At 61.3% G+C, this 111520-nt stretch carries 108 protein-coding genes and 3 pseudogenes; 53 read left to right on the forward strand and 58 right to left on the reverse strand.

Annotated features, from left to right (window positions below; all coding sequences use genetic code 11):
* Positions 1 to 8 precede the first annotated feature (8 nt).
* The 3 genes from RHEC894_RS15065 to RHEC894_RS15075 form a co-directional block, all read right to left on the reverse strand.
* Complete coding sequence (locus RHEC894_RS15065; RefSeq protein ID WP_085737869.1) at positions 9 to 605, reverse strand: DUF922 domain-containing protein; 597 nt, start codon at positions 603 to 605, stop codon at positions 9 to 11.
* A gap of 186 nt (positions 606 to 791) precedes the next feature.
* Complete coding sequence (locus RHEC894_RS15070) at positions 792 to 2012, reverse strand: MFS transporter (RefSeq protein WP_085737870.1); 1221 nt, start codon at positions 2010 to 2012, stop codon at positions 792 to 794.
* Positions 2013 to 2143: 131 nt separating this feature from the next.
* Entirely contained in the window at positions 2144 to 2863 is a 720-nt protein-coding gene (locus tag RHEC894_RS15075) for a Crp/Fnr family transcriptional regulator (RefSeq protein WP_085737871.1), read from the reverse strand.
* 130 nt (positions 2864 to 2993) lie between these two features.
* On the opposite strand from RHEC894_RS15075, the gene RHEC894_RS15080 reads away from it, so the two are divergent.
* Complete coding sequence (locus RHEC894_RS15080) at positions 2994 to 3239, forward strand: hypothetical protein (RefSeq protein ID WP_085737872.1); 246 nt, start codon at positions 2994 to 2996, stop codon at positions 3237 to 3239.
* Positions 3240 to 3532: 293 nt separating this feature from the next.
* Here the strand turns inward: RHEC894_RS15080 and RHEC894_RS15085 are convergent, their stop codons facing one another.
* From RHEC894_RS15085 to dnaG, 15 genes are all read right to left on the reverse strand, one after another.
* A complete protein-coding gene (locus RHEC894_RS15085; RefSeq protein WP_085737873.1) occupies positions 3533 to 3766 on the reverse strand; it encodes a hypothetical protein in 234 nt (77 codons plus the stop codon).
* Positions 3767 to 4004: 238 nt separating this feature from the next.
* Positions 4005 to 4403, reverse strand: coding sequence for a DUF427 domain-containing protein (locus tag RHEC894_RS15090; RefSeq protein WP_010065669.1), 399 nt, complete (start codon positions 4401 to 4403; stop codon positions 4005 to 4007).
* 107 nt (positions 4404 to 4510) lie between these two features.
* Positions 4511 to 5410, reverse strand: a complete 900-nt coding sequence (locus RHEC894_RS15095; RefSeq protein WP_085737874.1) for a DMT family transporter — start codon at positions 5408 to 5410, stop codon at positions 4511 to 4513.
* Positions 5411 to 5552: 142 nt separating this feature from the next.
* Positions 5553 to 6359, reverse strand: coding sequence for an AraC family transcriptional regulator (locus RHEC894_RS15100; protein ID WP_085739000.1), 807 nt, complete (start codon positions 6357 to 6359; stop codon positions 5553 to 5555).
* A 59-nt stretch (positions 6360 to 6418) separates the two neighbouring features.
* Positions 6419 to 7195, reverse strand: coding sequence for an APH(3')-II family aminoglycoside O-phosphotransferase (locus tag RHEC894_RS15105; protein WP_085737875.1), 777 nt, complete (start codon positions 7193 to 7195; stop codon positions 6419 to 6421).
* 8 nt (positions 7196 to 7203) lie between these two features.
* Positions 7204 to 7365: a hypothetical protein gene (locus RHEC894_RS33040; protein WP_004677707.1), complete on the reverse strand. Its 162-nt coding sequence runs from the start codon at positions 7363 to 7365 to the stop codon at positions 7204 to 7206.
* Positions 7366 to 7464: 99 nt separating this feature from the next.
* Positions 7465 to 8538 carry a DUF930 domain-containing protein gene (locus tag RHEC894_RS15110; RefSeq protein WP_245339472.1) on the reverse strand — a complete coding sequence of 358 codons (1074 nt, stop codon included), beginning with the start codon at positions 8536 to 8538 and terminating at the stop codon, positions 7465 to 7467.
* A gap of 72 nt (positions 8539 to 8610) precedes the next feature.
* Positions 8611 to 9348, reverse strand: a complete 738-nt coding sequence (locus tag RHEC894_RS15115; RefSeq protein WP_085737876.1) for a DUF930 domain-containing protein — start codon at positions 9346 to 9348, stop codon at positions 8611 to 8613.
* A gap of 178 nt (positions 9349 to 9526) precedes the next feature.
* Positions 9527 to 9820: a GYD domain-containing protein gene (locus RHEC894_RS15120; RefSeq protein ID WP_049736254.1), complete on the reverse strand. Its 294-nt coding sequence runs from the start codon at positions 9818 to 9820 to the stop codon at positions 9527 to 9529.
* A gap of 202 nt (positions 9821 to 10022) precedes the next feature.
* Positions 10023 to 12080 carry an RNA polymerase sigma factor RpoD gene (gene rpoD / locus RHEC894_RS15125; protein WP_049736253.1) on the reverse strand — a complete coding sequence of 686 codons (2058 nt, stop codon included), beginning with the start codon at positions 12078 to 12080 and terminating at the stop codon, positions 10023 to 10025.
* Between the two features lie 468 nt (positions 12081 to 12548).
* Positions 12549 to 12896 carry a GFA family protein gene (locus tag RHEC894_RS15130; protein WP_085737877.1) on the reverse strand — a complete coding sequence of 116 codons (348 nt, stop codon included), beginning with the start codon at positions 12894 to 12896 and terminating at the stop codon, positions 12549 to 12551.
* Between the two features lie 10 nt (positions 12897 to 12906).
* Complete coding sequence (tdh, locus tag RHEC894_RS15135) at positions 12907 to 13944, reverse strand: L-threonine 3-dehydrogenase (RefSeq protein WP_085737878.1); 1038 nt, start codon at positions 13942 to 13944, stop codon at positions 12907 to 12909.
* 252 nt (positions 13945 to 14196) lie between these two features.
* On the reverse strand, positions 14197 to 15384 hold the full coding sequence (locus tag RHEC894_RS15140) for a glycine C-acetyltransferase (RefSeq protein WP_085739002.1): 1188 nt from the start codon (positions 15382 to 15384) through the stop codon (positions 14197 to 14199).
* Between the two features lie 135 nt (positions 15385 to 15519).
* On the reverse strand, positions 15520 to 17385 hold the full coding sequence (recQ, locus tag RHEC894_RS15145; RefSeq protein ID WP_085737879.1) for a DNA helicase RecQ: 1866 nt from the start codon (positions 17383 to 17385) through the stop codon (positions 15520 to 15522).
* Entirely contained in the window at positions 17385 to 19388 is a 2004-nt protein-coding gene (dnaG, locus tag RHEC894_RS15150) for a DNA primase (RefSeq protein ID WP_085739003.1), read from the reverse strand. Before dnaG ends, recQ begins: the two co-directional genes overlap by 1 nt.
* Before the next feature lie 668 nt (positions 19389 to 20056).
* Here dnaG and RHEC894_RS15160 point away from each other — a divergent pair.
* A complete protein-coding gene (locus tag RHEC894_RS15160; protein ID WP_085737881.1) occupies positions 20057 to 20947 on the forward strand; it encodes a hypothetical protein in 891 nt (296 codons plus the stop codon).
* A gap of 3 nt (positions 20948 to 20950) precedes the next feature.
* Here the strand turns inward: RHEC894_RS15160 and RHEC894_RS15165 are convergent, their stop codons facing one another.
* Complete coding sequence (locus RHEC894_RS15165) at positions 20951 to 21406, reverse strand: GatB/YqeY domain-containing protein (protein ID WP_010064606.1); 456 nt, start codon at positions 21404 to 21406, stop codon at positions 20951 to 20953.
* A 270-nt stretch (positions 21407 to 21676) separates the two neighbouring features.
* Here RHEC894_RS15165 and carA point away from each other — a divergent pair, with 270 nt between their 5' ends.
* A complete protein-coding gene (gene carA / locus RHEC894_RS15170) occupies positions 21677 to 22882 on the forward strand; it encodes a glutamine-hydrolyzing carbamoyl-phosphate synthase small subunit (RefSeq protein WP_085739004.1) in 1206 nt (401 codons plus the stop codon).
* 136 nt (positions 22883 to 23018) lie between these two features.
* Positions 23019 to 23339 (forward strand): antibiotic biosynthesis monooxygenase, encoded by a 321-nt coding sequence (locus RHEC894_RS15175; protein WP_010068582.1) that lies wholly within the window; start codon positions 23019 to 23021, stop codon positions 23337 to 23339.
* Positions 23340 to 23356: 17 nt separating this feature from the next.
* On the opposite strand, the gene RHEC894_RS15180 is transcribed toward RHEC894_RS15175, so the two are convergent.
* Both RHEC894_RS15180 and RHEC894_RS15185 read right to left on the reverse strand, forming a co-directional pair.
* A complete protein-coding gene (locus RHEC894_RS15180) occupies positions 23357 to 24760 on the reverse strand; it encodes an MATE family efflux transporter (RefSeq protein ID WP_085737882.1) in 1404 nt (467 codons plus the stop codon).
* 142 nt (positions 24761 to 24902) lie between these two features.
* Complete coding sequence (locus tag RHEC894_RS15185; RefSeq protein WP_085737883.1) at positions 24903 to 26147, reverse strand: TCR/Tet family MFS transporter; 1245 nt, start codon at positions 26145 to 26147, stop codon at positions 24903 to 24905.
* A gap of 356 nt (positions 26148 to 26503) precedes the next feature.
* On the opposite strand from RHEC894_RS15185, the gene RHEC894_RS15190 reads away from it, so the two are divergent.
* Positions 26504 to 27496 carry an aldo/keto reductase gene (locus RHEC894_RS15190; protein WP_085737884.1) on the forward strand — a complete coding sequence of 331 codons (993 nt, stop codon included), beginning with the start codon at positions 26504 to 26506 and terminating at the stop codon, positions 27494 to 27496.
* A 55-nt stretch (positions 27497 to 27551) separates the two neighbouring features.
* On the opposite strand, the gene RHEC894_RS15195 is transcribed toward RHEC894_RS15190, so the two are convergent.
* On the reverse strand, positions 27552 to 28472 hold the full coding sequence (locus tag RHEC894_RS15195) for a neutral zinc metallopeptidase (RefSeq protein WP_085737885.1): 921 nt from the start codon (positions 28470 to 28472) through the stop codon (positions 27552 to 27554).
* A gap of 281 nt (positions 28473 to 28753) precedes the next feature.
* On the opposite strand from RHEC894_RS15195, the gene carB reads away from it, so the two are divergent.
* Positions 28754 to 32242: a carbamoyl-phosphate synthase large subunit gene (carB, locus tag RHEC894_RS15200; RefSeq protein WP_085737886.1), complete on the forward strand. Its 3489-nt coding sequence runs from the start codon at positions 28754 to 28756 to the stop codon at positions 32240 to 32242.
* 84 nt (positions 32243 to 32326) lie between these two features.
* Here the strand turns inward: carB and RHEC894_RS15205 are convergent, their stop codons facing one another.
* Positions 32327 to 33781 (reverse strand): UdgX family uracil-DNA binding protein, encoded by a 1455-nt coding sequence (locus tag RHEC894_RS15205; RefSeq protein ID WP_085737887.1) that lies wholly within the window; start codon positions 33779 to 33781, stop codon positions 32327 to 32329.
* Entirely contained in the window at positions 33781 to 35013 is a 1233-nt protein-coding gene (locus RHEC894_RS15210) for a putative DNA modification/repair radical SAM protein (RefSeq protein ID WP_085737888.1), read from the reverse strand. Before RHEC894_RS15210 ends, RHEC894_RS15205 begins: the two co-directional genes overlap by 1 nt.
* Positions 35014 to 35266: 253 nt before the next feature.
* Here RHEC894_RS15210 and greA point away from each other — a divergent pair, with 253 nt between their 5' ends.
* A complete protein-coding gene (gene greA, locus RHEC894_RS15215; RefSeq protein ID WP_085739005.1) occupies positions 35267 to 35743 on the forward strand; it encodes a transcription elongation factor GreA in 477 nt (158 codons plus the stop codon).
* A gap of 27 nt (positions 35744 to 35770) precedes the next feature.
* Complete coding sequence (locus RHEC894_RS15220) at positions 35771 to 36826, forward strand: glycosyltransferase family 4 protein (protein ID WP_085737889.1); 1056 nt, start codon at positions 35771 to 35773, stop codon at positions 36824 to 36826.
* Positions 36827 to 36966: 140 nt separating this feature from the next.
* Here the strand turns inward: RHEC894_RS15220 and RHEC894_RS15225 are convergent, their stop codons facing one another.
* On the reverse strand, positions 36967 to 38112 hold the full coding sequence (locus RHEC894_RS15225) for an IS4 family transposase (protein ID WP_010069540.1): 1146 nt from the start codon (positions 38110 to 38112) through the stop codon (positions 36967 to 36969).
* Positions 38113 to 38320: 208 nt separating this feature from the next.
* Complete coding sequence (locus tag RHEC894_RS15230; protein WP_085737890.1) at positions 38321 to 39652, reverse strand: dicarboxylate/amino acid:cation symporter; 1332 nt, start codon at positions 39650 to 39652, stop codon at positions 38321 to 38323.
* Between the two features lie 224 nt (positions 39653 to 39876).
* Here RHEC894_RS15230 and RHEC894_RS15235 point away from each other — a divergent pair, with 224 nt between their 5' ends.
* A complete protein-coding gene (locus tag RHEC894_RS15235; protein ID WP_085737891.1) occupies positions 39877 to 41748 on the forward strand; it encodes an ATP-binding protein in 1872 nt (623 codons plus the stop codon).
* A gap of 4 nt (positions 41749 to 41752) precedes the next feature.
* Complete coding sequence (locus RHEC894_RS15240; protein WP_085737892.1) at positions 41753 to 43099, forward strand: sigma-54 dependent transcriptional regulator; 1347 nt, start codon at positions 41753 to 41755, stop codon at positions 43097 to 43099.
* A gap of 105 nt (positions 43100 to 43204) precedes the next feature.
* On the opposite strand, the gene RHEC894_RS15245 is transcribed toward RHEC894_RS15240, so the two are convergent.
* Positions 43205 to 43672 (reverse strand): Lrp/AsnC family transcriptional regulator, encoded by a 468-nt coding sequence (locus RHEC894_RS15245; protein ID WP_049736233.1) that lies wholly within the window; start codon positions 43670 to 43672, stop codon positions 43205 to 43207.
* A gap of 231 nt (positions 43673 to 43903) precedes the next feature.
* On the opposite strand from RHEC894_RS15245, the gene trxB reads away from it, so the two are divergent.
* The 6 genes from trxB to RHEC894_RS15275 all read left to right on the forward strand — a co-directional run bounded on the left by trxB (position 43904) and on the right by RHEC894_RS15275 (position 49834).
* On the forward strand, positions 43904 to 44878 hold the full coding sequence (gene trxB, locus RHEC894_RS15250; RefSeq protein ID WP_085737893.1) for a thioredoxin-disulfide reductase: 975 nt from the start codon (positions 43904 to 43906) through the stop codon (positions 44876 to 44878).
* A 22-nt stretch (positions 44879 to 44900) separates the two neighbouring features.
* Positions 44901 to 45797 (forward strand): LysR family transcriptional regulator VtlR, encoded by an 897-nt coding sequence (locus tag RHEC894_RS15255; protein WP_003593139.1) that lies wholly within the window; start codon positions 44901 to 44903, stop codon positions 45795 to 45797.
* A 552-nt stretch (positions 45798 to 46349) separates the two neighbouring features.
* Positions 46350 to 46643, forward strand: coding sequence for a metalloregulator ArsR/SmtB family transcription factor (locus RHEC894_RS15260; RefSeq protein WP_010069488.1), 294 nt, complete (start codon positions 46350 to 46352; stop codon positions 46641 to 46643).
* Between the two features lies 1 nt (position 46644).
* Complete coding sequence (locus RHEC894_RS15265) at positions 46645 to 47811, forward strand: MFS transporter (protein WP_010069489.1); 1167 nt, start codon at positions 46645 to 46647, stop codon at positions 47809 to 47811.
* 25 nt (positions 47812 to 47836) lie between these two features.
* On the forward strand, positions 47837 to 48961 hold the full coding sequence (locus RHEC894_RS15270; RefSeq protein ID WP_010069490.1) for an alkene reductase: 1125 nt from the start codon (positions 47837 to 47839) through the stop codon (positions 48959 to 48961).
* A 72-nt stretch (positions 48962 to 49033) separates the two neighbouring features.
* Complete coding sequence (locus RHEC894_RS15275) at positions 49034 to 49834, forward strand: aminoglycoside phosphotransferase family protein (protein WP_085737894.1); 801 nt, start codon at positions 49034 to 49036, stop codon at positions 49832 to 49834.
* A gap of 61 nt (positions 49835 to 49895) precedes the next feature.
* Here the strand turns inward: RHEC894_RS15275 and RHEC894_RS15280 are convergent, their stop codons facing one another.
* Entirely contained in the window at positions 49896 to 50918 is a 1023-nt protein-coding gene (locus tag RHEC894_RS15280) for a LacI family DNA-binding transcriptional regulator (RefSeq protein ID WP_085737895.1), read from the reverse strand.
* Positions 50919 to 51187: 269 nt separating this feature from the next.
* Here RHEC894_RS15280 and RHEC894_RS15285 point away from each other — a divergent pair, with 269 nt between their 5' ends.
* The 8 genes and pseudogenes from RHEC894_RS15285 to RHEC894_RS33400 all read left to right on the forward strand — a co-directional run.
* Positions 51188 to 52522 (forward strand): ABC transporter substrate-binding protein, encoded by a 1335-nt coding sequence (locus tag RHEC894_RS15285; protein ID WP_085737896.1) that lies wholly within the window; start codon positions 51188 to 51190, stop codon positions 52520 to 52522.
* 102 nt (positions 52523 to 52624) lie between these two features.
* The gene (locus RHEC894_RS15290; protein WP_085739006.1) at positions 52625 to 53572 is read left to right on the forward strand and encodes a sugar ABC transporter permease; all 948 of its coding nucleotides are present in this window, start codon (positions 52625 to 52627) and stop codon (positions 53570 to 53572) included.
* Positions 53569 to 54507, forward strand: coding sequence for a carbohydrate ABC transporter permease (locus RHEC894_RS15295; protein ID WP_085737897.1), 939 nt, complete (start codon positions 53569 to 53571; stop codon positions 54505 to 54507). Before RHEC894_RS15290 ends, RHEC894_RS15295 begins: the two co-directional genes overlap by 4 nt.
* Entirely contained in the window at positions 54504 to 54692 is a 189-nt protein-coding gene (locus RHEC894_RS15300; protein ID WP_085737898.1) for a hypothetical protein, read from the forward strand. The genes RHEC894_RS15295 and RHEC894_RS15300 overlap by 4 nt, the downstream gene beginning before the upstream one ends.
* 3 nt (positions 54693 to 54695) lie before the next feature.
* Positions 54696 to 55793, forward strand: a complete 1098-nt coding sequence (locus RHEC894_RS15305) for an ABC transporter ATP-binding protein (protein ID WP_085737899.1) — start codon at positions 54696 to 54698, stop codon at positions 55791 to 55793.
* Positions 55786 to 56781 carry an ABC transporter ATP-binding protein gene (locus RHEC894_RS15310; protein WP_085737900.1) on the forward strand — a complete coding sequence of 332 codons (996 nt, stop codon included), beginning with the start codon at positions 55786 to 55788 and terminating at the stop codon, positions 56779 to 56781. The genes RHEC894_RS15305 and RHEC894_RS15310 overlap by 8 nt, the downstream gene beginning before the upstream one ends.
* Before the next feature lie 11 nt (positions 56782 to 56792).
* Positions 56793 to 58472: a dihydroxyacetone kinase subunit DhaK gene (locus RHEC894_RS15315; protein ID WP_085737901.1), complete on the forward strand. Its 1680-nt coding sequence runs from the start codon at positions 56793 to 56795 to the stop codon at positions 58470 to 58472.
* 6 nt (positions 58473 to 58478) lie between these two features.
* Positions 58479 to 58598, forward strand: a pseudogene (locus tag RHEC894_RS33400) (fructose-1,6-bisphosphate aldolase); the annotation flags it as partial.
* Here RHEC894_RS33400 and RHEC894_RS15320 read toward each other — a convergent pair.
* Positions 58595 to 59617 carry an NAD-dependent epimerase/dehydratase family protein gene (locus RHEC894_RS15320; protein WP_085737902.1) on the reverse strand — a complete coding sequence of 341 codons (1023 nt, stop codon included), beginning with the start codon at positions 59615 to 59617 and terminating at the stop codon, positions 58595 to 58597. The pseudogene RHEC894_RS33400 and the gene RHEC894_RS15320 overlap by 4 nt on opposite strands.
* Positions 59618 to 59711: 94 nt before the next feature.
* Between RHEC894_RS15320 and RHEC894_RS15325 the strand changes: the two genes are divergently transcribed.
* On the forward strand, positions 59712 to 60614 hold the full coding sequence (locus tag RHEC894_RS15325; RefSeq protein ID WP_085737903.1) for a LysR family transcriptional regulator: 903 nt from the start codon (positions 59712 to 59714) through the stop codon (positions 60612 to 60614).
* A 174-nt stretch (positions 60615 to 60788) separates the two neighbouring features.
* Here RHEC894_RS15325 and RHEC894_RS15330 read toward each other — a convergent pair whose 3' ends face one another.
* Positions 60789 to 61070: a DUF2188 domain-containing protein gene (locus tag RHEC894_RS15330; protein ID WP_085737904.1), complete on the reverse strand. Its 282-nt coding sequence runs from the start codon at positions 61068 to 61070 to the stop codon at positions 60789 to 60791.
* A gap of 229 nt (positions 61071 to 61299) precedes the next feature.
* Here RHEC894_RS15330 and RHEC894_RS15335 point away from each other — a divergent pair, with 229 nt between their 5' ends.
* Positions 61300 to 62397 carry a calcium:proton antiporter gene (locus tag RHEC894_RS15335; protein WP_085737905.1) on the forward strand — a complete coding sequence of 366 codons (1098 nt, stop codon included), beginning with the start codon at positions 61300 to 61302 and terminating at the stop codon, positions 62395 to 62397.
* 142 nt (positions 62398 to 62539) lie between these two features.
* On the opposite strand, the gene RHEC894_RS15340 is transcribed toward RHEC894_RS15335, so the two are convergent.
* From RHEC894_RS15340 to RHEC894_RS15365, 6 genes are all read right to left on the reverse strand, one after another.
* Positions 62540 to 63229: a glycosyltransferase gene (locus RHEC894_RS15340; protein WP_085737906.1), complete on the reverse strand. Its 690-nt coding sequence runs from the start codon at positions 63227 to 63229 to the stop codon at positions 62540 to 62542.
* A gap of 69 nt (positions 63230 to 63298) precedes the next feature.
* A complete protein-coding gene (locus RHEC894_RS15345) occupies positions 63299 to 64168 on the reverse strand; it encodes a 3-deoxy-manno-octulosonate cytidylyltransferase (RefSeq protein WP_085737907.1) in 870 nt (289 codons plus the stop codon).
* Positions 64169 to 64215: 47 nt separating this feature from the next.
* The gene (locus RHEC894_RS15350) at positions 64216 to 65121 is read right to left on the reverse strand and encodes a glycosyltransferase family 8 protein (protein WP_085737908.1); all 906 of its coding nucleotides are present in this window, start codon (positions 65119 to 65121) and stop codon (positions 64216 to 64218) included.
* Positions 65122 to 65301: 180 nt separating this feature from the next.
* On the reverse strand, positions 65302 to 65688 hold the full coding sequence (locus RHEC894_RS15355) for a type II toxin-antitoxin system VapC family toxin (protein WP_085737909.1): 387 nt from the start codon (positions 65686 to 65688) through the stop codon (positions 65302 to 65304).
* A 2-nt stretch (positions 65689 to 65690) separates the two neighbouring features.
* On the reverse strand, positions 65691 to 65951 hold the full coding sequence (locus tag RHEC894_RS15360) for a type II toxin-antitoxin system prevent-host-death family antitoxin (RefSeq protein WP_011652922.1): 261 nt from the start codon (positions 65949 to 65951) through the stop codon (positions 65691 to 65693).
* Between the two features lie 101 nt (positions 65952 to 66052).
* Positions 66053 to 67255: a pyridoxal phosphate-dependent aminotransferase gene (locus RHEC894_RS15365; protein WP_085737910.1), complete on the reverse strand. Its 1203-nt coding sequence runs from the start codon at positions 67253 to 67255 to the stop codon at positions 66053 to 66055.
* 601 nt (positions 67256 to 67856) lie between these two features.
* Between RHEC894_RS15365 and RHEC894_RS15370 the strand changes: the two are divergent.
* From RHEC894_RS15370 to RHEC894_RS15380, 3 genes and pseudogenes are all read left to right on the forward strand, one after another.
* A pseudogene (locus RHEC894_RS15370) lies at positions 67857 to 68102 on the forward strand (marine proteobacterial sortase target protein); the annotation flags it as partial.
* Positions 68092 to 68340 (forward strand): annotated as a pseudogene (locus tag RHEC894_RS15375) (class GN sortase); the annotation flags it as partial. The pseudogenes RHEC894_RS15370 and RHEC894_RS15375, both read left to right, overlap by 11 nt.
* A gap of 124 nt (positions 68341 to 68464) precedes the next feature.
* Entirely contained in the window at positions 68465 to 69607 is a 1143-nt protein-coding gene (locus RHEC894_RS15380; RefSeq protein WP_085737911.1) for a PQQ-dependent sugar dehydrogenase, read from the forward strand.
* 4 nt (positions 69608 to 69611) lie between these two features.
* Here the strand turns inward: RHEC894_RS15380 and RHEC894_RS15385 are convergent, their stop codons facing one another.
* Entirely contained in the window at positions 69612 to 70085 is a 474-nt protein-coding gene (locus RHEC894_RS15385) for a DUF3052 domain-containing protein (protein ID WP_085737912.1), read from the reverse strand.
* Positions 70086 to 70182: 97 nt separating this feature from the next.
* Here RHEC894_RS15385 and RHEC894_RS15390 point away from each other — a divergent pair, with 97 nt between their 5' ends.
* The 3 genes from RHEC894_RS15390 to RHEC894_RS15400 all read left to right on the forward strand — a co-directional run bounded on the left by RHEC894_RS15390 (position 70183) and on the right by RHEC894_RS15400 (position 72376).
* On the forward strand, positions 70183 to 71073 hold the full coding sequence (locus RHEC894_RS15390; protein ID WP_085737913.1) for a DMT family transporter: 891 nt from the start codon (positions 70183 to 70185) through the stop codon (positions 71071 to 71073).
* Between the two features lie 484 nt (positions 71074 to 71557).
* A complete protein-coding gene (locus tag RHEC894_RS15395) occupies positions 71558 to 71773 on the forward strand; it encodes a cold-shock protein (RefSeq protein WP_003561293.1) in 216 nt (71 codons plus the stop codon).
* A 147-nt stretch (positions 71774 to 71920) separates the two neighbouring features.
* On the forward strand, positions 71921 to 72376 hold the full coding sequence (locus RHEC894_RS15400; protein ID WP_085739007.1) for a BA14K family protein: 456 nt from the start codon (positions 71921 to 71923) through the stop codon (positions 72374 to 72376).
* 57 nt (positions 72377 to 72433) lie between these two features.
* Here RHEC894_RS15400 and RHEC894_RS15405 read toward each other — a convergent pair whose 3' ends face one another.
* From RHEC894_RS15405 to RHEC894_RS15415, 3 genes are read right to left on the reverse strand one after another with little or no spacing between them, the layout of a single operon-like run.
* Entirely contained in the window at positions 72434 to 73810 is a 1377-nt protein-coding gene (locus RHEC894_RS15405) for an ATP-binding protein (protein WP_085737914.1), read from the reverse strand.
* A gap of 23 nt (positions 73811 to 73833) precedes the next feature.
* Complete coding sequence (locus RHEC894_RS15410) at positions 73834 to 74535, reverse strand: response regulator transcription factor (protein ID WP_010068070.1); 702 nt, start codon at positions 74533 to 74535, stop codon at positions 73834 to 73836.
* Positions 74536 to 75027, reverse strand: coding sequence for a MarR family transcriptional regulator (locus RHEC894_RS15415; RefSeq protein WP_085737915.1), 492 nt, complete (start codon positions 75025 to 75027; stop codon positions 74536 to 74538). It abuts the gene before it with no gap.
* 133 nt (positions 75028 to 75160) lie between these two features.
* Here RHEC894_RS15415 and RHEC894_RS15420 point away from each other — a divergent pair, with 133 nt between their 5' ends.
* Positions 75161 to 75421: a hypothetical protein gene (locus RHEC894_RS15420; protein ID WP_085737916.1), complete on the forward strand. Its 261-nt coding sequence runs from the start codon at positions 75161 to 75163 to the stop codon at positions 75419 to 75421.
* Between the two features lie 38 nt (positions 75422 to 75459).
* On the opposite strand, the gene RHEC894_RS15425 is transcribed toward RHEC894_RS15420, so the two are convergent.
* Positions 75460 to 75729 carry a hypothetical protein gene (locus tag RHEC894_RS15425; RefSeq protein WP_085737917.1) on the reverse strand — a complete coding sequence of 90 codons (270 nt, stop codon included), beginning with the start codon at positions 75727 to 75729 and terminating at the stop codon, positions 75460 to 75462.
* A 185-nt stretch (positions 75730 to 75914) separates the two neighbouring features.
* Complete coding sequence (locus RHEC894_RS15430) at positions 75915 to 76532, reverse strand: DUF1236 domain-containing protein (RefSeq protein ID WP_085737918.1); 618 nt, start codon at positions 76530 to 76532, stop codon at positions 75915 to 75917.
* A 287-nt stretch (positions 76533 to 76819) separates the two neighbouring features.
* On the opposite strand from RHEC894_RS15430, the gene RHEC894_RS15435 reads away from it, so the two are divergent.
* Complete coding sequence (locus RHEC894_RS15435) at positions 76820 to 77473, forward strand: MBL fold metallo-hydrolase (protein ID WP_085737919.1); 654 nt, start codon at positions 76820 to 76822, stop codon at positions 77471 to 77473.
* Between the two features lie 201 nt (positions 77474 to 77674).
* Here the strand turns inward: RHEC894_RS15435 and RHEC894_RS15440 are convergent, their stop codons facing one another.
* The 4 genes from RHEC894_RS15440 to RHEC894_RS15455 form a co-directional block, all read right to left on the reverse strand.
* A complete protein-coding gene (locus tag RHEC894_RS15440) occupies positions 77675 to 78016 on the reverse strand; it encodes a tRNA-binding protein (RefSeq protein WP_010067003.1) in 342 nt (113 codons plus the stop codon).
* 11 nt (positions 78017 to 78027) lie between these two features.
* Positions 78028 to 78855 carry a pyrroline-5-carboxylate reductase gene (proC, locus tag RHEC894_RS15445; protein ID WP_085737920.1) on the reverse strand — a complete coding sequence of 276 codons (828 nt, stop codon included), beginning with the start codon at positions 78853 to 78855 and terminating at the stop codon, positions 78028 to 78030.
* Position 78856: 1 nt separating this feature from the next.
* Positions 78857 to 79357 (reverse strand): YbjN domain-containing protein, encoded by a 501-nt coding sequence (locus RHEC894_RS15450; RefSeq protein WP_085737921.1) that lies wholly within the window; start codon positions 79355 to 79357, stop codon positions 78857 to 78859.
* 475 nt (positions 79358 to 79832) lie between these two features.
* Entirely contained in the window at positions 79833 to 80093 is a 261-nt protein-coding gene (locus tag RHEC894_RS15455) for an accessory factor UbiK family protein (protein ID WP_010065892.1), read from the reverse strand.
* A gap of 201 nt (positions 80094 to 80294) precedes the next feature.
* On the opposite strand from RHEC894_RS15455, the gene lgt reads away from it, so the two are divergent.
* The 6 genes from lgt (at position 80295) to RHEC894_RS15485 (ending at position 86381) form a co-directional block, all read left to right on the forward strand.
* Positions 80295 to 81143, forward strand: coding sequence for a prolipoprotein diacylglyceryl transferase (gene lgt / locus RHEC894_RS15460; protein WP_085737922.1), 849 nt, complete (start codon positions 80295 to 80297; stop codon positions 81141 to 81143).
* A gap of 16 nt (positions 81144 to 81159) precedes the next feature.
* Positions 81160 to 82260 (forward strand): class I SAM-dependent methyltransferase, encoded by a 1101-nt coding sequence (locus tag RHEC894_RS15465; protein WP_085737923.1) that lies wholly within the window; start codon positions 81160 to 81162, stop codon positions 82258 to 82260.
* A gap of 110 nt (positions 82261 to 82370) precedes the next feature.
* The gene (pgeF, locus tag RHEC894_RS15470) at positions 82371 to 83165 is read left to right on the forward strand and encodes a peptidoglycan editing factor PgeF (protein WP_085737924.1); all 795 of its coding nucleotides are present in this window, start codon (positions 82371 to 82373) and stop codon (positions 83163 to 83165) included.
* A gap of 5 nt (positions 83166 to 83170) precedes the next feature.
* Positions 83171 to 84322 carry a Xaa-Pro peptidase family protein gene (locus RHEC894_RS15475; RefSeq protein WP_085737925.1) on the forward strand — a complete coding sequence of 384 codons (1152 nt, stop codon included), beginning with the start codon at positions 83171 to 83173 and terminating at the stop codon, positions 84320 to 84322.
* A 208-nt stretch (positions 84323 to 84530) separates the two neighbouring features.
* A complete protein-coding gene (locus tag RHEC894_RS15480) occupies positions 84531 to 85343 on the forward strand; it encodes a hypothetical protein (RefSeq protein ID WP_085737926.1) in 813 nt (270 codons plus the stop codon).
* Between the two features lie 105 nt (positions 85344 to 85448).
* Positions 85449 to 86381: a ribose-phosphate pyrophosphokinase gene (locus RHEC894_RS15485; RefSeq protein WP_085737927.1), complete on the forward strand. Its 933-nt coding sequence runs from the start codon at positions 85449 to 85451 to the stop codon at positions 86379 to 86381.
* A 215-nt stretch (positions 86382 to 86596) separates the two neighbouring features.
* Here the strand turns inward: RHEC894_RS15485 and RHEC894_RS15490 are convergent, their stop codons facing one another.
* On the reverse strand, positions 86597 to 88171 hold the full coding sequence (locus RHEC894_RS15490; protein WP_010069225.1) for a hypothetical protein: 1575 nt from the start codon (positions 88169 to 88171) through the stop codon (positions 86597 to 86599).
* A gap of 415 nt (positions 88172 to 88586) precedes the next feature.
* Between RHEC894_RS15490 and RHEC894_RS15495 the strand changes: the two genes are divergently transcribed.
* The 5 genes from RHEC894_RS15495 (at position 88587) to RHEC894_RS15515 (ending at position 93796) form a co-directional block, all read left to right on the forward strand.
* Positions 88587 to 89192 (forward strand): 50S ribosomal protein L25/general stress protein Ctc, encoded by a 606-nt coding sequence (locus tag RHEC894_RS15495; protein ID WP_010069226.1) that lies wholly within the window; start codon positions 88587 to 88589, stop codon positions 89190 to 89192.
* A 236-nt stretch (positions 89193 to 89428) separates the two neighbouring features.
* Positions 89429 to 91780: an EAL domain-containing protein gene (locus RHEC894_RS15500; RefSeq protein ID WP_085737928.1), complete on the forward strand. Its 2352-nt coding sequence runs from the start codon at positions 89429 to 89431 to the stop codon at positions 91778 to 91780.
* Between the two features lie 25 nt (positions 91781 to 91805).
* Positions 91806 to 92519: a transporter substrate-binding domain-containing protein gene (locus RHEC894_RS15505; protein WP_085739008.1), complete on the forward strand. Its 714-nt coding sequence runs from the start codon at positions 91806 to 91808 to the stop codon at positions 92517 to 92519.
* Positions 92520 to 92606: 87 nt separating this feature from the next.
* On the forward strand, positions 92607 to 93338 hold the full coding sequence (gene pth / locus RHEC894_RS15510; protein ID WP_085737929.1) for an aminoacyl-tRNA hydrolase: 732 nt from the start codon (positions 92607 to 92609) through the stop codon (positions 93336 to 93338).
* Positions 93335 to 93796, forward strand: coding sequence for a GNAT family N-acetyltransferase (locus tag RHEC894_RS15515; protein WP_085737930.1), 462 nt, complete (start codon positions 93335 to 93337; stop codon positions 93794 to 93796). The genes pth and RHEC894_RS15515 overlap by 4 nt, the downstream gene beginning before the upstream one ends.
* 7 nt (positions 93797 to 93803) lie before the next feature.
* Here RHEC894_RS15515 and clpS read toward each other — a convergent pair whose 3' ends face one another.
* Entirely contained in the window at positions 93804 to 94115 is a 312-nt protein-coding gene (gene clpS, locus RHEC894_RS15520) for an ATP-dependent Clp protease adapter ClpS (protein ID WP_085739009.1), read from the reverse strand.
* Positions 94116 to 94445: 330 nt separating this feature from the next.
* Here clpS and ychF point away from each other — a divergent pair, with 330 nt between their 5' ends.
* The gene (gene ychF, locus RHEC894_RS15525; protein ID WP_085737931.1) at positions 94446 to 95549 is read left to right on the forward strand and encodes a redox-regulated ATPase YchF; all 1104 of its coding nucleotides are present in this window, start codon (positions 94446 to 94448) and stop codon (positions 95547 to 95549) included.
* A gap of 19 nt (positions 95550 to 95568) precedes the next feature.
* On the opposite strand, the gene RHEC894_RS15530 is transcribed toward ychF, so the two are convergent.
* Positions 95569 to 96639: a hypothetical protein gene (locus RHEC894_RS15530; RefSeq protein ID WP_085737932.1), complete on the reverse strand. Its 1071-nt coding sequence runs from the start codon at positions 96637 to 96639 to the stop codon at positions 95569 to 95571.
* A gap of 190 nt (positions 96640 to 96829) precedes the next feature.
* Between RHEC894_RS15530 and RHEC894_RS15535 the strand changes: the two genes are divergently transcribed.
* Together RHEC894_RS15535 and RHEC894_RS15540 are read left to right on the forward strand one after the other, a co-directional pair.
* Positions 96830 to 97318, forward strand: a complete 489-nt coding sequence (locus tag RHEC894_RS15535) for a MaoC family dehydratase (protein ID WP_085737933.1) — start codon at positions 96830 to 96832, stop codon at positions 97316 to 97318.
* Positions 97315 to 97782 carry a MaoC family dehydratase gene (locus RHEC894_RS15540; protein ID WP_085737934.1) on the forward strand — a complete coding sequence of 156 codons (468 nt, stop codon included), beginning with the start codon at positions 97315 to 97317 and terminating at the stop codon, positions 97780 to 97782. Before RHEC894_RS15535 ends, RHEC894_RS15540 begins: the two co-directional genes overlap by 4 nt.
* Before the next feature lie 19 nt (positions 97783 to 97801).
* Here the strand turns inward: RHEC894_RS15540 and RHEC894_RS15545 are convergent, their stop codons facing one another.
* From RHEC894_RS15545 to petA, 4 genes are all read right to left on the reverse strand, one after another.
* The gene (locus RHEC894_RS15545) at positions 97802 to 98344 is read right to left on the reverse strand and encodes an adenine phosphoribosyltransferase (RefSeq protein ID WP_085737935.1); all 543 of its coding nucleotides are present in this window, start codon (positions 98342 to 98344) and stop codon (positions 97802 to 97804) included.
* 217 nt (positions 98345 to 98561) lie between these two features.
* Entirely contained in the window at positions 98562 to 99449 is an 888-nt protein-coding gene (locus RHEC894_RS15550) for a cytochrome c1 (protein WP_010068926.1), read from the reverse strand.
* Positions 99450 to 99474: 25 nt separating this feature from the next.
* The gene (locus RHEC894_RS15555) at positions 99475 to 100755 is read right to left on the reverse strand and encodes a cytochrome b N-terminal domain-containing protein (protein WP_085737936.1); all 1281 of its coding nucleotides are present in this window, start codon (positions 100753 to 100755) and stop codon (positions 99475 to 99477) included.
* Positions 100756 to 100769: 14 nt separating this feature from the next.
* Complete coding sequence (gene petA / locus RHEC894_RS15560) at positions 100770 to 101348, reverse strand: ubiquinol-cytochrome c reductase iron-sulfur subunit (RefSeq protein ID WP_085737937.1); 579 nt, start codon at positions 101346 to 101348, stop codon at positions 100770 to 100772.
* Between the two features lie 285 nt (positions 101349 to 101633).
* Here petA and RHEC894_RS15565 point away from each other — a divergent pair, with 285 nt between their 5' ends.
* The gene (locus RHEC894_RS15565; protein WP_085737938.1) at positions 101634 to 102566 is read left to right on the forward strand and encodes an endonuclease/exonuclease/phosphatase family protein; all 933 of its coding nucleotides are present in this window, start codon (positions 101634 to 101636) and stop codon (positions 102564 to 102566) included.
* On the opposite strand, the gene RHEC894_RS15570 is transcribed toward RHEC894_RS15565, so the two are convergent.
* Positions 102522 to 104435: an ABC transporter ATP-binding protein gene (locus tag RHEC894_RS15570; RefSeq protein ID WP_085737939.1), complete on the reverse strand. Its 1914-nt coding sequence runs from the start codon at positions 104433 to 104435 to the stop codon at positions 102522 to 102524. The genes RHEC894_RS15565 and RHEC894_RS15570 overlap by 45 nt on opposite strands.
* 161 nt (positions 104436 to 104596) lie before the next feature.
* Between RHEC894_RS15570 and RHEC894_RS15575 the strand changes: the two genes are divergently transcribed.
* The gene (locus RHEC894_RS15575) at positions 104597 to 104827 is read left to right on the forward strand and encodes a ribbon-helix-helix protein, CopG family (protein ID WP_010065514.1); all 231 of its coding nucleotides are present in this window, start codon (positions 104597 to 104599) and stop codon (positions 104825 to 104827) included.
* Positions 104828 to 104867: 40 nt separating this feature from the next.
* Here RHEC894_RS15575 and RHEC894_RS15580 read toward each other — a convergent pair whose 3' ends face one another.
* From RHEC894_RS15580 to RHEC894_RS15590, 3 genes are all read right to left on the reverse strand, one after another.
* On the reverse strand, positions 104868 to 105182 hold the full coding sequence (locus RHEC894_RS15580; protein WP_085737940.1) for a type II toxin-antitoxin system RelE/ParE family toxin: 315 nt from the start codon (positions 105180 to 105182) through the stop codon (positions 104868 to 104870).
* Positions 105179 to 105448: a type II toxin-antitoxin system ParD family antitoxin gene (locus tag RHEC894_RS15585; protein ID WP_085737941.1), complete on the reverse strand. Its 270-nt coding sequence runs from the start codon at positions 105446 to 105448 to the stop codon at positions 105179 to 105181. The genes RHEC894_RS15580 and RHEC894_RS15585 overlap by 4 nt, the downstream gene beginning before the upstream one ends.
* A gap of 101 nt (positions 105449 to 105549) precedes the next feature.
* Entirely contained in the window at positions 105550 to 107406 is a 1857-nt protein-coding gene (locus RHEC894_RS15590) for an ABC transporter ATP-binding protein (RefSeq protein ID WP_085739010.1), read from the reverse strand.
* Positions 107407 to 107796: 390 nt separating this feature from the next.
* Here RHEC894_RS15590 and RHEC894_RS15595 point away from each other — a divergent pair, with 390 nt between their 5' ends.
* Positions 107797 to 108258 (forward strand): tRNA (cytidine(34)-2'-O)-methyltransferase, encoded by a 462-nt coding sequence (locus tag RHEC894_RS15595; protein ID WP_085737942.1) that lies wholly within the window; start codon positions 107797 to 107799, stop codon positions 108256 to 108258.
* A 227-nt stretch (positions 108259 to 108485) separates the two neighbouring features.
* Positions 108486 to 110132: a Na/Pi cotransporter family protein gene (locus RHEC894_RS15600; protein ID WP_085737943.1), complete on the forward strand. Its 1647-nt coding sequence runs from the start codon at positions 108486 to 108488 to the stop codon at positions 110130 to 110132.
* A gap of 3 nt (positions 110133 to 110135) precedes the next feature.
* On the opposite strand, the gene RHEC894_RS15605 is transcribed toward RHEC894_RS15600, so the two are convergent.
* Positions 110136 to 110396: a hypothetical protein gene (locus RHEC894_RS15605; RefSeq protein ID WP_085737944.1), complete on the reverse strand. Its 261-nt coding sequence runs from the start codon at positions 110394 to 110396 to the stop codon at positions 110136 to 110138.
* A gap of 175 nt (positions 110397 to 110571) precedes the next feature.
* Here RHEC894_RS15605 and hemF point away from each other — a divergent pair, with 175 nt between their 5' ends.
* Positions 110572 to 111483: an oxygen-dependent coproporphyrinogen oxidase gene (gene hemF / locus RHEC894_RS15610; RefSeq protein ID WP_085737945.1), complete on the forward strand. Its 912-nt coding sequence runs from the start codon at positions 110572 to 110574 to the stop codon at positions 111481 to 111483.
* The last annotated feature ends 37 nt before the right edge of the window (positions 111484 to 111520 follow it).

Raw genomic sequence — 111520 nt, forward strand, 5'->3', positions numbered from 1 at the left:
CGGCCCGATCACGGCCCGTTCACCAGTTTGAGGATGAGCTGCTGGATATTGCCGCCGTCACCCATTTCGACCTTGTCGAAGTCGCGGCCGCGCTGGCGCTGTCCTTGAGAGATCTCGCCGAGCCGGCGGGTCAGTTCGACCCTGATCTTCTTGCAATCCGGATCGTCGGCGACCGTGAGGCCGATGCTCATCACCTCGATCTCCTTGACCATCTCCTTGATGGTGTCGCCATGCACCCGCTCATGCGCCGCAACGCCCGTGATGAAGCTCTCCCAGCTGCTTTTGACGGCGGCCGGCAGCGCGACAGACGGTTTGGGCAGCGTGTAGGTGATGATCAGCTTCGGCCGATTGGTGGTGATCACGCAGGCGTTGCCCTGCGCTTCGTATTTGCGGGTCCAGGTCAGCTTGAACGTCGTATGCGCGATGACCCGGCTTGCGCCGACTTCGGGCCCGCGCGCGCCGATCGATTCATAGAGTTCGGCGCCCGTCCTGCCCGATATCGAATAGGGCCGCACTTCTTCCACCGCCTGCCATTCGGCCCGTACGGCGGCCGGCGCCAAGGCGAAAATCGCCGCCATTGCATAAGTTGGAAAGCTTGTCGTCACGCGCGGCCCCCGCCGAATGATGGTTCGCGCGGACCCTAGAGCATGATGCCGAAAAGTGTGAGCGGTTTTCGGGCGACATCATGCTCTAACTCTTTAATTTAGAACAGGATGATTTAAGGCCGACCCGGCCTTAAATCATCCTGTTCTAGCCGGACCGCCCTCCACTTTCAACGCGCCACGCATGGTTCAACCCTGCAGCGTCTTGACCTTGGTGAGATCCGGGAAGAGCCGCATCCAGAGGAGCACGACGATAATCGTCCCGAGCCCGCCGACGAGGCCGGTGGCGACCGGCCCGAGCACGGCCGCCATCATGCCGGATTCGAATTCGCCGAGCTGGTTGGAGGTGCCGATGAACAGCGAATTGACGGCACTGACACGCCCGCGCATCTCATCCGGCGTCAGCAACTGCACCAGCGAACTGCGCACGACGACACTCACCGTATCGGAGGCGCCGACGACAAGCAGGGCGGCGACCGAAAGCACGATATTGGTGGAGAGCGAAAAAACGATGGTGGCGAGGCCGAAGACCGAGACGGCGACAAGCATCTTGTGGCCGACATTGCTTTCGAGCGGCCGGCGGGCAAGCAGGATCGACATGGCGAGCGCGCCGATGGCCGGCGCTGCGCGCAGCAGGCCGAGCTCCCAGGGGCCGGCATGCAGGATATCGCGGGCAAACATCGGCAGCAGCGCGGTGGCGCCGCCGAGCAGCACGGCGAAGAGATCGAGCGAGATCGTGCCGAGCATGACAGGCCGGCTGCGAATGAAGGAAACGCCGGCAAAGACCGAGGCAAGCGTTACCGGCTCGCGCTTACCAGGCGCCCACTGCATGCGGATGGCAATGACGTTGAAGCTCGCAACGGCAAACAGCAGCGCGGCGACAGCAAAAGGCGCCACCGGATTCAGGCCATAGAGCAGGCCGCCGAGCGACGGGCCGATGATCAGCGCCGTCTGCATCATCGAGGTGGAGGTGGCGATCGCCTTCTGCAGCATCGAGGCCGGCACGATGTTCGGCAGCAGCGCCGCCATGGTCGGCCGCTCGAAGGCGACGACGGCGCCGAGCACGGTGACGGCGGCCAGGATGCCGGCCGGCGTCAGCCATTGCTGCCATGTGGCAATCGCCAGCACCAGCGCCGTCACCGCCTCGATCAGCTGGCAGATGAGGCCGATGCGCCGCCGGTCGAACCGGTCGGCGACATGGCCGACGACGAAGGTCAGCACCGCCATCGGCAGGAACTGGCAGAGGCCGACGAGGCCGAGCGCAAGAGCGCTGTGCGTCTGGTCGTAAATCATCCAGCCCATGGCGATGCCGATGGATTGGAAGGACAGCGAGGAAAAGACGCGGGAGGCGGCGAAATTCAGATAGCCGGGGTGGCGCAGAACGCTCCGCGGGCCTTGGGATATGTCCATTGCGATGTCACCGGCCGACGATCGGAGGCTACGGCCTTCAGGAGGTTTTTCTCGGATGTTGGAGCGGTGTTCTGCTCCGATGGTCGGTTTGTCAATCGGGATGCGCTGTTGTCACCCGATTGTGTCCGGGATCAGCGCGGCTCCCTGGAGATGCTGAGATAGGCGGGATCGAATTCGGCGATTTCCTGCAGACGCTCCCAGTCGACGATGGTGATCGTCCGGTTTTCCCAGGTGAAGACACCCTCACGCCGCAGCGCCTGCAGCGTCTTGTTCAGGTGAACGACGGAGATGCCGAGCACATCGGCCATCTCGATCTGCGTCAATGGAAACTGGAAGCTTGGTCCGCGCGTGCGCTTGACGACCTGCAGGCGCACGAAGAGTTCGCAGACGAGATGGGCGATCTGGGCGCGTTTGGAGCGCCGGCCCATGGCGACGATCCATTCGCGATGAATGGCGCCGTCGACGAGCGTATCGAGCCACAGCAGCCGGGTCAGATGCGGCATGCGTTCGGTGATCGTCCTGAGATCGCCGTGGTCGGCGAAGGCGACATAACAGGGCGACAGCGCAACGATGCCGTGATCCATTTTCTTGACGGGAAAGGCGTGCAGATCGACGAAATCGCCGGCGACATGCAGCGCGGTGATCTGCCGGCTGCCATCGGCCATGACCTTGTAGCGCGCCGCAAAACCGTCGAGCAGCAGCGTGCTGTAGGGCGGGCGGCTGCCTTCGGGGACGATGTCCTCCCCGGCAGCGAAGTGCCGATCCTTGACCAGAATCGATCGGAGAAGGTTTTCCTCCTCGGCCGACAGCACATCGCGACTTCCAAGGTTGAGCAGCAGGGCTTCAATCACGCGCTTGTCCGCCGCTTTCGCAAGAGGGGACAGCCACGATGCGACCTGTATTTTCTAACGGAATCAATGCCTAGCCTCGGGAACAATTGTCTTCATCGGTAATTTCCCCCTGTGACGCACAGGAAAGAACATGGCTCGCTACTTTTTCGATCTGCACAACGGCGAAGGTCCGACACGCGACGAGCACGGCACCGAGCTGCGATCGCGTGAGGACATCCCGAAGGAGGTGACCCGCATCCTGCTGGATGTGGCTCGTGACGAACTGCCCGCCGGTGACCGCACGACCATTGCCGTCATCGTTCGCAACGAAAGCGGCGATCCGGTCACGGTGGCGAGCCTCGTCTTCAGCAGTGAATGGCTCGACGCCCTGCGATAGCGGCGGCCGTTTGACGGCTGCCGCCGGTCACACATGCGTTTCGCTCCTTCGGTCGCCGGATGCGACGCCAGAGCATGATGCCGAAAAGTGCGGTTTTCGGGCGACATCATGCTCTAACTCTTTAACTCCTTGTTTTTATACATGTCGTATCGCAAAGCGCCCCACATTTTTGCGCCACATGCATAGGACCCGCCTTCATGGCCGGCAATTAAATTTGACATAGTTTTGCGATTGCCCGGCTCGATCGACAGGCATCCAATCGTGGCGTCCCGGGGTCGGCGCGCCGATCGCGATTACTTCGGAATTTCTTCGAGAATCAGCCGGATTTCGGCGAGCGGCCGCCTGATTTCGTCGAAGAGTTCCACCGAGAACATGTTGAGCGGCGCTGTCGGAAGGCCTTCGACAGCCATTTCCGCCAGCACGCGCCGCGCCTCGGCTTTCGCGGCCTCGATGGTCTCGAATTCATATCCCGTCTCGGTCGCGCCGACGCCGTCACGATCGAAGAGCTGAAAATAGAATTTCGGCACGACACATCCCCCGCTAGAACAGGGTAATTTAAGGCCGGGTCGGCCTTAAATCTGAATCCTGTTCTAAATTAAAGAGTTAGAGCATGATGTCATGAGAAAACCGCTCACACTTTTCGGCATCATGCTCTAGATCAACCTAACGATCCCGCGGGCAACTTGTTCCCGCGGGCTATTTGTTCCCGCCGGCAACTTGTTCCGGTCCCCGGTTCCGACGGATGGATTTTAAACCGTATCGTCGTCAGAAAGTGCCGGCCTCAGGCGAGGCCATTTCCTCGATGCCGTCGACGCGGTTGGGATAGAAGGCGAGATGGTCCTTGATGCTGCTGACGGCGGCATTCGGCGCCTCGTACGTCCAGACCGCATTCTCCGAGCGCTCGCCGCCCGGAATGATGCTGTAATAGGCGGCATCGCCCTTATAGGGACAGTGGCTGGTATGGTCGGTGCGCTGCAGCAGCGACATATCCACATCTCTGCGCGGAATATACTGCACCGGCGGATAGGAAGCCTCACACAGCGTCAGCGCATCGCGGCTATCGGCAATCGTCCTGCCGCTGAGCGTGACGACGACGCGGGCGGGATTGTGCTCGATGGTGATCGGATGGTCAGGCCCCGGGATCTTGATCGATTTGTCTGGCATGAGGTTCATCTCCGGAAGATATCGATCCGAGGGAAATAGGGCGGCGATGCCGCCGACCCAAGGCTTCAAGCCTGCCAGATCGCCTCGGAACGGCTAAACCGCATGATCTACCCCTTCGCTGTCGTTTTCATCGCAGCGCGGCGCCCGGCCAGGCCAAGCCCGAGCACGGCCGCCAGCACGCAGGCGATGCCGGCGATCTGGTTGAGCCCGACCGGCTCGCCGAGGATCAGAGCCGCCAGCATGACGGCGGACACCGGCGCAAGCGCAGTGAAGAGCGCGGCTTCGGTGCCGCTCACTCTTTCGGCCCCGGCATACCAGAGCAGAAAGCCGCCGACGGTCGGCACCAGCGCATAATAGACGACGGCAGCGACGGCGTTAGGCGAAACTGCGTGGGCAAGGGGCATCTCGAAAACGGCCGGAATGAGGGCGACGATGAAACCGATGCCGGTCATCAGCGTCGACTGGGCAAGCGGCGGGATCTCCGTTCGCAGCCGCTTGTTCAGGAGGATGAACAAACCCTCGCAGATGACCGCCAGGAAAATCAGCACATTGCCGGCAAACGAGCCGCCGGTCGCCTCCGGCGTGAAAGCGATCGAGAGCACGCCTGCCGTTGCCAGCACCACGGCCAGAAGCAGGGCACGCCCCGGCCGTTCGCCAAGGACGAGGATCGAAATCACCGCCGAAACCACCGGCAGCGTGCCGATGATGACGCCGGCATCGGCCGCCGAAGTCAGGTGCAGGCCCGATATCAGCAGCGTCGTATAGCCGACGCTGCCGGCGCCGGCTTGAACGAAGAGGATGAGGCGGTCATGCCCCGCAAGCTTCGGCAGCCGGGTGCCGGTCGCCCGCATGAGCAGGAGGAGGATGGGACATGCGAGAGCGAAGCGCAAGGCGGTGGCGCTGAACGGCGCCAAGCCCGAAGCGATGAGCTTGCTCGCAATGACCGTGCTTCCGACCGTCAGCATGGCCAAAGCCAGATAGAGATACCCTTGAACCTGTCTCGACATAATGCGCTCCTGTTTGGCGCGCCGAAGAAACAGCAGGAGCAGTCAGAGATCTTGAACGAAATTGCAGGGCATAAGGAACTGCGGCGCAGCGGCCAGCCTCATCTGAACTGCCCGGTGACGAAAACTCGAATGCCGTCATCACTCAAAGAAAGGCGCCGGCATAAAGCCGCGGCGAAAGGCCATATCTGCGCACGAAGACGCGCGTCATGTGGCTCTGATCGGCAAAGCCGCTGGCAAAGGCCGCTTCGGCAAGCGGCATGCCTTGGGCGATCAGTCGCCGGGCGATATGGATGCGGGCCTGGACGAGATAGGCATGCGGCGTCAATCCCGTCGCCTTGGCAAAGCCGCGCAGCACCTGGAAGCGGCTGAGCCCGCTTTCCCTGGCAAGATCGGCAAGCGAGACGGCGGCAAGCGGGTCGTCGTCGATCAGGTCTCGCGCGGCACGGATGGAAGCCGGCACCGGCGGCGGCCCATCGTAGTCGCCTCGTTCCCGCATGACATCGGCGGCGAGGCGCAGCAGCAGTTGATCGCACAGCAGCCCGTCGGCCGCTCCGTTGCCGGTCGCAGCGCGAAACAGCATCTCGAAGCGGGCGGCAATCGCCCCGTTACGGATGACCGGATGCGGGATCTCCGAGCGCCTCGTCCCACCCTCGCCGATCTCTCGCGACAGGCCGGTGACGATCTCGGGATCGAAATAGAGGATGCGCCAGGATCGGCTCTGACCGATCGGCGCGCCGTCATGCACCTCGTTCGGATTGACGGTGATGATGTCGCCGGCCCAGGCCTCCACCATGCCGCGCCCGCTCAGCGATTTCTGCGCCCCTGACGAGACGAGGCCGATGCCGAACTGCTCATGCGTATGCCTGGCAAAACTCAGATGCGTTTCCGCCTCCACCGCTTCGACGCCCGCCAGCGCCGAGCGCAACATCCTGAACTGGTTCTTCGCCATCATCTGCCCGCAGGTTCGATTGCGGCCACTCTGCCAGCCGGATGGAAATGCGGCAATGGCTAGAAGAACTCGTCGAGCAACTGGAAATAATGGAGCCTCGCCGGATCCGGCGTCGTCAGCCCGTAACGATCGAGGAAGGGCTGCACCAGCGCCCCGCCAAAATTATGGGCGATGCTGCGGCAGGCGAGCGCGATATCCTGATGGCGATCGGCGACGCCGAGACGGCTGCAATCGATATAGCCGGAGAACCCTTCTGCCGAGGCGATGAAATTCGGCAGGCAGGCATCGCCATGGGTGACGACGAGATCCTCGCGGCCCGGCCTTCTGTTTTCGAGTTCGGCAAACAGCGTCTCGGCACTTTTCCCAAGCCGCGTCTCGTCGAAATCGGTCTCGTCGACGATGCCCGCCTGCATCCGCGCTTTGGCCGCGGCAATACGGTTCTCCAGCCGGTGATCGAAGGGGCAGGAGGCGATCGGCAGGCGATGCAGGCCGAGAAGCGCCGCCGCCAGCAATTCCACCCGCATAAGCGGCGTCAGCGTCGACGCGCTGGCGAGATCAGCGCCTGGCAGGGCGCTGATCAGCAGCCGGTTGCGCCCGCCGCTGCTTTCCCACGCAATGACTTCGGGACAGGGCAGACCGGAAGCCTTGAGCCAGTCAAGCCTCGCTGCTTCATCGGCGAGCTCGCCGAACGGCCCCATTGCCTCGACCTTAAGGTAGAGGACCGGCAGGCCCTCGCCTTCCAGCCGAAAGACGCTCGCCGCCGAACGGCCGAGCGCATCCCGCTCCATCCGATAGCCCGACAGCCGGTCGACAAGCGCTCCGGGCAGCAATGTCATGGAAAATTTCAATGAAGCGTTTCGGCGGGCGCGGCTTCGAGCAGGATCTCGAAAGCCTCTTCGAGGGCCGCTACCAGAATATCGGTCAGCTCGTCGCCCTTGTTTTCAAGAAACAGCGCGCTGACGGCTTCATCCTGACGCTCCAGAAAACGCTCGATCTCGTTCGACATATCATCGTCCCTTCTTCACCGTATCATCACGGCCATGAGGAAAGGCTAGATGGGGTTCCTTGCGCGTGGCTTGTTGCAGGATGCCTCGGCTCACGTCAATTACTCACGAATGCTATAGGTCGCATACCGGCTACGAGGGATCAACTCGCCAGCCTCATGGGCAAACGAGATGACTTTGGTGGCGTCCTCGTTAACCTCGCAACGGAACCGAATTTGATACCAGCCTTTGGCGGTGCGGAAAGCCGCACTCTTGATATCCAGAACTGTGCCGCTCGATAGTCCGAAAGTCGGCACGATGATCGGCTGAAAGCTGGGCGTATCATGGATGAGCTGTTGCTGGAGTTCATTACCGCAAAGTTGGGCAATTCGTTTGCCCCGCGGCACACCGTTCATCGCGATCCTCGCCACCGGATCATCGTCGGCTGTCTGCGAAAATAATGTCTTCGCTTTGGGCAAATCGTCTTTTGCGACATCCGCCTTAGACGGTTCAGGAGGTTTCTGTTCTGGCGGCTTTGTCACCTCGATATCAGTCTTGGCTTCACCGGCCGCTTCTGCAAGAGGCGCATTGCGTTCGGAAGAAACATCCGCCGTATCAACCTCAGGGAGCTTCACGTCATCCGGAACCGGCCGTGCCGGCGATGTCTCAGCCTGCGGCTTTTCAGCAGAAACCTCTGCAGGCGGCTGTTGGGGCTTTGCGCCATGCTCAGGCGCTGTCGTCGCGGGTTTTATTTCGCCCTCAGAGGAATTTCCCGCCGTCGATTTTTTCGGCCCGCTATTCTTGTCACCAAACTCGAAGACAGGGGATAAACTTGGCATAGGGGCGGCAGACTTAGCTTGCTCTGATGGCTTGTTTTCAACGCGGCGCGGCGGAGGTGGTGGTGGAGGCGGCGGAGGAGAAGGTTCCTTCTTGGCTTTCTCCGGCGGCTTCAACTTCGGCTCCGACGGTTTTTCCTCGGGCTTAGGCTCCGGTTTCTTTTCCTCCGGCGGGGGCACGAGCTCCACCTTCACGCTCTCGTCTTCGGCGGGTTTCGGCTCGATCTTCGGCAGCCCGAAAACGAGAAGCGCTATCAGCGGAACATGCAGAAGCACCGACACGCCGACACCCCAGCGGATTTCGGGCCGCTGTTTTGCCGTCGCATGATTCGTTTCTGCCAGTTCCGCGTCGTCTGTCACAGCAGCGATGTGGCCTTTAAAACCGGCAGCATCAAGCCGTAAACGGAAAAAACCTCGTGATCGCAGCCGCGGTCATTGGTCGCCAGGCCCATCGTCGGCCACCAGATTGTGCGCCTGCCATTCGCCTTGAGGAATGGCATCGCCGACGAGAAAGGCGAAGGAGGTGACCTTGCCGGAGCCGGCATCGAGCCCGCATTTGAACTGGATATTGTACCATGCCCTGTTGCTGCGCAACGCGCCGCCCCTCACCTCGACGCTGTCGCTGCTGACCTTCTCCGGCGCCATCGCATAGGGAGCGAGCGTATCGGGTCGCATATCCGGCCGCGCCCGGCGGATCTGCTCCAGCGCCTCGAGGTCGCAAAGCTGCAGATTGCGCTCGCCGCTGGCAAGGCCGCGCAGCGCTTCGCGGGCGCGCCGGCTGCGCGGATCGGCCAGCACCTTGTCGGAAAACAGCCGGCTTGCCGCGACGAATTCAGCCGGCTTCGGCGCCGGCGGAGCGATCGGCGTCACGGACGGCATTGCCGCAGCCGGCGCATGACTGGCAACCGGCGCAGACCTTTCTGCCGGGCGCGCCGCAGCTTCGGGCTTTGCCGCTTCAGGCGAAGACGCCTTGACCGGCTCGACCGTTTTCACTGCTCCCGCCGGCTGCGGAACGATCTCCACCGAGAGGCCGTCATCGGGCAATGGCAGCGGCGGCTCGGCCTTCGGCAACAGTAGCAGGAGAGCCAGGATCGCCGCGGCATGCAAAGCGAAGGACGCCGCCGCGCCCCGCTGGATCCCATCGTCCCATTTGCCCGCCGCCAGTTCCATCGGTCAGAAAGCAGCGGCCGGACGATCGGCGGCGATCATGAAACTGGGAAGCGCTTTCATCATGAAGCTTGCCGAAAAATTGGGCCGGGAGCCCTGCCGCGTAAATTGAAGCACGGTGTGACACTGCCAGCACAGCCGAGGCCATGCAACAGATAAAATACACAATCTTTAATTGCATTCAGCCGAGCGAACCGATGAGATCCCGATAGGCCGCCTCAGGAAAGGCCTTCAACGTCTCGGTGCGGACATTCCCCGCCATGGCAAGCGACAGCGTAAAATGCGCCATCACCGCGTCGTCGGGCGCCTCGCAGACGGCGACCATGTCGTGTCCGCCCATCGTCAGATAGAACTGGTTGAAGGAGCCGCCGACGCCGGCGAGCAGTTTCTTCGCCGCGTCCAGCCGTTTTGTCGAGTCGCGAACCGTACGGATGCCTTGGTCCGTCCAGTTGATCAAAAGAATGTAAGTGGTCATGTCGCACCTCCTAACGGAGGACCGGTCTACGCAGGTATACGTCGACCCTCGCTCGCGCGTCGCGATCGATCCCTTCCCCCGTGACCGGATTATAGGCCTGTCACCATGGAGGGACAAGAAGCCGCCGGGATCATTGGTACTAATCACAACGCAAAAGCCGGGCGCGAGGCCCGGCTTTCCAATCAGAATGACGTTGTCCAAATCAGCTGTCGAGGAACGAGCGCAGCTTTCTCGAGCGGCTCGGATGCTTCAGCTTGCGCAGCGCCTTTGCCTCGATCTGGCGGATACGTTCGCGGGTGACCGAGAACTGCTGACCGACTTCTTCGAGCGTGTGGTCGGTGTTCATGCCGATGCCGAAGCGCATGCGCAGGACACGTTCTTCGCGCGGCGTCAGCGAGGCGAGAACGCGGGTCGTCGTCTCGCGCAGGTTCGCCTGGATGGCGGCGTCGATCGGCAGCAGCGCGTTCTTGTCCTCGATGAAATCGCCGAGATGCGAATCTTCTTCGTCGCCCACCGGGGTTTCGAGCGAGATCGGCTCCTTGGCGATCTTCAGGACCTTGCGGACCTTTTCGAGCGGCATGGCGAGCTTTTCGGCCAGTTCTTCCGGCGTCGGCTCGCGGCCGATCTCATGCAGCATCTGGCGCGAGGTGCGGACGATCTTATTGATCGTCTCGATCATGTGCACCGGAATGCGGATCGTGCGGGCCTGGTCGGCGATCGAGCGGGTGATCGCCTGACGGATCCACCACGTCGCATAGGTCGAGAACTTGTAGCCGCGGCGGTATTCGAACTTGTCGACCGCCTTCATCAGGCCGATATTGCCTTCCTGAATGAGGTCGAGGAACTGCAGGCCGCGGTTCGTGTATTTCTTGGCGATGGAGATGACCAGGCGAAGGTTCGCTTCGACCATCTCCTTCTTGGCGATGCGCGCTTCGCGCTCGCCCTTCTGCACCATGTGCACGATGCGGCGGAATTCCGAAATCGAAATGCCGGTCTCGGTCGCGAGATTCTGGATTTCCTGGCGGATGTCGCGGATCGTCGTGTTTTCGCCGCGGGCGAATTCCTTCCAGCCGCGGGCAGCCAGATTGCCGATCGACTTCATCCAGTTCGGATCGAGCTCGGCACCCTGATACTGTTCCAGGAAGCTATCACGCTTGACGCCGTAGGATTCGGCCAGACGCAACAAGCGGCCTTCGTTGGAAACGAGGCGCTTGTTGATGTCGTAAAGCTGCTCGACCAGGGCGTCGATGCGGTTCTGGTTGAGCGACAGCGACTTGACGGCCTTGATCAGTTCGTCCTTGAGCTCCTTGTAGCGGCGCTCCTGGGCTGAAGACAGCGTGCCGGATGCCGACAGGCGCTGCTCGACCTGCTGGTCCTGCAGCTTGCGCAGCTTCTTGTAGGTCTCGGCGATCGTATCGAGCGTCTCCATCACCTGCGGGCGAAGCTCGGCTTCCATCGCCGCCAGCGAGAGATTGGATTCGTCCTCGTCCTCTTCCTCCTCTTCCGGAGGCAGGCCTTCGCCGCCGACATCGGTGATGTCGTCGTCGCCGGAGCGGGCGCGGCGGGTCTTTTCCTTCTCTTCGGCAGCCTTGCGGTCGGCCTCGATCTTCTCGGGGCTCTGGAACTGCGGCGCAGCCTTGGCTTCGGGACCGGAATAGGTTGTTTCGAGATCGATGATCTCGCGCAGCAGCGTCGTGCCTTCGTTGAGTTCGTCGCGCCAGATGATGATCGCCTGGAAGGTCAGCGGGCTCTCGCAGAGGCCCGCGATCATCGTTTCGCGGCCGGCCTCGATGCGCTTGGCGATGGCGATTTCGCCCTCGCGGGAAAGAAGCTCCACCGAGCCCATTTCGCGCAGATACATGCGCACCGGGTCATCGGTGCGGTCGGTCGGTTCTTTCTTCTTGGCGGTTGCGAGCGCAGTACCGCTCGACGGCGCGAGTTCGCCGCCTTCGCTCTCCTCGTCGCCGCCGGCGTCGTCGTCATCACCACCGCTGGAAGCACCGGCTTCCTCGGCTTCTTCATCCTCGATGACGTTGATGCCCATGTCCGAGAGCATCGACATCGTGTCTTCGATCTGCTCGGATGTCACTTCTTCGGACGGCAGGACGGCGTTCAGCTCATCCATCGTCACATAGCCGCGCTTCTTGGCGGCCTTGATCATCTTCTTGACCGCGTCGTCGGAAAGATCGAGAAGAGGGCCGTCGCTTGCGCCATCGCGTTCGACTTCCGCGTCTTCGTTCTCTTTGACCTTGGTTGCCATTTATATCGTCGCCTTCCTGACGCTATCCAATCTCGCTACGGTGAATGGGCCGTCTCAGGGCCTGACGCGTCGCTCGCGCCGCCCCATGAATCACCTTTGCCCACCTAACGGGATGACATTTAAAGCCTGATTAACCACGATAGCCGGCACCGGACAGCAAAGCTTTTTTGCGTTTGGATTTCCGGCCATGGTTGCGCGATCCGCCTTGACCCAGTTCACCGTTTCAACAAGTCGAACGGTGATTCCCACATTTTTTGCTCTCGTCAAGCTTTTCCACAAAAAAAGCTCACGAAAAATCGGAAAAAGCCTTATCCACAGGCTTTGAACCGCGGCAGCGATTGCAAACCTTATTTAAGATGCGACGAACAAAAGACAAGGGCAGCAAAGATTTTGCCCGCCGTGCCAGTTGTTCGCAGCGTTTTTGCAGTCCTATCGTTGCTCTATTCGCCTGTGCCAGCCAAATATTGGCTACTTTGCCTCGCCATCATAGGCCGTCACCTTCAGCGCGCCGAGATCGACTGCGGGAATGCAACGCAGATTGACCGACGCCATGGCGGCGCCATTCGGGGCCACGCCTTCGCCGAACGGTGCAATGCCGCACTTGGCGCAGAAGTGATGCCGGATGACATGCCGGTTGAAAGTATAGGTGGAGAGATCCTCTTCGGGCGTCTTCAGCACCAGCTTGTCGCGCGCCACGAAGGCCAGAAGCCCGCCCCGCCGGCGGCAGAGCGAACAGTTGCAGTCCAGCGCCTCGGTGAATTCGCCTTCGACCTCGAAAGCGACCTTGCCGCAATGGCAGCTTCCTTCATAAAGCATGTCTTCCTCCTCACATCCAATCCATCACGACCTTGCCCGAGTTGCCCGAGCGCATCGCCTCGAAGCCGTCGCGAAACTCATCGATCCTGATGCGATGAGTGATGATCGGCGCAAGGTCAAGGCCGCCCTGGACGAAGGCGATCATCTTGTACCAGGTCTCGAACATCTCACGGCCGTAGATGCCCTTGAGATTGAGCATCTTGAAAATCACCTTGTTCCAGTCGATCTCGAAACCAGCGGGCGCAATGCCGAGAATGGCGATCTTGCCGCCATTGTTCATCTTGTCGATCATGTCGCGGAAAGCGGGGGCGGCACCCGACATTTCCAGCCCGACATCGAAACCCTCCGTCATGCCGATCGCCTTCATCACGTCGGCCAGATTTTCGCTCGACGCATTGACGACATGGTCGATGCCGAGTTTGCGCGCCAGATCCAGCCTATGCGGATTGATATCGGTGATGACGACCTTGCGGGCGCCGGACCGCTTGGCGACCAGCGCCCCCATGATGCCGATCGGCCCGGCGCCGGTGACAAGCACGTCCTCGCCGACAAGATCGAAGGAGAGCGCCGTGTGCACGGCATTGCCGAACGGATCGAAGATCGCGGCGATCTCATCTGAGATATCGTCCGGGATTGCCACGACATTGCTTTCGGGAATGCAGACGAACTCGCCGAACGAACCCGGCCGGTTGACGCCGACGCCAAGCGTGTTGCGGCAGAGATGCCCCCTGCCCGCCCGGCAGTTGCGGCACTTCCCGCAGACGATATGGCCCTCGCCGGAGACCCGCTCGCCGACATGATAACGGGTGACCGCCGAGCCGATCTCGGCGATCTCGCCGGAGAATTCATGGCCGACGACCATCGGCACCGGAATGGTCTTCTGCGCCCACTGGTCCCAGTTCCAGATATGGACGTCGGTGCCGCAGATCGCCGATTTCTTTACCCGGATCAGCACATCGTTCGGCCCGACCTCCGGCACCGGCACCTTCTCCATCCAGAGCCCGACTTCGGGTTTTGATTTGACCAGCGCCTTCATCATGTTCGACATCAACAATATCCCGCCCTTGTTCTGGTGCCGGACCTTGCGACTCCCTCTTCTCCCCAGCGGGGAGAAGGTGCCCATAGGGCGGATGAGGGGGCCACACGGCACGCCATATAGACCTTACTTTGCTTCTCGCTCGACGCTCGAATCGTCGCGTCGCTCCGCCCCCTCATCCGACCCTTCGGGCCACCTTCTCCCCGCTGGGGAGAAGAGGGAGCAAGCCGCTCCGGCCTCAGACTAAGAAGCAATCTCCCATTCTCAAATCACACCCAGCTCCCGCCCGGCTTCCGCAAAGGCCGCAATCGCCCGCTCCACATCCGCCTTCGAATGCGCCGCCGACATCTGCGTGCGGATGCGAGCTTGGCCCTTCGGCACGACCGGGAAGGAAAAGCCGATGACATAGATCCCCTTCTTCAGCATCAGCCCCGCCATGTCCTGAGCGAGCTTGGCGTCGCCGAGCATGACCGGGATGATCGGATGGCCTTCGCCGGCAAGGGTGAAGCCGAGCTTCCCCATCTCGGCGCGGAAGAGATCGGCATTGTCGGAGAGGCGCTTGCGCAAGGCATCGCCGTTTTCGATGAGGTCGAACACCTTGAGCGAGGCGGCGGCGATGACCGGTGCCAAGGTGTTCGAGAACAGATAGGGCCGCGAGCGCTGCCGCAGCCATTCGACGACCTCGGCTTTCGCCGAAGTATAACCGCCCGAGGCGCCGCCGAGCGCCTTGCCGAGCGTGCCGGTGATGATGTCGATCCGCCCCTCGACGCCGCAATGTTCGGGCGAGCCACGGCCGTTCCTGCCGACGAAGCCCACCGCATGGCTGTCATCGACCATGACCATGGCGCCGTATTTCTCGGCGAGATCGCAGACGCCGCCCAAATTGGCGATGATGCCGTCCATCGAGAAGACGCCGTCGGTGGCGATCAGCTTGAAGCGGCTGCCTTCGGCCTTCTTCAGTTCCTCTTCGAGTGCCGCCATGTCGTTATTGGCGTAACGGAAGCGTTTGGCCTTGGAGAGACGCACGCCGTCGATGATCGAGGCGTGGTTCAGCGCATCCGAGATGATCGCATCCTCTTCGGAAAGCAGCGTTTCAAATAGACCGCCATTGGCATCGAAACAGGAAGAATAGAGGATCGTGTCCTCCATGCCGAGGAAGGAGGAGATGCGCGCCTCGAGCTGCTTGTGTTCTTCCTGCGTGCCGCAGATGAAGCGTACCGAGGCCATGCCGTAGCCGTAGCGGTCGAGCGCCTGCTTGCCGGCCTCGGCCAGTTCCTCGTTGTCGGCAAGGCCGAGATAGTTGTTGGCGCAGAAATTCAGCACCCGCTCGCCGGAAACAACGGCGATTTCGCCAGCCTGCTTCGAGGTGATGACGCGTTCTGACTTGTAAAGGCCAGCATCCCTGAGAGAGGCCAATTCAGATTGCAGGTGGGAGAGAAATGCTTTTGTCATCGTAAGCGCCCTTTTGTCCAAAACATTCTCCGATGGGCGCTGCAATTAGCACAAAGCAAGTGCGGATGTCGCCGATCCGGTACGAAATATTTTCATAAAGAAGATCGGCAGCCAGAGAGGCCGAACCCCTCCGGACTACTGGTCGTGCGAGAGAATGATCTCCAGGAACGCATCGCCGTAGCGCTCGAGCTTCGATTGGCCGACGCCCGATATGCCGAGCAATTCCTTGCGGCTGCGCGGCCGCTCCGTGGCGAAAGCGATCAGCGTCGTATCGGGAAAGACGACATAGGGCGGTACGCCGAGCGATTTCGCGATCGACATACGCTCGGCCCGCAGCGCCTCGAAGAGAGTGCCGTCGGCGCCGGACAGTCCCGATTTGCGCTCGCTGCGCTCGGCCTTCTTCGTGCGCCGCTCCGAGGCCGGCCGATCCTTGCGGAAGAACACCTGCCGTTCGTGCTTGAAGACGGCGCGTGCTTCCGGCTCCAGCTTCAGCGCCCCGTAGGCATCATGATCGATACGGATCAGCCCCATGGCCAGCAACTGGCGGAACACCGATTGCCAGGTGCGCGCCGGAAAATCCTTGCCGGCGCCGAAAACAGGCATATCGACGTGGCCGAAACGTTCGGTCTTCTCGTTGGCGTTGCCGACCAGCACATCGATGACGTGGCCGGCGCCGAAACGTTCGCCGGTGCGGTAGACGGCGGCCAGCGCCTTGATTGCCGCTTCCGTGCCTTCCCAGGTCTCGACCGGCTTCAGGCAGGTGTCGCAATTGCCGCATTGGCCGGCATGGGCCTCGCCGAAATGGGCAAGGATCGCCTGCCGGCGGCAGGAGGCGGTTTCGCAGATCGCCAGCAAGGCGTTGAGCTTGGCGCGCTCGACCCGCTTGATCTCGTCGGCGGCATTGCCCTCGTCGATCATCCGGCGGCGCTGGATGACATCGGCCATGCCATAGGCCATCCAGACCTCGGACGGCAGGCCGTCGCGCCCCGCACGCCCGGTCTCCTGATAATAGGCTTCCACCGAACCCGGCAGATCGAGATGGGCAACATAACGCACATTCGGCTTGTCGATGCCCATGCCGAAGGCGACGGTAGCGACCAGGCAGAGGTTTTCCTCCTTGAGGAAAGCGTCCTGATTGGCGTCGCGAACCGCCCTGTCCATGCCGGCATGATAGGCACGCGCGCGGATGCCCTGCCCGTTCAGCCACTCGGCCGTATCCTCGACCTTGGCGCGCGACAGGCAATAGACGATGCCGCTGTTTCCCTTGTGACCGGAGAGAAACCGCAGGAGCTGCTGGCGCGGCTGGTCGCGCTCGACGATCTCGTAGGCGATGTTCGACCGGTCGAAGCTGGTGGTGAAGATCCGGGCAGCATCGAGCCCCAGACGCTCGATGATATCGTCGCGCGTATGCGGATCGGCCGTTGCCGTTAGCGCCACCCTGGGCACGCCGGGATATTGCTCGCCGAGACGGCCGAGCTCGCGATATTCCGGCCGGAAATCATGGCCCCATTGCGAAACGCAATGGGCCTCGTCGATGGCAAACAGCGCGATCTTTTCGTTGGCGATCAGTTCGCGGAAGCCGTCGGTCAGGATGCGCTCGGGTGTGACGTAGAGAAGGTCGAGCTTGCCGGCCGACAGCGCCCGGCGAACCTCGACAAACTCCTCGCGCGACAGAGATGAATTGAGTGCCGCGGCCCGGATACCGAGCTGCTTCATCGCCTCGACCTGATCGCGCATCAGCGCAATCAGCGGCGAAACGACGATGCCGACGCCGTCCCGGCAGAGCGCCGGGATCTGGAAGCACAGCGATTTGCCCGCTCCTGTCGGAAAGAGCACCACCGCATCGCCGCCTGATACCACATGTTCGACCACCTGCTGCTGCTTGCCGCGGAAGGAGGAATAGCCATAGACCTGCTTCAACACATCGAGCGGCGCGCGGCCGGCGGAAAACAGCGCATCGGAGGCGGAAAAGCCCGGTTCGTTCCGTTCGGTCAGCGGCATCAGTGGTTCGCCGCCCCTTTGACGCGGCCGGAAAGCACGCCGAAGCCGTCGATGATCGCCTCCTGATTCTCCAAGCGCACGCCTTCGAAATGCACTTCCTGCTGCGCCCGCATCAGCTGAACGATCGCCTCGCCGTCGCCGGCTTCGGTCGCCAGCGCAATCTCGCGTTCGAGTTCCATCTTCTGCCGGCGCAGCGCCTTCGCGCGTTTGTGAAAGGCGAGCGCCTGGCGGTAGCCCTCACGCGCATCCTCCATCGCCGCCTCCTCAGTCGCCGTCCAGAGCCGCGCATTGCGCACCTGCTGATCGAGGCTCTTGATGAGCGGACCGAAACCTTCGAATTCCAGCCTCTCGGTCAGATAGTCGCGCGTCAGATGCGGGCCGGCGACGGCAGCGGCCGCCCCCAGCATCGCCGACCAGAGCCGCTGCAGTTCGCGGCTGTCATATTCGATCGCGGCGATCTCGTCATAATCGTCGATCATCAGCGCCGGATGATTGACGACGGTCAGCGCCAGCACGCTTTCGCGCAGCGCCGTATTGTCCCGGTGTCCGCGCACAGGACCTGAGCGAGCGAGCCGGTCGGAAATGAGGCTGGGGCTTTTCGGCCCTGCCTTAGCAGCATTGTCGCGGCCGTTCCGGGAATTGCCGTTGCCGTTGAAACCGCGGCGCTCGCCGCTGCTGCGATTCTGGAACTGCGGCTGGAAGAAGGCGTTCAGCCGGTCGCGTATATCCTGCTGGTAGTGACGGCGCACATTCTCGTCGGCGATGACGGCGACCAGCTGCTTCAGCCGCGCCTCGAGCTCGGCGCGCGCCTCGGGCGTGTCGAATTTGCCGGTATTGACCTCGCGGCTCCACAGCATCTCCGAAAGCGGCTTTGCCTGGCTCATCACCTTGTCGAAGGGCGCGCGGCCTTCATCGCGCACGAGATCATCAGGGTCCTTGCCATCAGGCAGAAGCGCGAAACGGACGGTGCGGCCGGGCTTCAGATGCGGCAGCGCCAGTTCGGCGGCGCGATTGGCGGCGCGCATACCGGCACCGTCGCCATCGAAGCAGAGCACCGGCTGTGGCACCATTTTCCAGAGCAGCTCGAGCTGATTTTCGGTGAGCGCCGTGCCGAGCGGCGCGACCGCATTCTCGACGCCCGCCTGATAGAGCGCGATCACATCCATATAACCTTCGACGGCGATGATGGTGCCGCTCGCATTGTCGTCCTGATCGCCGCGGCCCGGCCCCTGGATGGCGCGGCGCGCCCGGGCGAAATTATAAAGGACATTGCCCTTGTGGAAGAGCTCCGTCTCGTTGGAATTCAGATATTTCGCCGGCGCATCTGGTGACATGGCGCGGCCGCCGAAGGCGATCACCTTTTCCCGCGACGAGAGGATCGGGAACATGATGCGGTCGCGGAAGCGGTCGTAGGAAACCGGCACGTTTTCGTGAACGACCAGGCCGCAGGCCTCGATCTGCTCCTTCAACACGCCCTTGCCGGCAAGGAATTCCTTGAGCGCGTTGCGGCTGTCAGGCGCATAACCGAGACGGAAGGTCTCGATGGTGCGCCCCGTCAGCCCGCGGTCGCGCAGATAGGCGCGCGCCTTGGCTCCGTTCGCCGTCTGCAATTGATCCTGGAAAAACTGCGTCGCCATTTCCATGACGTCGATCAGCGAGCCGCGCTCCTTCTCGCGCTTCTCCATCACAGGATCTGCAAGCGGCATCGGAACGCCGGCCATATCGGCGATCTGCTGCACGGCCTCGGGAAAGCTCAAGCCCTCCAGCTCCGTCAGAAAGCGGAAGTGATCGCCGGTGACGCCGCAGCCGAAGCAGTGATAGCGGCCCTTCCGGTCCTCACAGTGGAAACTCGGCGATTTTTCTCCATGGAACGGGCAGCAGGCCCAGTAATCGCCGCGCGACACGTTGGTCTTGCGTTTATCCCAGCTCACGCGGCGCGCGATCACGTTCGAAATCGGAACGCGGTCGCGAATATCGTCGAGAAAGGTGTTGGAAAAGCGCATCTGTACCTCTTGGCCAGCCTCCATATAAGCTGGTTTGCCGGTCCACGCCACGAAACTTGTCACCAAAACCCGCTATTCACAGGCAAGTGCATCCGTCCACGGCGGCGTCGGTTATCCAATCAAAAACACGTTATCGCCCCCTGCGACAGGGTGCGACATTATTGTCTTTCAAGCGCTGAATGTCCGCCGCCGTAAATGTCTCGGCAAGAATGACGGTCTTGGATGAAGCCAAATTAAATCGTTTTAAAACATAGACTTATCGCCAGCATCGATTGCGTGGCCTTATCCCGGCGCCGCCGTCCGAACCTTTGCTTCGACGCCTCTAAAAACGACGTTTTCGGCAATCATTATTTTTTTGTAATTTGAATAAGCCGCCAGCCCGCAATAGGTTCGATCTCAACAAAGCGATCCCCAAGCGAAGCACCATCCCTACCCCCGGCGCCGCTTCGCAAGGGTGCCTTTGCAAACACCCTCCGGCTTGGGCTTCGGCCCTGCGTGCCGGTGGAAGCAAAGAGCAAGAAGGCAGGAGCGCCCCCAGCTCCTGCCTTCTTAAATTTTAAGCTCCTTTGCGACAACTCTCCCTTTGAAATTAACCGCTTATAGACAAAACCGTTGACAGGCGGCGCTTGCGTGAAAGATGTATGCGCCGAACTCCTGGACCTCTCCAAATGGCTTTTACCGCGGACAATCTCGCAGCAGACGATCGCTTTCTCGCGGCGATCCTCAATTGCGCCGATCAGATGCTCTCGATCTATCGCGAGAGCCCTCGTATCGCCTCGATCTTCGCCGCGCAGCAGCGCTGGCTGATGGCCCATGCCGGCTTCGCGCTTCATTACGGTTACCCCGACGACGGCAGGAGCGGCGGCCTTTATTCCGGCCGGTTCATCGATTTCGCGGTCAGGAACGACATCGCCAGCCGCAATACTGCTGCGGCCTTCATGCAGGAAATGCTGGCCTACCGCTTCCTGCGGACGGTTCCCGGCCCCGACAAGCGCACACGCTATCTGGAACCCACGGAGATCGCCGAACAGCATTTCACCCGATGGCTCGTCGCCCATGTGATGATCCTCGACAGCCTCGACGGCGGTGGACGTGCCGACAGGATCACCGCCGATCCCTCGGCGATGATGGCCGCGATCCAGCCGCTGATCGCCAAGGCGATTATCGGGAGCGAAGCGGTGCGTAATCCGGGGCCGACCTTCAATCTTTTCAACTGGGCGAATACCGGCGGGCTGGTGATGGATTACCTGATCTCGCGCCTTCCGGAATTTCCCCGGGCGGCCGAACGCGTCGTGGTCGGCCCGCTGTCGCTCCGGGAAATCCGCGAGCAGTTCATGATCTCCAACACCCACCTGAAGCGGCTTCTCACGCAGGCGGCGACCATGGAAAGCGTCGGCTGGACCGAGCCCTCCCGCAAGGGCGATTTCTGGCTGTCAGGCCGCTTCATCATGGAATATTGGAATTATCAGGCGGCGAAGTTCGCCATCATCGATACCGCCGCCGAAACGGTGCTCGGGCCTGCGGTCCAGGACGAACCGCAGGCGAGACGGGTGGTCTGAGGCCTATCCGTTCAGCAGTTCCTTGACGGTCGCAGACGCCTTGGCGAAATCCATCTGGCCGGCATAACGCTCCTTGAGCGCCGCCATCACCTTGCCCATGTCCTTGACGCCTGAGGAATCAGTCTCGGCGATGATCGCTGAAATATTGGCGCGCACCTCACCATCCGAAAGCTGCTTCGGCATGAAATCCTGGATGACGGTGATTTCGGCGCGCTCCTTGGCGGCAAGCTCCGGGCGCGAATTCTCCTCGTAGATCTTGGCCGATTCGTCGCGCTGCTTCACCATCTTGGCGAGGATCTGCAGGATCTCGTCCTCGCTCGCCTGCTCCTTGCCGGTGCCGCGATTGGCGATATCACGGTCCTTGATCGCAGCCTGAATCAGCCGGACGGTGGAAAGCCGCTCCGCATCCTTGGCCTTCATCGCCTCTTTCAGCTGGGTGGCGAGTTGATCGCGCAGCATGGTCTTTTCTCCTTTTTTGATGCCGCTTCATAAACCACGCCGATGCGACGGATCAAATAAATTGCGCGATCGCCGCGATAAAGCGCAGGAAAACGGCGGCAATCTCGGCTAGAAAGATTGACGCTCGGCGATTGCGTGGCTATTTACCGCCACCTGCACCAAAATTCGTGATCAGGCCTGAAGCGCGCGGCATTGCCGCGTCCACACGCCTGCGAGATCAAATGGCGACGCGCGCGGCAACGCGCACCGACCGCCGGAAACGGGATGAAGATGACCGCGACAGCACCCTGGACAATCGAAAAGCCGACCGCCCTGCTCGTTCTTGCCGACGGCACGGTGATCGAAGGCAAGGGCATCGGCGCGACCGGCAAGGTCCAGGCCGAAGTCGTCTTCAATACGGCGCTGACAGGCTATGAAGAGATCATGACCGACCCTTCCTATCTCGGCCAGATCGTCACCTTCACCTTTCCGCACATCGGCAACATCGGCGCCAACGATGAAGACATTGAAGACCTGACGCCCGCTGCCCGCCACGGCGCCGTCGGCGTGATCTTCAAGGCCGACATCACCGACCCCTCGAATTACCGCGCCGCCAAGCATCTCGATCAATGGCTGAAGGCACGTGGCGTGATCGGCCTCTGCGGCATCGATACGCGCGCACTGACCGCCTGGATCCGCGAGAACGGCGCCCCGAACGCGGTGATCGCCCACGACCCGAACGGCGTCTTCGACATTGAGACACTGAAGGCCGAAGCCAAAGCGTGGAGCGGTCTCGAAGGCCTCGACCTTGCCAAGATCGCCTCCTCGGGCCAGTCATCACAATGGACCGAGACGCCATGGATCTGGAACGAAGGCTATGGCGAACTCAGCGCGGCGGATGCGAAATACCACGTCGTCTGCCTCGATTACGGCGTCAAGCGCAACATCCTGCGCCTCTTTGCCGGTCTGGATTGCAAGGTGACGGTCGTGCCGGCTGCTACCAGCGCCGAAGACGTGCTCGCCATGCGGCCGGACGGCATCTTCCTGTCGAACGGCCCCGGCGATCCGGCGGCAACCGGCGAATATGCCGTGCCCGTCATCCAGACGCTTATCAAGACCGACATCCCGGTCTTCGGCATCTGCCTCGGCCATCAGATGCTGGGTCTTGCCCTCGGCGCCAAGACCGAAAAAATGCACCAGGGCCATCACGGCGCCAATCACCCCGTCAAGGACCATACGACCGGCAAGGTCGAAATCGTCTCGATGAACCATGGCTTCGCGGTCGACTCGAAGTCGCTGCCCGACGGCGTTGAAGAGACTCATATTTCGCTCTTCGACGGCACCAATTGCGGCCTGCGCGTGCTCGGCAAACAGGTCTTCTCCGTGCAGCACCACCCGGAAGCCTCTCCCGGCCCGCAGGACAGCCACTACCTCTTCCGCCGCTTCATCAACATGGTGCGCGAAAAGAAGGGCGAACCGGCGCTGGCCGAACGCTGATTTCAAGAACTGAACTGCCCAGTTCAGATGAAGGCTCGCCGATAGGCGAGCCTTTTTTCTTTACCCGCACCTTGACCTCAACTTAACTTGAGGAATTACAGATCTCCCTGCAGACATCTCATGCAGGAGAAAATAGATGAGCGGTGCCTTTTTTCGTGTCGACAAATTCATCGTGCCGGCTGCGGCACGGGAGGAGTTTCTCGTCAAAGTGATGATGACCCACAAGGTGCTGGAGGCGCAGGAGGGTTTTATCGATCACCGGGTGCTGGAGCAGGTCGCCGGCCCCGGCGAATTCAATTTCGTCACGATCGCCGAGTGGGAAAATACCGATGTCGTCGAGCGCGCGCGGGCAGCCGTCGCCGTCGCTCACAAGGCGGCGAATTTCGACCCACAGGAATTGTTTGCACGTCTCGGCATTCGCGCCGATATCGCCAGCTACAAGCCTGTCGCGGCTTGAGGGCAAAGACGGCCGGCTCAGGCGCCGGCTGCTGCTCCCTCGCGGCGAAGCAGAAGGTAGAAGCGGGCGCAGAGCATGACGGCCGCTGCCGCCAGCCCGACGAGGAAGCCGAACCAGATACCGATGCCGCCGAAGCCGAGCGGGAAGGCGAAGGCCCAGGCGAGGAAGAAGCCGATTGGCCAATAGGCGATCAACGCCATGATCATCGGCACGCGCGCATCCTTGAGGCCGCGCAGCAATCCATTGGCGATCACCTGCAGCCCGTCGACGAGCTGGAAAAGCCCGGCAACGACGATCAGCGGCCCGGCATAGGCAAGCACTTCGGGCGCCTCCGGCGAGTTGACGTCGAGGAACCAGCTGCCGAGGAATTGCGGCATGGTGGCAAAGAGCAGCGAGCCTACCGCCGAAATGGCGCAGGCAAGGACAAGGACCATGACCGAAGCACGCACCAGCCCATCGTAATCGCCCTGCCCGTGGGCGACGCCGACGCGCACCGTCGCCGCCTGGCTGAGGCCGAGCGGGATCATGAAGGCGATTGAGGCCCATTGCAGGGCAATACCGTGGGCTGCAAGCTCGATGGTGCCGATATGGCCCATCAGCAGTGAGGCGACCGTGAACAGGCTGACTTCGGCAAGAATGGTGACGCTGATGGGGAAACCGAGGCGGATGACCTCCAGCAGCGCATGCCAGTCGGGCTTCCAGAACCGCACGAAGATCTCGTAGCGCCGCGTCTCCTCCCGCCGCTGCACGAAGGCCAGGATGAAGAGGAAGCCTGCCGTCTGTACGACGAGCGAAACGATCGCAGCACCTTCGAGCCCCATCGCCGGAAAGCCGAAATGGCCGAGCACCAGGGCATAGGCGAAGATCGCGTTCAGCACCAGCGTGGCGATGGTGACGTTGAGGATGATGCCCGCCTTGCCGATGGCGCTGACGAGGGCCCGCATGACGTTGAAGAGCAGCGCCGGCAGCACGCCGAACTGGCCGATCATGATGTAACCGTGAGCGAGCTTGGCCACCTCCGGCTTCTGCTGCGCGAAGAGAAGGATCTGCTCCGAGTTGAAGAAGGCCGGCTGCATGACAAGCCAGTAGGCGATCACCACCCAAAGACCCATGCGCAGCGCCCGGCGCACGGAGACGACGTCGCCGCGGCCATAGGCCTGCGCCACCATCGGAATGACGGCGATGGCAAAACCCGAGCCGAAGATCAGGATCGTGAACAGGAACTGGGCCGACAGCACCATCGCCGCCAGATGTTCGGCGCCGAGGCGCCCGACGATCATCACGTCGGTGGTGTTGATACCGAGCTGGGCGAGTTGCGCGCCGATCAGCGGAATGCCGAGCGCCAGCGTTGCACGGAAATGTGCCCCCCAACGATTATCGGTTGTCGGCGCAAGCCTGCGCGCGTCGATCGGCGTGTCCATGACACTAGTCCTGTGATTGAAATCGCATCGCCGCAGCTCGCGGCAAAATATCACTCCGGACTTAGATCAAAGCCCGGCGAAGAACTACCCCAAAACAGGCAGATGATGAAAAATTCATCATCGCATCAGCATTCCTGATCGATCAACCCGCCGCTTCCAGCGCCTCGGCCGGCTGACGGACACGGACCCGCACGAGGAATATGCCGGCGGCCACCAGGATGAACAGGGCGGCCGTCAGATAGGGGGCGCCGGCAAAGGTAACCGGTGCCTCGGGCCGCGTGAAATAGCTGAACAACTGCGTGAAGATCAGCGGGCCCAGAATGGTGGTGATGCTGCTGAGACTGGTCAGCGCGCCTTGCAGCTCGCCCTGCGCCGAGGGCGGCACCTTGCCGGCGGCAATGCTGCGCAACGGCGGATCGGCAACGTTTTCCATCACGGTCGCCACGATCACCACATAGACCACCCAGCCCTCCCAGGCAAAGGCGTAACCGGTCAGCCCTGCAGCCGAAAAACAGAGACCCAGGAGCGCTGTCTTCCATTCGCCGAGCAGAGGCACGACACGCGGCAATACCAGTCCCATCACCAAGGCCGCGCCGATCCCGTAGATGCCGAGCGACAGGCCGATCTGCCCTTCGCTCCAGCCATAGCGATAAGTCGACACGAACGACCAGACCGAGGGATAGACGGCATGCGCCAGGAAGAACAGGAACATCACGAGGCTGACCCAGCCGATGCCGGGATAATGGCGCATCTGCCGAAGCGCGCCGAGCGGATTGGCGCGTTTCCACTCGAACTGCCGGCGGTTCTTCGCCTCCAGCGTTTCCGGCAGCAGGAAGCAGGCGGCGATGAAATTGAGAAGCGACAGGGCGGCCGCTCCGAGGAAGGGCACACGCGGGCCGAATTCGCCGAGGAAGCCGCCGACGACGGGGCCGATGGTGAAACCGACCCCGAAGGCGATGCCGATCAGCCCGAAATTCTTCGCCCGGTTCTCCTCCGTGCTGATATCGGCGATATAGGCCGAGCAGGTGGCAAAGCTGCCGCCGCTGATGCCGGCGAGCACGCGGCCGACGAACAGCATCCAGAAGCTGGTGGCGATGCCGCAGATGAAATTGTCGATCGCAAAGGTCAGCACCGACAGCAGAAGAATCGGCCGGCGGCCGAAACGATCCGACAGGTTTCCAAGCAGCGGCGCAAACAGGAACTGCATGCCGGCATAGACCAGCATCAGCCAGCCGCCGTCGATCGCCGCATCGCTGACGCTGCCGCCAGTCAGTTGCTCCAGATAGGCGGGCAGCACCGGCATGATGATGGCGATGCCGATAATGTCGAGGAAGAGGATGATGAAGACCAGGAAAAGGCCGCGGCGAACGAATTTGGGGTCAAGCATGAGGCATCTCTACAGCGGTTGGTTCTGAAAAGACGATCTCGTCGCCGAGAAAATGACATAGCTCAGAAAAGAAACCGAAACAATCCGTGAACATTTCAAAGATTTTGATAGTGCCGTTACGGGAAATTTATGAAATCCCTCAACCGGAGGGCGCTCTTTCAGGAGATCGAGAGCCAGCGCCAAGCTCCGCGCTTCCTTGCAATCGCCGCGACGGCATCCAGATCACGGATAGGAACATCGCTCATTGTGCATTTCCCCGCACAGCCTGTTCGAGACTGCCCGATTATCGCCGAAAAACAAAAGCGGTAGAACGGCATCGACAGCGCTGCTGGGGGGCGCGGACGAAGGAGAAGGCAATGCAGACCTATCGTTTGGGAAAGACCGGACCCGAAGTCTCGGCAATCGGCCTCGGTTGCATGGGCATGTCCGGCATGTACGGTCCCTCCGACCGCGCCGAAAGCATTGCGACGATCCATGCCGCGCTCGATGCCGGGGTCAACCTGCTCGATACCGGCGATTTCTACGGCATGGGCCATAACGAGATGCTGATCGGCGACGCATTGAAAGGCCGCAGGCGCGAGAATGCCATTCTCAGCGTCAAATTCGGCGCGCTCCGCGATCCCGCCAGCGGCTGGAACGGCATCGATGCCCGCCCGGCCGCGGTGAAGAATTTCCTCGCTTACACGCTGCAGCGCCTCGGCGTCGACTATATCGATATCTACCGCCCGGCCCGCCTCGATGCCAACGTGCCGATCGAGGATACGGTCGGCGCCATCGCCGACATGGTCAAAGCAGGTTATGTCAGACACATCGGCCTGTCGGAGGTCGGCGCCGACACCATCCGCCGCGCCGCAGCCGTCGCCCCGATCGTCGATCTGCAGATCGAATATTCGCTGATCTCGCGCGGCATCGAAGAGAAAATCCTGCCGACGACCCGCGAACTCGGCATCTCGATCACCGCCTACGGCGTGCTTTCTCGTGGCCTGATCAGCGGCCACTGGCAGAAAGGCCAGGCCGCGGCAGGCGATTTTCGTACCCATAGTCCGCGCTTCCAGGAGGGCAATATCGAGCAGAACCTCGCTCTGGTGGAAAGGCTGCGCGAGATCGCTCAGGCAAAAAGCGTCTCCGTCGCCCAGATCGCCATTGCCTGGGTCGCCGCCAAGGGCGGGGATATCGTCCCGATCATCGGCGCCCGCCGCCGCGACCGGCTGACCGAGGCGCTCGGCTCACGCGCGGTCGACCTGTCGGCAGAAGATTTCGCCGCCATCGAACGCGCCGTCCCGAAGGATGCGGCCGCCGGCGGGCGTTATCCCGAACAGATGCTGAAGCATATGGATAGTGAGAGGTAAGGTTAGGTCAAAGGTACTGAACCGTCCTGCCGTGCAGCGGCAAGAGCTCACGCCCTCAAACCGGCCCCGAAAACGTATCGCAAGCCGACAGCTGTCCGCTGTCGAAACCACGCTTGAACCACCGGACGCGCTGCGCCGAGGTGCCGTGGTTGAAACTCTCCGGGACGACGTAACCCTGCGAGCGCTTTTGCAGCGTATCGTCGCCGATCTGCTGGGCGGCGTTGAGCGCTTCTTCTAGGTCGCCGCTCTCCAGCAGCCCCTTCTGCTGCGTATACTTGCCCCAGATGCCGGCGAAGCAATCGGCCTGCAGCTCGACGCGCACCGACATCTTGTTGGCCTCCTCCTCGCTCATGCGCTGACGGGCCTGGTTGAACTTCGGCAGGATGCCGAGCAGGTTTTGCACGTGATGCCCGACCTCATGGGCGACGACATAGGCCTCGGCGAAATCGCCCGACGCGCCGAACCGGTCGGAAAGCTCCTGGAAGAATTGGGTGTCGAGATAAACCTTGTGGTCGCTGGGGCAATAGAACGGTCCGGTTGCCGCCGATGCGGAGCCGCAGGCCGATGCCGTCGAGCCCGAAAACAGCACGAGGCGCGGCTCCTCGTAAGTCCGGCCCTGCGCCTGGAAGATGCCCGTCCAGGTATCCTCGGTCTCGGCGAGCACGGTGCGCATGAAGGCGGTCATCTCGTCATTGGCGGGCGGGCGTGTTCCTTGCGACTGGCTCTGCTCGTAGCCGGGTCCGCTCGACATGCCGCCGTTATCCAGCACCTGCAGCAGATCGACGCCCATCCATTTGAAGATCAGATATATCACGACGAGAAAGATGATCGTGCCGATGCTCAAGCCGCCGCCGGCGCGGCGAACGCCGCCGCCGGAGGGAAAATTGAAGCCGCCGCCACGGCCGAAACCGCCGCTCGCCGGGTCACCGCGGCGATCTTCGATATTGTCGGACTGACGCCGGCCTCTCCATTCCATCTTCGTTCTCCCCGGCAATGCCCGTGATTGCACTTAACGAATCTATATATCCGTCGACGCCTGGAATTCCAGCGAGTTCATCGGGGGCTGGTGGTCGTGCCTGACGATAGTCTTTCGCCCCGTGTTGGATTCCTGTCGATTCCGCGATTTATGGGGTTCCGTTTGCAAATACATTTGCCTATAAGCCGCTTCTAGCCTGAAAAGACCTCAATGCGCGACCCGACCCGGTGATCTCCCACCCTGGCCGGCTTTTTGCGCAGCCAGACATATGGATATCGCCCATGCCGAAGCGCCAAGACATCAAATCGATCCTCATCATCGGCGCGGGACCGATCGTCATTGGCCAGGCTTGCGAATTCGACTATTCCGGCACCCAGGCCTGCAAGGCGCTGAAAGAGGAAGGCTACCGCGTCATCCTCGTCAACTCCAACCCGGCGACGATCATGACCGATCCGGGCCTTGCCGACGCAACTTACGTCGAGCCGATCACCCCCGAGGTCGTCGCCAAGATCATCGCCAAGGAACGCCCGGACGCGCTGCTGCCGACCATGGGCGGCCAGACGGCGCTGAATACCGCCCTTTCGCTGAAGCGCATGGGCGTGCTCGACCGCTACAATGTCGAGATGATCGGCGCCAAGCCCGCCGCCATCGACATGGCCGAAGACCGGGCGCTGTTCCGCGAGGCGATGGCCCGCATCGGGTTGGAAACGCCGCGCTCGATGCTGGCGAACGCCACCGACATCAAGGATCTCGACCGCAAGACGCACGAGGCCGAGCGCAGCAAGCTGCGTGAAAGCCTCTCCGGCCCGGACCTCGACAAGGCCCTGGACGAACTGGAAAACCAGTGGAACCTCGGCGAGAGCGACCGCAAGCAGCGCTACATGAACCATGCTGTCGCAATCGCCGCCCAGGCGCTCGACCATGTCGGCCTGCCCGCCATCATCCGCCCCTCCTTCACGCTTGGCGGCACCGGCGGCGGCATTGCCTACAACCGCTCGGAATTCTTCGAGATCGTCGGCGGCGGTCTCGACGCCTCGCCGACCACCGAAGTGCTGATCGAAGAGTCGGTGCTCGGCTGGAAGGAGTATGAGATGGAGGTCGTCCGCGACAAGGCGGACAACTGCATCATCATCTGCTCGATCGAAAACATCGACCCGATGGGCGTCCACACCGGCGACTCGATCACCGTCGCCCCGGCGCTGACGCTGACCGACAAGGAATACCAGATCATGCGCAACGCCTCGATCGCGGTGCTGCGCGAGATCGGTGTCGAGACCGGCGGCTCGAACGTCCAGTTCGCCGTCAATCCGAAGGACGGCCGTCTCGTCGTCATCGAAATGAACCCGCGTGTGTCGCGCTCATCGGCGCTGGCCTCCAAGGCCACCGGTTTCCCGATCGCCAAGATCGCCGCCAAGCTCGCCATCGGCTATACGCTCGACGAATTGGACAACGACATCACCGGCGGCGCCACGCCTGCCTCCTTCGAACCGTCGATCGACTACGTCGTCACCAAGATCCCGCGTTTCGCCTTCGAGAAATTCCCCGGCGCCTCGCCGGTTCTGACGACCGCAATGAAATCGGTCGGCGAAGTCATGGCGATCGGCCGCACCTTCGCCGAATCGCTGCAAAAGGCGCTGCGCGGCCTCGAAACCGGCCTGACCGGCCTCGACGAGATCGAGATCCCCGATTCCGAGGAAGGCGAATCCAGCCACAACGCCATCCGCGCCGCCATCGGAACGCCGACGCCGGATCGCCTGCGCATGGTCGCCCAGGCGCTGCGCATGGGTCTCAGCATCGAAGAGGTGCATGAAGGCTGCAAGATCGATCCCTGGTTCATCGCCGAGCTCAAGAACATCGTCGACACGGAAGCCCGTATCCGCGAGCATGGCCTGCCGGAGGACGCCGCGAACCTGCGCATGCTGAAGGCCATGGGCTTTTCCGATGCGCGGCTGGCGACGCTCACCGGCAAGCGCCCGAAGCAGATCGCCGAGTTCCGAAACAGCCTGAACGTCCGCCCGGTCTTCAAGCGCATCGATACTTGTGCTGCCGAATTCGCCTCGCCGACCGCCTATATGTATTCGACCTATGAAACGCCCTTCGTCGGCGCCGCCCGCTCCGAGGCCGAAGTGTCCGACCGCAAGAAGGTCGTCATCCTCGGCGGCGGCCCGAACCGCATCGGCCAGGGCATCGAGTTCGATTATTGCTGCTGCCATGCCGCCTTCGCGCTGAAGGATGCGGGTTATGAAGCGATCATGATCAACTGCAACCCGGAAACCGTCTCGACCGACTACGACACGTCGGACCGCCTCTATTTCGAGCCGCTGACGGCCGAGGACGTGATCGAGATCCTGCGGGCCGAGCAGGAAAAGGGTGAAGTCGTCGGCGTCATCGTCCAGTTCGGCGGCCAGACGCCGCTGAAGCTTGCCGAGGCGCTTGAGAAAAACGGCATCCCGATCCTCGGCACCGCGCCCGATATGATCGACCTCGCCGAGGACCGCGACCGCTTCCAGAAGCTTCTGATGAAGCTCGATCTCAACCAGCCGAACAACGGCATCGCCTATTCGGTCGAGCAGGCCCGCCTGGTCGCTGCCGAAATCGGCTTCCCATTGGTCGTGCGCCCCTCCTACGTGCTCGGCGGCCGCGCCATGCAGATCCTGCATTCGGAAGGCCAGCTGCAGACCTACCTGCTCGACACGGTGCCGGAACTCGTGCCCGAGGACATCAAGCAGCGTTATCCCAACGACAAGACCGGCCAGATCAACACCCTGCTCGGCAAGAACCCGCTGCTCTTCGACAGCTATCTCAGCCACGCCATCGAAGTCGACGTCGACTGCCTCTCTGATGGAACCGACGTCTATGTCGCCGGCATCATGGAGCATATCGAGGAAGCCGGCATCCATTCCGGCGACAGCGCCTGTTCGCTGCCGCCGCGCTCGCTGCCCGTCGAGCTGCTCGACGAACTCGAGCGCCAGGCAAAGGCGATGGCCAAAGCGCTCAATGTCGGCGGCCTGATGAACGTCCAGTTCGCCATCAAGGACGGCACCGTCTACGTTCTCGAAGTCAATCCGCGCGCCTCGCGCACCGTGCCCTTCGTCGCCAAGACCATCGGCGCGCCGATCGCCAAGATCGCCGCCCGCGTCATGGCCGGCGAGAAACTCGACGCAACCTTCGCCGCCTATGGTGAAAAGCCCGATCCGCGCCGGCTGAAGCACATCGCCGTCAAGGAAGCCGTCTTCCCCTTCGCCCGCTTCCCCGGCGTCGATACGCTGCTCGGCCCGGAAATGCGTTCGACTGGCGAAGTCATCGGCCTCGACACCGATTTTGCGCTGGCCTTCGCCAAGTCGCAGCTCGGCGCCGGCGTCGAGCTGCCGCGTGACGGCACAGTCTTCGTTTCCGTACGCGACGAGGACAAGGCACGCGTGCTGCCGGCGATCCGCATTCTCGTCGAACAGGGCTTCAAGGTACTGGCGACCGGCGGCACCGCCCGCTTCCTCGGCGAGAACGGCATCATCGCCACCAAGATCAACAAGGTTCTTGAAGGTCGCCCGCACATCGAGGATGCGATCCGCAACCGCCAGGTCCAGCTCGTCATCAACACCACCGACGGCAACAAGGCGATCTCGGATTCCAAGTCGCTGCGCCGCGCGACGCTGATGCAGAAGGTGCCCTACTACACAACGATGGCCGGCGCCGAAGCAGCCGCCCAGGCGATCAAGGCGCTGAAGGCCGGCAATCTCGAAGTCCGGCCGCTGCAGAACTATTTCGCCTGAGATCGCTCGAGATAAACGGTGCCATCGCTCGATCGAGCGGTGGCACATGTCATTTCGGCAGAGGCGCCACATTCCGGAATCAAACTATCCGGTCGCCGTGATAAGCCGCTGTATTTTCAGCATATCGTCTCGAAATCGTTCGAATTCCTCCGCTTTCGATCGCTCGTCGGGAATCCGCAGCAGATAGGACGGATGCACTGTCACGAACAGCGTCCGCCCGCCTTCGATCACCATCGCCTGCCCCCTGATATCCTGGAGACACTGCTTCGCATCGGTCAGCGCCGCAAGCGCCGTCGCCCCCATGGCAACGATCAACTTCGGCTTGACCAGCTCCATTTCCAGATCGAGCCACCAGCGGCAATGTTTCACCTCGCCCATATTGGGCTTCTGGTGGATGCGGCGCTTGCCGCGCGGCTCATATTTGAAATGCTTGACGGCATTGGTAACATAGAGCCTTGAGCGGTCGATACCCGCCTCTGCTATCACCTGGTCGAGCAACCGGCCGGCCGGACCGACGAAGGGGCGGCCGGCAATATCTTCCTGGTCGCCCGGCTGCTCGCCGACAAACATCACCTCCGCATCGCGCGGCCCCTCCCCGAACACGGTCTGTGTAGCCTTCTCGTGCAGCGGGCAGCGGGTGCAGACGGCGGCCTCGGCGCTGAGGGCTTCCAGCGTGCCGGCCAAAGCCTCGGCGTCTGCGGGATGGTTGCGCGCCGCCTGCTGCAAGCGGTCGTGAAAGGGCAGCGATTGCGTCGCCTCGCGCGCCGCCATGGCTCGCACCTTGCTCTCGGCCGACGCAATCAGCCCTGGGATGAGATCGGCTTCCGGCAGGTTCCTCCAGTATTTCTTCGGCATCTCCGCCTGCATCGCTTTCACCTTCAGTCGCGCCGGATTGAAGATGTTGGCGTAGTAGGTACGCCAGAGTTCGTCCGTGGCATCGCTGAGATTGGGCTTCTCGCAAGGCTCGCCGGTGATCGTCAGCCGCTCCCCGTCCCAGGCGGCCGAGCCCTTGGGCGTTGCGATCAGCCAGTCCATATCGGTGAAGCGCCTCTGGAAGAAGGGCGCCGTACGCCTGACGATATGATGGTCCGGCTCGAACCAGGCGATGAATTTTCGCCGGCCCTCCGTCACCGCACCAACCTCCTTGAAGCGCACGAAGGCCGTCATCTTGTGTGCATCGCGCCGAACGTTCTTCGCCATCAGCCTCGCCCGCACCACATCCTCATCGGAAATGACCTCGAGCAACTGCCGGTCCAGTTGCAGCCGCCAGAGCAGGCGGTAAAGCAGGGAAAACCGCGCCGGATCGGAATGGCAGAGAACCGTCTCGGCAAGGTCGAGGAAGGCCGGCGGCACCGTCATCAGCTTGCGTGCCGCCGCAGGCGCCGGCGGCATGGCGTCGCGCTGGAATGAGAGATCCGCCTCCGCACCTTTTTCGCGCCAGTCGATCTCCTCAGGCCCGATGCCTGCGGCCGCAAAAGCGCGTGCGGCATCGCGCCATTCGGCAAGTTCGCCCCGCCCCGCAAGCACGACCCGGCGCATCACAGCAACGACAATTGTTCAGGTTGCGGCTCGAACATGGCGCGAAGATCCGGCCTGTCGATCAGCCGCCGCGGCGACCAGCCTTCGGCGCAAATGAAGGATTGGACCTTCCTGATCGAAACGCCGAGCCGCGAGAGATCGTCGAGGCGCAGACGGCGAAAGCGGCGGGCCGAAACGATCGCCTTTACCGTCTTGGTGCCGAGCCCGGGCACGCGCAGCAACCACTCGCGTTCGGCCTTGTTGATATCGACGGGAAATTCGCCCCGGTTGGCGAGCGCCCAGGCGAGCTTCGGATCGAGATTGAGATCGAGCATGCCGCCCGCCTGGTTGGCGGTAATCTCGTCGATGCCGAAACCGTAGAAGCGATAGAGCCAGTCGGCCTGGTAAAGCCGATGCTCGCGCATCAGCGGCGGCTTGATCAGCGGCAGGTTTTTCGACGAATCCGGGATCGGGCTGAAGGCGGAATAATAAACGCGCTTCAGGCCGTAGCTGCTGTAGAGCCGGCCGCTGCTCGCAAGGATCGTCGCATCATTCGCACCGTCGGCGCCGACGATCATCTGCGTGCTCTGGCCGGCAGGAACGAAACGCTGGCGTTTCTTCGTCTTCAGCGTCGGTTCGCCGGCCGCCTCGATCTTCAGCCTGAGATCGCCCATCGATCGGCGGATATTGGCGGGTTTCTTCTCCGGCGCAAAGCGGGTGATGCCGCTGTCGGTCGGCAGTTCGATATTGAGCGACAGCCTGTCGGCATGAAGCCCCGCCTCCTCGAGCAGATGCGGCGACGCCTCGGGGATCGCTTTCAGATGGATATAACCGCGAAAATGATGGATCACGCGCAGTTCACGGGCGATGCGGACCATCTCCTCCATCGTGTAGTCGGAAGAGCGAATGATCCCGGAGGAAAGGAAAAGGCCTTCGATATAGTTGCGGCGGTAGAATTCCAGCGTCAGCCAGACGACCTCCTCCGCCGTGAAACGTGCCCGCTCGACATTGCTCGACGAGCGATTGACGCAATAGGCGCAGTCATAGATGCAGAAATTGGTGAGTAGGATCTTCAGAAGCGAAATGCACCGCCCATCCGGGGCATAGGCATGGCAGATACCGGATCCCTCGGTCGAACCCAGTCCTCCACTTGCGCTCGAATCGCGTTTCACCGTGCCGCTGGAGGCGCAGGAAGCGTCATATTTCGCGGCGTCGGAAAGAATGGCCAAGCGTTCGGCAAGCGACTTCTTCATTCCTATGTTCACTATATGTTCTAGCGCACCCAGTCAACCGAAACGATCCCGCCTCTGCCCATTTTGGGTACGCATCGCCCGACGCCGCAGTGGGTTGCATTTCGCCTATGCGAATTTTCTGGAAATCGGCCTTGCCGATCTGCTATAAGCACTTAACTAGAATTGTGGCACGGTTCCGAAGCTCCCCTTCGGGACCTGTTTTCTTTTGTGTGGGCGCCTGATTACGCGAACACAAGGAGTGAAGGACAAAAAAATGGTTGAAAAGGTACCGATGACACAGGGTGGTTTCGTCAAGCTGCAGGAAGAGCTGCGCTGGCGTCAGCAGGAGGAGCGCCCCCGAATCATCGAGGCGATCGCCGAAGCCCGTGCTCATGGCGACCTTTCCGAAAACGCCGAATACCACGCCGCCAAGGAAGCCCAGAGCCACAATGAAGGCCGCATCAGCGAGTTGGAAGATCTGACGGCGCGCGCCGAGGTCATCGATCTCACCAAGATGTCGGGCGACAAGATCAAGTTCGGCGCCAAGGTGAAGCTCGTCGACGAGGATACCGAGGAAGAAAAGACCTACCAGATCGTCGGCGACCAGGAAGCCGACGTCAAGGCCGGCCGCATCTCGATCTCCTCTCCGATCGCCCGCGCGCTGATCGGCAAGGAAGTCGGCGATTCCATCGAGGTCAATGCGCCGGGCGGCTCGAAGGCCTACGAGATCCTCCAGGTGACCTGGGGCTGATCGCCCGCCAGACGCGAGACCCATCCTTTGCCGGATATTCGTGACGTCGAGATCATCGCGCCCAATTTCAAGCGCCGGCTCTCCGGCGTCACGTCGACCATCGTCCAGCTCATCCCCTGCCAGATCCGCCTCGGTTTCAGGATCGCGACGCTCGGCCCCGGCCTACCGGAAGGCCTGCCGAAACTGAAGTGGCCGCAGCTCGCCGGATTCTGGCGCCCGCCGGCGCGCCGGCGCTACCGCGTCTGGCATGCCCGCCGCAACAATGAGATGGCCGCCGGCATCCTGCTTCGCCATGTCCTGCGCATGCCGCTGAAGCTGCTCTTCACCTCGGCCGCGCAACGCCGCCACACTGCCTATACCAAATGGCTGATCCGCCGCATGGACACGGTGATCGCAACCAGCGACCGTTCCGGCTCCTTCCTCGAGGTGCCGCACACGGTCATCCAGCACGGCGTCGACCTTTCCCTGTTCCACCCGCCGGAAACGGCCGATGACGGCATAACCGCCACCGGCCTGCCAGGCCGCTATCTCGTCGGCTGTTTCGGCCGTGTGCGCCATCAGAAGGGCACCGACCTTTTCGTCAAGGCGATGATCGAGCTCTTGCCGCAGCACCCGGAATGGACGGCTGTTGTTTCCGGCCGGGTGACCGCGGAGCACACCGCCTTCGGCGAACAGCTCAAGGCCGATGTCGCCGCCGCCGGCCTCGGCGATCGTATCCTCTTCCTCGGCGAAGTGCCCGATATCAAGGTCTGGTATCGCCGCCTGACGCTTTACGTCGCCCCTTCCCGCAACGAGGGCTTCGGCCTGACGCCGCTCGAAGCCATGGCCTCCCGGACCGCCGTTGTGGCATCGGATGCGGGCGCCTATGCCGAACTCGTCGCCGAGGGCGAGACCGGCTCGGTGGTGGTTGCCGGCGACGGCGAAGCGCTGACGCGGGCGATCGCGCCCTATATCGCAGATCCCGCGCTGGCGATCGCCCATGGCGAGAATGCGCTGCGCCACGTCAGGGCGAATTTCGCGCTGGAGAAGGAAGCAAGTGCGATCGGCGCCATTTACGATCGCCTCCTCGGCGACAACCGCTGAAGAGTAAACCGAAACGGCCCGTTGGGTAACGGGCGGCAACCCCTCCTTCGTCATGCTCGGCCTTGTCCCGAGCATCTGCCTTCGGTCGATAGGGCAGCAGATCCTCGGCACAAGGCCACTGCTGTCCGGTTTAAATTGTGTCACCATTGGAGGCTCATCTGGCCGGGATTTCCGGGAGGGTTGTTGCGTGGTTTTAGCAGGCGGTCGATCCTTTTGCGGTGCATCAGGTTGGTGCGCACCAGGCGGGCGAAGGCCAGCGGGCTTATGATGGTGGCCTGGTCGGCCTTTGCCATCTGCAGCAGCAGATAGGCGATCAGAGCGACGGCCACCTGGATGCGCACTGCATTTTCGCTGTTGCCGAGGAAATGGCGGATTTTCAGCGTCTGCTTGACCCAGCGGAAGAACAGTTCGATCGCCCAGCGGCGCTTGTAAAGTGCGGCGATCTCCTCGGCCGGGGCGGTAAGATCGTTGGAGAAGATGCGCAATATCTTGCCGGTTTCGATCCGCACGCCGATCTCGCGCACCGGCCGGTTCATCGGATTGCGGCGGCTCCTGGCCTGGCGCTGCGGCAACAGGCCGATGCGGTCGAACAGGATGCCGGCATCCTCGTTGACCGCCTGCTCGGCGCTCGCTGTCAGTTTCGTATGGGACTTGAGGCGGGTGACGATGCGGCAGCCGGCGGCATCCAGCTTCGCCCACCAGCCGAAATCGTAATAGCCGAGATCGAAGACATAGGTGGCGCCCGCCTCGATCGGCATCTCCTTGGCGGCGGTGATGTCGTTGACATTGGCCGCGGTGACGGCCGCATAGATCGGCCGTTCGGCATTGGCATCATAGACGACGTGCATCTTGGCGCCGCAGGCCTGATCGGAAAAGCGGGCCCACTGCGATCCCGCCCCGGAAAGTGGCAGACTGCTGCCGTCGATCAGATAGACCGCCTCGCCGATGGCCCGCTTGAGGCCGCGCCCGGCGCGGGCCAGCATCTGCGTAAACAACTCGGTAAAAACGGCGCTCGGACGCAGGCCGTTGGCATCGGCGAAAGTCGAGCGCGACACCGGGCGAGCGCCGAGATGGTAAAGGCGGGCACTATGGCTTTCCAGGGACCCGACGATCTCGCGCAGGCTGACGGCACCGGCAAGCTGGCCGTAAAGCAGGGCGATCAACTGGCTCTTCGTCGACAGCCGCCGAACATGCTTGTCGGCCTGATGCTCCTCCACAAGTCTTTCGAAGATCGTCCACGGAATCCGCTTCAACAGATCATGAAAGACGCTATTGTCATGCCGCACGGTGTTGCTCCTATTTCGTGTCCGAGATCGTCGCGAAACGCTCGAATACGAGTAGAATCAACACCGTGCACCATGTCCACTAAATTTAAACCGGACAGCAGTGGCACAAGGCCGAGGATGACGATGAATAGAGAACGAAATCATCAATTAGCAAACGGCCCGCTGGAAGGCGGGCCGTTGCAACTATCCGAGACTGATGAGTGGCCGGTTATTCCGCCGGCTGAAGCCCTGCAGCCGACGTGTCCTCGGTCTCGCCGCCCAAGGCTCTGGCAAGCTGCGCCGTATCCAGCTCGTTTTCCCAGCGCGCCACGACGATCGTCGCCACGGCATTGCCGACGAGGTTCGTCAGCGCCCGGCATTCCGACATGAAGCGGTCGATGCCGAGGATGAGCGCCATGCCGGCGACCGGCACGGAGGGCACGACGGAGAGCGTCGCAGCAAGCGTGATGAAGCCGGCGCCGGTGATGCCGGCAGCACCCTTCGAGCTCAGCATCGCCACGAGCAGGAGCAGTATCTGGTCGCCCCAGGAGAGCTGGATGCCGGTTGCCTGGGCAATGAACAGCGCGGCCAGCGTCATGTAGATGTTGGTGCCGTCGAGGTTGAAGGAATAGCCTGTCGGGATGACGAGGCCGACGACCGAGCGCTTGCAGCCGGCCTTTTCCATCTTGTTCATCAGCCCCGGCAGTGCAGCTTCAGACGAAGAGGTGCCGAGAACCAGCAGCAGCTCTTCCTTGATGTAGCGCAGCAGCGCCAGGATCGAGAAGCCGTTATAGCGGGCGACGGCGCCGAGAACGACGAGAACGAAGAGCAGCGAGGTGATGTAGAAAGTGCCGATCAGCATGGCGAGGTTGGCGATCGAGCCGATGCCGTATTTGCCGATCGTGAAGGCCATGGCGCCGAAAGCGCCGATCGGGGCGGCCTTCATCAGGATCGCGACGAGCTTGAAGACCGGAGCCGTCAGGGCATTGAGGAAGCCGACGACCTGCTCGCCCTTCTCGCCGACCATGGCGAGCGCGATGCCGAACAGCACCGAGAAGAACAGCACCTGCAGAATGTCGCCATCGGCGAAGGCGCCGACAATCGTCGTCGGGATGATGTTGGTGAGGAAGCCGACGATGCTCTGCTCATGCGCCTTCGAGGCATAGGTCGCGACGGCGGTGGGATCGAGCGAAGCCGGATCGATGTTCATGCCGGCACCGGGCTGGACGACATTGGCGACGATCATGCCGATGACGAGCGCCAGCGTCGAGAAGGTCAGGAAGTACAGCATCGCCTTGCCGGCGACGCGGCCGACCTTTTTCAGGTCGCTCATACCGGCAATGCCGGTCGCAACCGTCAGGAAGATGACCGGCGCAATGATCATCTTGACGAGCTTGATGAAGGCATCGCCGAGCGGCTTCAATTGCGCGCCGAGTTCCGGGTAGAAATGGCCGAGCAGGATGCCCGCGGCGATGGCCGCGAGAACCTGGACGTAAAGATGGGAATAAAAGGGCTTCTTGCCCTTGCTGTCTGCGACTGCATCGAATGGTGCTGCGATCATGATGTCCTCCTAAAGGCTCGTCCGGAACGAACTCCGGCCTCCCGAGCCGTTCGCTTCACTCCAACAGCTCAGCCGTTGTTGCCATCTCCTTCGCAATCACCGTGCCAGTTTGACGTTACCGATTTAAGTAATTGATTTTACCTACTAAAAATTTCCTCAGCCGCCGACCATCTGTCAAGAAATGCGGAAATCCGCACAAATCCATTTGCAACCAGTGCAGAAAAATGCACAAATCCGCCATGTCCTTGTCTCTGTCGCCGCTGTGGTCTTCCCTGCCCCTGCAGCACCGCATCCGCCGGATGTGGTGGGCTTTTGCGGCGATCGCGCTTGCCGCCGTCATTGCAAGCCTGTGGGCCGGCGGCGAGATCGGCCGCTACCAGGCCGAGACGGCCCTCGAAGAACAGGCGCGCACCGACGCAAGGCTGAATGCGGCATTGCTGCGCACGGTCCTCGAAAAATACCGGGCGCTTCCCTTCGTGCTGTCGCAGGACGCTGCCCTCGCAGCCGCACTGGCAGGAAACGATGCCGGCACGTTCGAGCAGCTCAGCCGGAAACTGGAAGTCCTGGCGGCGGGGACGAAGGCTGCCGTCATCTATGTCATCGACAAGGACGGCATTGCGGTTTCGGCCAGCAACTGGCGCGAACCGACGAGCTTCGTCGGCAATGACTATCGCTTCCGGGAATATTTTCAGGGGGCGGTGGCGCAAGGACAGGCCGAGCACTTCGCGCTCGGCACCGTCAGCAAGAAACCCGGCCTCTATATTTCCGAGCGGATATCTGGCGGCGGCGGGCTACTCGGCGTCGTCGTGGTCAAGGTGGAATTCGACGACGTCGAGGCGGATTGGAATGCCTCGGACGCACCGTCCTATGTCATCGACGATCGCGGCATCGTTCTCATCACCAGCATTCCCTCTTGGCGCTTCATGACGATCGGCCGGATTGCCGACGACCGGCTGACGGCGATCCGCGAAAGCCTGCAATTCGGCGATGCGCCGCTTCAGCCGCTGCCGCTCGATACGGTCCGAAGCCTCGGCGACAGGCTCGACGTCGTCGAAATCGTCATGCCGGGCGGCGCCGGGAAAACCAGGTTTCTCGATGTCGGGATGCCTGTTCCCGCCACAGCGTGGCATTTGCAGCATCTGGTGGCGCTGGGGCCGTCCGTCGATGCCGGCATTCGCGAAGCCCGGATGCTGGCATTGCTCATACTCCTGCCGCTGCTGGCAGGCGCTGCCTTCCTGTTGCGCCGCCGCCAGGCGGTCACCCTCAAAATTTTCAGGGAACAGCAGGCGCGGGAGGAACTGGAACGGCGTGTCGCCGAGCGGACGCTCGATCTCAGCCAGGCGCGCGACCGGCTGCAGGCGGAAATCACCGGCCACAGGAGCACGGAGCAGAAGCTGCAGGCCGTGCAGCAGGATCTGGTGCAGGCCAACCGGCTGGCGATCCTCGGTCAGGTGGCCGCCGGCGTCGCCCATGAGATCAATCAGCCGGTCGCAACCATCCGCGCCTACGCGGACAATGCCCGCACCTTTCTCGATCGCGGCCAGACGGCGCCCGCCGGTGAAAATCTCGAAAGTATCGCGGCGTTGACGGAACGCATCGGCTCGATCACCGAGGAGTTGAAGACCTTTGCCCGAAAGGGCCGCGGCAACGCCGAACCGACGGGATTGAAGGACGTCATCGAGGGCGCGGTGATGCTGTTGCGCAGCCGGTTTGCCGGCCGCATGGATACGCTCGACATCGACTTGCCGCCTGCCGAACTGCAGGTCATGGGAAACCGGATCCGTCTCGAGCAGGTGCTCATCAATCTGCTTCAGAACGCCCTGGAGGCTGTCGCGCCGAAAGCCGAAGAGGGTCGTGTCGACGTCAGGACGTCCATCGATGCGGAGATGGTGACACTGACGGTCGCCGACAACGGCCCCGGCATTTCGCCCGAGATCCGCAAGGGCCTGTTCACGCCGTTCAACACCTCGAAGGAAAGCGGTCTCGGCCTGGGGCTGGTCATCTCCAAGGATATCGTCGGCGATTACGGCGGCGGGATGGAGGTTGAGAGCGACGACAGCGGCACCCGATTCATGGTTCATCTGAAGAAAGCTTGAGGTCATGGCCACACCGATGCCCGTTGCGCTGATCGACGACGACAAGGATTTGCGCTGCGCCACGGCCCAGACGCTCGAACTCGCCGGATTTTCCGTGTCGGCCTATGAGGGCGCCAAGGCCGCGCTGGCCGACCTGCCAGCGGATTTTGCCGGCCCCGTCGTCACCGATATCCGCATGCCCGAAATCGACGGGCTGCAGCTCTTCGCCACGCTTCAGAAGATGGATGCCGACCTGCCGGTGATTCTGATGACCGGTCACGGCGATATTCCGATGGCCGTTCAGGCGATTCAGGACGGCGCCTATGATTTCATCGCCAAACCCTTTCCGGCCGACAGGCTCGTGCAGAGCGTGCGCCGGGCAAGCGAGAAAAGGCGGCTTGTTCTGGAAAACCGCCTGCTGCGCAAGGCTGCCGAAGAGGCGCAGGAGAATTCGCCGCTGATCGGCCAGACGCCGGTCATGGAAAATTTGCGGAAGATTCTGCGCCACATCGCCGATACCGATGTCGACGTGCTCGTCGCCGGCGAAACCGGCAGCGGCAAGGAAGTCGTCGCCCAGATCCTGCACCAGTGGAGCCACCGCCGGAAAGGCAATTTCGTGGCGCTGAACTGCGGGGCGCTTCCCGAAACCGTCATCGAAAGCGAGCTGTTCGGCCATGAGGCCGGCGCCTTTACCGGCGCTCAGAAGCGCCGCACCGGCCGCATCGAGCATGCAAGCGGCGGCACGCTTTTCCTCGACGAGATCGAGAGCATGCCTGTCGCCACCCAGGTCAAGATGCTGCGGGTGCTGGAGATGCGCGAAATCACGCCGCTCGGCACCAACGAGGTGCGCCCGGTCGATCTGCGCGTCGTCGCTGCGGCCAAGATCGATCTCGGCGATCCCGAACTGCGCGGCGATTTTCGCGAGGATCTCTATTACCGGCTGAATGTGGTGACGATCTCCATACCGCCGCTGCGGGAACGCCGCGACGATATTCCGCTGCTGTTTTCCCACTTCGCCGCGCGCGCCGCCGAGCGCTTCCGCAGAGAGGTGCCGCAGCTTACAGAGAATGTCCGCCGGCATCTCGCCACCCACGCCTGGCCGGGCAATGTCCGCGAGCTCTCGCATTATGCAGAACGCGTGGTCCTGGGTGTCGAAGGCGGCGCAGCCGCACCCATCCCTGCCCAGCCGACCGGCGGCACCCTGCCCGAACGGCTGGAACGCTACGAGGCCGAGATCATCCGCGAGGCACTCACGGCCAATGACGGCGACGTGCGCAGCACCATCGAGGCGCTCGGCATTCCGAGAAAGACGTTTTACGACAAGCTTCAGCGCCACGGCATCAACCGCGGCGGCTATTCCGCGCGCAAATAACGCATGTCGCGCAAAAGTGTGCAGCGGTTTTGCGGCAACGACATGCGTAAAAAACCTAAAGCGCAACGAGCGAATCTGAAAGATCGCGACGCGCTTTAGACAGCTTCAGACTTCCACCAGCCCGAGCTTCTTCACCTGCCGGATCGTCAGCATGGTGCGCACGGTGTCGACATGTTCGTTCGCCGTCAGCACCTCGATGACGAAATCCTGGAAATGGGTGAGATTTTCCGCCACGCAATGCAGCAGGAAATCGCTGTCGCCGGAGACCATCCAGGCCTGGCGCACCAGCGGCCATTCGGCTGTGGCGGCGGCAAAGGCCTTGAGATTGCCCTCCGACTGGTGCTTGAGGCCGACCATGCAGAAAGCGACCAGATCGAAGCCGAGCCTCGGGCTGTTCAACATCGCGTGGTAGCCCTCGATGATGCCGGCTTCTTCGAGCTTGCGCACCCGGCGCAGGCAGGGCGGCGCCGAGATGCCGACGCGATCGGCAAGCTCCACATTGGTCATGCGGCCATCGGCCTGCAATTCCCGGAGTATCTTTATGTCGATGACGTCGAGTTCGGCGCGCCCCACATCATTGCCTTTCTTTAATTCTCCGCGGGGAGCTTCTATATAAAGCCGCGGAATACGCAAGAATGTTTCACGCCGATGACGGATTCTTGCACATCCGGGCGATTTGCCTTGTTGGTAACGCAAGGCTGCCCTTGAATAAAAGCATTGGACGTTCATAAATGGCGCGTGGACCGCGAAACGGCGCAATCGCCACTGCGCCGCCGCCCTCCTGCCCAGTCGAAAGGAAATGACATGCCCGCCCGCCACACCAAGGTGCTCATCATCGGTTCCGGACCCGCCGGCTACACGGCCGCAGTCTATGCCGCGCGCGCCATGCTGAAGCCGGTTCTGATCGCCGGTCTCGAACAGGGCGGCCAGCTGATGATCACCACCGACGTCGAGAACTATCCGGGCTTTGCCGATCCGATCCAGGGCCCCTGGCTGATGGAGCAGATGCTGCAGCAGGCAAAACATGTCGGCGCCGAGATCGTCAACGACCTCGTGACCGAAGTCGACATGAACCAGCGTCCCTTCGTCGCCCGCACCGATAGCGGTCAGGTCTGGACCGCCGATACGCTGATCATCGCCACCGGCGCCAAGGCCAAGTGGCTCGGCATCGAGAGCGAACAGCATTTCCAGGGTTTTGGTGTTTCGGCTTGCGCCACCTGCGACGGTTTCTTCTATCGCAACAAGGATGTGATCGTGGTCGGCGGCGGCAACAGCGCCGTCGAGGAAGCGCTCTATCTCTCCAATATTGCGAAATCGGTCACGCTGGTGCACCGCCGCGATTCTTTCCGGGCAGAGAAGATCCTGCAGGAACGCCTGTTCTCCAAGGAGAACGTCAAGGTTCTCTGGAACAGCGAAGTCGCCGAGATCACCGGTACGCCGGCAAAGCCCCCGATGCCGCCGTCCGTTTCCGGCGCGCGCCTGCGTGACGTGCGCACCGGCGCGATCACGGAAGTGCCGGTCGACGGCGTTTTCGTTGCGATCGGCCATGCGCCGGCCACCGAGCTTTTCAAAGACAAGCTGAAGCTGAAGGACAACGGCTACCTCTGGACCGCACCGGATTCGACCGCGACCAGCCTGGAGGGGGTCTATGCCGCGGGTGACGTCACCGACGATACGTTCCGCCAGGCGATCACTGCCGCCGGCCTGGGGTGCATGGCGGCGCTTGAAGCCGAACGCTATCTGACGAGCCACGTGCCCGTCGCCGTGGCCGCGGAGTAAGATCGGCATGAGGGGTGGGGGAATGCCATTGGATTGGGACAAGCTGCGTATCTTTCACGCAGCTGCCGAGGCGGGTTCGTTCACGCATGCGGCGGATAAACTGCATCTGTCCCAATCCGCCATCAGCCGCCAGGTCAGCGCGCTGGAGCAGGATGTCGGCACCAAGCTGTTTCACCGCCATGCGCGCGGCCTGATCCTGACGGAACAGGGCGAGCTGCTTTACCGCACCGCCCATGACGTGCTGCTGAAGCTCGAAACCGTGAAGATGCAGCTCACCGAGACCAATGAGACGCCGTCCGGCAAGCTGCGCGTGACGACGACGGTCGGCCTCGGCCAGGGCTGGCTGACCGACAAGATCCAGGAGTTCCTGCAGCTTTATCCCGATGTGCAGATCCAGCTGATCCTCGACAACGAGGAAGTGGATGTGAATATGCGCCATGCCGACTGCGCGATCCGCCTGCGCCAGCCGCAACAGTCCGACCTGATCCAGCGCAAGCTCTTCACCGTGCACATGCACGTCTATGCCGCCCCCTCCTACATCAACCGCCATGGCGAGCCGCAGAAGATCGAGGATCTCGACAATCACCGCATCATCACTTTCGGTGAGCCGGCGCCGAGCTACCTGCTCGACGTCAACTGGCTCGAAGTCGCCGGCCGCTCGTCCGACAACAAGCGGATCCCGCATCTGCAGATCAACAGCCAGACCTCGATCAAGCGCGCCGCCCTGCTCGGCATCGGCGTCGCCTGCCTGCCGGATTACATCGTCGGCCGCGATCCCGGACTGATTCAGCTGGCGATCAATGCCGACGTCCCCTCGTTCGACACCTATTTCTGCTATCCCGACGAGATCAAGAACGCCGCCAAGCTGAAAGCCTTCCGCGATTTCATCGTCAGCAAGGCCAGAAACTGGAACTTTTAAGCCTGGATTTGTCGACGTTTTGCATACTATGCAGAAAGTGCATGACTGGCATGCGCAAATAAGGGTTGCCGTTTGCCCATTAAACCACCATATCGCACATAGCTGATGCACATGGTGGCTTTTCCTCCCAGTTCCACCGCATTAGCTGTTCCCCTCTGGAGGTTTTTGACCTTCACACTTATAAGGGCCCTGGTTTTCCAGTGGCCCTCTTTTTTTGCCTTACCGCTTCGAGAAATGCCGCGCCGCAAAAAAATTGTGCGGCGCATAGCAGACATGCACAAAAAAGCATTGAAACCTGCCTAGGGAAGCACCATATCTCTCTCAGTTGATGCATCTTGTGGTTTCTCTCCCAGTACCACCGCATTAGCTGTTCCCCTCTGGAGGTTTTTTGACCTTCACAATTACAAGGGCCCTGGTTTTCCGGTGGCCCTCTTTTTTGCCCAAAATTTGTTCACCCCATAAAATACGCCGCCTCACGCCTCCGTGATTTGCATATCGACACCTACCGATCCATATATCGATTCAACACGATTTATAGTTCGGCGAACCACGATGGACAAAGATGAGATTATCAAGGCACTCGCCCATCCCACCCGGATGGACATTCTGAGCTGGCTGAAAAATCCGGAGCAACACTTCCCCTCGCAGGAACATCCTTTCGAGATGGGCGTCTGCGCCAGTCAGTTCGAGCGCTGCGGCCTGTCGCAGTCGACGGTTTCGGCTCATCTCGGCACGCTGCATCGCGCCGGTCTCGTCACCACCAAACGCTTGGGACAGTGGATCTTCTACAAGCGCAACGAAGAGACGATCGCTGCCTTCCTGAAGCAACTGACGCAGGACCTCTGAAATGCCCCTCGCCCTCCTCGTTCTCGCCTTGAGCTCGTTTGCGATAGGCACCACCGAATTCGTCATCATGGGTCTGTTGCCCGAAGTCGCCGCCGATCTCTCGGTGACGATCCCGCAGGCTGGCTGGCTGGTCACCGGTTATGCGCTGGCGGTCGCGATCGGCGCGCCCGTCATGGCGATTTCGACTGCGAAGCTGAAGCGCCGCACAGCCTTGATTGCGCTTATGGCCTTCTTCATCGCCGGTAACCTGCTCTGCGCCCTGGCGAGTGACTACTGGGTGCTGATGATCGCCCGCATCGTGACCGCACTCTGCCACGGCGCCTTCTTCGGCATCGGCTCGGTCGTCGCCGCCGGACTGGTGGCGGAAGACCGCAAGGCCCGCGCAGTCGCGCTGATGTTCACCGGCTTGACACTTGCCAATGTCCTCGGTGTGCCGCTCGGCACTGCGATCGGCCAGGCCTATGGCTGGCGCGCCACCTTCGGCGTCGTCACCGTCATCGGCATCGTCACCATTCTTGGACTGATCGCCATCCTGCCGAAGGACCGGCAGCAGCAAAACGGCAGCATCCTGCGCGAGATTGCAGCACTCGGAAATGGCGGCCTGTGGCTGGCGCTTTCCACCACCGTCTTCTTCGCCGCATCGATGTTCGCCCTCTTCACCTATATTGCACCGCTCCTGCGTGACGTCACAGGCGTTTCGCCTGAGGGCGTCACCTGGACGCTGTTCCTGATCGGCCTCGGGCTGACCGTCGGCAATCTCATCGGCGGCAAGCTTGCCGATTGGCGCCTCGGCGTCACGCTTGCCGGCGTCTTCACCGCGATCGCCGTCACCTCGCTTGCCTTCAGTTATACGAGCCGCTTCTTCATCCCGGCTGAGATCACCCTCTTCCTCTGGGCGACCGCAAGCTTTGCCGCCGTGCCGGCGCTCCAGGTCGGCGTCGTCGGCTTCGGCAAGGATGCGCCGAACCTCGTTTCGACGATCAACATCGGCGCCTTCAACACCGGCAATGCGCTCGGCGCCTGGGCGGGCGGCCTGGTCATCAACGCCGGCTTCGATCTCACCCGCGTTCCGCTCGCCGCAGCCCTGATGGCCCTGATCGGCCTGGGTGCGACGGCGCTCACCTATCTCTCCGCCAGGGGCCGGGCAGCCCTCGCCCCCGCCGAGTGATCCTCCCGCAAAAGAAAGGACCATCATGGCCAAGCTTTTCGAACCCACCAAGGTCGGCGACATCTCCGTCAAGAACCGCATCGTCATGGCGCCGCTGACCCGCAACCGTTCGCCGGGTGCGATTCCCAACGACCTCAATGTCGAATATTACCGCCAGCGCGCCACGGCGGGCCTGATCATCACCGAAGCGACCGCGATCACCCATCAGGGCCAGGGTTATGCCGACGTGCCCGGCCTCTACAGCAAGGAAGCGCTTGACGGCTGGAAGCGTGTCACCGACGCCGTTCACACCGCCGGCGGCAGGATCGTCGTCCAGATGTGGCATGTCGGCCGCATCTCGCACACGACGCTGCAGCCGGGCGGCGGCAAGCCGGTCTCCTCGACCAATCGCGTCGCCAAGGCCAAGACCTATCTGGTCAATGCCGACGGCAGCGGCAGCTTTGCCGATACCTCCGAACCGCGTGCGCTCGAAACCTCCGAAATCCCCGGCATCATCGAGGATTACCGCAAGGCAGCCCGCGCAGCGATCGATGCCGGCTTTGACGGTGTCGAGATCCATGGCGCCAATGGTTATCTGCTCGATCAGTTCATCCGCGACGGCGTCAACGACCGAACCGACCAATATGGCGGCTCGATCGAAAACCGCACCCGCCTGACCTTCGAAGTCGTCGATGCCGTCATTCGGGAAGTCGGCGCAGGCCGCACCGCGATCCGCATCTCGCCGGTGACGCCGTCGGGCGAAAGCTACGATTCCAACCCGCAGGCGACCTTCACCCATGTCGTCGAAGGGCTGGCCAGATACGGCCTTGCCTATATCCACGTCATCGAAGGCCAGACCGGCGGCGAGCGCGACTACAAGCAGGGTGACAACCCCTCCTTCGATTACAAGGCGCTGCGCCAGGCCTATGAAAAGGCCGGCGGCAAGGCCAGCTGGATGGTCAATAACGGCTATGATCGCAATCTCGCGATCGACGCCGCCGAAAGCGGCCGCGCCGATCTCGTCGCCTTCGGCAAGCCTTTCATCGCCAACCCCGATCTCGTCGAACGGCTGGCAAAGAATCTGCCGCTCAACACACCCGACCAGTCGACCTTCTACGGCGGCACCGCCAAAGGCTACCTCGACTATCCCACCCTCGAAAAGGTCGCCTGAGCCTGCTGCGACGCATCAAGAAATCCCGCCGAAAGGCGGGATTTCTGCGTTCAGTATCCCTATATAGGAGGCATGTTTGCTTCCCATCTCGATCGCTGGTCGCTCATATCGGACGGCGAGCCCATCATCACCCATTCGAGCCGCCTGCTGCCGGTCCTCTGGCGGAAGAGGCCCGCCATGCTGAAAGTCGCGACCGATATCGACGAACGATACGGCGCGCTGTTGATGCAATGGTGGGACGGCGACGGCGCGGCTCATGTCTATGCCCACGAAGGCGACGCCCTATTGCTGGAGAGGGCAACCGGGAAACGCTCGCTGCTTGCCATGGCGATGGACGGCGAAGACGACGAAGCGAGCCGCATTCTTTGCCGAACCGCGGCGCGGCTGCATGCGCCGCGCGAAAGACCGCTCCCCGATCCCATTCCCCTCACCCGCTGGTTCCGCGATCTCGAACCGGCCGCCGGCAAACATGGCGGCACGCTTGCCGACTGCTCGGCGATCGCCAACGCCCTGCTTGCCGATCCGCGCGATCTCTCCGTCCTCCACGGCGACATCCACCACGGCAACATTCTCGATTTCGAGGAGCGCGGCTGGCTGGCGATCGACCCGAAACGGCTCCACGGCGAGCGCGGTTTCGATTTCGCCAATATCTTCGCCAACGAGGAATTGCCCACCATTACCGACCCCGCCCGCTTCCGCCGCCAGCTCGCCATCGTCTCGGCAGAAGCCCGGCTGGAGCCGAAGCGGCTGCTGCAGTGGATCGCCGCCTATTCCGGCCTTTCCGCCGCCTGGTTCCTTGGCGATCCCAATATCGAGCAGGCGGAGACGGCTTTGACGGTCGCACGGATCGCGCTGTCAGAACTTCGGACCTAAAGCAGCCGCAAGGACGATGAGGTTCGCACCTCAATCAACCTCGAGCCGGGAACTGATGCCCTTAGAGATTTTCCTTGAGAAGGACCTCGATCCTTATCCTCTCCTGTTCAGCCAGCGGCTCCCGGGCGTCCGAGCGAGCCCGCATGATGCGGATTGCGCTTCGCACCGCATGACCAGGGTCCTGTGCGATGACGGCATCGATGCGGTCGTCGCGCAAGGCTTCCTCACTGAACGGCGTGCGCTCGTGGACGACCACCGCGAGGTTGACGAGGTCGACGTTTGCGGCAGTTGCCGAAAGCGGAATGCGCGCCTCCGAACTCAGGACATAAACGGCAATGATATCCTTGTTGTTTTCGAGCACGCGCCCGATGATCTCATTCGCGCGCCGCTCGTCGGCATGCGTCTCTATCGAAGGAAGAGACCTAAGGAACGGGAATCGCTCATTAATTATGGTATCGAAACCGTGCCGGCGCTGAATGCTGTCAAGCGACTGCATTGTCTCGGCGACCACCATCACCTTGCCCGGCCTCCGGCAGGCAAATGTGCCGATCAGCTTTCCGGCAGTCGCCCCGGCCGCGAAATTGTCCACGCCGACGAAATCGGCCGCGGGAAGCTTTTCCTGGCCGGACAGAAACTGCACGACCTTGATGTTCCGTTCGAGCAGCCGCGCCACGGCATCGCGCACTTGCGGCGACTCCGGCGCCATCAGTGCCACTCCGTCGAGCTCTTCCTCACCTATTCCGGCAAGATACTTCGCCACGCCATGCGCGTCGTCGGCCGGGATTTGAACATAATCGATATCGGTGAGGTCACCCTTCAGGGCTAGCCCCAACTCCTCCACCCGCCGCAAAAGTTCACGAAGATAAAGATCGCCCGATTTGGGCAGGACGAATCTGAATCGATAGCTTTTGTTGCGCGCCAGGCTCACAGCCGCCGGGTTGCGAATAAAGCCAATCCGCTCAATGGCTTCATGGACGCTGCGAACCGCCTTTTTGCTCACGTTGGGGCGATCGTTCAATACGCGATCGACGGTCGCGAGGCTGACGCCGGCGGCTTCCGCAAGGTCTTTTGCTGTTGGCCGCATAAGGGCTCCCTGATGCGATTTGGACGATTCACGTTTCCCTCAAAAAAATGGAAATTGCAAGAATTGAAGTGCGCACCTCAAAATTTGCTTGCGCTGAGGTGCGCACCTCAGTTATGAATCATTCACGACGGGCTCTTTCGGGCCAGACCGGAAAGGACAGTCGAAAACGCGGCCACAGCGCGCTCCAGGATATGCGCCGCCCTTGCCGCAATGCATTTCATTCACCCCTCTCGATGGAGGTCGGGAGGTTCAACGGGAGGATCCCAGTTATGAAGTCTCTTTTGATGAGCTCGGCACTCGCTGCCGGGATGTATATCGCTGTGTCTGCGGGTACGGCTTCGCACGCTCAGGCCGCAGACCTCACCCTGTGCTGGGCGGCATGGGATCCTGCCAATGCGCTCGTCGAACTCAGCAAGGATTTCGAGGCGAAGAGCGGCAACAAGATGCACTACGAATTCGTGCCATGGCCGAACTTCGCAGATCGCATGCTCAACGAACTGAATTCCGGCGGCAAACTCTGCGACCTGCTGATCGGCGACAGCCAGTGGATCGGCGGCGCGGCCGAGAACAAGCAATACGTCAAGCTCAACGATTTCTTCGACAAGGAAGGGATCAAGATGGACGACTTCATTCCGGCGACCGTCGTCGGATATGCCGAGTGGCCGAAGAACTCACCGAACTATTGGGCAATGCCGGCCTTCGGCGACGTGGTCGGCTGGACCTACCGCAAGGATTGGTTCTCACGTCCCGAGCTGCAGGCCGAATTCAAGAAGAAATACGGCCGTGATCTCACGATTCCGAAGAACTGGGACGAATTGGTCGACATCGCTCAGTTCTTCCAGGGGCGCGAAATCGACGGCAAGAAGGTCTACGGTGCGGCGATCTACACGGAGCGGGGCTCCGAAGGCATCACCATGGGCGCCATGAATGCGCTCTACAGCTACGGCTTCGAATATCAGAACCCGAAGAAGCCCTACGATCTCGAAGGTTTCGTGAACTCGTCCGATGCCGTCGCGGGCCTCGAAGAATACAAGAAGCTCTACGATTGCTGCACGCCGCCCGGCCACTCCGACGCCTACATGACCCAGGACGTCGATGCCTATAAATCCGGCCAGGTCGCATTGCAGATGAACTTCACCTTCACCTGGCCGGGGATCAACGCCGACGCCAATGTCGGCGGCGACAAGTCGGGCTACTTCCCCAATCCGGCCGGCCCGAAGGGCGTGCAGTTTGCCCAGCTCGGCGGCCAGGGCATTTCGGTCGTCGCCGCTTCCGACAAGCAGAAGGAAGCGCTCGATTACATCAAGTGGTTCGGCCAGCCTGAAATCCAGCAGAAATGGTGGAAGCTCGGCGGCTATTCGGCGCTGCGGGCGGTCGTGGAAGATCCGAGCTTCGCCTCCAGCCAGCCCTACGCCAAGCCGTTCCTCGATTCGATGGCGATCGTGAAGGACTTCTGGGCCGAACCTGCCTACGCCTCTCTCCTCCAGGCATCGCAGAAGCGCTTCCACGACTATGTGGTCGCAAACCAGGGCAGCGCAAAAGACGCGCTCGACGGCCTCGTGAAGGATTGGAAGGGCGTCTTCGAGGACGATGGAAAATACTGACGCTGACAGCCGCTTCCTCCCAGCAGTGAGCGTCGCGCAGGGCCGGCCATGTGGACCGAGCCGGCCCTGCATACCACTATCTTTCATGCCAAGGAGACGAACATGCTCCATTCCCCGATCGATCGGGTCGCCAGCGCCACTCCGCCTGCAATCGCGGCCCGGGTCAGAGGCCTGTCCGATCGCGCCATAGCCTGGCTTTTCGTAGCACCGTCGATCGTGTTGCTGCTCGCCATCAACATCTTTCCACTGATCTGGACGATCAGGCTGAGCTTCACCAATTTCAGAGTGAACCGGCCCAACGCGCCGATCGAGTTCGTCGGTTTGCGGAACTACATCAACATCCTGACGGATAACGATATCTGGCAGAGCATGCAGGCCACCGCTCATTTCCTGATCTGGACCATCGTGCTGCAGGTGCTGATCGGCTTTTCGCTCGCCTATCTGATCAACAAGAAGTTCCGCGGCAACGACCTTTGGACGACGATCATCGTGCTTCCGATGATGCTGAGCCCCGCCGTCGTCGGCAACTTCTGGACCTTTCTCTACCAGCCGCAAATCGGTCTGTTCAACTACGTGGTCGGCTTTCTCACAGGGAACGATCCTTCCAGCTTCTCGATGATCGCCAGCACGTCGCTGGCGCCATGGGCCATCGTCATCGTCGACACCTGGATGTGGACTCCCTTCGTGATGCTGATCTGCCTCGCCGGACTGCGTTCTATTCCCAACAGCATCTATGAGGCGGCCGAATGCGACCGCGCGAGCAAGTGGCGACAGTTCTGGACCATCACCATCCCGATGGTGCTGCCCTTCCTGATGCTGGCCGTCCTCTTCCGCGGCATCGAGAATTTCAAGATGTTCGACCTCGTGGTCCAGTTGACCGGCGGCGGTCCCGGATCGATCACCGAATTGACCTCGATCAACCTGAAACGCGCCGCTTTCGAGCAGTGGCGAACCGGTTACGCATCCGCTTATGCCGTCATTCTTTTCGTCACCGTCTTCGGCCTTGCATCGATCTACGTCAAAGCTCTGAACAAGGTGAAACAACGATGAGCTATTCCGTAACCGAACCATCCAGGCGTCAGAAGTGGGTCGCCGGTATTCTGGTCGTCTTCTACGCCGTCGTCACCCTCCTTCCGCTGCTGTGGATCATCGGGACCGGTTTCAAATCCCCTGAAGACGCGATCGCCTATCCGCCCAAGATGGTGTTCCAGCCGACGGTCGAGGGATATGTCAACCTCTTCACGACCCGAACCCGCGTGCCCGAGGATCAACTCAAGGCATTGGGCGAACCGACGACCTGGTACGACAAACTTGTCCGCAAGGAGGGAGTCGTCATTACCGGCGCTTCGCGCTTTGCCGAGCGGTTTTACAATTCCGTCATCATCGGTTTTGGCTCGACCGTCCTGTGCATCACGCTCGGCACGGCGGCAGCCTATGCCTTCTCGCGCTTCAAGGTGCCGTTGAAGGACGACCTTCTCTTCTTCATTCTGTCGACGCGCATGATGCCGCCGATCGCCGTTGCCATCCCGATCTTCCTGATGTTCCGGTCGCTCGGTCTCAGCGACACGCATGCCGGCATGATCCTGCTCTATACCGCGGTAAACCTGTCCCTCTCGGTCTGGCTGCTCAAGGGCTTCCTCGACGAAATCCCGATCGAATACGAAGAGGCAGCACTCATCGACGGCTACACGCGCTTCCAGGCCTTCTACAAGGTCGTGCTGCCCCAGGCAGTCACCGGCATCGCATCGACGGCGATCTTCTGCCTGATCTTCGCCTGGAACGAATACGCCTTTGCCGTGCTGCTCACGTCGGGCAATGCCCAAACGGCGCCGCCGTTCATCCCGACCATCATCGGCGTCAGCGGCCAGGATTGGCCCGCCGTCGCCGCCGGTGCCACCATCTTCCTGGTTCCGGTCATGGTCTTCACGATTCTGCTTCGCAAACATCTCCTGCGCGGCATCACCTTCGGAGCGGTCCGCAAATGACGACCTTTCTCAATCGCCTGTTCCGCCTTCGCCGCGACGCATGGGAAATGCTGGCATCGGTCCTGATTGCGCTCGGCGTCGTCATGCTGATGCAGCCCTTGTCGCTGTCGCTCTACTCCTATTCTTTCCTCGTGACGCTGGTGGGCACAGTGATGTTCATCGTCGTCAGTCATTTCCCGGAGTGAACCATGGCACAGATCAGAATTCAGAATGTGCGCAAGGATTTCGGGGCGTTCAACGCGGTGAAATCTTCCACCTTCACCGTGGAGGACGGCGAGTTCTTCATGCTTCTCGGCCCGTCCGGATGCGGCAAGACAACGACGCTGCGGATGATGGCCGGCCTTGAGCTTCCGACCAGCGGCGAAATCTACATCGGTGGCGAAGAGGTCGGGATGAAGCGGGCGAGCGAGCGCGACATCGCCTTCGTCTTCCAGATGTTTGCTCTTTATCCGCACATGAATGTCCGCAAGAACATTTCCTATCCCCTCGTCAGCCAGGGCATGAGGAAGGCGGAGGTTGCAACGCGTGTCGCTGAAGTGGCGAAGATCCTGAGGATCGAAAACATCCTCGACAAGCCGGTCGGCGGTCTTTCCGGCGGCGATCGGCAGCGCGTCGCGCTCGGTCGCGCCATTGTTCGCAATCCGAAAGCCTTCTTCATGGACGAGCCGCTCGGCGCTCTCGACGCAGAGTTCCGCGAGCACATGGCCGAAGAATTGCGGGCTCTGCATGATCGAATGGGCGCGACCACCGTCTATGTGACTCACGATCAGCTGGAAGCCATGCAGATGGGCGACAAGATCGTGGTGATGAACCATGGCGTCGTCGAACAATTCGGCAAGCCCCAGCAGATCTACGACTGGCCGGCGACAAAGTTCGTCGCAAAGTTCATCGGCTCGCCGCCGATGAACTTTCTCGAATTCGAAGGCTCGATCGGCGCCGGCGGCGACGAGGTCAGCCTCTCCGGAAACGTGGTGAAGGTTCCGGTCTCTCGGGACGAACGCTTCGGCAAACTCGCCCTGGGCGTAAGACCCGAACATATCAGCTTCAGGGACGATTCAGCCTATCGCGGGCGGGTGGTTGCCGTCGAATACCTCGGCACGACGCAGATCGTCACGATCGAAACCGCCCACGGCGAAATCAAGGCCCGCACACCATCCAAACAATCCGCACGTGTCGAGGAACTGATCGGCCTGGACTTCGACTCCCGGAACCTGACGATCTTTGACTCTGCGACCGGAAACGCGCTTGTTTCAGAGGCCAACGAAGGAGTGTTGCGCCGTGGCTGAGGTCATCCTGAAAAACATCACCAAATCCTTTGCCGGCCATCGCGCTCTCGATGACGTCTCGATGATCGTCCCTGACGGCTCGTTCGTGGTCCTTCTCGGCCCGACGGGTGCGGGCAAGACGACGACTTTGCGCATGGTGTCGGGTCTCGATAACCCCGATGTCGGCGAAGTCATGATCGGCGGACGGTCCATGCGCGGCCTGACACCCGCCCAGCGCAACGTTGCGATGGTGTTCCAGCAATATTCGCTTTATCCGCATCTGTCGGTGCGTGAGAATCTGGAATTTCCCCTGAAGTCGCCGTTGCTGAGGACGCCGCAGCGCGTGATCGACGAGAAGGTGAGCGCCATTGCGGAAATCCTGCAAATCTCCCACAAGCTCGACAACAAGGCGACCGCGCTATCGGGCGGAGAAATGCAGCGCGTGTCGATCGGACGCGCACTGGTCAGAAATCCGCAGATCTATCTGATGGATGAGCCGCTGAGTTCACTCGACGCCAAGCTTCGCGCCGATCTGCGGATCGAGCTCAAGAACATCCAGGCCAAATCCGGCGCGACGCTGCTCTATGTCACCCACGACCAGGTCGAGGCGATGACGATGGCAACCCATGTCGGCGTTCTCCACGAGGGCAGCCTCGTCCAGTTCGGCTCGCCGCGTGAGATCTACGAACATCCGATCAGCATCTACGCCGCGACGCGCCTCGGGCAGCCCCGCATCAATGTCGTTCCCGCGGAGCTCTTCCCAGGCGCGCCGGCGAAGGCCAGATCGATCGGCCTGCGGCCGGAGCATATCGATCAGGGCGACGGTCAGGATGCGACGGTTACGCGCGTCGAACATCTCGGCGATCAGACGCGGCTGCATCTCACGTTCAAGACACATAATCTGATTACCGTCACCGACGCTCATACCGAGCTCAAGGGTGGCGAAACCATCAAGATCCAGCCGAACAAGCCGCTCTATTTCGACGCGGCCGGCATGCGCTTAGTTTAAGGGAGGCGAAAATGTCACAATTCCTCAACAGCAAGGAAAACGCGGTCACCGAAGCAATCGACGGTCTTCTGACTGCATCCGGCGGCGCGCTCAGCCGCCTCGACGGATATCCGCATATCCGCGTCGTCGTCCGTTCGGATTGGGACAGGAGCAAGGTTGCGATCGTCTCCGGCGGCGGCTCGGGCCACGAGCCCGCACACGCCGGTTTCGTCGGCAAGGGCATGCTCACCGCAGCCGTATGCGGCGATGTCTTTGCCTCCCCGAGCGTGGACGCGATCCTTGCAGGCATCCTGGCCGTCACCGGACCGGCCGGCTGCCTGCTCATCGTCAAGAATTATACCGGCGACCGTCTCAATTTCGGTCTCGCGGCCGAACGAGCCCGCGCCTTTGGCCTGAACGTCAGCATGGTCATCGTGGACGACGACATCGCGCTGCCGCATCTCCCGCAGTCCCGCGGCGTGGCGGGAACCCTGTTCGTTCACAAGATCGCGGGCGCGCTCGCCGAGAGCGGTGCCGACCTCGAGGCGGTGAGCAAAGCCGCACGCCGGGTGATCGAAAACACCAGTTCGATCGGCATGTCGCTCGATACGTGCACGGTGCCGGGCTCTCCGAAGGAGAACCGAATTCCGGACGGTCATGCCGAACTTGGTCTCGGCATTCACGGTGAAGCTGGTGTCGAACAGGTCGAATATTCAGGTGCGAAGGGCGCGGTCGCCGCAATGGTCGAGCGTCTTGCGCCATCAATGGATGACAGATCTCACGTCGTCCTCGTGAACAACCTCGGCGGCACGTCAGTCCTGGAAATGTCGGTCGTCGTTCACGAACTTCTCCAATCCGCCATCGCAGGCAGGATTTCTCACATCATCGGACCGGCGCCGATGATGACGTCGCTCGACATGCAGGGATTTTCGATCTCCGTCTTCCCGGCCGGCAAGGCAGAGTTGGAGCTGCTTTCCAAGCCCGTTGAACTTGCGGCATGGCCGGGCGTCACCGCCATCAAACCCGTTGCCGTGCTTGCGCTGCCGGACGGACTGACGCCGATCGCCCCGCTTGCATCAAGACACGAACCCACCCGCCAGTTCCTGACGGATTGCTGCAATCTTCTCATAGGCGCCGAGAAGGATTTGAATGCACTCGACGCGAAGTCGGGCGACGGCGATACCGGTTCGACCTTGGCTGGTGCTGCCCGCGCACTCATCGAGGCGCTCGACCGTCTCCCCCTCTCCGATCACACCCAGCTCTTCCGGGCCATGGGTCAGGAGCTCAGCCAGACCATGGGCGGCTCGTCGGGCGTGCTTCTCGCGATCTTCTTTGCCGCAGCCGGCGATGGCGCATCAAGTGGGCTGAACATTCGCGAAGCCCTGAAGGCGGGTCTCTCCCGAATGCAGGAGATCGGCGGCGCGCGTCTGGGCGACCGGACGATGGTCGATGCTCTCTCGCCGGCCCTGGATGCGCTCGACGTAGGATTTGCCGCAGCTGCAGAAGCGGCGCGCGCCGGCGCGGACCTGACAGCCACACTCGTTCATGCCAAGGCCGGACGCGCCGCCTATATCAACGCCAAGCAGCTCGAAGGCCATACCGATCCCGGCGCGGAAGCGGTGGCCCGGCTCTTCGAATTCCTGGCTCTCCGTCCCGATGAGGCCGAAGAGCGCCCGGATGATCAGGCGACCAGCAGGCGTGTCACGGGCTGAACGTCGGCAATCGAGACCATGGCGAAGGTCTGCAGCGACCGCTACGAGCAGTTCGGCGCCGCAAGACATGCCTTCGCCATCAGCCCGTTGCCGCTTGCCGAAATGGCAAAGCGTTACCGGCGCTAACCAGGGGAAACCGGCGAATGCGCAATGAAGGCGGCCGCGGTGTCGCGATGCGCTGCGGGCAGGCAGCCGAGCGCGACGAGTGAGGCTCTCACCGCCTCGTCGATCGGCGTGCGCGGCTCCTTGCCGAGTTCGGCCACAAGCTTGGCGTTGCTCATCCTGAGCGGCACCTTCCAGAGATAGCGCATCTCCTTGATCTCCCGCATCAAGGGAATGAAGGGCGCGGCGAGCGGCACGATCCACCAGGGGAAACGGCCGATCTTTGCCTTGCCGCCGGCAACGCGCTTGATCGCTTCAGCCATCTGCATGCCGTCTGCATCCCAGAAGCCATCCATATGATAGACGGCAAAGGGCGGCAGCCGATCGGCTCGTTCGACGAGCTGGACGACAGTTTCCGCCATGTCCGGCAGATAGGTCCACTGATGGCCGACGCCGCGTCGCCCCGGATTCTTGATCGCGCCGACCGGCTTGCCCGGCGTGACAAGGCCCGATGAAAACCAGCTGTTGCCGGTCGCGCCCGGGCCGAAGAAATCACCGGCCCTGACAATGATTGCACCTGTCCCGGATTGCGATGCCATCTCCAGCCGCTCCTCCATCTCGACGCGGATCGCCCCCTTCTTGGTCAGCGGATGCTGCGGGCTTTCCTCGGTCGGCGCCGGCAGGGCATCGGGACCGAAATTATAGACATTGCCCGGCAGCACGATACGCGCACCGACGGTGCGGGCAGCGGCGAGCGTATTGTCGAGCATCGGCAGCACCAGCCTTTCCCAGTCGCGGTAACCGGGCGGATTGACGGCGTGAACGATCAGGCCGACCCCATCCGCCGCCCTCAGCACGTCGCCGGCGTTCATTGCATCACCCTGCACCCATTCGAAAGCGGGCTCGCTCCTCGATGCCTTGGCGGCATCACGGTTGAGTGCGCGGATACGCCAGCCGCGCGCCGAGAGCCTGCGCGCGACGGCGCCGCCGATACCGCCCGTCGCACCAAGCACCAGTGCCGTCATCTTCATATCTCTGCTCATGACAATCATCTCCTTCGATCGGACGAGATGAGTATGTCCTAGGAAGGTGATAAACGAAATTGACGAATTAAGTGAAACGGCTATACAAAAATATATGAGAGTTGAACCGAACTGGGATTTCTACCGCAGTTTTCTAACCGTGCTGCAGCAAGGGTCGCTTTCGGCCGCTGCCCGCGAATTGGGGTTGACCCAGCCGACGATCGGTCGCCATGTCGATGCCCTGGAACTGGCGGTCGGCGCCGAACTCTTCATCCGATCGCCGAATGGCCTGCTGCCGACCGACGCCGCATTGGCACTGAAGCCTTATGCCGAGACACTGGCGGCAACCGCCGCGGCACTTTTGCGCACAGCATCCGGCCAGCGCCAGCACGTGGCGGGAACCGTCAGGGTCAGCGCCAGCGAGGTCATCGCCGTCGAAGTATTGCCTCGGATTCTCGGACCGTTGCAGGAGACCCATCCCGAACTCCAGATCGAGCTCTCTGCATCGGATACGATCGAGGATCTGGTGAACCGGGAGGCCGATATCGCCGTGCGCATGGCCGAGCCGCAGCAGGATGCGCTCGTCGTGCGCCGCATCGGCGATATTCCGCTCGGCTTCCATGCCCACCGCCGCTATCTCGAACGGCACGGCATCCCGGAAACCATCGCAGATCTCGCAAACCACCGGCTCATCGGCTTCGATCGGCAAACGGCCTATGTCCGCACGGTGATGAAACGCTATCCGGTACCGGAGGGCATCAAATTCTGCTACAGAACCGACAGCAATCTTGCCCAGCTTTCGGCGATCCGCGCCGGCGTCGGCATCGGCATCTGCCAGACCGGGCTCGCCCGGGAAAATCCCGACCTGGTTCACATCCTGCCCGACGCGTTCAAGATCCCGCTCGGCACATGGGTGGCGATGCATGAGAGCCTGAAGACTTCGCCGCGCTGCCGCGCCACCTTCGACGCTCTGGTCAGAGGGCTGCAAGACTATCACCGATCTTCGATCAGCACATGACCCAGCATCCGGCTCGACCGGTGAGGAACCTATCGAAGGAGGTGGGTTTTCCGGGGTTGTGCCATCGCGCATCCGCAGGCGGCGGCTGATTATGCCGCGCTCGAATGAAGGCTGGCAGCCGGATTGGGGATGAATGGCGATCGTCGCGCGAGCGTCGATAGGCGATAGGTCGCATCAAATGCGTTGTGAGGCCTCGGCCGCGCGGCCCTTCCACTGGCCGTCCACCACCTCGGTTTCCGGCCGATCGCCGCCCTCGGCATATTCCTCATGCCACTTGCCGTTCTCGTCCTGCCAACTGATCTCGGCGGAATCGCCGCCGACCTGCTGTTCGTCCGCGACGATGCGCGCGGCTTCGAGCGCCTCGGCATGGGTCGGGAATGCCTCGGAATAGACGCCTCCGAGCCTGTAGGCCCACCCGCCGTCATGCGGCACGACTTCGTAGACCACCTTGATCATGCATCCGTCTCCTCATCTTTGTTGCGCATTCGCACGCTTCCGGACAGGATCCGGATCATCGCGGCCGCTTGACGAGAATTCGAGGACGCCGCGATCTGCTTTCCGGCCCCGATGACATTCAGTATTCCATTAAACGCCGAAGACTGCAAATCGGACTGAATGGAGGCTTGCTTGATATGCGAAATCAGCGGCTTAGATAAAACGCATGAATCGGTGCGGGAGCTAAGTCTTGGGGATTGCATCACGCTTGAGCGAAGAGACGTTTCTGATCACCGCACTGGTCGTTGCAGCGATCGCCTATCTCTTGGAGCACACGGTGATCGAGATGGGACGCGGCGTCGCGCTGATCGCAGCCGCCGCCCTGGTCGGCACCATCGTTCTCGCCTCGATCCGCGTTGCCCATCACGCCGAGCTGCTCGCCGTCAAGGTCGGCGATCCCTATGGCACGATGATCCTGACGCTTTCGGCCGTCGCCGTCGAGGTCATCATCCTCGCAATCATGATGAGCGGAGAGAGTTCGCCGACACTGGTGCGCGACACGATCTATTCCGCCCTGATGCTCGATATCAACGGCATTCTGGGCCTTGCCGCCCTGCTCGGCGGCCTCAAGCACGGCGAGCAGCCCTATAACGACAATTCCGGCAAGACCTACGGCGTCATGATCCTCACTGCCATGGGCATCTCGATGATCGTGCCGGAATTCGTGCCCTATCATAAACTGCACTATTATTCCGCCTTCACCATCGTCGCGATGATCACGCTCTATGGCCTCTTCCTGCGCATGCAGGTCGGCCAGCACAGCTATTTTTTCAGCTACAGCTACCCGCGCTCCGAACGCAAGAAAGAAAGCCCGGAGGAGCATGGATCCGAGGAGTCGGCCGCGATGTCGATCGTGACCATCCTTGCCGGCGTCGTCATCATCGGCCTGCTGGCGGAGTTCATGTCGACCTTCATGACCGAAGGCCTGCGTGACAGCGGCGCGCCAATCGCGGTGACGGCGGTCATCGTGGCGGCGATTTCGGCCGCGCCCGAAATCCTGACCGCCCTGCGGGCTGCGCTCAAGAACCGGATGCAGGCGACCGTCAACATCGCCATGGGTGCGTCGCTGTCGACAGTGATCCTGACGGTGCCTGTCATGGAGGCGATCGCACTCTATACGGGCCAGCCCTTCATCATGGCGATGACCCCGGCCCAGACGGTGATGGTGGCGATCACCTTGATTGCCGCGGCGATCAACCTCAACGACGGCGAGACCAACGCGATAGAGGGCATGACGCATTTCATTCTGTTCGCCACCTTCATCATGCTGACGGCGTTGGGGCTTTGAAGGCTCCCTTCCCCGCGGAGAACGGGAAAGAACGGGCTGTTTAGAGCATGTCGCGCAAAAGTGTGCAGCGGTTTTGCGATAACGACATGCGTAAAACAAGACCTAAAGCGCCAGGAGCGAATCTGAAAGATCGCGACGCGCTTTAGGCGGGCTGTTGGGCGAAGAGCAGGCGTTCGCGGGCTGCGAACCATTCTTCGGCGTAATCGTCGTTCTTGTATTGGTCGAAATACGGCCCGCCATCGGTGAAATGGACGTTCTTGGCGTCTTCGCGGTAGTCGTATTCGTTGACGAGGTAGTTCCACGTCACCGGCAGTTCGCCGATGAGGTCGTCGTTCTCAAGCCACTTGAATTGGTGCAGTTGCAGGCCGGTCGCCGTGTTGACGTAGTCGCGCGTCAGCGCGCGGCATTTGTCGTTGTTGAAGAGAATGAGGCTCGACCAGTTCTTCTTTTCGTATTTGGTCTGTGTATGGCCGAGGAACTTCGTGTCGATCTTCGGCTGATAATCGTGTTTGACGCACATGGCGGCGTAGCGATCGTCGCGCAGAGCCCAAAGCTCGGCGATATCGGCGCGCATCAGCATGTCGCAATCCATGAAGATGCTCCAGCCCTCGAAACCGCTGAGATAGGGCGTCAGGAAACGCGAGAAGGAGAACTCCGTGGATTGCAGCGCGTTGCGCTGACGGGTGAAAATCTCGCCAAGATTGGAAAGTGCAATGGGCGAGAACTCGACCGGGATCGACGACTTCTCGATGATGCTCTGCACGAGAACGTGGTAGGCGACCACTTCCTTGGGATCGAATCCCACAAAAATTCGGACGTTCCGTTGTTCCATTGTCCACCTTGATCGCCAGTATCGGCAACAGCTTGGCCACCCTCGCCTGTTAGCAACGGCCTGCGACAGTCATCTCTTCGACTTTTCGAGAAAACGCTGTTTGCGGGTTTTCGGTTTAAACCGCCGAAAGAAATTGTCGACGGCGCGGATGAATTTAGTGACGGACATCAGCCTGTCGATCTGGCTGTTCGTATTGTCCAGCCGCTCCGACAATACCTCAGCCGCAGTCATCGCGATCTCGATCGGCGGCACCTCAGGAAACCGTTTGGCAAGCGCCGAATAGGGGCTCGCATCGACGCCGCCCATCATCGAGATCGAACCCATGCGCGCAAAGAGACGCAGGAAAATCTGCTCGAACGTCCAATCGTGAACGTCGAACACCTTCCACTTCTCGCTCCGCTTCGCGGAAAAGCCGGCAAGCAGGATCTTGCCCGGCAACTGCAGATCGGCGAGCCACAAGGCTACCGCAAAGCCGCTCGTCGCGATCTTGCCGATCGGATAGAGATCGGCGAGCATTTGCGTCAGATCGAGGTGACGAGCCTCAGCGCCTTCGAAGCAGTTCTTTTCGCTGAGATTTTCCTCGACGGAGACCCGAATGTTGACGACGCCGAGGAAATCGTCGCCGCCAAAGAAGCGTAGGACATCTGCCGCCTCGCGCCGGTGGACGATATGGGCGCCCATCACGTCGCTGCGGGCAACCAGCATGGAATGACCGACGAACGGTTCGTCGAGCACCTTGTAGACCTTGTTGAAGAAGACGTAGAGCGCCGTCTCCGGCAATTCGCTCCGCAACCGTTTGAGATCGACCGCCTCACTGTTTGCCACCAGCACAATATGGGAATAGCGCGACAACAGCGCCTTCCACGCTTCCGGCGTCAGGAAATTGAAGCCGCCACCCGGAGCGGTCGTAGCCTTGTTATCGCTGGGGATTGCTTCCATATCGCCTCACATGCACTTTCCAAGGACGACGCGCTCCGTCCGCCCGACTAGCTGTTGCTGAAATAGGCGCGCATCCGGGCAAGCCGCATCAGCCCGCCGATCTGCTTTCCCACATGCGAGAAGAAGCCCGCCACTCGGTCCATCATCGACGGCTGCCGGCAGAAAGACGCCCAGGGCGTGTTGCGAAGATCTTCGGCATAACGATCGGCCATCCGCCGGTGCACCCAGGGAACGTTCGCCTGCCACGGCTTCTTGCGGCCGGTAAAATGAAAGATGGCAGGCCGGTCGACGAAAGGCAGCAAGCCCGTCTGCGTATTCCAGCGCGGATCGAGCACCAGCCAGTCGCTATCGAAAGTGACGTTCAGCGCATCCTGGTCGTTGTTCTCGAACAGGTGCGACCGCTCCTCGAAGATTTCCCGGGTCCTGGCGAAAAGCCCCCTCGCCCGGCAGACCGACCAATCGAACAGCAGTACGCCGGCATTGAAGTAGCGGCCGCGCTCGCCCATGCCGATCTTGCGCTGGCGCGCGCCGGCCTTTTCGGGAAAGGCCATGACATAGTCGTCGACGGCAGCAAGCGCCCTGCCTTGAAAATCGAGGGCGAAGAGTTCATCGACGGATGCCACCGCGAGCACATCGGCATCGAGGTAAAGCAGACGCTCGATATGGTCGGGTATATCCCGATCCATATAGAGCCGCGCCAGCGTGGCGGCGGACCAGCGGCCCCGCGCCTGGAGACCGGTATCGGGCGTCTTATATGGCAGCACCTTGATCGCCATACCGTGAAGCCGCCCAAAATTGTCGATCTCGGCGACCTCGTTCGGCTTTAGGTCGATGCCGAGAAGCAGGAACTCGACACCTGCATTCGCCAGATTGCGCTTGACGGAAAGCAGAGTACAGCAGGCGGCCGGCAGCATGTTGACATCCGAACAGACGATGACGGCACTCTGCTGCAAAATCCGGCCCCCCGAAGCGGTAAATTGAACTTGATGCCGGATATCTAGTTGGTTTGGCGTCCGCCCGCAACCGCAGAACACCCGCCCCACCGGCACTCCTCGTCACGTTTTGAATCGGAATTCAACGACTTGCGAGGCGAAGCGGATTCAATGCGGCAACGTGTTGAATCGGGATGTGAGTTATAGTCGCACTGCCAGAGGATGACCGACGAGCAACCGGTCGACGGTGGCGAGTTGCAAGCCTTCGACCTTGCACTGCGCCAGCAACAGCCGATCAAAGGGATCACGCGTCTCCGGCTCGGGGTCGGCGGTGGTGATGACGTGTGGGATATCGACAGGCAGGATCGTCAATCCGGCTTCCCGGAGATAGACGGGAATGGTCTCAAGCGGCAATCCCGGCTGCAATTTGCCAAGTCTTGTCTTGATGGCAATTTCCCAGAGGCTGGCGACACTGACGAAACCGCTGGCGGCCCCGTCTGAAAGCAACTGCTCGACACGCGGAAAGCGGTCGGTCAGCTTCTTCTGCGCGATAGCAATCACCATATGAGTATCAAGCAGCACACGCATGGTCACGGCAGCGGCTTCAGAAGGAAATCTTCCGGCAAAGGATCGTCGAAATCGTCGGCAATATACATCTCGGTCCTCGTGATACCCTTGGAACGGAGATAGGCCTCGCCGGCCTCCAGATTCAAACCGCCGCGTTTCTGATGCGGCACCAGATCGAATACCGGCCGGCCGTTCCGCGTCACGACAATGGTCTCGCCTTCCTCGACCTCGCGAGCAAGCTCGGTCAAGCGGTTCTTCGCATCGCGGATGGAAACAGTCTTCATGACACCAAATGTAGCCACATGCAGCCACATCGTCAACGGCGGATAAATAAAAGGCCCACCGTCACCGGCAGGCCTTGGATCGAAATTATCGCAGTTCGTTTTTACTTGCAGGCGCCGCAGAAGCGTTGGATGCGACGGCAGGCTTCCTCAAGCAGATCTTCCGATGTCGCATAGGAGATGCGGAAGTTCGGGCCAAGGCCGAAGGCCGAGCCGTGAACGACGGCAACGCCTTCCGATTCCAGAAGCTCGGAAACGAAATCCTCATCGGTCGCGATGACCTTGCCCGAGGGCGCCGTCTTGCCGATCAGGCCTTTGCAAGAGGGGTAGACGTAGAAGGCGCCTTCCGGCACCGGGCAGACGATGCCCTTGGCCTGGTTCAGCATGGAAACGACGAGATCGCGGCGGCCTTCGAAGATCTTCTTGTTCGCAGGAATGAAGTCCTGCGTGCCGTTCAGCGCTTCGACAGCCGCCCACTGCGCGATCGACGTCGCACCCGAGGTCTGCTGTCCCTGGATCATGTCCATGGCCTTGATGAGCTGGAGCGGGCCGGCGGCATAGCCGATACGCCAGCCGGTCATGGCATAGGCCTTGGAAACGCCGTTCATCGTCAGCGTCCGGTCATAAAGACTGGGCTCGACCTCCACGGGCGTGACGAACTTGAAGTCGCCATAGGTCAGGTGCTCGTACATGTCGTCGGTCAGCACCCAGACATGCGGATGCTTGACCAACACGTCGGTCAGCGCCTTCAGCTCGTCATGCGTATAGGCCGCACCCGTCGGGTTGGACGGCGAGTTGAAGATGAACCATTTGGTCTTCGGCGTGATCGCCTTTTCGAGATCGGCGGCCTGGAGCTTGAAATTGTGCTCTTGGGTGGCCGAAACGAAAACCGGCGTACCGCCGCAAAGCGCCACCATTTCCGGATAGGACACCCAGTAAGGCGCCGGGATGACGACCTCGTCGCCGGGGTTCAGCGTCGCCATGAAGGCGTTGAACAGGATCTGCTTGCCGCCGGTGCCGACGATCGTCTGCTCCCAGGAATATTCCAGGCCGTTCTCGCGCTTGAACTTGGCGGCGATCGCCTTGCGCAGCTCAGGGATACCGGAAACCGGCGTGTACTTCGTCTCGCCGCGGTTGATCGCGTCGATGGCGGCCTTCTTGATATTCTCGGGCGTATCGAAATCCGGCTCGCCGGCGCCCAGCCCGATCACGTCGCGTCCTTTCGCTTTCAGCTCGCGCGCTTTCTGGGAAACGGCGATGGTGGCTGAAGGCTTCACACGGGAAAGAGCATCGGCAAGGAAGGCCATGATATCGGTCCTATTGGTTGAAACAGGCAGAAAGCCGGGACCGGAGTTCTGCGGTTAGCTCTATGTCCAATGTATGACGGCATTTCAAGCGCAAAGGCGTCATCGAGACATGATTCTTATTGATCGTTTCGCCGCACGGGCGAGCCCGCCCGCCCCGCGCGTATCGGGCGTTGGGGAGGGCACGGTTAGAAATGACGGACGTCCGGGAACCGATCAGGCGGAAGGTCGGCAATAACGGCAGCAGACGATCAGTCAGGACATTGCTCGCCGCCACCAGCTGAACCTCGACACGGCGATCTCAAGCTATCAGTACCGCGAACTCGTCATCGCCACCAATAAGCCGCAACAAATGCCGCGCGCCGCCGCAATTCGGTCGTCAGCGCGCCGAGATCGAAGCATCATCTGCCGGTCTCCGAAATTGGTTATTGAGGGTATGCCAATGTTTCTGGACGATGAGTTTGCAATCCGGCTCATGCGCATGCGCCGGATTTCCGTTTTATTTCTTGTCGCCGTCACCGCCTTTATTGCCTGCATCGCGGCGATACCAGGGCTTGCCTCCGCCGCCCGCGCCGCCGAGACGCAGCAGGTCTCCACCGAGTTCGCAGCCCTTGTCCGGCCAAATGGCGTCGCCATCGATGTCTCCGGTCCGATCGCTGACGCCGCCACCATGATCGCGCAGAAGTCCTCGACCGTGAACCGGCCGAAGACGGCAACGCGCGCTGACGAACAGATCGCCCGCGGCCTCACCCTGCTGCTCCTGGCGCTGATGGCGGCGAGCGGGCTGGCAGTCTGGCGTCGTCGCCTCAAGGGCATTGTCATGATCGGAGCCAAGCGCGATGGTCGCTAGATCAGTTGCAAATGAGAGTGAGGGAGCCGCCGAATTCGAGCCGCTTCCGACTTATCTTGAACTCGCCCTGGCCGCCGCCACGGCCCACGACGCGCCGAAGAGGCGGCGAAGGAAAGGTTTTTTCCTCTGGCGCCTTTCCTCGACCGAAAGAGCGATCGCCTTTGCCATTGCCGGTCTTGCCCTTTACGGCCTGGCGCTGATTGGTGATGGTTTCCTGCTGAAGGCGAAGGCCGAACTGATCGACATCAAGACGACAGGTTCCGTTCAACCGGCAAACACAAAGCCGTTATTGCAGTCCGAATGAGGGTTGAAGCCACCCTCTCCCCACTCCACGTTCATCGTGAGAGACGACGGGGAAGCCAATGAAGAGAATGTCCGCCTTCCATTTCGCCGCAGCACTGGTCCTGTTCGGCGCCGTATCGGCGGGTGCGGCCGATACCGTCAACACACAAGGGCCTGCCGTCCGTGTCGACAAACTGGCCGATGGCCTCGAGCATCCCTGGGCGGTCGAAGTCTTGCCCGATGGCGCCTATCTCGTCACCGAGCGGCCGGGCCGCATGCGGATCGTCCGCGACGGCAAGCTCTACGACCCGATCGGCGGCGTGCCCAAAGTCAGCGCCCGTGGCCAGGGCGGTTTGATGGACGTGGCGCTTGCTCCGGACTTTGCCAAGAGCCGCAAGCTCTATTTCACCGCCGCCATCGCCCATGGGCAGGGTTCCGGCACCGAAGCCTTCAGCGCGACACTTTCCGCGGACGAGACGACGCTCGAGGCGGTGACGCCTGTCTTCACCATGCGGCGCTTCACGTCAGGCAACATCCAATATGGCTCGCGCATCGCAATCGCCCCCGACGGCACGCTCTTCATCAGCGTCGGCGATCGCGGCGACCGCGACCGCTCGCAAGACTGGCAGGACGATGCCGGCTCGATTATCCACATCAACACCGATGGCAGCATCCCGGCGGACAATCCGTTCAGGGACGGCGGCAAGGCGCTGCCGGAAATCTGGTCGAAAGGCCACCGCAACCCGCAGGGCATCACCTTCGACGCCAAGGACGGCAAGCTCTACACCGTCGAACACGGCGCGCGTGGCGGCGACGAGATCAATCAACCCGAGGCGGGCAAAAATTACGGCTGGCCGATCATCACCTACGGCCGCGACTATTCGGGCGCCGAGATCGGCGAAGGCACAGCCAAGGAAGGGCTGGAACAGCCGCTGCATTACTGGGATCCGTCGATCGCGCCGGGTGCGCTCGCCGTTTATCGCGGCGCGATGTTCCCGGAATGGGACGGCAATTTCCTCGTCGCAGCGCTGAAGTTCCAGCTGCTCTCACGCATGCAGCGTGACGAGAGCGGCGCCTTCATTGCCGAAGAGCGCCTGTTCGAGGGCGAATACGGCCGCATCCGCGATGTCATCGTCGCGCCCGATGGCGCACTGCTGATGGTGACGGACGAGGACAACGGATCGCTGCTCAGGGTTTCGCGTACTGAGGCCAATAACGGCTGAAAGATTACAACGCGCCGCGCAATTCCCTGCGGATGACGAATTTCAGCCCCGACCAGATTTCGTCGACGGCGCAGACTTTGACGTCGACAAGGCCTGTGGGAAGAAGGATCTCTCGCAACACGTCCTCGGTGACATCGGTCGGCACCCGCGAACTCTTCTTCGGCCAGGAGATCCAGAGCATGCCGTCCGGTTTGAGAGCACGCAAGAGCATTGGCGCGATAGCCTCCAACGCCTCTCGTTCAGTCACAAACAGATGCATATAATCGAACGCGCGCCGAGGCGTTTCGGGAAGCGCAAGGGCGACCGAGGCAAAACCATCGAAACCATGGATGTTGTCAATCGTTTCGGGAACGCCGAGAAGGGCAGCCGTCTGCCCGCGCACAAGGCCGAGCTTCCTGGCGAGCGGCGTGCCCGAATAGCCTGCCATCCCGGGCGTCGTCGCCATATCGTCGGCCAGCCGGCCCTTTTCGCCTTGCATGCCCTCATCTCCATCGCCAAGTGTGAAGTCTTCACCCTTGCCTCTAGGAAATGCAACTGCTAACCGCTTGGGCATATCCCTTCCCCTTGAGGACGACATGACGCGCGCTCAGGCGAACCTCCTCCTATTGCTTGCGGCCGCCATTTGGGGCGGCGGCTTCGTCGCGCAATCGACGGCGATGAAGGCGATCGGCCCCTTCTGGTTCATCGCCCTGCGTTTTGCCGTCGCCACATTGGCCGTGCTGCCCTTCGTCGCCTTTGAAGCGCGCAAAGCCAAGGTAAAGACAAGCCGACGCCATGCGAAACTCTATGTCCTCACAGGCCTTGCCCTTTTCAGCGGCGCCGCCACGCAGCAGGTCGGGCTGCAGACGACGACGGTGACGAATTCCAGCTTCATCACCGGTCTCTATGTCGTCTTCGTGCCGCTGATCGCCGTGTTCTTCCTGCGCCGTGCCCCGCATTGGGTCATCTGGCCGGGCGCGCTGATGGCGCTCGCCGGCATCTATCTTCTGTCCGGCAGTCATCTCTCGGGGCTTACATCAGGTGATCTCCTGACCGTCGTCTGCGCCGTATTCTGGGCAATACAGATCACCCTTGCCGGCACGACCGTTTCTGCGACCGGCAGGCCGCTCGCGCTCTCGGCCACGCAATTCGCCGTCACCGCGGTCTGCGCATTTGCCGTTGCCGCAGCCGTCGAACCGATCACCCTGTCGGCGATTTGGGCCGCAGGACCGCAGATCCTCTATGTCGGCATCTTCTCCTCCGGCCTCGCCTTCGTGCTGCAGGTGATCGCCCAGCGCTATACCACGCCCTCGCAGGCCGCGATCTTCCTCTCTTCCGAGGCATTGTTCGGCTCATCGCTCGCGGCTCTCCTGCTCGGCGAGACGATGTCGGCGACGGGATATACAGGTTGTGCGCTCATGTTTATCGCTATGCTTGTAGTCGAGCTCGTACCCGGATTGGCTCGCCGCCGCCTGCCGGCCACCTGAACACGCGTCCAAATATGGGTGGATGTCGGATTCCAAAAAAATTTTAGGAAACCCGGAAAGCCCGTTTACGTTGCATTTTTGGGAAAATCTGCTCGGAACTTATATTGCAGACGATATAAAACGTTAATCATTCCCTATCTTCGAAGAAAATTTTGCGTTTTTGCGCAAATCGGATATCCGCAGGGGTCTGCCCCACACGACAGGCTGAAAACTTTTGCTTGCCAAAATCCTTTAAACGCAGCACTCTCAGCGCGTTCGGGCATTTTGCGAGCATGGGAAGTCCTTAAGTATTTGCGCGCCGGGAACGCTAATATCCCGGTCAGCCGGTTCCGAAAATGGCGGGCGAAAGTCCTGCCTGGAGCAGGCCGAGGTAGAGGGGACCTTTTTCTCACATTTCAAGAATTGCCTGCCAACGCCCCCGCAAGGAGGCAATGCTATGATGCTGCCCGTGTGGATGGCGGGCAGAGAGAAAAGGACCTGAGGCATGGCAGAGACTGGCACTGTAAAATTCTTCAATACCGACAAAGGTTTCGGCTTCATCAAGCCGGACCGGGGCGGCGCCGATATCTTCGTTCACATTTCTGCCGTTCAAGCCTCCGGGCTGGCCGGCCTGACGGAAAACCAGAAGGTAAGCTTCGACACGGAGCCGGATCGCCGTGGCAAAGGCCCGAAGGCCGTCAATCTGCAGATTGCGGGCTGAACCCTTAACAAGGCTGTCGAATTCGAGTTGAAGCCCGGCAGCAATGCCGGGTTTTGTCGTTCAGCCTTCGTTCAGCTATAACTCTTTAGGACTATGACCATCGAGAAGGAGCCGGCGTTCGGTTTCCGGGATTAGGACTTGATGGTTATGAACAGGCTTGCCAAAACTCTTCTGCTGACGGCAACGGCTGCCGCGCTCACTCTCTCCGTCATCGGCGAAGCTTCGGCCGGTGATCGCCACTGGCGCCATCATAACAACAACGACGCCCTCGTCGGCGGCGCCGTCGGCCTCGCCACCGGCCTGATCGTCGGCTCGGCGATTGCCAATAGCGGCCCGGTGTACGACGAACCTCGCTACATCGATCCGCCCTACGAGCCGGGATATTACGAGCCCGCTCCGGTCTACCGCGCACCGCGCCGCGTCTATGTCGAGCAGCCGCAATATGTCGAACAGCCGAGATATTATGCGCCTGTTCGCGCCTCGGTGGAGCCCTGGTCGCCACAATGGGAGCGTTATTGCTCGTACCGTTACCGCTCCTTCGATCCGCGCAGCGGCACCTATATCGGCAGCGACGGCCGCAGCCACTTCTGCACCGCCGGCTGATTGCTCAATCACTCCTGATCCGAAGCGCCGCTTTTCAGCGGCGCTTTTGTTTTTCGTTTAGGCCGGAATGCGGATCGTTGCTCTCAAGCCCCCGAGCGGGCTGTCGCCGAGGGTGACGTTGCCGCCGTGGCTGCGGGCAATGTCGCGGGCGATCGCAAGGCCGAGGCCGGTGCCCGAAGCATCGAGGTTGCGCGCCGTGTCCAGCCGGAAGAACGGCTTGAACACGTCCTCGCGGTTCTTTTCCGGAATGCCCGGCCCGTCATCGTCGAAAACCACCGTCAGCCATTTGGCGTTGTGCTTGGCCTCGATGTCGAGCCTGCCCGCATAACGACGCGCATTCGAGGCCAGGTTGGTGACAAGACGCATGAAGGCGTTCGGCCTGACCGATATGTCGTCGTCGCCTTCGATGGAATAGTTGAATGTCTTGCCGTGCAGGGCGAAATCGGATTCCAGCTTGGCGAAGATCTCGCTGAGCTTCAGCTCGCCGACATCCTCTTCGACCTCGCCGCGTGCGAAGGCCATATAGGCCTCCAGCATCGTCTGCATATCGTTGACGTCGTCGTTCAGCCCATGCAGGTCGGGATTGTCGCCAGCCAGCGCCAGTTGCAACTTGAAGCGGGTGAGGATGGTGCGCAGATCGTGGCTGACGCCGGAAAGCATCGCGGTGCGCTGCTCGATTTGCCGCTCGATGCGCTCGCGCATCAAAATGAAGGCAAGACCGGCACGGCGGACCTCGTCGGCACCGCGCGGATAGAAATTGTCGGGTTTCTGCCCTTTTCCGAAGCTTTCGGCCGCGCGCGCCAAGGTCAGGATCGGCCGGATCTGCCCGCGCAGGAAGAGAATCGAGATGCCGATCAGCACCAGCGAGGTGCCGACCATCCAGACGATGAAGATATGCGTGTTCGAGGCATAGGTCTGGCTGCGCTTGGTCAGCACCCGCAGAATCTTGTTATCGAGCTTGATGCGAATCTCGACGAGATTCGAGTTGCCGACCGTGTCGATCCAGAAAGGCCGATGGATCTCGTCGGTGATCTCGTCGCTGAGGATGCCGTCGAGGATCGAGAAGAACGGCTTGACGCGTGGCGGCGGCAAATCGCCGTCCGGCTCGATCGAGATCTGCAGGCTGAGCTGGTCGCGGGCGATGCGGATGATCTCGCTATAGTCCGAATTCTGCGGGTAGGTCTCGATGATCTCGATGATCGCCGCGATGTCGCGGGTGACGGCAAGCGACAGCCGCTCCGTGACCATCTGCCAGTGGCGCTCCATGAAGACGGCGGCGACGACCGATTGCAGCAGCACCATCGGAATGATGATGATCAGCAGCGAGCGCGCGTAAAGCCCGGTCGGCAGCCGTCGGCGCAGCCAGCGCACGATCCAGCGCCAGCCCGGCTCAGAAGTGCGGTCTTCCCGCCGCAAGCTGTCGATCGTCGCCATCAGCGCCGGTCCTGATCTTGAGTTTAATCGATGCTCAGCCTGTATCCGATGCCGCGCACGGTCTGCAGCCAGACGGGATTGGCGGGATCGTCCTCGATCTTACGCCGTAGCCGGTTGATCTGCACGTCGATCGTCCGCTCGCCGACCTCGGTGTCGTTGCCGATCAGTTCATGGCGGGGAATCGTGTCGCCGGCGCGCCGTGCAAAGAGCAGCATGATTTCCTGCTCGCGGTCGGTGAGCCGGATCACCTCGCTGGCTTTCTTCAGCTCCTTGCGGGTGAGCGAGAAAGTGTAGGGGCCGAACATCACCTGTTCGATCTTCGGTCCCTCGCCGCCGGCATTGCGGCGCAGGATATTGTTGATGCGCAGCACCAGTTCGCGCGGGTCGAAGGGCTTGGAAAGATAATCGTCGGCGCCTGCCTCGAGGCCTTCGATACGATTGCCCGACTCCGCCAGCGCCGTCAGCATGATGATCGGCACATTCTTGATGGCGCGAAGCCCGCGGGTGACCTCGATACCGGATTCGCCGGGCATCATCACATCCATGATGATCAGGTCGAAATCCAGGCCCGCCAGCTTACGCTGCGCCTCGGCGCCGTCGGCGGCGACGGTAACGCGGAAACCGTTCTCGGCGAGGTAACGGTTGAGCAGCGCGCGGATACGCGAGTCGTCGTCGACCACCAGCAGATGCGCTGCATCGTCGGAAATACCTGTCTTGACCGCCATTCAATCCGCCTTCTGTCTATCCCGCATCCCTCTGAGGAAAGCTTTTACGCCCTCCCGCACCTCCGCAGAAGCCCCTTCGAATGCCCGCTCAATGCGGCGCGATTGCGGCTCGGCAAGGGCAAGCGCCAGCTCTCGCCCCGATTTGGTCGGATAGAGCTTGCGCTGTCGCCGGTCCTCGGGGCCTGCCACCTGGCGAATATAACCTGAATCGACCAGCTGTTTCAGCACCCTTGCAAGGCTCTGTTTGGTGATCTTCAGCGTATCGAGAAGATCGGCCACCGTCATGCCGGGATTGCGGTTGACGAAATGCACGACGCGGTGATGCGCCCGGCCGAAGCCGCTCTTCTCAAGGATGGCGTCAGGATCGGAAACGAAGTCGCGATAGGCGAAGAAGAACAGCTCGATGATCTCGAAATCGATGATGTCGGTATCTTCCATCGGCGTGGCCAGCGGCTCTGGTTTGCCTGCTTTCGGGCCGGTCTGTCCTGACACTCGGCATTTCCTTTCTCATTCCGCACATATCTTCGGAAACCAAGGTCCGCCCGCAACTTCCGACGCAACAAAACAATTCCCCTTGCGTCTGTGGATAAAACGTAATGGGGGCAACAATCAACAGACATGGCGCATGAAGGGCATCCGGCCCGATATCGCCGAATGCCATTGTCGCGAGACTGCGCCCTGTACCTCCGAAGGCAAGGGCTGCGGGGATGTGACGATGCTCGATTATCGCGGCCAGGTCGCCGAACCGACCGGGCCAACATCTTCTTCGTCGAGGACGGCGTCATACACGCCTAACCCGTATCGCTTCACGCGGTCGACGATCTCCGAAACCCTGATCGACCACACGATGACGGAAGTCTGTCCGGCGGCGGTCGCCGCCGGATAAGATCCGTCACGTGCTTAGTCCGGCCGGAGAGTCGAGCCTTACCGATGCGCCCGCGCCATGATCAGTCCGGCGAGCGTCGAGAGAATGCCGCCGCCGATCAGGCCGCCGATGCCGTCAGCGATCAGGCCGGTCATCGCCGCTTCCCCGCCGACCATGCTGAGCAGCATGCCGCCGCCCACACCGCCGATCGCGCCGGCGATCGTACGGGCGACGACATTCATCGCCTGTTGTTTCAATGCGGCGCTCGCAGCATTGCCGCCGATGGCGCCGGCAATCAATTGCGTGACGAGCGGAAGTAACGCTTCCATGATTTCCTCCTCTGGCGATCTCCCCGATCGCCGATCCATACCGAACCTTCGGTATATTAGAATTTTATCATATTTTAGGAAAATGCGTGAGGAAAAATCAACCCATACGGGATTAAGGCGGCGGGAGGAGAGACAGGGGCGGAGGCGGCCGGACGACCGCCTCGTTTTGCATTTTGCCGATCACGTCACTGATAGACATAGACGATCCGGCGCGTACCCGGATCGACCAGCACCGGCCGGTCGTTGATCCTGGTATAACGATATTCGTAGTCCGGAATCGTCTGGAAGGTGACGCCGGCGGGCACTTCCGCACCGACGACGACATCGCCGCCGAGCTGCACCGTCTGGCCGGGGTTGGTGTCGATATAGGTGCGAACCGTTTCCGGCGGAGTGACGGTTTCGACCGCCCCGACGGGACCGATCAATTCGTCGCCCGGCGCCGGCTGCGGGTCGGCGGGGACGACACTGGCGGTCGACTCGTAGGTCACGACGGGAACACCGATCTCGGCGCGGTGCTGTTCGACGATAACGGGGCTGCCGCCGCTGTCGACCTGCAGATAATCGGCATAGACCCAGCCGCGCATGCCATTGACGTCGACACGGCACCAGCGGCTGCCTTCGATGCAGCCGTCGAGCACGGCCGTCGAGCCACGCGTGGCAAGACCGACTGCCGGATATTGCGGGCCGGGGCCGGCGCGGACGTTGAGATCATTGACGGTCGTCGCCATCATCTCCGCCTGCGCAAGACCGCCGCTCGCCAGGAGCACCGCTCCCGCCAGCAGAAAGTTTCTCTTCAAGGTCATATGAGCGTCTCCTTGGTTTCGATGGGCGGACAACGCGTGGGCTTCCACGATGTTCCCATGCACGCCGCAGCGCGAAACCTCGCTTGCGGAGCTCTTCTCGCAAGCGTTTGAAGACGTTGAATAAAGCCTGAATTTTTCGGCCGCCGGCATCACCATCGCGATGCATAAATTCTTATTGCAGCCCGTCTTTTTGCCGTGAGGTTGGCTGCAGAGGCAGAAGATTCCGGCTGCCCTTGCAGCCGTTTCAGATTATACCCTGAGCATCATAGACACCAAGCGAGGCATTTATGGGCATGCTCCAGGCCGGCATCATTCCGGTGACACCTTTCCAGCAAAACTGCACGATCTTCTTCGATCCCGATACCAAGGAAGGCGTCGTCGTCGATCCGGGCGGCGACGTGCCGCTGATCCTTCAGGCGATCGCGCAAAACGGCCTGACCATCAAGGAAATCTGGCTGACCCATGGCCATCTCGATCATGCCGGTGGCGCCAGCGAACTGAAGGAGGCCTTGAGCATCGACGTCGTCGGCCCGCATCAGGACGACCTGCCCCTATTGCAGCGGATCGAAACCCAGGCCGAAAAATACGGCATATCGGGATTGCGCAATGTCCTGCCCGACCGCTGGCTGAAGGATGGCGACAAGGTCTCCTTCGGCGCCCATGAATTCGAGGTCTATCACGCTCCCGGTCATGCGCCCGGCCACGTCATCTATTTCAACCGCGCGCAGAATTTCGCCCATCTCGGCGACGTGCTGTTCAACGGCTCGATCGGCCGGACCGACCTGCCCGGCGGCAATCATCAGCAGCTTCTCGATTCGATCCGCGACAAGGTATTGCCGCTCGGCGACGACGTCGGCTTCATCTGCGGCCACGGCCCCGGCAGCCGCATCGGCGACGAGCGGCGGAGCAATCCGTTTCTGCAGGAAATCAAGCCGCGTTGAGCCTCGGGCAAATCAGGCCACTGGCAAACCAATGCAAAACCCGCGACGTCACCCTCGGCCTTGTGCCGAGGGTCTACGCACGTCAAATCAAGCACCTAAAAATAAACGTTTTTCTGTCAAGCAACGGCAATGATCAAATGCTTGGCACAAGGCCGAGCATGACGCAGGACAGCTTGTCAACGAACTGCTGTGAACGCTCGCTCACATCATCTTCCTGCCGTTCGGCACCGGCTGCTCGACCGCGGTAAGCACGATTGCGCCGTTCTCGTCCTCGAAACCCAGCGTCAGCACTTCCGAGCGGACCGGCCCGATCTGGCGCGGCGGGAAATTGACGACGCCGAGCACCTGCCGGCCGATCAGGCTTTCCGGCGTGTAGTGCACGGTGATCTGTGCCGAGGATTTCTTGATGCCGATCTCGGGGCCGAAGTCGATGACCAGCTTGTATGCCGGCTTGCGCGCTTCCGGAAAGGGGCTGGCCTCGATAATCGTGCCGACGCGAATGTCGACACGCTCGAAATCGGCGTAAGTGATCTCTTCGGCCATGCGGATCTCCCTCAGCCGGCCAGTTCCTCGGCCCGCTTGCGCGCCGCGGCAAGGGCCGCGTCGAACAGAGGCTGCATGCCGTCTTCCGCCATCAGCACGGCGAGCGCTGCCGCCGTCGTGCCGCCGGGAGACGTCACATTCTGCCGCAGCCGCGAAGCGTCGTCGGGGGACTGGTGCAAGAGTTCACCAGCCCCCGCGACTGTTTCCCGCGCAAGACGCATGGCGAGGTCCGCCTGCAAGCCGAGTTTACGGCCTGCCTCCGCCATGCATTCGACGAGATAGAACACATAGGCAGGACCGCTGCCAGAAAGCGCCGTCACCGCATCGATATCGGCCTCTGCGGGCACCCATTCGACCGGCCCCGAGACACTGAGAAGCGAATGAACACGATCGCGCTGCGGATCGCTGACCCCGGCATTGGCAAAGGCGCCGGTGACGCCGCGCCCGACCATAGCAGGCGTGTTCGGCATGGCCCGCACCATGGCGGCTTTACCGAGATGTTTCTCGAGGAAACCAAGCGTCTTGCCGGCCGCGACCGAAACGACGACCGTTTCCGCGCCGACGGCGCTCTTCACATCAGGCAATACCGTCTCCATCACCTGCGGCTTGACCGCCAGGAACAGAACGCTCGCCTTCAGATCCGCCGGAACCGCGGTCAGATGCTTCGCGCCCGCCTCGCCGATCGTCGCAAGCATTGCCGGCGACGGGCCGGGATCGACGACGATGACGGCCGAGCCCGGGACGCCGCTCTTCAGCCAGCCGGAGAGCATCGCTCCGCCCATGTTTCCGGCGCCGATCAGGACGACGGGTTTTTCCGATGAGAAAGCATTCGCCGGCATCTTATGCCTCGCCAACCGTTTCAAACAGCACGGCTTCCATCGCCTTCGCTGCGTCCATGCCGGACCAGACGACGAACTGGAATGCCTGGAAATAGGCCTCGCAGGTGTCGAGTGCGCTGGACAGCAGCACTTCAACCTGGCGGTTGGTCGGCTCCGCACCGCCGGCCAGCAGCAGCGACTGGCGGAAAATGACGACATCTTCCTGGCGCCAGAGGTCGAAATGACCCATCAGCACCTGCCCGTTGATCGCAGAGAGCAGCTTGACCACCTCATTGACCCTGATGTCAGGAACTTTGATATCGAAGGCGCAGCCAAGGTGCAGCGCCTCGAATTCCTCCATCCAGGAGAAGGAGACATGGTAGTCCGTCCAGCGGCCCTCGACCGTCATCGCGATCTCGTCCTCGCCGGACCGTTCGAACGACCAGTCGTTGTTGGATGCAACATACTCGATCATATCGACCGGGTTCGACTGACGCTCGACTTCCAATTCCATCAGGTTCATGCAGCACCTTCTTGACCGGAACGAATGCGACTAACTTGGTGTAGAAACACAAGAAAAGACACACGCAGATACCGGAACCACCACTCGGATGATCGTTGAACCGCTACCAGACTTAACGCAGATAACCTGCCCGGAGCTTACCAAGTCGCTTCGAATCATCATTTAAAATCAGTGTATAATGCCCCTTGCCCCCTGCCAGCCCCCTGAGGGGAAAATAGGCCCGGCCGCTGTGGAAAGGCTCTTCGAAATTCAATTCAGAAGGGAGAATAAGCGACTCTGCGAATTGGCTTTTTTGGCAGTGTCCACAGGTGGAAAACTCACCCGATTTTTTTATGGAAGATGCGGCACGTGAGAATAAGGCCGTGCCGCATCTTGCGTCATATCGAGGCTTTGAAGCGTGCCGCTGTTTTGCGATCACGCTGCGCGCAAAGACCTGAAGCGCGGGTCAGGCAAATCTGAAAGATCGCGACGCGCTTCAGCGCCCCTCGCCAGCAAGCTTCGCCTCGAGTGCCGCGATGCGGGCAGCAAGCGCCTCGTTCTCGTCGCGCGCCTTGATCGCCATCTCGCGCACGGCCTCGAACTCCTCGCGCTTGACGATATCCATGCTGTTCAGCCAACGCTCGGCCTGGGCGTTGAAGGCGGTTTCGATCTCCTTGCGGACGCCCTGGGCGGCACCGGCCGCATCGGTCATCAGCTTGGCGAATTCGTCCATGATGCGGTTCGTTCCGGTCGTCATGGCGTTTTTCTCCCTTGGCATGTGGTGAATTCAGCCCTTCAGGGCCTTGAGAATTGAGGTAGGGCTTCGCCATCGGCGATGCAAGCGCTTTGCATCGGATAAGCTTGCCGGAACCGGCCGGAAAGAGCGATCACGAACAATGGACTTGACCGTCCAGGATCGCAGCGGCATGTTCCGCCGACCTCAACGGATGGGAAAACCTTGCCGATAGCCGCCGATCTCCTTGCCATCATGCCTTTTCCGGATATCGATCCGATCGCCTTTTCGATCGGTCCGCTGGCGATTCACTGGTACGGTCTCGCCTATGTCGCCGGCATCCTGCTCGGCTGGGCCTATGCGCGCCGCCTGGCCGCCAATGACAGCCTCTGGCCGGGCAATACATCGCCGATGACGAAGACGCAGCTCGACGATTTTATTGTCTGGGCAGCCCTCGGCGTCGTCCTTGGCGGTCGTCTCGGCTATATCTTCTTTTATGACCTCTCCGCCGTCCTGCGCGATCCCATCCGCGCGGTCCAGATCTGGAACGGCGGCATGTCCTTCCATGGCGGCCTCACCGGCACGACGATCGCCATGATCGTCTTTGCCCGCCGCAACGCCATCCCGATCTGGAGCCTGTTCGACATCGTCGCCACCGTCGTTCCCTTCGGTCTGTTCTTCGGGCGCATCGCCAATTTCATCAATGGCGAACTCTGGGGCCGGTTGACCGACGTATCCTGGGCCGTGGTCTTCCCGACAGGTGGTCCCTTCGCCCGCCACCCGAGCCAGCTTTACGAGGCCGGCCTCGAAGGCATCGTTCTGCTCCTGGTGCTGGCCGCCCTCGTCTACGGCATGCGCGCGCTGAAAAGCCCCGGCTTCATCACCGGCGTTTTCGTCTGCGGCTATGCGCTGTCGCGTATCTTCGTCGAGTTCTTCCGCGAGCCCGACGCCCAGCTCGGTTACCTCCTCGGCACGAACTGGCTGACCATGGGCATGGTGCTCTCCTCCCCGATGATCCTGCTCGGCCTCTGGGCGATGCTGCGGGCTCGCCGCCAGGCTGCGTTGCAGCTTTAAAACGGCAGGACGCGACATGACCACCGCTCTAGGCGAAAAGATCAAGGCCATCATCCAGGCCAACGGCCCGATCAGCGTCACCGATTATTTCTCGCTCTGCCTGGCCGATCCCGAACATGGCTACTACCGCACCCGCGAGCCTTTCGGCCGTTCCGGGGATTTCGTCACGGCACCCGAAGTCAGCCAGATTTTCGGCGAGATGATCGGCGTCTTCATCGTCCATGCCTGGCAACGCCACGGCACGCCGGCGGATGTGCGCCTCGTCGAGATCGGTCCCGGCCGCGGCACCATGATATCGGATATGCTGCGCGTCATTGCCCGCATCGCCCCGCCTCTTTTCGAGACGATGAGCGTGCATCTCGTCGAAACCAGCGAGCGCCTGCGCGATGTCCAGAGCCAGACGCTCGAGGTCTACGGCGAAAAGATCGCCTGGCACGACGGCTTCGACGAGGTGCCATCAGGCTTCACGCTGATTGCCGCCAACGAACTGTTCGACGCCATCCCGATTCGCCAGTTCGTCCGCACGCCGACCGGCTTCCGCGAGCGCATGGTCGGGCTCGATGCCAATGGCGAACTGACCTTTGCCGCCGGCGTCGCCGGCCTCGATCCAGCACTTCTTCCCGAACCGGTGCAGAACCTGCCGCTCGGCGCGCTCTTCGAGATCTCGCCTGCCCGCCAGGCCGTGATGATGGCAATCTGCGAGCGGTTGCGCGCCTTCGGCGGAACGGCGCTCGCGATCGACTACGGCCATCTTGTCACCGGCTTCGGCGATACGCTGCAGGCCGTGCGCATGCATGAATTCGACCCACCGCTCGCCCATCCCGGCGAAGCCGATCTGACGAGCCATGTCGACTTCCAGCAACTCGCCGAAACGGCGCTTGCGGCCGGCGTCCATCTGAACGGCGCCCTGCATCAAGGTGATTTTCTGACCGGTCTCGGCATTCTCGAACGTGCCGCTGCCCTCGGCAGGGATCGCGAGCCGCAGACCCAGCAGGTCATCCAGACAGCGGTCGACAGGCTCGCCGGCGCTGGTGAAGGCCGGATGGGCGAACTCTTCAAGGTGATGGCGGTTTCTCATCCCGCAGTCGACCTCATGCCCTTTCGTCCGGTGGATTGACAGGGCGCACGCGGCTGGTTCAACATCCCGGCCAAACAAGAACTTGAAGCGCGTCGCCGGTGCGATGCGCTTGGGATAATAACAACCCCCCTAAAACCCCGGAATCACAGATGCAGGACGCGGCCTCTCCCGCACCGATCGAAAGTGCGCTGCTGAACGAAGTGGCCGGCGGCACCGTCCGCCACGGTTATTTCACCCGGGCCGGCGGCGTTTCCGAAGGGATCTATCGCGGCCTCAATGTCGGCCTCGGCTCCAGCGACGAACGCGACAAGGTTATGGAAAACCGCCGCCGCGTCGCTGCATGGTTCAGCCTGCCGGTCGAGCGGCTGGCGACCGTGCACCAGGTCCATTCCCCAGACGTCGCGACGATCGATGCCGATTATGACGGCGCCCGCCCCGAGGCGGATGCGATGGTAACGCGCACCCCCGGCATCGCGCTTGGCGTGCTTGCTGCCGATTGCGGCCCGATCCTTTTTGCCGATCCCGACAATCGCGTCATCGGCGCCGCCCATGCCGGCTGGAAGGGCGCGCTGACGGGCGTGCTTGAAAATACCATTGCCGCCATGGAGACGCTGGGGGCCGACCGTGCTGGCATCGTCGCCTGCCTCGGCCCCTCGATCAGCCAGGCGAGTTACGAAGTCGGGCCGGAATTCGTCGAGCGCTTCATCGCCGAGAACCCGGATTACCAGCGCTTCTTCGAGCCTTCGGCAACATCAGGCCACGCCATGTTCGATCTGCCGGCACTGACCCTCGAGCGGTTGAAGCGGGCCGGCGTGCGCGCCGAAAGCCTCGGCCTCTGCACCTATCCGGATAGCGAACGCTTCTTTTCCTATCGCAGGACCACACATCGCAAGGAGCCGGATTACGGCCGCCAGATTTCAGCGATATCAATCAGGGAGACTTGAGCAGAATGGCACTCCACTTCGAAAAGGCCGAGTTCGCAAGCCGGCTTGCGCGTCTCACCGAGAAGATGAAGGAAGAAAAGCTCGACGCCCTGCTGCTCTTCGCTCAGGAAAGCATGTACTGGCTGACCGGCTACGACACCTTCGGCTACTGCTTCTTCCAGACGCTGGTGGTCAAGAGCGACGGCACCATGGCGCTGATCACCCGCTCGGCCGATCTTCGCCAGGCGAGGCACACCTCGATCATCGAGGATATCCACGTCTGGGTGGACCGGGTCAACGCCGATCCGACGCTCGACCTGAAGAACCTGCTGGTCGAGATGGATCTGCTCGGCGCCCGGATCGGTGTCGAATATGATACGCACGGCATGACCGGCCGCGTCGCCCGCCTGCTCGACGCTCAGCTGACCGCTTTCGGCCAGATCGTCGACGCGTCCTACCTCGTCAGCCGCCTGCGCCTGGTCAAGAGCCCGACGGAGGTCGCCTATGTCGAGCGCGCCGCCGTTCTCGCTGACGACGCACTCGATGCGGCGATCCGGCTGACCAAGTCAGGCGCCGACGAGGCCGATATCCTCGCCGCCATGCAGGGCGCGATCTTTTCCGGCGGCGGCGACTATCCCGCCAACGAGTTCATCATCGGCTCCGCCGCCGATGCCCTGCTCTGCCGCTACAAGGCCGGCCGCCGCAAGCTCGACGCCAACGACCAGCTGACGCTCGAATGGGCCGGTGCTTATGCGCATTACCATGCTGCCATGATGCGCACGATCGTCATCGGCGAGCCGACGCACCGCCACCGCGAACTCTACAATGCCTGCCGCGAGACCATCGAGGCGATCGAGACAGTGCTGAAGCCCGGCCATACCTTCGGCGATGTCTTCGACATGCATGCCAGGATCATCGACGAGCGCGGCCTTGCCCGCCATCGGCTGAATGCCTGCGGCTATTCGCTCGGCGCCCGCTTCTCCCCTTCCTGGATGGAGCACCAGATGTTCCATGTCGGCAATCCGCAGCCGATCGAGCCGAACATGTCGCTCTTCGTGCACATGATCATCGCTGATTCCGATACGGGCACGGCGATGACGCTCGGGCAGACCTATCTGACGACAGCGGATGCCCCGCGCACGCTGTCCCGCCACCCGCTCGATTTCATCGGGCTTTAAAGATCGAGCTTGCCCTGGCTGACGCATGTCGCCCGGAAGTGTGCAGCGGTTCCGGGAGAACGACATGCATAAAAACAAAGAGCTAAAGCGCGTCGCATGAATCAAGTCTAATGCGACGCGCTTTAGAATCCGGAATTGACAGAGGACCTTGCCCGCCCGCATAAATTCGGGCGGGGCTGATGCGATTGTGGGAAGGACGGATCAAGGGATGACGCGAGCTGCGATTGTGCCCACGCTCCTGGTCGTCACGGCTCTGCTGACCGCCTGCAATACCACCGATGCACTGACGCCGCTGGTCGACATTGGTGATTCCTCAGCGAGCGTGCCGTCGAACCCGGTCACGCAAAGCGAGGCTGAAAGCCTGGCAGGCACCCGCCAGCCGGCCTTCGCCGCAAATACACGGCAGGGCGGCTATCACCCGGCCTACGACCAAACGCAGCGAGCCTATCGGCCCGGCTCCGGTGCGCCCCCGACGACGATGCAGGCGCAAGCCGATGCTTTGTCGCGCAACGATTCCTCGCCCGCCGCCTCCGCCCCGATCGAAGGACAGTCGCTGCCGCCGCCGTCAAGCGACGGTGAACCTGCCGCTCCGGCGGCCGAGACCCAGCAGCCTCGGCAAACCGCCGCTCTCAACCCCGGTCCCTCGTCCGCTCGCGGCAATACCGTGCGCTTCCTACCGATCATCGGCGCACCGGTTCAGGCGGTCACCCCCCTTTCGCGCCAGCTCGGCTCCGAGGCTCGCGCGCACGGCCTGTCTATCAAAAGCTCGACGGATGCGAGCAGCGACTACATCCTCAAAGGCTATCTCTCCGCCTTCAGCGACGACGGCAAGGTCACCGTCGTCTATGTCTGGGATATTCTCGACAGTGGCGGCGGCCGCCTGCACCGCATCCAGGGGCAGGAAAGCGTGCCGACGGCCGCAGCCGATCCCTGGGCCGGCGTTCCGGCCTCGGTGATGCAGCAGATCGGCTCGAAAACCATCGCGGAATTCTCCTCCTGGCGGCAGACGCAGGGCGGTTAGTCACAAACTTTTTGCAAATATGAGAGCCTGTGGCGCCTTTGCCCTTGCATTCACGGGGAAGCTGGCTAAAAAGCGCGGCTATCAGCGCATAACAGGCGGACCAAAATGAAGGTTTTCGCAGGCAATTCGAACCGGCAACTCGCCGAAGCGATCTGCACCTATCTCAATGTTCCCTTGGGGAAAGCCAGTGTCCGAAGGTTTGCCGATCAGGAAATCTTCGTGGAAATCCAGGAGAATGTGCGCGGCGAGGACGTTTTCCTCGTGCAGCCCACCGCCTTTCCTGCCAACGACCACTTGATGGAACTGCTGATCATGATCGACGCGATGCGTCGTTCGTCGGCACGCCGCATCACGGCCGTCCTTCCCTATTTCGGCTATGCCCGTCAGGACCGTCGTGCTTCAGGCCGCACACCGATCTCCGCCAAGCTGGTCGCAAACCTGATTACCGAAGCTGGCGCCGACCGCGTCATGACGCTCGACCTCCATGCCGGGCAGATCCAGGGCTTCTTCGATATACCTACAGACAATCTCTTTGCCATGCCCGTGCTGACGCGCGACATCAAAAGCCATTATGACCTCAGCAACGTCGTGGTCGTCTCGCCTGACGTCGGTGGTGTGGTTCGCGCCCGCGCGCTTGCCAAGCGGCTGGACTGTCTTCTGGCCATTGTCGACAAACGTCGCGATCGGCCGGGTGAATCCGAAGTGATGAATATCATCGGCGACATAACCGGCAAGGACTGTCTGCTGATCGACGACATCGTCGATTCCGGCGGCACGCTCTGCAACGCTGCCGACGCGATGTTGGCCCAGGGCGCATCCAGCGTCACCGCCTATATCACCCATGGCGTCCTCTCCGGCGGCGCAGTCACCCGCGTCACGTCCTCGAAGCTGCGCGAACTGGTCATCACAGATTCGATCCAGCCGACAACGGCCGTGCTCTCCGCACCCAATATCCGCATTGTCACGACGGCGCCGCTGATCGGCGAAGCCATCAGCCGAACGGCGCAGGAAGAGTCCGTCTCCAGCCTCTTCGATTAAAAAGAGCCGGCATTCGCCGGCTCTTTCAATTTCTGCATCAGATGAAAGAGCAGTTGCCGGCATGCTCTCCGAGACGCATGAATTGCTGGCCGTTGATCGTCGCGCAGCCGCATGCCTTGACCGCCCAAGCCCGGAATAAGCCGTCACGCCGGTCGTTGATGCAAAAAGGCCGGCACAAGGCCGGCCTCTTCATTTCTGATCCAGATTGAAAAACCTCAAGGCTGCTGCGGCTGCGCAGGCACCGCGTCCTGCCCCTGATCCTGCTCCTGCTCCTGATCTGGCTCCAGTCCCTGATCTTGATCCTGCTCCTGGTCTGTCTCCAGCCCCTGATCCGGACCATCCGGTCCCTTGATCTGCTGGCCGTTGACCGCCACGGAACCATCGCGGCTGACGCTGATGTCCCAGCGCGAACGGCCGTCCGCGTCGGTCTTGGCAAAGCCCTTCACCATCATGATGCCGAAGGAAACCTGGTTGAGGTCGGGATCCGTCTTTGCGAGTTCCTGAATCGCGGCGATCGTCTTGTCGAGATCGCGGGCAAGAATCGTCGCCTCCATCGAATAGTCCTTCTGGCTATCGACCCGCCCCTCGATCTTGCCCGTCATATCGACATCATAGACCTGCGACTTGGCGCTGATCTTGGGAAACTCGACGGTGAGCCGACCGTCGCGGAAGAGCTTCTTCGACATCTCCTCGCCGGTCTTTTCCGGTGCCGGATCATTGAAATCCGCTGCCATGAGGGCGTCACCAAAGCTTGCGAAATCCAGGTTCGGAAGAGCAAGCTGGAAATCGAAGCTGGTGGGCATGAAGGCCGAATAGGTTGCCGGCATCAGCGGCGTGTCCAGATTGATCTCCTGCGCGTTCATGCCGAAACCGAAACGCATGGCGTCACTCGGCCCGTCGATGGCGAGGTTGTAGCCGAAGGCCTTGGCGCCGCCCTTGCCCATCTCGCTGCTGACGGTCAGATCGTTGACCCCGATCGTCTCGCTGAACAAGGTCAGAAGCGGGAAGGCCTCCTTCACAAATCCCTTGAGCTTGTCGCTGTTCTCCGGGCTCAACTTATCTTCATCGAGATGGTCGAGCACGAAGAAGACCATCTCGCGAATCTGTTTTGCCGGCAGACCGTTCACTTTGGCCTCGGCATTGATCGAGCCGGCTCGGAATTCAACAGGCGGCATTTGCAGGCCGGAAACCTGCTCGACGAAACCCGACATCGAGCCGGTGCCGACAAAATCGACGCGTCCGTTGCCGCCCGCACTGTCCGACGAACTCAGCTTCTGGTCCATGCCGGCGATGGTGGCATGAACCTCTTCGGTTTCGGACTTGCTTGATATCTTGATGTCCTTGGCCGCGAAGGTGCCCGAGCGCAGATAGCTGATGGCGGGGTCGAAGACGCCGGAATAAACAAGCGAAGCGATGGAATAGGTGAAATCCGTCGGCTTCTGATCCGGACCTTTGAAGTGGCCGGAGACGTCGAACTTGTTGTCACCTTCGATGTTCCAGAGCCCGCTGTCGAGCGGCGTGGCGAACATCGAAAACGGTGTCAGCCCTTTGATCGTGAACTTCGCCGGATCGGCTTTGGCAAGCAGCTTGGCCAGATCGTAAATGACTTCGTAGCGCGCGCCCGCCGGATTGACTGATATAAGGCCGCTCTTCGCCAGGTCGGCCGGAAGCAGCTTCGTCAAAGTCTCCTTGACCGCATTGGCGCCGTCCTGGTTGATCTCCGCGCCCTCGGCCGTGGTGAAAAGGCAAAGGGCAAGCATGCTCGTTGCCGTGACAAGTTTGAGACGCATAGTCTGTTTTTCTCCTCAGCCGCTTTTTTGATTTGCGGCCATCCAAAGATGGCAACCGCGCAGATGTCAAGCCAAGTGGCGGCAGGTGCTGGCAATTTGCCGCGCGGGCAGGCGTGGATTGCGAATAATTCAACGAGGTTCTTCTGGTTGAAACGGAAGGTGTGGAAGCAAGCAATCGATCCCAGCAGATTTGCCGTCTCGACAATTGAGCGCCCAGGCGAAAGCCTGTACATCGGCGAAAAATCACCGCAATCCGCAACTTGCCTTTCCGAGCGACTTATAATATAGGCCACCGGTCCGCGTAGACACCCTTGGAGGCAACGCGGATGAGGCTGGGTTATACCCGCCTCCGGTTCGTCGGAACAAGGCTTTCGCCCACCGCTGAACTCTCCAAATAACCTCGAAAGGAATAGCCATGAGCCAGGAAACTTACGAGCTCAAGGCCGAGGCGCGCGAACGGGTTGGTAAGGGGTCCGCCCGTGAACTTCGCCGCAACGGTTTGATTCCCGCTGTCATCTATGGTGACAAGCAGGCCCCCATTGCCATCGCTCTCAACACCAATGAGGTGACGAAGCGCATTCACGCTGGTGGTTTCATGACCACCGTGGCAACGATCGAAGTCGACGGCAAGAAGTTCAAGGTTCTGCCGAAGGACTACCAGCTCGATCCGGTCCGTGACTTCACGATGCACGTCGATTTTCTGCGCGTCTCCGGCAACACCCAGGTGACCGTCGAAATCCCCGTTCACTTCATCAACGAAGAGAAGTCCCCGGGCATCAAGGTCGGCGGCGTTCTGAACATCGTCCGTCACGAAGTCGAAGTCCATTGCCCGGCCGACGCGATCCCTGAATTCTTCAACGTTGACCTCAACGGCAAGAAGATCGGCGACAGCATCCATATTTCGGAAGTCACCCTTCCGAAGGGCGTCACGACGGTCATCGACCGCGACTTCACGATCGCGACCATCATTGCCCCGGCTGGCGGCATTGATGAAGCTGCTGAAGGTGGAGCCGAAGCCTGATCGCTTCGACCAATTTGTAAAGCATGCGGCCCGCTTTCCCGTGAACTGGCCCCTGAAAGGTTGTCGTTCAACTTTCAGGAGCCAATTCACCGGGAAGGCGGGTTTTTCATTGCCCGAAAAAGGCCTCCGTTTCAGCAAATTTAATATATTCGTGAAAGCATGCCCCGTCAGCCGCGATGAAGCCTGCCCGAACGCGCGACAGCAAATATGGCCGGCCTGGGGGAGTAAACGGAACCATGGACAATTCCGTTGAGAACAGATTTTTTGGGATTGTTTGCGGAGCGCTGCTTGTTTTTGTCGCTCCTCTCTTTGTTCTCTTCCTTTTTCTTTCCTCGGAACGGGCCGATAAGGAAATACGCGACCATATTTCCGTTCTTCTTGTCGCCAATGCCCAGGCGCTGGCAAAGCCGCTCTGGGATCTCGATGAGGAAAGCGTCACGCAGATCAGCGCGACGGTCGTTTCCCAGGGCGCCATCGTCAAGGTCGAAGTGCGCGATCAGTCGGGTCAGCTCGACGTCAGCCAGTCCACCATTCCGCGCTCCTTCGACGGCAAGCTCGTGCAGGTGTCGCGCGCCATCATCTACAACACCGTCGACGGCCCGAAGAACCTCGGCAGCATCAGCGTTTATTATCCCGCGCTCGGCCTGTTTTCCGGCCTGAAGCAGGAAGAAGTCGTCTTCATCTCGATCTTCATCTTCGCCGTCCTGGCCGTTTTCGGCACGGCACTGATCGGCAACCGGTTCTTCGTCATTCAGCCGCTTATGCGGCTGACCGCGGCGATCGAGGCCACCCGCCAGTTGGGCTCCCGTCATCATGTCGACTGGCAGTCGAACGACGAGATGGGACGGCTTGCCCGCAGCTTCAATGAGATGCAGACAAAGCTTGAAAGCGAAGAAAAGGAGCTGAAGCTCGCCCACCGCCGCGCCACCGACATCTATAATCTGACGCCCGCCATGCTCTTCTCACTCGATGAGGAAGACCGCATCACCGCCGTCAGCGACTACTGGCTGCTTGCCACGGGTTATAACCGCGCTGCCGTCATCGGCCGCAACTTCGCCGATCTCGTCACATCGGCCACCCGCGACAAGTTCGTCAGGCGACGCCAGGCCGAAACCGGCATGACCGTCACCGTCAAGTTCGTCTGCCTGGATGGCCGCACCATGGACGTCCTCATCATGGAATCGGAGGCGGAAGCCGGCGCTCACGATCGCCTCTCGCTATCGGTCATGACCGATGTGACCGAACTCAAGGCATCCGAGGACCGCAATCACCGCCAGGCGATCACCGATCATCTGACCGGGCTCCTCAATCGCCAGGGCTTCGAAGCCGTCCTCGACAGCAAGATCGCCGCCGCCGACGCGGCCGGCCAGGAGCTTGCCTGCCTCTTCGTCGATCTCGATCGCTTCAAGTGGATCAACGACAATATGGGCCATGCCGCCGGCGACATGGCGCTGGTCGAACTTGTCGAGCGCCTGAAGACCTTTCTTGCCCCCTCCGATGAGGCAGCGCGTCTCGGCGGCGACGAATTTGCCATCTTGCTGCCGGCCAAGGACGCCGAAAAACGCGCCAGGATGATGTGCGAGCAGATCGCCTCGATCTTCGAAACGCCGTTCGCCCCCGACATGCATCTAAGTGCTTCCGTCGGCATCGCCATTTATCCGCACCATGCCGCAACCGCGGCCGAGCTGCTGCAGAAATCCGACCTGGCGATGTATGCGAAGAAGCGCGACGGCAAGAATGGCGCGCAACTCTTCGACAACGCCATGCTCGACCGCGCCCGCAGCCGCGCCGAGATCGAAGCCAATATCGAAGCCGGCCTCGTCGACAACTGGTTCGAGGCCTTCCTGCAGCCGATCGTCAATCTGAACGGTCGCGGCATTGCCGGTTTCGAAGCGCTGATGCGCCTCAACCATCCGCAGAAGGGCTTGATGCCGCCGGCCGAGATCATCAGCGTCGCCGAAGAGACGGCAAAGATCGTCCGCGTCGGCAACGTCATCATGGAAAAGGCGATCGCCAATCTCGCGAAGATTTCCCGCATATCAGGCATGCAGGATACCTATCTCGCCATCAATTTCTCGCCGCTGCAGTTCGAGCCGGCGCTGCCGGCCCGCCTTGCCGCGATCGTCGGTCGCCATGGCATCCGCCCTGAACGCATCGTCGTCGAGATCACGGAAGCCGTGCTGATGCACGACAACCCGCAAATCCGCATGATCGTCACGGAGCTTCGCCATTTCGGCTGCCGCATCGCGCTGGACGATTTCGGCACCGGCTATTCGTCGCTAAGCTATCTCAACCGCTTCCCCGTCGATATCATCAAGATCGACCAGTCCTTCACCCGCGCGATCAACGATGGTGACGACGACGTGCGCCAGAAGAGCCGCATGCTGATCGAAGGCATTACCACGCTCTCGCACAAGATGAACTGCACCGTCATCGCCGAGGGCATCGAGACAGAAGAGGAATGCCGCACGCTCCACCAGATGGGGCTTGATTATGGCCAGGGCTACCTCTTCCACCGTCCGCAGCACGCTGCCGTACTCATCGAGGAACTGATGGCCTTGCAATCGGCAGTCGCACGGGCCTCTTGAACGAAGGATAAAGGAGATGATGACGATGAAAAAGCTCCTGCTTCTCGCATGCCTGGCGCTGCCCTGCACCGCCCATGCGCAAACGGTGACCTTCACAACCGAGGACTATGCCCCCTTCAACTATCGGGACGGCAAGGAGATCAAAGGCGCGACTGTCGAGCAGGTCGAAAAGATAATGGCCGCGATCGGCGTCGACTACACGATCGAGATCATGCCCTGGGCGCGCGCCTTCAGCCTTGCCCGCACCGCACCGATGACCTGTGTCTTCGTGACTGCCCACAACAGCGCGCGCGACCCCCTGTTCAAATGGGTCGAGCCGCTGCTCATGGATCGTAACATCCTGATTACCCGCAAGGGCTCGGGTGTTACCGCCGCCAATCTGGAAGAGGCGAAGAAATACACGGTCGGCACTCAGCGCGAGGATTACACAGAGACCATCCTCAAGGAGAAGGGCTTCACCAAACTCGATGTCGCCAGCGACTTCAATGCGACGCTGCGCAAGCTGCTCGGCGGGCGCATCGACATGATGCCGATCTCCGAACTCTACTTCGACAAGCTGAAGGCCGACCAGCCGGTGGAGATCGTGACCGTGCTCTCCGCCCAGCCGATGAGCATCGCCTGCGAGAAGAGCTTTCCGGACGACCTGCTCGCCAAGATGCAGGCGGCCCTGGACAAGCTGATCGCCGATGGCGACCAGAAGCAGATCTTCCAGAAATACGGCATGAACCTGTCGGAGTGACTTCGACGGACACTGCCCTTTCGACTTGACTTTGGGTTCATTTCCAGATGGTGAACGGCGGGAAGTTCTAGCGAGGGAAGACCGACCATGCTGATCATCGCAGGTCTCGGCAATCCCGGCGGCAAATACGCCGGCAACCGCCACAATATCGGCTTCATGGCCGTCGACGCCATTCATCGGCGCCACAGCTTCTCGCCCTGGTCGAAGAAGTTCAGGGCCGAAATCGCCGAGGGCGAGCTTGGCGGCGAAAAGGTGTTGCTGATCAAGCCGCAGACCTTCATGAACCTCTCCGGCGAGGCCGTCGGCGAAGCGATGCGATTCTACAAACTCCAGCCCGCCGATCTTGTGGCAATCTACGACGAACTCGACCTTCCCCAGGGCAAAGCCCGGCTGAAGACCGGCGGCGGCCATGGCGGCCACAATGGCATCAAGTCGCTGGACGCCCATTGCGGCAAGGAATACCGGCGGCTGCGCCTCGGCATCGGCCATCCCGGCGTCAAGGAAATGGTGCAGAACCACGTGCTCGGCGATTTCGCCAAGGCCGACAGGGCCTGGCTGGAGCCGCTTCTCGAGACGCTTGCCGACAATGCCGACATGCTGGTGCGAAACGAAGATTCGCAGCTGATGAACAAGATCGCGCTGGCGCTCGGCGGCAAGGCCGAAGAGGAGAAGCCGCGGAAAGACAGCAAGACGTCCGAAAAGAAGCCGGCCGGCCAGTCGCATATCCATCAGGCCCGCAATCACAATCAGCCGAAGGTGCTGGCCACCGGCCCGATGGCCGATATTCTGAAGAAGATGTTCGGTAACAAAGGCGAATGAGGCCGGTGCCGGATCAGAATTTCGCCATCCGTGCCGCCGCCGCCGGCGACCTTCCCGGGCTGGCCATGCTCTATCAGCATTTAAACCCGGCCGATCCGGTTCTCGATAAGGCCATGGCCGAAGAGCTGTTCTTGACCATCCTCGCCCAGCCGGGCATGACCGTATTCATCGGCTTTGCCGGTGATGTTGCCGCCGCCACCGCCACGCTGATCGTCGTGCCCAACCTGACGCGGAACGGCGCTTCCTATGCGCTCATCGAAAACGTCGTCACCCACGCCGATCACCGCCAGCGCGGTTATGCCGGCGCCGTCATCGGCCATGCGGTGACCGAGGCCTGGAAGGTCGGCTGCTACAAGGTGATGCTGCTTACCGGCTCGACGAATCCGGCGACGCATCGCTTCTACGAGAATTGCGGCTTCATGCGGGATAAGACCGGATATCAGATCCGCCGGCGCTGAACCCGAGTTATTCCTCCGGCTCGGTCGTGAACATCAGCGGAAAGCCCATCTCCTTGGCAAGGTCGATGCCTTCCTTAGCCTTGGTCTCGGCAATGTCCCTGGCGCAGACCACCACCACGCAGGAGCCGAGCTTGTGCGCCGTCATCATCACCTTGTAGCCTGTCTCCTCGCTCATGCGGAAGACGGACTTCAGGATCACGATGACGAATTCGCGTGGGGTATAATCGTCATTGACGAGGATGACCTTGTAGAGCTTCGGCTTGTCGAGCTTCGGCTTCACCTTGATCTTCGGTTTCAGGGCAACGTCATTGTCACTCATCGGAAAATCCACCCGTTGATGACATGGGGTCAGCAATCTTCAACACAGCCAATCAGTCGATGACAAATTTCAGTAGTCAGCCGTCGCGGCTCCAAGCTTCAAACGAGCAGAACTGCTCGCCGGCTGCGACATCGATGGGGTCAATTGCATCTGAGCGAGGACACATCCCGGTGAAATCCGCAATGCGCCGAAATCTCCGTCGCTTTTAACAATAGGTCAGCACGGATTGGTCGGCAAGTGAGCGACGCTAAAACCTCTCTAAGACTTGACCATATTGCTCCTTTATCCCATAGGCACCAGCAAGGAATTCAAGAACAGCAGGTTATAGCCATGGGCTTCAAATGCGGCATCGTCGGTCTGCCGAACGTCGGCAAATCGACCCTCTTCAACGCGCTCACCAAAACGGCGGCGGCACAGGCGGCGAATTATCCCTTCTGCACCATCGAGCCGAACACCGGCGAAGTCGCCGTGCCCGATCCGCGCATGCGCAAGCTTGCCGACATCGCCAAGTCGAAGGAACTGATCCCGACCCGCATCTCCTTCGTCGACATCGCCGGCCTGGTGCGCGGCGCATCGAAGGGTGAAGGCCTCGGCAACCAGTTCCTCGCCAATATCCGCGAAGTCGATGCCATCGTCCATGTGCTGCGCTGCTTCGAAGACAGCGACATTACCCATGTCGAAGGCCGCATCAATCCCGTCGCCGATGCCGAGACGATCGAGACCGAGCTGATGCTCGCCGACCTCGAAAGCCTGGAGCGCCGCACCGAGCAGACGCGCAAGCGCGCCACCAGCAAGGACAAGGATTCCATGGCGATGCTGCCGATCATGGAAGCGTCGCTGAAGCTGCTCAATGAAGGCAAGCCGGTGCGCACACTGCTGTCGACGCTGGATGCCGAGGAAATCGCCATCCTCAAGGGGCTCAACCTTTTGACCTCGCATCCGGTGCTCTACGTCTGCAACGTCGCCGAGGCCGAGGCTTCGACCGGCAATGAATTCACCGAGGCCGTCGCCGCCATGGCCAGGGAACAGGGCGCCGAAACCGTCGTCATCTCGGCGGCGATCGAGGCTGAGGTGGCCCAGCTTCCCGAGGAGGAGGCCAAGGAATTCCTCTCCGCCCTCGATCTTGATGAGGCCGGTCTCGACCGGCTGATTCGCGCCGGCTACAAGCTGCTCCACCTCATCACCTATTTTACCGTCGGTCCGAAGGAAACGCGCGCCTGGACGATCGAGCGCGGCACGAAGGCGCCGCAGGCCGCCGGCGTCATCCATTCCGATTTCGAGCGCGGCTTCATCCGCGCCAACACCATCGCCTATGACGACTACATCAAGTTCAACGGCGAAGTCGGCGCCAAGGATGCCGGCAAGGCGCGCGACGAAGGCAAGGAATACGTCGTCCAGGACGGCGACGTCATCCACTTCCGTTTCAATACCTAAATAAAGGACCGCTGCCGCCTCAACCCGGCGGCAGCCTGTTTGCGATTGCCGGCGGCAGTGCGCGCAGCACCTGCCGTCGAAGCGGCATCCAGCCGGTGCCGATGATCAATACGATCGCGCCGACGACAATCAGCGTCGTGAAGATATAGGTGTCGACCGTGGCGCTCCCGTGCCGGAAGACGCTGAAGATCGCAACGCCGAGCGACAGCAGCCCCGACGTGACGAAGGCGCGGCGGTCGATGACGAGGCCGATCAGCATCAGCACCGCCACCGTCGCGACGACCACAGGCGTCCGGGCCGACATATTCGTCGGATCAAAGATACGGCCGCCTTCCCCGAGAGACAGCAGTGAAACAGTGCTGTAGAGCAGCGCCGGCGCCGCGCCGAGGTGCAGCCAGAAAGCGATGTCCGACCGAGTCGTCCGGCGCAGCCGGTCGCCGAGGTCGAAGTAGAGCGCCGTCGCGAAGAGGCCGAGCGCGCAGACGAGAGAAACCGCAGCCAGCACCGCAAGATGGTCGACGAAAAATGCGGGGTTGCCGCTGAGCCATTGCACCAGGCGCAAAAGCAGGGTGAGCACGAAGGCAAGCGTCGACATGATCGAAAGCGCCAGCGCCAGGGGCACACGATAGCGGGCATAGTAGACGCCGAGAAGAATCGGGAAGCCGGCAACGAACTGTGTCAGATCAGCCCCGATTTCGGAGGTCCAGGGCGTGAGGACGCGGGACATCAGCAAAAATATCCAGCAGAACAGCGCGATCGTCAGGCTGACGGCCGGCAAGGCGAGCCGCTGGCGGTGCACCAGGATTTCCGAAAGCACGATGATGGCGGGCGGCACCGCGTAAAGCGGCGCAAGACCCCAGAGGCCGACGAGCGCCACGATAACGCCGATGGTGATGAGCACATCGTGGAAGCCTCGCACGAAACGCGGCGTCTCCGTATCCGACCAGGCCTGCTCCTCGGCGGCGATGACAGGCGCCCCGGCGACGGCCACGCCGCGCTCGATGAGGAAAGGCAAAAGGCTCCCGCCCGCTTCCGGTGAAATCAGCTCTCGGCGCACCGCCTCGTCTAGGATCGACTTTAGTTCCGTCATAGCCGGTTATCTCCCCGGAATCGTTTGAGCCCGCGCGGATGCTGTTGTAAGCACTAGAGCATGATGCCGAAAAGTGTAAGCGGTTTCCGGCGACATCATGCTCTAACTCTTTAATGTAGAACAGAATTCAGATTTTAGGCCGACCGGCCTAAACATCCTGTTCTAGGCGCTGCATATGGCGGGGGAACGAATGTCGGTAGAAAAGCTGTCTTTCGAGGATTTTGAACCCGGACGCCGTTTCCCTCTCGGCCCCAAGCTGGTGCTTGCCGAAGAAATCATCGAATTCGCCAGCGAATTCGACCCGCAGCCGATGCATGTCGATGAGGCCGCCGGCCGCGCCAGCATTCTCGGGGGGCTTGCCGCCTCCGGCTGGCATACGTCTGCGATGCTGATGCGCATGATGGCAGACAGCTATATCCTGCACGCGCTCTGCGAGGGGGCGCCGGGCATCGATCTGATGGAATGGCGAAAGCCGGTGCTGGCAGGCGATACGCTGCAGGGCCACTCGACCGTACTCGAAGCCCGGCCGATGCGCTCGCGTCCCGGCATCGGCATCGCCAAGTTCCGCCACGCGCTGGAAAACCAGCGCGGCGAGCTTGTTTGTCTCTCGGAGAATTCGGTCATGATCCGCATGCGCGCCGCGCCGGGCATTCCCATGAGCCCGGAGGCATTGGCATGAGAATGTCCGAACTTTACGCCGTCGGCGAAAAGGCCGAGATCGGCAGCTACACCTTCACCGAGGAAAACATCATTCGTTTTGCTGGACGCTACGATCCGCAGCGTTTTCACATCGACAAGGAAGCGGCCAAAGATACTCTCTTCGGCGGCCTTTGCGCCTCGGGCTGGCACACCACCGCCGCCTGGATGCAGACTTTCCTCGCCTTCTGGAAAAGCCAGGCCGTCGCGCTTGCGCAAAAGGGCCTGACGGCGCCGAACCTCGGTCCCTCGCCGGGCTTCCAGAAACTGCAATGGCTGCGGCCGATCTTCCCGGGCGACGTCGTGACCTATTCCGTCGCCCTCCTCTCCAGCCGGCCGCTCGCGTCGCGGCCGGGCTGGCACCTCAACACCATCCTCTGCGAGGGCGTCAATCAGAACGGCGATCCCGTCATGCGCTTCGAAAGCGGCGTGCTGGAATTCGACTGACGCGGGCGTAGGATCCTGCTCAGTGGCCGGAGAATTCGACCAGCGTGTGCACGTTGACACCGAGCTCTTCCAGCTTCCTGCGGCCGCCGAGATCCGGCAGGTCGATCACGAAGCAGGCACCCACCACCTCCGCGCCGATCTGACGCAGCAGTTTCGTCGCGCCGACGGCCGTGCCGCCGGTGGCGATCAGGTCGTCGACCAGGATCACCTTCTCGCCGGGCTGAACCGCATCGCGGTGCATCTCCATTTCGTCGACGCCATATTCCAGACTATAGGCGATGCGCACGGTGTCGTGCGGCAGCTTGCCCTTCTTGCGGATCGGCACGAAGCCGGAGGAAAGCTGATGCGCCACCGCACCGCCGAGGATGAAGCCGCGCGCCTCCATGCCGGCGATCTTGTCGATCTTCGTGCCGGCATAGGGCTGTACGAGTTCGTCGACTGCCCGGCGGAAAGCCCGCGGGTTGCCGAGCAGCGTGGTAATGTCGCGGAAGATGATGCCGGGCTTGGGGTAGTCTGTAATGGAGCGGATGCTGGCCGCAAGCTCCGAAGTCGTATTGTCCATGGAAAGTCCGTATTCTGCTAAAGCATGTCGCGCAAAGTGTGGAGCGGTTTTGCGCCGACGACATGCGCAAAACCAAAACCTAAAGTGTGGGCCAAGCGAATCTGCAAGATCGCGACGCGCTTTAGGGCAAGAAACTGGCCGCACTCTATCAATTGCCAGGGGCGGAACCAACAAAAAAGGCGGCCGAGGCCGCCTTTTGAATGTTCGTCGGGAAAGCTCAGTGATCCTTGTTGGCGTAGACCGAGCGCTTCGTCAGGTAGATCAGCAGCGTGAAGATTGCCAGGAAGATCATGACCATGAAGCCGGTGCGCTTGCGCTCCTCGAGATGCGGCTCGGCGGCCCACATCAAGAAGGCGGAGACATCTCTCGAATACTGGTCGACAGTCGCCGGCGCGCCGTCGTCATAGGTCACCTGGCCGTCGGAGAGCGGCTTCGGCATGGCGAGAACGGCAGCGGCATGGAAATACGGGTTATAGTGCCCACCCTGCGGCACCTGGAACCCGGCCGGCGGCTCTTCATAGCCGGTCAGCAGCGCGTGGATGTAATCCGGGCCGTTTTCCTGATACTGCGTGAAGATGTCGCCGACAAAACGCGGGAAGCCGCGCTCGACTTCGCGGGCCTTGGCGATCAGCGAAAAGTCCGGCGGAACCGCACCATTGTTGGACGCGGCGGCGGCTTCGGCATTGGCGAAAGGCGCCGGGAAGTGGTCGGAAGGGACCGCCTTTCGGGTAAACATCTCGCCGGCCGCATTCGGCCCGTCCTGGACCTCGTAGTTTGCGGCGAAAGCCTTCACCTGCGCCTCGGAATAACCAAGCTCGCCGAGCATGCGGAACGGCACCAGGTTCATCGAATGGCAGGCGGAACAGACTTCGGTGTAGACCTTGAGGCCGCGCTGAAGCTGAGCCTTGTCGTAATGACCGAACGGACCGGCAAAAGTCCACTCTTCCTCCTTAGGCTCCTTCAGCGGATAGTGCGGCGTCGCGCCTTCCTCGTGATGGGCCGCGGGTGCTGCTCCGTTCGCGGGCGCCGCTTCCTCAGCGAGGGCGGCGCTGCCGAGAAGAGCCGCGAAGGCGAGCGGCAGAATGCTTGCAACAAGCGTTTTCATATTTCCGTTTCCTTCCGTCGCTCGCTTACGCATTGGCCGCCGCACCGGCGGCTGCTGTCTTGTTGCGCTTTTCGAGCACCGCTTCGGTGATCGAGTTCGGGATGCGGCGCGGCGTTTCCACCAAGCCAAGAACTGGCATCGCGACCAGGAAGAAAGCGAAGTAGAGCAGCGTGCAGATCTGCGAGATCGTCGTGAACAAGCCTTCCGCCGGCTGCGAGCCGAGCCAGCCGAGTATGATCGCATTGATCACGAACAGCCAGTAGAAGAGCTTGTACCAGGGACGGTAGACGGCCGAGCGAACCTTGGAGGTGTCGAGCCAGGGCAGGAAGAACAGCACGATGATCGCACCGAACATCACCAGCACGCCGCCGAGCTTGGAATCGATCGGGCCGACATTGAAGGTGATCGAACGCAGCATCGCATAGAACGGCAGGAAGTACCATTCCGGAACGATGTGGGCGGGCGTCTTCAACGGGTCGGCCGGAATGTAGTTGTCGGCATGACCGAGGAAGTTCGGCAGGTAGAAGACGAAATAGGCATAGACCAGCAGGAAGATCGAGACGCCGAGCGCATCCTTCATCGTCGCATAGGGCGTGAAGCGCACCGTATCGGTTTTCGTCTTGACCTCGACGCCCGTCGGGTTGGTCTGGCCGGTGACATGCAGCGCCCAGATATGCAGGACGACAACGCCGGCGATCATGAAGGGCAGCAGGTAATGCAGCGAGAAGAAGCGGTTCAACGTCGGCTGATCGACGGCAAAGCCGCCAAGCAGGAACTGCTGGATCCATTCGCCGACCAGCGGGAAGGCCGAGAAGAAGCCGGTAATGACGGTCGCGCCCCAGAAGGACATCTGCCCCCAAGGCAGAACATAACCCATGAAGCCGGTCGCCATCATCAGCAGATAGATGACGACGCCGAGGATCCAGAGGATTTCGCGCGGCGCCTTGTAGGAACCGTAATAAAGACCGCGGGCGATGTGCAGGTAGACGGCGACGAAGAAGAACGAGGCGCCGTTGGCATGCATGTAGCGCAGCAGCCAGCCGTGGTTGACGTCGCGCATGATCTTTTCAACGGAGTTGAAAGCCAGCGTCGTGTCGGCGGCATAATGCATGGCGAGCGTAACGCCCGTCAGGATCTGCACGATCAGCATGACGGCGAGCATGGCGCCGAAAGTATAGGCATAATTCAGGTTTCTGGGAACCGGATAGGCGATGAAGCTGTCATAGACCATGCGCGGCAAAGGCAGGCGCGCATCGACCCATTTCTCAAGGCCGGTTGACGGCTCGTAGCTGGAATGGCCACTCATTAATCAGTCTCCCCTCAACCGATCTTGATTTTGGTATCGGATATAAATGAAAAGGTCGGAATCGCCAGGTTCTGCGGCGCAGGACCCTTACGGATGCGGCCGGCCGTATCGTAGACCGAGCCATGGCAGGGACAGAACCAACCATTGTATTCGCCGGCCTGACCGAGCGGAACGCAGCCGAGATGGGTGCAGGTGCCGATCATGACGATCCAGTTTTCCTTGTCCTTGCCGCCGGAACGGTCGACACCGGTTGCCTGAGCTTCAGGCGGAAGGTTCGCATTGCGGGCGATCGGATCCTTGAGATCCGCCAGCGGAACATCGGCGGCAGCCTTCACTTCCTCAGGCGTACGATTGCGGATGAAGATCGGCTTGCCGCGCCACTTGACCGTCAACGACATGCCGGGCTCGAGGCTCGCAACATCGACTTCGATAGAGGCAAGTGCCAGTGTCGATGCATCCGGGCGCATCTGGTCGATAAACGGCCAGGCAACCGAAACGGCGCCGACAGCGCCCGCCATACCAGTGGTGAGATAAAGGAAATCACGGCGAGTAGGCTCTGTCGAAGCCTCGCTTGTCGTTACGTGTTCGCTCACGGCCTAACCATCCTCTGCGCAATTATTGCGGAATTCCGCCCTGCCCCCTCTGCCGGCGAATCGATCTGGACACAATTCGGCCATAGATTCCCCGGCAATCCGGCGCGTTCTAAGCTTGATCGCAAATTATGTCCAGCCTTGGCAAGGGGACGAGGGCACAATGTCGCGGGAATTTCCGAGGATTTTTTTAAGGCAAACACAAGCTTGCCACTATGCTGCATTGCAACAAAATGGTCGCCGTGATAGGCGCGATGGCAGCCACGCCAGCGAGCCGGACCGGAACGAATGAGAGACACGATTTTTTGCGTATTCAGCGTCCTCACGACGCTCGTCCTCGCCGTCGTCTCGCTGCGCTACGTCAGAGATTTCTATCTGCTGTCCTTCTTTTACAGCTTTCAGGTCCATCTGGCGGTGGCCGCAGCGGCGGCGTCTATCGCAGCCCTTCTCGTCAAGCGGCACTGGTATGGGGTGCTGACACTGAGCGTATCCGTGGTCCTTGCCGTCCACGGCGTCATGATGATGCGCGAATTCGCCGAGCCCGCTGTGGAAGAGAACCGCCCGGCCCTCTTCAAGCTGATGTCTTTCAATATCGAGAACGATAATTTCGCGAACGGCGGCGCAATCGCCGACATGGCCATCGCCTCCGGCGCCGATGTCGTCAACATCCTGGAGGCCGAACCGGTTTTGTCGGAACTGCCGCGGCTCTTGAAGACCTATCCCTATTACATCGGCTGTGGCGTCGGCATGCAGGAATGCGATACGCTGGTGCTGTCCAAGCGTCCGCTCATCGAACCCCGCATCCGCAACCTCGGCCTGCTCTGGCGCAACCGGCTGACGATATCGACCATCGATTTCGATGGTCAGAAGGTCAACTTCCTCGCGGCGCACCTCACCAAACCCTATTATGACGAATTCCACGGCCTAGAGATCTGGGATCTCGCGGAGATCATTCCTTCCCTGCCGGGGCCGCTCGTCCTTGCCGGTGATTTCAATACCTCGATCCTGGCGCCCGACGTGCAGTGGCTCATGCGCGGCCAGGGCCTCGGCACGGTATCGCTGGAGCCGGCGACATGGCCGATTAAGGCAGGCGCCTTCGGCATTCCGATCGATCACGTCTTCAGCAAAGCGCCGCTGCGGCTGAAATCTGTCCGCCGCATCCAGGACAGTTTCGGTTCAAATCATTTTGGCCTGATGGCGGAATTCGTCGTCGATCCCTGAGTTCTGATCGTCGTCCGCCGCCAGGAAGCCGCCGGACTGACGCGCCCAGAGCTCGGCATATAGCCCGCCGCGGCGAAGCAGTTCGTCGTGGCTGCCCTCCTCGATGATCCGGCCGAGATCGACGACGATCAGCCGGTCGAGTGCGGCAATCGTCGACAGCCGGTGGGCGATGGCAAGCACGGTCTTGCCCTCCATGATCCGATGAAGATTGGACTGGATCGCTTCTTCCACTTCCGAATCGAGCGCCGACGTCGCTTCGTCGAGAACGAGGATCGGGGCGTCCTTCAGCATGACCCGGGCAATGGCAATACGCTGGCGCTGCCCGCCCGACAGTTTGACGCCGCGTTCGCCGACATGCGCATCGAAACCTTTGCGGCCCTGCTGATCCTGCAGGCGCTCGATGAAATCGATGGCTTCGGCGCGCCGGGCTGCCTCGACCAGCCGTTCCTCGCCGGCATCCGGGCGTCCGAACAGGATATTGTCGCGCACCGAACGATGCAGCAGCGACGTGTCCTGGCTGACGACGCCGATCTGCATCCTGAGAGTTTCCTGTGTCACCGCCGAAATATCCTGGCCGTCGACGAGGATGCGGCCGTCCTGAATATCGTAGAGGCGCAGCAAGAGGTTCATCAGCGTCGATTTCCCGGCACCGGAACGGCCGACGATCCCGACCTTTTCCCCCGGGCGAATGGTGAGCGAGAAATTTTCGACGACCGGCCGGTGATCCTTGCCGTAGCGGAAGGAAATATTGTCGAAACGAATGCCCGGCTGCCGGATCATCAGGCTCTTCGCATCGGGCCGATCGACGAGCCCCAGCGGCTGGGAGATCAGCTCGGCGGCATTCTGGATGGTGCCGAGATTGCGCATGATGCCGTTGAACTGCGTCATCATCCGTCCGAGCAGGAAGTTCAGCCGGAGCACCAGCGCCAGCGAGAAGGCCACCGCCCCGGAGCTGACTAGGCCGCGCAGCCAGAGATCGACGCTCAGCCCCGCCATGGTGACGATCATCAGGCCGGAAAGCAGCGCCATCGAAGCCCGGACACCGGTGATGAACCGGGTGAAGCGCAGCACCGTATCCTGATAGATGTCGAAGCCCTGCCGCATGTAGCGGTCGCTCTCCTCATCGCGGGCAAACAGCTTCAGCGTCTGCATGTTGCTGTAGGAATCGACCATCCGGCCGTTCAGCATCGATGCGGCTTCCGCCGTTTCGCGCGAATGATGGCGGATCCGTGGAACGAAGTGGCGGGCAAGGAGGCCGAAGGCGCCAAGCCAGAACAGCACGACGGCGGCGAGGGAAAAGTCCAGCCGGGCGACGAGCGCGAGCGTCGTGACGGCATAAATGCCGACGAACCAGACGCTTTCCATCAGCGAAGTCACGAGATCGCCGGTCGCCTGCCCTGCCGACCAGACCTTGGTGACGATGCGTCCGGAGAAATCGCTCTGGAAGAACGACAAAGACTGCCGGGAGACATGGAGATAGGATTGCCAACGTGCTAGATTGTAAAAACCAGGCGTGATCACCTGCTGGTCAACAAGCGCGATCAGGAAGGCGACGACGAAGCGCACGATCCCGATGAGAGCGAGCATGCCGAACAGCTCGCCGCCATGGGCTGCGAGAAGACCGCTCCAGCCGGTACCGGGCGTGATGCTGCCGAGGATATCGACCAGCCGTCCGACGAACCAGAAGAGCGCCGCCTCGATCGCCGCCGACATGCCGCCGAGAACGAGCATGGCGATGAAGGGCATCTTCGCCTGGCCGATATAGAACCAGATGAATCCGAGCGTCGAGCGCGGAGGCTGGAGATTGGCGCGCGGACGAAACGGATCGATCCAGGTCTCGAACAGGCGTAGGATAGGGCTTAAGATCATGGAAGCGATATAGGCGGATTAGGAGGACCGGCAAAGAGAATGGAATGCCGACAAACCTTATATTTTTGTAATGATCGATAACATCGGCGGCATCGCTATTGATTGCCCCCCAACCGGTCACAATCTGACACTACGATGGCGCTTCACCGGAGATAAGTTTCATGGAAACGAAAATGCTCGATGCGCATATTCCGCTTCCGCTTGCAGAGAGGCTCGACGCCCTCGCCATCGACCTGGCGCTGCCGCGCGACGAGATCGTCACCGAGGCCCTCGCCGCCTGGCTCGACCAGGAAGAGCGCCGCCGCATCGTGGCGTTGCGCACGATCGCAGCCGCCAACACCATCGTTATCGTCGAACATGACCGGGTGATCGACTGGGCCGACAGTCTTTGAACCGCCGGAGAGCAAGCGCGGCATCGTCGCCAGGTCAGCATCAATTCCCGCCGAGAATACCGACAACATTCCGACGGCCGTGCAGAACGCGCAAGATCGTAACCGATCCATTTTCCACGGTATAATAGGCGCGAATATCCTCGAAACCCGGAACGGGCCACGATCTTATGCCCGCCAGTTTTGAATTTCCAAATGTCGTCGGCGTGCCAGAATTCGGATATTCGAGAAGACGCACGAAAGACTGTTCGGCGGCATGCAGAAACCGCAGACCGAGTTCCTCTCCGCCACGCTCCGCAAGATAGGAAAGCTGCAACAACATATCGTCGCGAGCTGCCGGTTTGACGGCAAGCTTCATGGCGACTTCTTGTTGCTCTGCGCTGCCAGCAACTGCGCGGCTTCTTTCCTCAGATCGCTCCAGAATGCGGGCGTTGCCTCAACGGCGTCCCCAGATGTCAGGCCCTCGAGCAGCAAGGCCTCAAGCCGCGCCTCGTTTTCGCGCTCCTGCGCATCCCGAACGAGGCCCCGGAAATATTCGCTGACATTGCCATAGCCCTTGCTGGCCATCTGGCTTTCGACAAAAGCCTTGAGGCTGTCGGGCAATGAGATCGTCACGGTCGCCATAAGCAACATTCCTCGCTGAGATCAACAAATGTACCACAGCTTCTTAACTGTTCTCAACTGTTAAGAAGCCCTCCCCGCTCTTATGTTGGGAGGGCCTTTTATCACTCCGCCGCCTCTTCCGCTTCCTCGGCGTGATCGGAGAGGAAGCCGCCGGATTGGCGGTTCCAGAGGTCGGCGTAGATGCCGCCATTTTCGATCAGTTCGCCATGCGAGCCGGCTTCGATGATCCGCCCCTTGTCGAGCACGATCAGCCGGTCCATCTCCGTCAGCGTCGAAAGCCGGTGGGCGATCGCGATCACCGTCTTGCCCTCCATCAGGGCGAAGAGGTTTTCCTGGATCGCCGCCTCGACTTCCGAGTCGAGCGCCGAGGTTGCCTCGTCGAGCACCAGGATCGGCGCGTCCTTCAGGAAGACGCGGGCGATCGCGATGCGCTGCCGCTGGCCGCCGGAGAGCTTGACGCCGCGTTCGCCGACTTGCGCGTCGAGCCCTTCGCGCCCCTGCATGTCGACGAGCCCCTCGATGAACTCCCAGGCATTGGCGCGTTTGGCGGCCTCGATCACCTCGGCATCGGTCGCTTCCGGCCGGCCATAGGCGATGTTGTCGCGGATCGAGCGGTGCAGCAGCGAGGTGTCCTGCGTCACCACACCGATCAGCGAGCGCAGGCTTTCCTGCGAGACGCCTGAAATATCCTGCCCGTCGATGGTGATGCGGCCCCCCTCCAGATCGTAGAAGCGTAAGAGCAGGTTCATCAGCGTCGTCTTGCCGGCGCCCGAGCGCCCGACGAGACCGACCTTCTCGCCCGCCTTGATGTCGAGCGACAGATTGTCGATGACACCCTTGCTCTTTCCGTAGTGGAAGCGGATGCGCTCGTAATGGATCGCGCCCTTCTTCGCCGTCAGGACCGGAGCACCCGGCTTGTCGACGATGTCGTGCTGCTTGCTCATCATCTCCATGCCATCATAGACAGTGCCGATATTCTCGAACAGCGCCGAGACTTCCCACATGATCCATTGCGACATGCCGTTGACGCGCATGGCAAGACCGATAGCAATGGCGATCGCACCGACCGAGATCGCCCCGTTCAGCCAGAACCAGATCGACAGGCCCGAAACAACGAAAAGCGCGACGCAGTTGTTCAGGTAGACGCTGATGTGGAAGAGCGTCACCTTGCGCATCTGCTTGTGCACGGTCTGCAGGAACTCGTCCATGCCCTCCTTGGCATAGACCTCCTCGCGGCCGGCATGCGAAAACAGCTTGACGGTGGCGATGTTGGTGTAGCTGTCGACGACGCGCCCCGTCATCATCGAGCGTGCATCCGCCTGCGTCGCCGCGATCTTGCGAAGCCGCGGCACGAAATAAGAGACGATGCCGATATAGACGGCGAGCCAGACGAGGATCGGGATCATCAGCCGCCAGTCGGCCGCCGCAATGACGATGATCATCGTCAGGAAATAGCTGACGACATAGACGAAAACGTCGAGGATCTTCATCACCGTTTCGCGCACGGCAAGCGAGGTCTGCATCACCTTGGTGGCGACACGCCCGGCAAACTCGTTGGCGAAGAACGTCATGCTGTGACGCAGCAGGAAGCGGTGCATCTGCCAGCGGGCGCTCATCGGATAATTGCCGAGCAGCATCTGGTGCATGATGAGGGAATCGAGGCCGGCGGCCAGCGGCAAGCCGACCAGCACCAGCGCCGCCATCCAGAAAAGCTTGTGGCCCTCCGTCTGCAGGAACGTGGCGCGGTCGGCATTGGTCAGCCAGTCGACGATATCGCCGAGAAACTGGAAGAGCGCCACTTCGCCGACGGCGATCGAGGCTGTCAGCATCGCCATCAGGCAGAGCCAGGGGGCGGCCGGCTTGCTGTAGTGCCAGCAAAAGGCAAAGAGGCCCTTCGGCGGAGCGACAGGCTCCTCGCTCGGAAAGGGATTGAGTCGCTGTTCGAACCAGCCAAACATGAAATTGCTCCGAAACGTCAGCGTTTCGGCTCCCGGCTTCGCGCCATCCCGGCGCCATGCAAGCACATATGGGAACCGAACGTTCAAGGGGCGAGGCTGAAACAGCCGCACAATGGATCAAGAAGGGAATTTCAGGAAGAAATGCGCCCTAGCGGCGCCATGTCACCTTGATCGGCATCACGGCGGGAAAGCGCATATGGAGCAAAATATTCATGTCGGCCCTCCCTGTTGGCGATTGAAGACGTGCATGGATACCGCGAAAACCGCGAAATTTCCAGCCCCCTGATGGCGTAAATTGAACATCTCGGGAGCAAAATGGCCCCTGTTGCTCCGAAATGACAGTTGGATTACGCCTCTCGCGGCGAAACGAAAATTAAAAGGCGACGCGTCATGACGGACCTCAGACTGGCACTCTATCAGCCGGATATAGCAGGCAACACAGGCACGATTCTGCGTCTTGCCGCCTGCTTGGACTTCGCCGTCGATCTGATCGAACCGGCCGGCTTCGACGTTTCCGATCGCAACCTGAAACGCTCGGGCATGGACTATATCGCCGCCGCTGCACTGACCCGCCATGTCAACTGGGACCGCTTCGAGACCTGGCGCGCCACGACTGGCCGTCGCCTGATCCTCGCCTCGACCAAGGCGGCCGACCGTTACACCGATTTTACCTTCCGCCCCAAAGACATACTGCTTTTCGGCCGCGAAAGCGCCGGCGTGCCGGATCAAGTGCATGAGAAGGCGGATGCCCGCATCCTGATCCCGATGGTCGAGGGCCAGCGGTCGATCAACGTCGCCGTCTCAGCCGCGATGATCGTCGGCGAAGCGATGCGCCAGACCGTCTGGAGTTGACCGTCCGGGCTTGACGTCTGGACTTGACCGGCACCGGCGTCGGCGAAATAGCCGATCAGCTCCGGACCGTGTCGGAAAATGGCGTTGTCAATCCGCGCCAAATCGGTCTATATTTATTAGCCGAGCAAACAAAAATTTCGTATAGCCTCCATAATTTCAACAGTTTGGAAGGTTACGCTCAAGCCTACGCCTCTCAAGACAGATGAAAGAAGAATAAAAGCAAGAAAATGGATTCCACAGTCATCATGATCAACCTGTTCGGCGCCGTGGCTTTGCTGCTGTTCGGCCTCGCGCAGGTGAAGGACGGCGTGTCCAGGGCCTTCGGCGCACGGCTGAGAACAGGTCTGGCGAGCGGCACGCGCGGCGGTTTCCGGTCCTTCCTGTCGGGATTGGTGGCGACCATCGCGCTGCAGAGTTCGACGGCAACCGCGCTGATGACCGCATCCTTCGTCGAACGTGACCTGATCAAGCCGCGCATGGCGCAGATCGTCCTGCTCGGCGCCAATGTCGGCACGGCGATCACCGCCTGGATCGTCGCCACCGGCATCGAATGGCTCTCTCCGCTGCTGATCCTGGCCGGCATCGTGCTTTACCGCGGCCGCTCCAGCACCCGCCAGGGCGGCGGTGCGGCGCTGATCGGCATCGGGCTGATGCTGCTGTCGCTGCATTTGCTCGGCCTCGCGACGGAACCGATGCGCGCCTCCCCGGCTCTCGCCGCCTTCATCGGCCTTCTGGACGGGGCGCTGCCCGTGGCGCTGCTCTTCTCGGCAGCTCTTGCCTTCCTCTCCTCGTCGAGCCTGGCTGTGGTGGTGCTGATCCTGTCGCTCGCCTCGGCGGGTCTGGTCTCGGCCGAACTTGTCATCGTTCTCGTGCTCGGCGCCAATCTCGGCGGTGCGATCCCGCCTGTCATTGCGACATTGTCCGGCCCGGTTTCGGCGCGGCGCGTCACGCTCGGCAATCTCGCGGTGCGTGCGCTCGGCTGCTTCATCGCCCTGCCGCTGGCGGGCTATGGCGCCGAACTCATCCAGATGCTGCCCTTCGGCCCGGCCAAGCTGCCGGTCGATGCGCATCTCGCCTTCAATCTTCTGCTCGCAGCGCTTGCCTGGCCATTCTCCCGACCGCTCGCCACCCTGATGGCCCGACTGGTGCCGGATCAGGCCGAACCCGACAACGCCCCGAAATATCTCGATGCGCAGGAGCTTTCGACACCCGTCATTGCGCTGACCAGCGCCACCCGCGAAGTGCTCGGCGTCGGCGACCTCATCGAGCGCATGCTGGTCAGGGTCTCCGAAGCCTTCGAGCAGAATGATGCCGGCAAGCTTGCCGAAATCCCGGCTCTCGAAGAGCGCGTCGACCGGCTGCAGCAGGCAGTGAAGGTCTATCTCTCGAAGCTCGGCCGCGAGGGTCTCACCGACGAGAACGCCCGCCGCTCGATCGTCGTCATCGACTACGCGATCAATCTCGAACATATGGGCGACATCATCGAGAAAGGCTTGCGGGAACAGGTGGCGAAGAAGATCTCGCTCGGCCTGAAATTTTCCGACGACGGTCATCAGGAACTGCGCAAGCTGTTCGATCTGACGATCGACAATCTGCGCGTCGCCCAGACGATCTTCGTCACCCGCGATTTCAATCTCGCGCGGCAGATGATGGAGGTAAAGGTCGAGGTGCGCCGGATGGAGAAGCAGTCGGCCGAGCGCCATCTCGAACGCCTGCGCGACGGCCGCGCCGACAGCCTGCAGACAAGTTCGCTGCATCTCGACATGCTGCGCGACCTGAAGCGCATCAACGCCCACATCGTCTCGGTGGCGCATCCGATCATGGATGAGAGCGGCCTGCTGATCGAAAGCCGCGTGCGGCCCGCGGCCGAGTGACGATCAGTCGGCCGAAGGCAGGCGGCGCATGGTGAATTCGATGTGGTCGCCGTCGAGCTGGCGCCAGCTCTCCACCTCGGTCCAATAAGCCGCTTTCGGATATTCGTCGAACCATTCGCGCGCCTTGGCGCGGGCATCGATGAGGGCGAGGCAATATGTCTGACGGACGAAATGGTCTTTATTTCGGGGAGGATTTTCCGCCCGGTGTCTCGCCATTCTGCGCTTCAGGCCGTCGAAGGACGGAGGTCCTGGAATTTTTGCCATCAAACCTACCTCTTGTGAAAAGGTAATATCGAAATCATTGATTTGCGAGTCGAATCTTGGCTGCACCCACCCGCACCGCCGGCTTGGCGAGATGCGGCGCCACCTGCTAAACCGAAAGTGCAATCAAGAATGAGCGAGTCGTGTCCTGAAAGGGACCGGTCGCTGGAGGCGTGACATGGAAAGACCGGAACTGCCGATCGGCCTGCCTGAGGACATCGAAGAGAAGAAAGAGGCCGCCCGCAATTGGTTCGAGGGACTGCGCGACACGATCTGCGCCTCCTTTGAAGCCCTCGAAGACGAGCTGGAAGGCCCGCTCTCGGATCAGGAGCCAGGCCGCTTCGTCGCCAAGGACTGGTCGCGCGAAAACGGCGCCGGCGGCGGCGGCCGCATGTCGATGATGGAAGGCCGCGTCTTCGAAAAGGTCGGCGTCCACACCTCCACCGTCCACGGCGAGTTCTCGCCGGACTTTCGCGGCCAGATACCGGGCGCCAAGGATGATCCACGTTTCTGGGCCTCGGGCATTTCGCTGATCGCCCATCCCGTCAACCCCAATGTTCCCGCAGTGCATATGAACACGCGCATGGTGGTCACATCAAGCCGCTGGTTCGGCGGCGGGGCCGACCTGACGCCGGTGCTGTCGCGCCGCCGTACACAGGAGGACGAGGACAGTCAGCTCTTCCACAAGGCCATGGAGATCGCCTGCCGTAACCACGCCGTCGCCGATTACGACGCCTACAAGGCATGGTGCGACGAATATTTCTTCCTGAAGCACCGCAACGAGGCCCGCGGCATCGGCGGCATCTTCTATGACTGGCTGCATTCGAGCGAGGAAGCCGGCGGCTGGGACGCCGATTTCGCCTTCACGCGCGATGTCGGCAGGGCCTTCGCCATGGTCTACCCGAAGATCGTCCGCTCCAACTTCAACAAGCTGTGGACGGAGGCCGACCGCGACGAACAATTGATCCGCCGGGGCCGTTACGTCGAATTCAATCTGTTGTATGATCGTGGCACCATCTTCGGCCTGAAGACCGGCGGCAACGTTGAATCCATTCTCTCTTCATTGCCCCCCGTCGTCCGCTGGCCATGAGACTGTGATATCTCATCGATAAATTCGAGGTGATAGA

The organism is Rhizobium sp. CIAT894, from assembly GCF_000172795.2.
Lineage (GTDB): Bacteria > Pseudomonadota > Alphaproteobacteria > Rhizobiales > Rhizobiaceae > Rhizobium.

What these genes read in the sequence shown, in the direction of transcription:
- RHEC894_RS15195 (WP_085737885.1), bottom strand. Translation starts at nt 28,472, where the DNA reads ATGGAATGGAGAGGCCGGCGTCAGTCCGACAATATCGAAGATCGCCGC.
- RHEC894_RS15205 (WP_085737887.1), bottom strand. Translation starts at nt 33,781, where the DNA reads ATGCGCCGGGTCGTGCTTGCGGGGCGGGGCGAACTTGCCGAATGGCGC.
- RHEC894_RS15455 (WP_010065892.1), bottom strand. Translation starts at nt 80,093, where the DNA reads ATGACGACCGGAACGAACCGCATCATGGACGAATTCGCCAAGCTGATG.
- RHEC894_RS15315 (WP_085737901.1), top strand. Translation starts at nt 56,793, where the DNA reads ATGTCACAATTCCTCAACAGCAAGGAAAACGCGGTCACCGAAGCAATC.
- RHEC894_RS15410 (WP_010068070.1), bottom strand. Translation starts at nt 74,535, where the DNA reads ATGGCGGTCAAGACAGGTATTTCCGACGATGCAGCGCATCTGCTGGTG.
- RHEC894_RS15480 (WP_085737926.1), top strand. Translation starts at nt 84,531, where the DNA reads ATGACGCGAGCTGCGATTGTGCCCACGCTCCTGGTCGTCACGGCTCTG.
- RHEC894_RS15355 (WP_085737909.1), bottom strand. Translation starts at nt 65,688, where the DNA reads ATGCGTGTGCTGCTTGATACTCATATGGTGATTGCTATCGCGCAGAAG.
- RHEC894_RS15120 (WP_049736254.1), bottom strand. Translation starts at nt 9,820, where the DNA reads ATGACCACTTACATTCTTTTGATCAACTGGACGGACCAAGGCATCCGT.
- RHEC894_RS15325 (WP_085737903.1), top strand. Translation starts at nt 59,712, where the DNA reads ATGAGAGTTGAACCGAACTGGGATTTCTACCGCAGTTTTCTAACCGTG.
- RHEC894_RS15280 (WP_085737895.1), bottom strand. Translation starts at nt 50,918, where the DNA reads ATGCGGCCAACAGCAAAAGACCTTGCGGAAGCCGCCGGCGTCAGCCTC.
- RHEC894_RS15495 (WP_010069226.1), top strand. Translation starts at nt 88,587, where the DNA reads ATGAGCCAGGAAACTTACGAGCTCAAGGCCGAGGCGCGCGAACGGGTT.
- RHEC894_RS15430 (WP_085737918.1), bottom strand. Translation starts at nt 76,532, where the DNA reads ATGACCTTGAAGAGAAACTTTCTGCTGGCGGGAGCGGTGCTCCTGGCG.
- pgeF (WP_085737924.1), top strand. Translation starts at nt 82,371, where the DNA reads ATGCAGGACGCGGCCTCTCCCGCACCGATCGAAAGTGCGCTGCTGAAC.
- RHEC894_RS15070 (WP_085737870.1), bottom strand. Translation starts at nt 2,012, where the DNA reads ATGGACATATCCCAAGGCCCGCGGAGCGTTCTGCGCCACCCCGGCTAT.
- RHEC894_RS15115 (WP_085737876.1), bottom strand. Translation starts at nt 9,348, where the DNA reads ATGGAACTGGCGGCGGGCAAATGGGACGATGGGATCCAGCGGGGCGCG.
- RHEC894_RS15285 (WP_085737896.1), top strand. Translation starts at nt 51,188, where the DNA reads ATGAAGTCTCTTTTGATGAGCTCGGCACTCGCTGCCGGGATGTATATC.
- RHEC894_RS15100 (WP_085739000.1), bottom strand. Translation starts at nt 6,359, where the DNA reads ATGGCGAAGAACCAGTTCAGGATGTTGCGCTCGGCGCTGGCGGGCGTC.
- RHEC894_RS15190 (WP_085737884.1), top strand. Translation starts at nt 26,504, where the DNA reads ATGCAGACCTATCGTTTGGGAAAGACCGGACCCGAAGTCTCGGCAATC.
- RHEC894_RS15515 (WP_085737930.1), top strand. Translation starts at nt 93,335, where the DNA reads ATGAGGCCGGTGCCGGATCAGAATTTCGCCATCCGTGCCGCCGCCGCC.
- proC (WP_085737920.1), bottom strand. Translation starts at nt 78,855, where the DNA reads ATGCCGGCGAATGCTTTCTCATCGGAAAAACCCGTCGTCCTGATCGGC.
- tdh (WP_085737878.1), bottom strand. Translation starts at nt 13,944, where the DNA reads ATGTCGAACATGATGAAGGCGCTGGTCAAATCAAAACCCGAAGTCGGG.
- RHEC894_RS15095 (WP_085737874.1), bottom strand. Translation starts at nt 5,410, where the DNA reads ATGTCGAGACAGGTTCAAGGGTATCTCTATCTGGCTTTGGCCATGCTG.
- trxB (WP_085737893.1), top strand. Translation starts at nt 43,904, where the DNA reads ATGCCCGCCCGCCACACCAAGGTGCTCATCATCGGTTCCGGACCCGCC.
- RHEC894_RS15405 (WP_085737914.1), bottom strand. Translation starts at nt 73,810, where the DNA reads ATGGCGACGATCGACAGCTTGCGGCGGGAAGACCGCACTTCTGAGCCG.
- RHEC894_RS15535 (WP_085737933.1), top strand. Translation starts at nt 96,830, where the DNA reads ATGTCGGTAGAAAAGCTGTCTTTCGAGGATTTTGAACCCGGACGCCGT.
- RHEC894_RS15450 (WP_085737921.1), bottom strand. Translation starts at nt 79,357, where the DNA reads ATGAACCTGATGGAATTGGAAGTCGAGCGTCAGTCGAACCCGGTCGAT.
- RHEC894_RS15345 (WP_085737907.1), bottom strand. Translation starts at nt 64,168, where the DNA reads ATGGAAGCAATCCCCAGCGATAACAAGGCTACGACCGCTCCGGGTGGC.
- RHEC894_RS15295 (WP_085737897.1), top strand. Translation starts at nt 53,569, where the DNA reads ATGAGCTATTCCGTAACCGAACCATCCAGGCGTCAGAAGTGGGTCGCC.
- RHEC894_RS15235 (WP_085737891.1), top strand. Translation starts at nt 39,877, where the DNA reads ATGCACAAATCCGCCATGTCCTTGTCTCTGTCGCCGCTGTGGTCTTCC.
- pth (WP_085737929.1), top strand. Translation starts at nt 92,607, where the DNA reads ATGCTGATCATCGCAGGTCTCGGCAATCCCGGCGGCAAATACGCCGGC.
- RHEC894_RS15395 (WP_003561293.1), top strand. Translation starts at nt 71,558, where the DNA reads ATGGCAGAGACTGGCACTGTAAAATTCTTCAATACCGACAAAGGTTTC.
- RHEC894_RS15255 (WP_003593139.1), top strand. Translation starts at nt 44,901, where the DNA reads ATGCCATTGGATTGGGACAAGCTGCGTATCTTTCACGCAGCTGCCGAG.
- RHEC894_RS15240 (WP_085737892.1), top strand. Translation starts at nt 41,753, where the DNA reads ATGGCCACACCGATGCCCGTTGCGCTGATCGACGACGACAAGGATTTG.
- ychF (WP_085737931.1), top strand. Translation starts at nt 94,446, where the DNA reads ATGGGCTTCAAATGCGGCATCGTCGGTCTGCCGAACGTCGGCAAATCG.
- RHEC894_RS15290 (WP_085739006.1), top strand. Translation starts at nt 52,625, where the DNA reads ATGCTCCATTCCCCGATCGATCGGGTCGCCAGCGCCACTCCGCCTGCA.
- dnaG (WP_085739003.1), bottom strand. Translation starts at nt 19,388, where the DNA reads ATGCGCTTTTCCAACACCTTTCTCGACGATATTCGCGACCGCGTTCCG.
- RHEC894_RS15570 (WP_085737939.1), bottom strand. Translation starts at nt 104,435, where the DNA reads ATGATCTTAAGCCCTATCCTACGCCTGTTCGAGACCTGGATCGATCCG.
- RHEC894_RS15180 (WP_085737882.1), bottom strand. Translation starts at nt 24,760, where the DNA reads ATGGACACGCCGATCGACGCGCGCAGGCTTGCGCCGACAACCGATAAT.
- RHEC894_RS15555 (WP_085737936.1), bottom strand. Translation starts at nt 100,755, where the DNA reads ATGAGTGGCCATTCCAGCTACGAGCCGTCAACCGGCCTTGAGAAATGG.
- RHEC894_RS15500 (WP_085737928.1), top strand. Translation starts at nt 89,429, where the DNA reads ATGGACAATTCCGTTGAGAACAGATTTTTTGGGATTGTTTGCGGAGCG.
- RHEC894_RS15080 (WP_085737872.1), top strand. Translation starts at nt 2,994, where the DNA reads ATGGCTCGCTACTTTTTCGATCTGCACAACGGCGAAGGTCCGACACGC.
- RHEC894_RS15105 (WP_085737875.1), bottom strand. Translation starts at nt 7,195, where the DNA reads ATGACATTGCTGCCCGGAGCGCTTGTCGACCGGCTGTCGGGCTATCGG.
- RHEC894_RS15260 (WP_010069488.1), top strand. Translation starts at nt 46,350, where the DNA reads ATGGACAAAGATGAGATTATCAAGGCACTCGCCCATCCCACCCGGATG.
- carA (WP_085739004.1), top strand. Translation starts at nt 21,677, where the DNA reads ATGACCGCGACAGCACCCTGGACAATCGAAAAGCCGACCGCCCTGCTC.
- RHEC894_RS15270 (WP_010069490.1), top strand. Translation starts at nt 47,837, where the DNA reads ATGGCCAAGCTTTTCGAACCCACCAAGGTCGGCGACATCTCCGTCAAG.
- RHEC894_RS15475 (WP_085737925.1), top strand. Translation starts at nt 83,171, where the DNA reads ATGGCACTCCACTTCGAAAAGGCCGAGTTCGCAAGCCGGCTTGCGCGT.
- RHEC894_RS15440 (WP_010067003.1), bottom strand. Translation starts at nt 78,016, where the DNA reads ATGGCCGAAGAGATCACTTACGCCGATTTCGAGCGTGTCGACATTCGC.
- RHEC894_RS15320 (WP_085737902.1), bottom strand. Translation starts at nt 59,617, where the DNA reads ATGAGCAGAGATATGAAGATGACGGCACTGGTGCTTGGTGCGACGGGC.
- RHEC894_RS15605 (WP_085737944.1), bottom strand. Translation starts at nt 110,396, where the DNA reads ATGGCAAAAATTCCAGGACCTCCGTCCTTCGACGGCCTGAAGCGCAGA.
- RHEC894_RS15305 (WP_085737899.1), top strand. Translation starts at nt 54,696, where the DNA reads ATGGCACAGATCAGAATTCAGAATGTGCGCAAGGATTTCGGGGCGTTC.
- RHEC894_RS15140 (WP_085739002.1), bottom strand. Translation starts at nt 15,384, where the DNA reads ATGACAAAAGCATTTCTCTCCCACCTGCAATCTGAATTGGCCTCTCTC.
- rpoD (WP_049736253.1), bottom strand. Translation starts at nt 12,080, where the DNA reads ATGGCAACCAAGGTCAAAGAGAACGAAGACGCGGAAGTCGAACGCGAT.
- RHEC894_RS15600 (WP_085737943.1), top strand. Translation starts at nt 108,486, where the DNA reads ATGGATTCCACAGTCATCATGATCAACCTGTTCGGCGCCGTGGCTTTG.
- RHEC894_RS15330 (WP_085737904.1), bottom strand. Translation starts at nt 61,070, where the DNA reads ATGATCAAGGTGGTCTACGAAGTCGTGCCGCATGACGGCGGGTGGGCC.
- RHEC894_RS33040 (WP_004677707.1), bottom strand. Translation starts at nt 7,365, where the DNA reads ATGTCGAACGAGATCGAGCGTTTTCTGGAGCGTCAGGATGAAGCCGTC.
- RHEC894_RS15545 (WP_085737935.1), bottom strand. Translation starts at nt 98,344, where the DNA reads ATGGACAATACGACTTCGGAGCTTGCGGCCAGCATCCGCTCCATTACA.
- RHEC894_RS15230 (WP_085737890.1), bottom strand. Translation starts at nt 39,652, where the DNA reads ATGATCGCAGCACCATTCGATGCAGTCGCAGACAGCAAGGGCAAGAAG.
- RHEC894_RS15505 (WP_085739008.1), top strand. Translation starts at nt 91,806, where the DNA reads ATGAAAAAGCTCCTGCTTCTCGCATGCCTGGCGCTGCCCTGCACCGCC.
- RHEC894_RS15465 (WP_085737923.1), top strand. Translation starts at nt 81,160, where the DNA reads ATGACCACCGCTCTAGGCGAAAAGATCAAGGCCATCATCCAGGCCAAC.
- RHEC894_RS15175 (WP_010068582.1), top strand. Translation starts at nt 23,019, where the DNA reads ATGAGCGGTGCCTTTTTTCGTGTCGACAAATTCATCGTGCCGGCTGCG.
- RHEC894_RS15090 (WP_010065669.1), bottom strand. Translation starts at nt 4,403, where the DNA reads ATGCCAGACAAATCGATCAAGATCCCGGGGCCTGACCATCCGATCACC.
- RHEC894_RS15550 (WP_010068926.1), bottom strand. Translation starts at nt 99,449, where the DNA reads ATGAAAACGCTTGTTGCAAGCATTCTGCCGCTCGCCTTCGCGGCTCTT.
- RHEC894_RS15585 (WP_085737941.1), bottom strand. Translation starts at nt 105,448, where the DNA reads ATGGCGACCGTGACGATCTCATTGCCCGACAGCCTCAAGGCTTTTGTC.
- RHEC894_RS15490 (WP_010069225.1), bottom strand. Translation starts at nt 88,171, where the DNA reads ATGCGTCTCAAACTTGTCACGGCAACGAGCATGCTTGCCCTTTGCCTT.
- RHEC894_RS15530 (WP_085737932.1), bottom strand. Translation starts at nt 96,639, where the DNA reads ATGACGGAACTAAAGTCGATCCTAGACGAGGCGGTGCGCCGAGAGCTG.
- recQ (WP_085737879.1), bottom strand. Translation starts at nt 17,385, where the DNA reads ATGCCGCTGACCGAACGGAACGAACCGGGCTTTTCCGCCTCCGATGCG.
- RHEC894_RS15160 (WP_085737881.1), top strand. Translation starts at nt 20,057, where the DNA reads ATGGCTTTTACCGCGGACAATCTCGCAGCAGACGATCGCTTTCTCGCG.
- greA (WP_085739005.1), top strand. Translation starts at nt 35,267, where the DNA reads ATGGTTGAAAAGGTACCGATGACACAGGGTGGTTTCGTCAAGCTGCAG.
- RHEC894_RS15420 (WP_085737916.1), top strand. Translation starts at nt 75,161, where the DNA reads ATGAAGGGCATCCGGCCCGATATCGCCGAATGCCATTGTCGCGAGACT.
- RHEC894_RS15275 (WP_085737894.1), top strand. Translation starts at nt 49,034, where the DNA reads ATGTTTGCTTCCCATCTCGATCGCTGGTCGCTCATATCGGACGGCGAG.
- RHEC894_RS15595 (WP_085737942.1), top strand. Translation starts at nt 107,797, where the DNA reads ATGACGGACCTCAGACTGGCACTCTATCAGCCGGATATAGCAGGCAAC.
- RHEC894_RS15340 (WP_085737906.1), bottom strand. Translation starts at nt 63,229, where the DNA reads ATGGAACAACGGAACGTCCGAATTTTTGTGGGATTCGATCCCAAGGAA.
- RHEC894_RS15165 (WP_010064606.1), bottom strand. Translation starts at nt 21,406, where the DNA reads ATGCTGCGCGATCAACTCGCCACCCAGCTGAAAGAGGCGATGAAGGCC.
- RHEC894_RS15380 (WP_085737911.1), top strand. Translation starts at nt 68,465, where the DNA reads ATGAAGAGAATGTCCGCCTTCCATTTCGCCGCAGCACTGGTCCTGTTC.
- RHEC894_RS15425 (WP_085737917.1), bottom strand. Translation starts at nt 75,729, where the DNA reads ATGGAAGCGTTACTTCCGCTCGTCACGCAATTGATTGCCGGCGCCATC.
- carB (WP_085737886.1), top strand. Translation starts at nt 28,754, where the DNA reads ATGCCGAAGCGCCAAGACATCAAATCGATCCTCATCATCGGCGCGGGA.
- hemF (WP_085737945.1), top strand. Translation starts at nt 110,572, where the DNA reads ATGGAAAGACCGGAACTGCCGATCGGCCTGCCTGAGGACATCGAAGAG.
- RHEC894_RS15435 (WP_085737919.1), top strand. Translation starts at nt 76,820, where the DNA reads ATGGGCATGCTCCAGGCCGGCATCATTCCGGTGACACCTTTCCAGCAA.
- RHEC894_RS15590 (WP_085739010.1), bottom strand. Translation starts at nt 107,406, where the DNA reads ATGTTTGGCTGGTTCGAACAGCGACTCAATCCCTTTCCGAGCGAGGAG.
- RHEC894_RS15575 (WP_010065514.1), top strand. Translation starts at nt 104,597, where the DNA reads ATGGAAACGAAAATGCTCGATGCGCATATTCCGCTTCCGCTTGCAGAG.
- clpS (WP_085739009.1), bottom strand. Translation starts at nt 94,115, where the DNA reads ATGAGTGACAATGACGTTGCCCTGAAACCGAAGATCAAGGTGAAGCCG.
- RHEC894_RS15565 (WP_085737938.1), top strand. Translation starts at nt 101,634, where the DNA reads ATGAGAGACACGATTTTTTGCGTATTCAGCGTCCTCACGACGCTCGTC.
- RHEC894_RS15265 (WP_010069489.1), top strand. Translation starts at nt 46,645, where the DNA reads ATGCCCCTCGCCCTCCTCGTTCTCGCCTTGAGCTCGTTTGCGATAGGC.
- RHEC894_RS15360 (WP_011652922.1), bottom strand. Translation starts at nt 65,951, where the DNA reads ATGAAGACTGTTTCCATCCGCGATGCGAAGAACCGCTTGACCGAGCTT.
- RHEC894_RS15365 (WP_085737910.1), bottom strand. Translation starts at nt 67,255, where the DNA reads ATGGCCTTCCTTGCCGATGCTCTTTCCCGTGTGAAGCCTTCAGCCACC.
- RHEC894_RS15185 (WP_085737883.1), bottom strand. Translation starts at nt 26,147, where the DNA reads ATGCTTGACCCCAAATTCGTTCGCCGCGGCCTTTTCCTGGTCTTCATC.
- RHEC894_RS15580 (WP_085737940.1), bottom strand. Translation starts at nt 105,182, where the DNA reads ATGAAGCTTGCCGTCAAACCGGCAGCTCGCGACGATATGTTGTTGCAG.
- RHEC894_RS15390 (WP_085737913.1), top strand. Translation starts at nt 70,183, where the DNA reads ATGACGCGCGCTCAGGCGAACCTCCTCCTATTGCTTGCGGCCGCCATT.
- RHEC894_RS15400 (WP_085739007.1), top strand. Translation starts at nt 71,921, where the DNA reads ATGAACAGGCTTGCCAAAACTCTTCTGCTGACGGCAACGGCTGCCGCG.
- RHEC894_RS15385 (WP_085737912.1), bottom strand. Translation starts at nt 70,085, where the DNA reads ATGCAAGGCGAAAAGGGCCGGCTGGCCGACGATATGGCGACGACGCCC.
- RHEC894_RS15210 (WP_085737888.1), bottom strand. Translation starts at nt 35,013, where the DNA reads ATGAAGAAGTCGCTTGCCGAACGCTTGGCCATTCTTTCCGACGCCGCG.
- RHEC894_RS15540 (WP_085737934.1), top strand. Translation starts at nt 97,315, where the DNA reads ATGAGAATGTCCGAACTTTACGCCGTCGGCGAAAAGGCCGAGATCGGC.
- RHEC894_RS15485 (WP_085737927.1), top strand. Translation starts at nt 85,449, where the DNA reads ATGAAGGTTTTCGCAGGCAATTCGAACCGGCAACTCGCCGAAGCGATC.
- RHEC894_RS15130 (WP_085737877.1), bottom strand. Translation starts at nt 12,896, where the DNA reads ATGCTTTATGAAGGAAGCTGCCATTGCGGCAAGGTCGCTTTCGAGGTC.
- RHEC894_RS15300 (WP_085737898.1), top strand. Translation starts at nt 54,504, where the DNA reads ATGACGACCTTTCTCAATCGCCTGTTCCGCCTTCGCCGCGACGCATGG.